This window comes from Arthrobacter sp. ok909 (genome assembly GCF_900104405.1).
GTDB classification, from domain to species: Bacteria; Actinomycetota; Actinomycetes; order Actinomycetales; family Micrococcaceae; genus Arthrobacter; species Arthrobacter humicola.
This window is the reverse complement of the sequence record NZ_FNJS01000005.1, coordinates 57,672-172,482: the sequence shown is the minus strand read 5'-3', so window position 1 is coordinate 172,482 and position 114,811 is coordinate 57,672. Positions and strand designations below refer to the sequence as shown.

Annotated in this window: 102 protein-coding genes and 1 tRNA gene (2 of these 103 only partly in view); 65 read left to right on the top strand and 38 right to left on the bottom strand. The window is 67.7% G+C overall.

Annotated features, from left to right (window positions below; all coding sequences use genetic code 11):
- Both mmsA and BLR03_RS06375 read right to left on the bottom strand, forming a co-directional pair.
- Nucleotides 1-1,316 carry the 5' portion of a multiple monosaccharide ABC transporter ATP-binding protein gene (gene mmsA, locus BLR03_RS06380; RefSeq protein ID WP_091250914.1) on the bottom strand. 265 nt of this gene lie to the left of the window's left edge, so only the first 1,316 of its 1,581 coding nucleotides appear in the window; the start codon lies at nt 1,314-1,316; its stop codon lies beyond the left edge, outside the window.
- Nucleotides 1,317-1,446: 130 nt separating this feature from the next.
- Nucleotides 1,447-2,637 carry an ROK family transcriptional regulator gene (locus BLR03_RS06375; protein ID WP_091250913.1) on the bottom strand — a complete coding sequence of 397 codons (1,191 nt, stop codon included), beginning with the start codon at nt 2,635-2,637 and terminating at the stop codon, nt 1,447-1,449.
- Between the two features lie 245 nt (nt 2,638-2,882).
- Here BLR03_RS06375 and BLR03_RS06370 point away from each other — a divergent pair, with 245 nt between their 5' ends.
- A complete protein-coding gene (locus BLR03_RS06370) occupies nt 2,883-3,725 on the top strand; it encodes a nitrilase-related carbon-nitrogen hydrolase (RefSeq protein WP_091250911.1) in 843 nt (280 codons plus the stop codon).
- Here BLR03_RS06370 and BLR03_RS06365 read toward each other — a convergent pair.
- On the bottom strand, nt 3,704-5,431 hold the full coding sequence (locus BLR03_RS06365; protein WP_091250910.1) for a PucR family transcriptional regulator: 1,728 nt from the start codon (nt 5,429-5,431) through the stop codon (nt 3,704-3,706). The genes BLR03_RS06370 and BLR03_RS06365 overlap by 22 nt on opposite strands.
- A 172-nt stretch (nt 5,432-5,603) precedes the next feature.
- Here BLR03_RS06365 and BLR03_RS06360 point away from each other — a divergent pair, with 172 nt between their 5' ends.
- Nucleotides 5,604-7,142: an amino acid permease gene (locus BLR03_RS06360; protein ID WP_175460426.1), complete on the top strand. Its 1,539-nt coding sequence runs from the start codon at nt 5,604-5,606 to the stop codon at nt 7,140-7,142.
- Nucleotides 7,139-8,848: a flavin monoamine oxidase family protein gene (locus BLR03_RS06355; RefSeq protein WP_175460425.1), complete on the top strand. Its 1,710-nt coding sequence runs from the start codon at nt 7,139-7,141 to the stop codon at nt 8,846-8,848. Before BLR03_RS06360 ends, BLR03_RS06355 begins: the two co-directional genes overlap by 4 nt.
- Before the next feature lie 26 nt (nt 8,849-8,874).
- On the opposite strand, the gene BLR03_RS06350 is transcribed toward BLR03_RS06355, so the two are convergent.
- The 3 genes from BLR03_RS06350 to purU form a co-directional block, all read right to left on the bottom strand.
- Nucleotides 8,875-9,396, bottom strand: coding sequence for a gamma carbonic anhydrase family protein (locus tag BLR03_RS06350; RefSeq protein ID WP_091250907.1), 522 nt, complete (start codon nt 9,394-9,396; stop codon nt 8,875-8,877).
- Between the two features lie 91 nt (nt 9,397-9,487).
- Nucleotides 9,488-9,916: a class I SAM-dependent methyltransferase gene (locus BLR03_RS06345; RefSeq protein WP_091250905.1), complete on the bottom strand. Its 429-nt coding sequence runs from the start codon at nt 9,914-9,916 to the stop codon at nt 9,488-9,490.
- 21 nt (nt 9,917-9,937) lie between these two features.
- On the bottom strand, nt 9,938-10,798 hold the full coding sequence (gene purU / locus BLR03_RS06340; RefSeq protein WP_091250903.1) for a formyltetrahydrofolate deformylase: 861 nt from the start codon (nt 10,796-10,798) through the stop codon (nt 9,938-9,940).
- Between the two features lie 313 nt (nt 10,799-11,111).
- On the opposite strand from purU, the gene glyA reads away from it, so the two are divergent.
- The 11 genes from glyA to BLR03_RS06285 all read left to right on the top strand — a co-directional run bounded on the left by glyA (nt 11,112) and on the right by BLR03_RS06285 (nt 20,973).
- Nucleotides 11,112-12,410: a serine hydroxymethyltransferase gene (gene glyA, locus BLR03_RS06335; protein ID WP_091250902.1), complete on the top strand. Its 1,299-nt coding sequence runs from the start codon at nt 11,112-11,114 to the stop codon at nt 12,408-12,410.
- 18 nt (nt 12,411-12,428) lie between these two features.
- Entirely contained in the window at nt 12,429-13,337 is a 909-nt protein-coding gene (locus BLR03_RS06330) for a bifunctional methylenetetrahydrofolate dehydrogenase/methenyltetrahydrofolate cyclohydrolase (protein ID WP_091250900.1), read from the top strand.
- A gap of 215 nt (nt 13,338-13,552) precedes the next feature.
- A complete protein-coding gene (locus BLR03_RS06325; protein WP_091250898.1) occupies nt 13,553-14,500 on the top strand; it encodes an ABC transporter ATP-binding protein in 948 nt (315 codons plus the stop codon).
- A complete protein-coding gene (locus BLR03_RS06320; protein ID WP_091250896.1) occupies nt 14,493-15,344 on the top strand; it encodes an ABC transporter permease in 852 nt (283 codons plus the stop codon). Before BLR03_RS06325 ends, BLR03_RS06320 begins: the two co-directional genes overlap by 8 nt.
- A complete protein-coding gene (locus tag BLR03_RS06315; RefSeq protein ID WP_091250895.1) occupies nt 15,341-16,189 on the top strand; it encodes an ABC transporter permease in 849 nt (282 codons plus the stop codon). Before BLR03_RS06320 ends, BLR03_RS06315 begins: the two co-directional genes overlap by 4 nt.
- 9 nt (nt 16,190-16,198) lie before the next feature.
- Nucleotides 16,199-16,555: a VOC family protein gene (locus tag BLR03_RS06310; protein ID WP_091250893.1), complete on the top strand. Its 357-nt coding sequence runs from the start codon at nt 16,199-16,201 to the stop codon at nt 16,553-16,555.
- Nucleotides 16,556-16,699: 144 nt separating this feature from the next.
- Complete coding sequence (locus tag BLR03_RS06305) at nt 16,700-17,263, top strand: hypothetical protein (protein WP_091250891.1); 564 nt, start codon at nt 16,700-16,702, stop codon at nt 17,261-17,263.
- Nucleotides 17,264-17,273: 10 nt separating this feature from the next.
- Nucleotides 17,274-18,107 carry an exodeoxyribonuclease III gene (locus BLR03_RS06300; RefSeq protein ID WP_091251003.1) on the top strand — a complete coding sequence of 278 codons (834 nt, stop codon included), beginning with the start codon at nt 17,274-17,276 and terminating at the stop codon, nt 18,105-18,107.
- A 17-nt stretch (nt 18,108-18,124) separates the two neighbouring features.
- Entirely contained in the window at nt 18,125-19,231 is a 1,107-nt protein-coding gene (trpS, locus tag BLR03_RS06295; RefSeq protein ID WP_091250889.1) for a tryptophan--tRNA ligase, read from the top strand.
- A gap of 4 nt (nt 19,232-19,235) precedes the next feature.
- Nucleotides 19,236-19,850: a 2'-5' RNA ligase family protein gene (locus tag BLR03_RS06290; RefSeq protein WP_091250887.1), complete on the top strand. Its 615-nt coding sequence runs from the start codon at nt 19,236-19,238 to the stop codon at nt 19,848-19,850.
- A 106-nt stretch (nt 19,851-19,956) separates the two neighbouring features.
- Nucleotides 19,957-20,973, top strand: coding sequence for a YihY/virulence factor BrkB family protein (locus BLR03_RS06285; protein ID WP_254788198.1), 1,017 nt, complete (start codon nt 19,957-19,959; stop codon nt 20,971-20,973).
- Here BLR03_RS06285 and BLR03_RS06280 read toward each other — a convergent pair.
- The 5 genes from BLR03_RS06280 to sdhC all read right to left on the bottom strand — a co-directional run bounded on the left by BLR03_RS06280 (nt 20,936) and on the right by sdhC (nt 25,420).
- The gene (locus BLR03_RS06280) at nt 20,936-21,700 is read right to left on the bottom strand and encodes an alpha/beta hydrolase family protein (RefSeq protein WP_091250881.1); all 765 of its coding nucleotides are present in this window, start codon (nt 21,698-21,700) and stop codon (nt 20,936-20,938) included. The two genes, BLR03_RS06285 and BLR03_RS06280, sit on opposite strands and share 38 nt — an antisense overlap.
- Nucleotides 21,701-21,797: 97 nt before the next feature.
- Nucleotides 21,798-22,580 carry a succinate dehydrogenase iron-sulfur subunit gene (locus BLR03_RS06275; RefSeq protein ID WP_026537821.1) on the bottom strand — a complete coding sequence of 261 codons (783 nt, stop codon included), beginning with the start codon at nt 22,578-22,580 and terminating at the stop codon, nt 21,798-21,800.
- Nucleotide 22,581: 1 nt separating this feature from the next.
- Nucleotides 22,582-24,381, bottom strand: a complete 1,800-nt coding sequence (gene sdhA / locus BLR03_RS06270; protein WP_091250879.1) for a succinate dehydrogenase flavoprotein subunit — start codon at nt 24,379-24,381, stop codon at nt 22,582-22,584.
- A gap of 190 nt (nt 24,382-24,571) precedes the next feature.
- Nucleotides 24,572-25,036 carry a succinate dehydrogenase hydrophobic membrane anchor subunit gene (locus tag BLR03_RS06265; protein WP_091250877.1) on the bottom strand — a complete coding sequence of 155 codons (465 nt, stop codon included), beginning with the start codon at nt 25,034-25,036 and terminating at the stop codon, nt 24,572-24,574.
- Between the two features lie 3 nt (nt 25,037-25,039).
- Nucleotides 25,040-25,420, bottom strand: a complete 381-nt coding sequence (gene sdhC / locus BLR03_RS06260) for a succinate dehydrogenase, cytochrome b556 subunit (protein WP_091250876.1) — start codon at nt 25,418-25,420, stop codon at nt 25,040-25,042.
- 290 nt (nt 25,421-25,710) lie between these two features.
- On the opposite strand from sdhC, the gene BLR03_RS06255 reads away from it, so the two are divergent.
- The 24 genes from BLR03_RS06255 (at nt 25,711) to BLR03_RS06140 (ending at nt 51,918) form a co-directional block, all read left to right on the top strand.
- Nucleotides 25,711-26,844: a mannose-1-phosphate guanylyltransferase gene (locus BLR03_RS06255; RefSeq protein WP_091250874.1), complete on the top strand. Its 1,134-nt coding sequence runs from the start codon at nt 25,711-25,713 to the stop codon at nt 26,842-26,844.
- 95 nt (nt 26,845-26,939) lie between these two features.
- Complete coding sequence (locus BLR03_RS06250; RefSeq protein ID WP_091250866.1) at nt 26,940-28,139, top strand: amidohydrolase; 1,200 nt, start codon at nt 26,940-26,942, stop codon at nt 28,137-28,139.
- A gap of 254 nt (nt 28,140-28,393) precedes the next feature.
- Entirely contained in the window at nt 28,394-28,858 is a 465-nt protein-coding gene (locus tag BLR03_RS06245; RefSeq protein ID WP_091250865.1) for a MarR family winged helix-turn-helix transcriptional regulator, read from the top strand.
- Nucleotides 28,859-28,977: 119 nt separating this feature from the next.
- Complete coding sequence (locus BLR03_RS06240) at nt 28,978-29,409, top strand: organic hydroperoxide resistance protein (protein WP_091250863.1); 432 nt, start codon at nt 28,978-28,980, stop codon at nt 29,407-29,409.
- Nucleotides 29,406-30,437, top strand: coding sequence for an NADP-dependent oxidoreductase (locus BLR03_RS06235; RefSeq protein ID WP_091250861.1), 1,032 nt, complete (start codon nt 29,406-29,408; stop codon nt 30,435-30,437). Before BLR03_RS06240 ends, BLR03_RS06235 begins: the two co-directional genes overlap by 4 nt.
- 372 nt (nt 30,438-30,809) lie before the next feature.
- A complete protein-coding gene (locus BLR03_RS06230; RefSeq protein WP_091251002.1) occupies nt 30,810-31,877 on the top strand; it encodes a BMP family lipoprotein in 1,068 nt (355 codons plus the stop codon).
- A 166-nt stretch (nt 31,878-32,043) separates the two neighbouring features.
- Nucleotides 32,044-33,693 carry an ABC transporter ATP-binding protein gene (locus BLR03_RS06225; RefSeq protein WP_091250858.1) on the top strand — a complete coding sequence of 550 codons (1,650 nt, stop codon included), beginning with the start codon at nt 32,044-32,046 and terminating at the stop codon, nt 33,691-33,693.
- Nucleotides 33,686-35,086 carry an ABC transporter permease gene (locus BLR03_RS06220; protein ID WP_091250856.1) on the top strand — a complete coding sequence of 467 codons (1,401 nt, stop codon included), beginning with the start codon at nt 33,686-33,688 and terminating at the stop codon, nt 35,084-35,086. Before BLR03_RS06225 ends, BLR03_RS06220 begins: the two co-directional genes overlap by 8 nt.
- Complete coding sequence (locus BLR03_RS06215; RefSeq protein ID WP_091250854.1) at nt 35,083-36,411, top strand: ABC transporter permease; 1,329 nt, start codon at nt 35,083-35,085, stop codon at nt 36,409-36,411. Before BLR03_RS06220 ends, BLR03_RS06215 begins: the two co-directional genes overlap by 4 nt.
- Nucleotides 36,412-36,413: 2 nt before the next feature.
- Complete coding sequence (locus BLR03_RS06210; RefSeq protein ID WP_091250852.1) at nt 36,414-36,818, top strand: cytidine deaminase; 405 nt, start codon at nt 36,414-36,416, stop codon at nt 36,816-36,818.
- Nucleotides 36,815-38,146 carry a thymidine phosphorylase gene (locus BLR03_RS06205; RefSeq protein ID WP_091250850.1) on the top strand — a complete coding sequence of 444 codons (1,332 nt, stop codon included), beginning with the start codon at nt 36,815-36,817 and terminating at the stop codon, nt 38,144-38,146. Before BLR03_RS06210 ends, BLR03_RS06205 begins: the two co-directional genes overlap by 4 nt.
- Before the next feature lie 168 nt (nt 38,147-38,314).
- Complete coding sequence (locus BLR03_RS06200; protein ID WP_091250848.1) at nt 38,315-38,950, top strand: DedA family protein; 636 nt, start codon at nt 38,315-38,317, stop codon at nt 38,948-38,950.
- Nucleotides 38,951-39,246: 296 nt separating this feature from the next.
- Nucleotides 39,247-40,014 carry a DedA family protein gene (locus tag BLR03_RS06195; RefSeq protein WP_254788195.1) on the top strand — a complete coding sequence of 256 codons (768 nt, stop codon included), beginning with the start codon at nt 39,247-39,249 and terminating at the stop codon, nt 40,012-40,014.
- Between the two features lie 32 nt (nt 40,015-40,046).
- The gene (locus BLR03_RS06190; protein WP_091250846.1) at nt 40,047-41,216 is read left to right on the top strand and encodes an adenosine deaminase; all 1,170 of its coding nucleotides are present in this window, start codon (nt 40,047-40,049) and stop codon (nt 41,214-41,216) included.
- A gap of 76 nt (nt 41,217-41,292) precedes the next feature.
- The gene (locus BLR03_RS06185) at nt 41,293-41,886 is read left to right on the top strand and encodes a MazG nucleotide pyrophosphohydrolase domain-containing protein (protein WP_091251000.1); all 594 of its coding nucleotides are present in this window, start codon (nt 41,293-41,295) and stop codon (nt 41,884-41,886) included.
- A gap of 202 nt (nt 41,887-42,088) precedes the next feature.
- Nucleotides 42,089-43,369 (top strand): phosphopyruvate hydratase, encoded by a 1,281-nt coding sequence (eno, locus tag BLR03_RS06180; protein WP_091250844.1) that lies wholly within the window; start codon nt 42,089-42,091, stop codon nt 43,367-43,369.
- Between the two features lie 86 nt (nt 43,370-43,455).
- Nucleotides 43,456-44,271 carry an FtsB family cell division protein gene (locus BLR03_RS06175; RefSeq protein WP_091250842.1) on the top strand — a complete coding sequence of 272 codons (816 nt, stop codon included), beginning with the start codon at nt 43,456-43,458 and terminating at the stop codon, nt 44,269-44,271.
- Between the two features lie 116 nt (nt 44,272-44,387).
- On the top strand, nt 44,388-45,107 hold the full coding sequence (locus BLR03_RS06170; RefSeq protein ID WP_254788215.1) for a DUF501 domain-containing protein: 720 nt from the start codon (nt 44,388-44,390) through the stop codon (nt 45,105-45,107).
- Entirely contained in the window at nt 45,104-46,075 is a 972-nt protein-coding gene (locus BLR03_RS06165) for a Ppx/GppA phosphatase family protein (RefSeq protein WP_091250839.1), read from the top strand. Before BLR03_RS06170 ends, BLR03_RS06165 begins: the two co-directional genes overlap by 4 nt.
- An 81-nt stretch (nt 46,076-46,156) precedes the next feature.
- On the top strand, nt 46,157-47,572 hold the full coding sequence (locus BLR03_RS06160; protein WP_091250837.1) for a S8 family serine peptidase: 1,416 nt from the start codon (nt 46,157-46,159) through the stop codon (nt 47,570-47,572).
- A 38-nt stretch (nt 47,573-47,610) separates the two neighbouring features.
- Nucleotides 47,611-49,086 (top strand): NAD(P)/FAD-dependent oxidoreductase, encoded by a 1,476-nt coding sequence (locus tag BLR03_RS06155; protein WP_091250835.1) that lies wholly within the window; start codon nt 47,611-47,613, stop codon nt 49,084-49,086.
- 141 nt (nt 49,087-49,227) lie between these two features.
- On the top strand, nt 49,228-50,172 hold the full coding sequence (locus tag BLR03_RS06150) for an N-acetyltransferase (protein ID WP_091250832.1): 945 nt from the start codon (nt 49,228-49,230) through the stop codon (nt 50,170-50,172).
- A gap of 32 nt (nt 50,173-50,204) precedes the next feature.
- Nucleotides 50,205-50,278 (top strand) — tRNA-Leu (locus BLR03_RS06145).
- 290 nt (nt 50,279-50,568) lie between these two features.
- Nucleotides 50,569-51,918, top strand: coding sequence for an ABC transporter substrate-binding protein (locus BLR03_RS06140; RefSeq protein WP_091250829.1), 1,350 nt, complete (start codon nt 50,569-50,571; stop codon nt 51,916-51,918).
- A 575-nt stretch (nt 51,919-52,493) separates the two neighbouring features.
- Here BLR03_RS06140 and BLR03_RS06135 read toward each other — a convergent pair.
- Genes BLR03_RS06135 through BLR03_RS06120 form a run of 4 tightly spaced genes read right to left on the bottom strand, consistent with a single transcriptional unit; the run spans nt 52,494 to nt 56,580 of the window.
- Nucleotides 52,494-53,267 (bottom strand): ABC transporter ATP-binding protein, encoded by a 774-nt coding sequence (locus BLR03_RS06135; protein WP_091250828.1) that lies wholly within the window; start codon nt 53,265-53,267, stop codon nt 52,494-52,496.
- Nucleotides 53,264-54,322 (bottom strand): ABC transporter ATP-binding protein, encoded by a 1,059-nt coding sequence (locus BLR03_RS06130; protein ID WP_091250826.1) that lies wholly within the window; start codon nt 54,320-54,322, stop codon nt 53,264-53,266. Before BLR03_RS06130 ends, BLR03_RS06135 begins: the two co-directional genes overlap by 4 nt.
- On the bottom strand, nt 54,319-55,287 hold the full coding sequence (locus BLR03_RS06125) for a branched-chain amino acid ABC transporter permease (protein WP_091250824.1): 969 nt from the start codon (nt 55,285-55,287) through the stop codon (nt 54,319-54,321). The genes BLR03_RS06130 and BLR03_RS06125 overlap by 4 nt, the downstream gene beginning before the upstream one ends.
- 9 nt (nt 55,288-55,296) lie before the next feature.
- Nucleotides 55,297-56,580, bottom strand: a complete 1,284-nt coding sequence (locus tag BLR03_RS06120; RefSeq protein WP_175460424.1) for a branched-chain amino acid ABC transporter permease — start codon at nt 56,578-56,580, stop codon at nt 55,297-55,299.
- A gap of 575 nt (nt 56,581-57,155) precedes the next feature.
- On the opposite strand from BLR03_RS06120, the gene BLR03_RS06115 reads away from it, so the two are divergent.
- Both BLR03_RS06115 and BLR03_RS06110 read left to right on the top strand, forming a co-directional pair.
- Nucleotides 57,156-58,055 (top strand): hypothetical protein, encoded by a 900-nt coding sequence (locus BLR03_RS06115; RefSeq protein WP_139184469.1) that lies wholly within the window; start codon nt 57,156-57,158, stop codon nt 58,053-58,055.
- Between the two features lie 219 nt (nt 58,056-58,274).
- Nucleotides 58,275-59,180 (top strand): Bax inhibitor-1/YccA family protein, encoded by a 906-nt coding sequence (locus BLR03_RS06110; protein WP_091250815.1) that lies wholly within the window; start codon nt 58,275-58,277, stop codon nt 59,178-59,180.
- Nucleotides 59,181-59,319: 139 nt separating this feature from the next.
- Here the strand turns inward: BLR03_RS06110 and BLR03_RS06105 are convergent, their stop codons facing one another.
- Nucleotides 59,320-60,558 (bottom strand): acetyl-CoA C-acetyltransferase, encoded by a 1,239-nt coding sequence (locus BLR03_RS06105; RefSeq protein WP_091250812.1) that lies wholly within the window; start codon nt 60,556-60,558, stop codon nt 59,320-59,322.
- A 20-nt stretch (nt 60,559-60,578) separates the two neighbouring features.
- A complete protein-coding gene (galK, locus tag BLR03_RS06100; protein ID WP_091250809.1) occupies nt 60,579-61,739 on the bottom strand; it encodes a galactokinase in 1,161 nt (386 codons plus the stop codon).
- A gap of 75 nt (nt 61,740-61,814) precedes the next feature.
- Here galK and BLR03_RS06095 point away from each other — a divergent pair, with 75 nt between their 5' ends.
- The 4 genes from BLR03_RS06095 to BLR03_RS06080 all read left to right on the top strand — a co-directional run bounded on the left by BLR03_RS06095 (nt 61,815) and on the right by BLR03_RS06080 (nt 66,079).
- Entirely contained in the window at nt 61,815-62,789 is a 975-nt protein-coding gene (locus tag BLR03_RS06095) for an aldose 1-epimerase family protein (protein ID WP_091250998.1), read from the top strand.
- Nucleotides 62,790-62,873: 84 nt separating this feature from the next.
- Nucleotides 62,874-64,187 carry an AI-2E family transporter gene (locus BLR03_RS06090; protein ID WP_175460423.1) on the top strand — a complete coding sequence of 438 codons (1,314 nt, stop codon included), beginning with the start codon at nt 62,874-62,876 and terminating at the stop codon, nt 64,185-64,187.
- Nucleotides 64,188-64,208: 21 nt separating this feature from the next.
- Nucleotides 64,209-65,447: a threonine ammonia-lyase gene (gene ilvA, locus BLR03_RS06085; RefSeq protein ID WP_091250807.1), complete on the top strand. Its 1,239-nt coding sequence runs from the start codon at nt 64,209-64,211 to the stop codon at nt 65,445-65,447.
- Between the two features lie 71 nt (nt 65,448-65,518).
- Nucleotides 65,519-66,079, top strand: coding sequence for a rhomboid family intramembrane serine protease (locus BLR03_RS06080; RefSeq protein ID WP_091250805.1), 561 nt, complete (start codon nt 65,519-65,521; stop codon nt 66,077-66,079).
- A 156-nt stretch (nt 66,080-66,235) separates the two neighbouring features.
- Here the strand turns inward: BLR03_RS06080 and greA are convergent, their stop codons facing one another.
- From greA to BLR03_RS06065, 3 genes are all read right to left on the bottom strand, one after another.
- The gene (gene greA / locus BLR03_RS06075) at nt 66,236-66,730 is read right to left on the bottom strand and encodes a transcription elongation factor GreA (RefSeq protein ID WP_091250802.1); all 495 of its coding nucleotides are present in this window, start codon (nt 66,728-66,730) and stop codon (nt 66,236-66,238) included.
- Nucleotides 66,731-66,940: 210 nt separating this feature from the next.
- Nucleotides 66,941-68,044, bottom strand: a complete 1,104-nt coding sequence (locus BLR03_RS06070) for an alkaline phosphatase family protein (RefSeq protein ID WP_091250995.1) — start codon at nt 68,042-68,044, stop codon at nt 66,941-66,943.
- Between the two features lie 278 nt (nt 68,045-68,322).
- On the bottom strand, nt 68,323-68,775 hold the full coding sequence (locus tag BLR03_RS06065; RefSeq protein WP_091250799.1) for a DUF4307 domain-containing protein: 453 nt from the start codon (nt 68,773-68,775) through the stop codon (nt 68,323-68,325).
- Nucleotides 68,776-68,988: 213 nt separating this feature from the next.
- On the opposite strand from BLR03_RS06065, the gene mca reads away from it, so the two are divergent.
- From mca to BLR03_RS06045, 4 genes are all read left to right on the top strand, one after another.
- On the top strand, nt 68,989-69,894 hold the full coding sequence (gene mca, locus BLR03_RS06060) for a mycothiol conjugate amidase Mca (protein ID WP_091250796.1): 906 nt from the start codon (nt 68,989-68,991) through the stop codon (nt 69,892-69,894).
- A gap of 136 nt (nt 69,895-70,030) precedes the next feature.
- Nucleotides 70,031-70,360: a hypothetical protein gene (locus tag BLR03_RS06055; protein WP_091250794.1), complete on the top strand. Its 330-nt coding sequence runs from the start codon at nt 70,031-70,033 to the stop codon at nt 70,358-70,360.
- Complete coding sequence (locus tag BLR03_RS06050) at nt 70,338-72,584, top strand: thioredoxin domain-containing protein (RefSeq protein ID WP_091250792.1); 2,247 nt, start codon at nt 70,338-70,340, stop codon at nt 72,582-72,584. Before BLR03_RS06055 ends, BLR03_RS06050 begins: the two co-directional genes overlap by 23 nt.
- Entirely contained in the window at nt 72,581-73,246 is a 666-nt protein-coding gene (locus BLR03_RS06045; RefSeq protein ID WP_091250790.1) for an HAD family hydrolase, read from the top strand. Before BLR03_RS06050 ends, BLR03_RS06045 begins: the two co-directional genes overlap by 4 nt.
- A 136-nt stretch (nt 73,247-73,382) precedes the next feature.
- Here the strand turns inward: BLR03_RS06045 and BLR03_RS06040 are convergent, their stop codons facing one another.
- Nucleotides 73,383-74,099 carry a PAQR family membrane homeostasis protein TrhA gene (locus BLR03_RS06040; protein WP_175460422.1) on the bottom strand — a complete coding sequence of 239 codons (717 nt, stop codon included), beginning with the start codon at nt 74,097-74,099 and terminating at the stop codon, nt 73,383-73,385.
- Between the two features lie 155 nt (nt 74,100-74,254).
- On the opposite strand from BLR03_RS06040, the gene BLR03_RS06035 reads away from it, so the two are divergent.
- Both BLR03_RS06035 and BLR03_RS06030 read left to right on the top strand, forming a co-directional pair.
- A complete protein-coding gene (locus BLR03_RS06035; RefSeq protein ID WP_091250991.1) occupies nt 74,255-75,016 on the top strand; it encodes an isoprenyl transferase in 762 nt (253 codons plus the stop codon).
- Between the two features lie 233 nt (nt 75,017-75,249).
- Nucleotides 75,250-76,689 (top strand): PhoH family protein, encoded by a 1,440-nt coding sequence (locus BLR03_RS06030; protein ID WP_091250788.1) that lies wholly within the window; start codon nt 75,250-75,252, stop codon nt 76,687-76,689.
- A 428-nt stretch (nt 76,690-77,117) separates the two neighbouring features.
- On the opposite strand, the gene BLR03_RS06025 is transcribed toward BLR03_RS06030, so the two are convergent.
- On the bottom strand, nt 77,118-77,768 hold the full coding sequence (locus BLR03_RS06025) for a GNAT family N-acetyltransferase (RefSeq protein WP_091250786.1): 651 nt from the start codon (nt 77,766-77,768) through the stop codon (nt 77,118-77,120).
- Nucleotides 77,769-77,826: 58 nt separating this feature from the next.
- Entirely contained in the window at nt 77,827-78,651 is an 825-nt protein-coding gene (locus tag BLR03_RS06020) for a hypothetical protein (RefSeq protein WP_091250783.1), read from the bottom strand.
- A gap of 58 nt (nt 78,652-78,709) precedes the next feature.
- Here BLR03_RS06020 and BLR03_RS06015 point away from each other — a divergent pair, with 58 nt between their 5' ends.
- The gene (locus BLR03_RS06015; protein WP_091250780.1) at nt 78,710-79,267 is read left to right on the top strand and encodes a prepilin peptidase; all 558 of its coding nucleotides are present in this window, start codon (nt 78,710-78,712) and stop codon (nt 79,265-79,267) included.
- 9 nt (nt 79,268-79,276) lie between these two features.
- On the top strand, nt 79,277-79,744 hold the full coding sequence (locus BLR03_RS06010) for an NUDIX hydrolase (RefSeq protein ID WP_091250778.1): 468 nt from the start codon (nt 79,277-79,279) through the stop codon (nt 79,742-79,744).
- Nucleotides 79,745-79,873: 129 nt separating this feature from the next.
- On the opposite strand, the gene BLR03_RS06005 is transcribed toward BLR03_RS06010, so the two are convergent.
- The 5 genes from BLR03_RS06005 to BLR03_RS05985 all read right to left on the bottom strand — a co-directional run bounded on the left by BLR03_RS06005 (nt 79,874) and on the right by BLR03_RS05985 (nt 85,329).
- On the bottom strand, nt 79,874-81,517 hold the full coding sequence (locus BLR03_RS06005; RefSeq protein ID WP_091250776.1) for an MDR family MFS transporter: 1,644 nt from the start codon (nt 81,515-81,517) through the stop codon (nt 79,874-79,876).
- On the bottom strand, nt 81,514-82,290 hold the full coding sequence (locus BLR03_RS06000) for a TetR/AcrR family transcriptional regulator (RefSeq protein WP_091250774.1): 777 nt from the start codon (nt 82,288-82,290) through the stop codon (nt 81,514-81,516). Before BLR03_RS06000 ends, BLR03_RS06005 begins: the two co-directional genes overlap by 4 nt.
- Before the next feature lie 145 nt (nt 82,291-82,435).
- On the bottom strand, nt 82,436-83,872 hold the full coding sequence (locus BLR03_RS05995) for a class II fumarate hydratase (RefSeq protein ID WP_091250771.1): 1,437 nt from the start codon (nt 83,870-83,872) through the stop codon (nt 82,436-82,438).
- Nucleotides 83,873-83,969: 97 nt separating this feature from the next.
- Nucleotides 83,970-84,584, bottom strand: coding sequence for a carbonic anhydrase (locus BLR03_RS05990; RefSeq protein ID WP_091250769.1), 615 nt, complete (start codon nt 84,582-84,584; stop codon nt 83,970-83,972).
- Between the two features lie 10 nt (nt 84,585-84,594).
- Nucleotides 84,595-85,329: a DUF4245 domain-containing protein gene (locus BLR03_RS05985; protein WP_091250990.1), complete on the bottom strand. Its 735-nt coding sequence runs from the start codon at nt 85,327-85,329 to the stop codon at nt 84,595-84,597.
- 194 nt (nt 85,330-85,523) lie between these two features.
- Here BLR03_RS05985 and glpX point away from each other — a divergent pair, with 194 nt between their 5' ends.
- Both glpX and galE read left to right on the top strand, forming a co-directional pair.
- On the top strand, nt 85,524-86,546 hold the full coding sequence (glpX, locus tag BLR03_RS05980; RefSeq protein WP_175460428.1) for a class II fructose-bisphosphatase: 1,023 nt from the start codon (nt 85,524-85,526) through the stop codon (nt 86,544-86,546).
- A gap of 203 nt (nt 86,547-86,749) precedes the next feature.
- On the top strand, nt 86,750-87,724 hold the full coding sequence (gene galE, locus BLR03_RS05975; protein ID WP_091250766.1) for a UDP-glucose 4-epimerase GalE: 975 nt from the start codon (nt 86,750-86,752) through the stop codon (nt 87,722-87,724).
- A 61-nt stretch (nt 87,725-87,785) separates the two neighbouring features.
- Here galE and BLR03_RS05970 read toward each other — a convergent pair whose 3' ends face one another.
- From BLR03_RS05970 to BLR03_RS05950, 5 genes are all read right to left on the bottom strand, one after another.
- Nucleotides 87,786-88,757, bottom strand: a complete 972-nt coding sequence (locus BLR03_RS05970; protein ID WP_091250764.1) for a lipid II:glycine glycyltransferase FemX — start codon at nt 88,755-88,757, stop codon at nt 87,786-87,788.
- A 4-nt stretch (nt 88,758-88,761) separates the two neighbouring features.
- Nucleotides 88,762-90,051: a mannose-6-phosphate isomerase, class I gene (manA, locus tag BLR03_RS05965; RefSeq protein WP_091250761.1), complete on the bottom strand. Its 1,290-nt coding sequence runs from the start codon at nt 90,049-90,051 to the stop codon at nt 88,762-88,764.
- Nucleotides 90,052-90,158: 107 nt separating this feature from the next.
- Nucleotides 90,159-91,838, bottom strand: a complete 1,680-nt coding sequence (locus BLR03_RS05960) for an LCP family protein (protein WP_091250759.1) — start codon at nt 91,836-91,838, stop codon at nt 90,159-90,161.
- A gap of 12 nt (nt 91,839-91,850) precedes the next feature.
- Nucleotides 91,851-92,462 carry a 5-(carboxyamino)imidazole ribonucleotide mutase gene (gene purE / locus BLR03_RS05955; RefSeq protein ID WP_091250756.1) on the bottom strand — a complete coding sequence of 204 codons (612 nt, stop codon included), beginning with the start codon at nt 92,460-92,462 and terminating at the stop codon, nt 91,851-91,853.
- The gene (locus BLR03_RS05950) at nt 92,459-93,655 is read right to left on the bottom strand and encodes a 5-(carboxyamino)imidazole ribonucleotide synthase (RefSeq protein WP_091250753.1); all 1,197 of its coding nucleotides are present in this window, start codon (nt 93,653-93,655) and stop codon (nt 92,459-92,461) included. The genes purE and BLR03_RS05950 overlap by 4 nt, the downstream gene beginning before the upstream one ends.
- 241 nt (nt 93,656-93,896) lie before the next feature.
- Between BLR03_RS05950 and BLR03_RS05945 the strand changes: the two genes are divergently transcribed.
- Complete coding sequence (locus BLR03_RS05945; protein ID WP_254788192.1) at nt 93,897-94,484, top strand: GtrA family protein; 588 nt, start codon at nt 93,897-93,899, stop codon at nt 94,482-94,484.
- Between the two features lie 63 nt (nt 94,485-94,547).
- Here BLR03_RS05945 and BLR03_RS05940 read toward each other — a convergent pair whose 3' ends face one another.
- A complete protein-coding gene (locus tag BLR03_RS05940; protein WP_091250746.1) occupies nt 94,548-95,252 on the bottom strand; it encodes a TIGR03089 family protein in 705 nt (234 codons plus the stop codon).
- A gap of 361 nt (nt 95,253-95,613) precedes the next feature.
- Here BLR03_RS05940 and BLR03_RS05935 point away from each other — a divergent pair, with 361 nt between their 5' ends.
- From BLR03_RS05935 to BLR03_RS05925, 3 genes are read left to right on the top strand one after another with little or no spacing between them, the layout of a single operon-like run.
- Nucleotides 95,614-96,156, top strand: a complete 543-nt coding sequence (locus tag BLR03_RS05935) for a WhiB family transcriptional regulator (RefSeq protein ID WP_091250744.1) — start codon at nt 95,614-95,616, stop codon at nt 96,154-96,156.
- The gene (locus BLR03_RS05930; RefSeq protein WP_368086945.1) at nt 96,156-99,626 is read left to right on the top strand and encodes a glycosyltransferase; all 3,471 of its coding nucleotides are present in this window, start codon (nt 96,156-96,158) and stop codon (nt 99,624-99,626) included. The genes BLR03_RS05935 and BLR03_RS05930 overlap by 1 nt, the downstream gene beginning before the upstream one ends.
- On the top strand, nt 99,619-101,373 hold the full coding sequence (locus BLR03_RS05925) for a DUF5719 family protein (protein ID WP_139184468.1): 1,755 nt from the start codon (nt 99,619-99,621) through the stop codon (nt 101,371-101,373). The genes BLR03_RS05930 and BLR03_RS05925 overlap by 8 nt, the downstream gene beginning before the upstream one ends.
- Nucleotides 101,374-101,445: 72 nt before the next feature.
- Here BLR03_RS05925 and BLR03_RS05920 read toward each other — a convergent pair whose 3' ends face one another.
- Nucleotides 101,446-101,997 carry a metallopeptidase family protein gene (locus BLR03_RS05920; protein WP_091250739.1) on the bottom strand — a complete coding sequence of 184 codons (552 nt, stop codon included), beginning with the start codon at nt 101,995-101,997 and terminating at the stop codon, nt 101,446-101,448.
- Between the two features lie 187 nt (nt 101,998-102,184).
- On the opposite strand from BLR03_RS05920, the gene BLR03_RS05915 reads away from it, so the two are divergent.
- From BLR03_RS05915 to BLR03_RS05895, 5 genes are all read left to right on the top strand, one after another.
- Nucleotides 102,185-102,574, top strand: a complete 390-nt coding sequence (locus BLR03_RS05915) for a DUF3499 domain-containing protein (protein WP_091250737.1) — start codon at nt 102,185-102,187, stop codon at nt 102,572-102,574.
- A gap of 84 nt (nt 102,575-102,658) precedes the next feature.
- Nucleotides 102,659-102,937: a Trm112 family protein gene (locus BLR03_RS05910; RefSeq protein WP_091250734.1), complete on the top strand. Its 279-nt coding sequence runs from the start codon at nt 102,659-102,661 to the stop codon at nt 102,935-102,937.
- A gap of 158 nt (nt 102,938-103,095) precedes the next feature.
- Entirely contained in the window at nt 103,096-104,583 is a 1,488-nt protein-coding gene (gene ahcY / locus BLR03_RS05905) for an adenosylhomocysteinase (protein WP_091250732.1), read from the top strand.
- Between the two features lie 157 nt (nt 104,584-104,740).
- A complete protein-coding gene (locus BLR03_RS05900; protein ID WP_091250729.1) occupies nt 104,741-105,967 on the top strand; it encodes a L,D-transpeptidase in 1,227 nt (408 codons plus the stop codon).
- Between the two features lie 166 nt (nt 105,968-106,133).
- Nucleotides 106,134-107,309, top strand: coding sequence for a TIGR01906 family membrane protein (locus tag BLR03_RS05895; protein WP_175460421.1), 1,176 nt, complete (start codon nt 106,134-106,136; stop codon nt 107,307-107,309).
- Nucleotides 107,310-107,384: 75 nt separating this feature from the next.
- Here BLR03_RS05895 and BLR03_RS05890 read toward each other — a convergent pair whose 3' ends face one another.
- Together BLR03_RS05890 and BLR03_RS05885 are read right to left on the bottom strand one after the other, a co-directional pair.
- A complete protein-coding gene (locus BLR03_RS05890; RefSeq protein ID WP_091250724.1) occupies nt 107,385-109,214 on the bottom strand; it encodes an AMP-dependent synthetase/ligase in 1,830 nt (609 codons plus the stop codon).
- A 60-nt stretch (nt 109,215-109,274) separates the two neighbouring features.
- Nucleotides 109,275-111,026 carry a dolichyl-phosphate-mannose--protein mannosyltransferase gene (locus BLR03_RS05885; RefSeq protein ID WP_091250722.1) on the bottom strand — a complete coding sequence of 584 codons (1,752 nt, stop codon included), beginning with the start codon at nt 111,024-111,026 and terminating at the stop codon, nt 109,275-109,277.
- Nucleotides 111,027-111,218: 192 nt separating this feature from the next.
- Here BLR03_RS05885 and rsmI point away from each other — a divergent pair, with 192 nt between their 5' ends.
- Together rsmI and BLR03_RS05875 are read left to right on the top strand one after the other, a co-directional pair.
- On the top strand, nt 111,219-112,040 hold the full coding sequence (rsmI, locus tag BLR03_RS05880; RefSeq protein WP_091250986.1) for a 16S rRNA (cytidine(1402)-2'-O)-methyltransferase: 822 nt from the start codon (nt 111,219-111,221) through the stop codon (nt 112,038-112,040).
- 301 nt (nt 112,041-112,341) lie between these two features.
- Nucleotides 112,342-113,841, top strand: a complete 1,500-nt coding sequence (locus BLR03_RS05875; protein ID WP_091250720.1) for an NAD-dependent succinate-semialdehyde dehydrogenase — start codon at nt 112,342-112,344, stop codon at nt 113,839-113,841.
- Between the two features lie 85 nt (nt 113,842-113,926).
- On the opposite strand, the gene BLR03_RS05870 is transcribed toward BLR03_RS05875, so the two are convergent.
- On the bottom strand, nt 113,927-114,811 hold the 3' end of the coding sequence (locus tag BLR03_RS05870; RefSeq protein WP_091250717.1) for a transglutaminase TgpA family protein. Its footprint extends 1,701 nt past the window's final position; the window shows 885 of its 2,586 coding nt (coding positions 1,702-2,586); its start codon lies beyond the right edge, outside the window; it ends in the stop codon at nt 113,927-113,929.

The following is a 114,811-nucleotide window of genomic DNA, read 5'->3' as shown; positions in this document are numbered from 1 at the left end:
AGGATCAGCACGTCCGGGTCGGTGAACATCCACTTGGCCAGCACGACTTTCTGCTGGTTGCCGCCGGAGAGCTTCGCGACGCCTTCCTCGACGGAGGGCGTCTTGGTCCGCAGCGACTTCCGGTACTCCTCGGCAACCATGTACTCCTTGTTGGTGTCCACCACGAAGTGCTTGCTGATCTTGCGCAGGTTCGCCGAGACCGTGGTGGCCTTGATGTCATCCAGCAGGTTCAGGCCCAGGGACTTGCGGTCCTCCGTGACGTAGCCCAGCCCGGCGTCAATCGCCTGGCGGACGTTCTTGAGCTGCAGTTCCTTGCCATCCTTATAGACATGGCCCGAGATGAAGCGGCCGTAGGAACGCCCGAACACGGACCGGGCCAGCTCGGTGCGTCCGGCGCCCATGAGGCCGGCGAACCCGACGATCTCGCCGCGGCGGACGAAGAAGCTGGAGTTCTTGCAGACCAGGCGGTCCTGGATCTGCGGGTGCCCGACGTTCCAGTTCTTCACCTCGAAGAGGACGTCGCCGATCTTCGGCTCGTGCTCCGGGAACCGGGATTCCAGGGTCCGGCCCACCATGCCCTTGATGATGCGGTCCTCGTCGACGCCGTCGGCCTTGACGTTCAGGGTCTCGATCGACTTGCCGTCGCGGATGATCGTGATCTCATCCGCGATCTGTTCGATCTCGTTGAGCTTGTGGGAAATGATGATCGAGGTGATGCCGCGGCCCTTCAGGCCGAGCATGAGGTCCAGCAGGTGCTGGGAGTCGGACTCGTTCAGCGCGGCCGTGGGCTCGTCCAGGATCAGGAGTTTGACCGACTTGTTCAGGGCCTTGGCGATCTCGACCAGCTGCTGCTTGCCGACGCCGATCTCCTTGATGGGGGTGTCCGGGTCTTCCCGCAGCCCCACCCGGGCCAGCAGTTCGATGGACCGCTTCCGGGCCTCGGTCCAGTCGATCACCCCGCGCTTGGTGGGCTCGTTGCCGAGGAAGATGTTCTCCATGATTGACAGTTCCGGGATCAGCGCGAGCTCCTGGTGGATGATCACGATCCCGGCGTGCTCGCTGGCGCGGATGTCCTTGAACTCCTGGACTTCGTTCTGGTAAACGATGTCCCCGGTGTAGGTGCCGTACGGGTAAACCCCGGACAGGACCTTCATCAGGGTGGACTTGCCCGCGCCGTTTTCACCGCAGATGGCGTGGATCTCGCCGGCCTTCACCCGCAGGCTCACATCGGCCAAAGCTTTAACGCCGGGGAATTCCTTGGTGATGGAACGCATCTCGAGGATTAGCGGATCACTGTGCGTGTTGAGGGACGTCATCTGCCCTTACGCCTCCAATGCATGACTTCGTTGTCCGCCCCTGCAAACCGCAGGGCCGTCTGATGGAAAAGTAAACTGGATCACAGGCCTTGTCGTCAAGTCTTTAACGCAACGGCCCGATAACGAATGGTTAGTTCCGCCGGATTCCGGCGTGCTGGAAGACCAATGCCGTGGCCCCGAGGGCCTCCGCCCGGTCGCCCAGGGATGACATCGTGAGGGTGGTGGTCTCCCCGATGACCGGTACGGCGTGGCGGATCAGGCCTCGCCGGATCGGGTCCAGGAGGAGCTCGCCGAGGCCTGCCAGCGGACCGCCCACCACAATGACTTCCGGGTTGATCAGGTTCGCCACGTTGCCCAGGGCGCGTCCGACGGCGAGACCGGCGTCGTCCACCACGCGGAGTGTCGCGGAGTCCCGTTCCAGGGCTTTCCGGACGATATCCCCGGGCGTGAGGGGCCGGTCCTCGCCGCGGCTCAGGAGTTCGATCATGGTGGTGGTGGAGGCGATGGTTTCCAGGCAGCCCCGGTTCCCGCAACGGCAGATCAGCCCGTGTTCGTGGATGGTGGCGTGGCCGATTTCGCCGGTGATCCCCACGTTGCCGTAGTACGGGGCGCCGTTGAGGATCAGCCCCGCGCCGATGCCCGAACCGATCTTGAGGAACATCAGGTTGCTGACGCCGCTGTGCGGCCCCCAGGTGACCTCGGACAGGGCGCCCAGATTGGCGTCGTTGTCCACGAAAACGGGCAGGTCAAGGGCTTCTTCGAGGCGTTTGAGGATGTTGATGCCCACCCATTCGGGCAGAATCGCGCCCTGCGCCACGGTGCCGGTGCGCCGGTCGATGGGGCCGGGAATTCCGACGCCGGCACCCACCAGAGCGCTGCGTTCCACGCCGCTGTTGGCGAGCAGCCGGTCAAGCACACCGACGGCGGCCTGGATGCCCTCCTCCGCGTGGTGGCCCAGGGGAAGCAGGACGGATTCCTCGGCGATCACGTGATAGCTGAGCGAGGCCAGAACCACGCGCAGGTGGCGCCGGCCGAAGTCGATCCCGACGGCGACGGCACCGTTGCTGTTGAGCCGGACGTTCAGGGCCCGTCGCCCGGAGCTGGTGATCGGCTCGGTCGAGGCCAGTCCGGCATCCTGCATGATCTTGACGATGTTGGAAACAGTCGCAGTGGAAAGGCCGGTCTGGCGGGCCAGTTCCGCCTGGGTGGAAGGACCGGCGAGGAGGCATTCGATGATCCGCTGCTGGTTCAGATGCCGGAGCGCGGACTGCGATCCCGGGTTCTTGGTTCGGCTCCTCGTTGAGCGCGTTGGTGAGGGCATGCTATGAAGCGTGACGCATCCGCGGCTTGTAGTCAAGAAGTTAACGCATTGATAACGGTGCCGCAGGATTCCGGCGGCGTGACCGGCCCTTAGCGCTTGCACGCTCTGCTGCCGGGACGTTCTGCCCTCCCTGCCGGACGGCCGGGCGGAAATGCACCAATGCAGGCTGTGTGGGCCGAAGCTACGCTGGGACAAGAGAGTCCGCAGCGGTCCTGCGGAGGTGCCCGGAAAATCTTGAGGTGGTAATGGTGCTGCTGGCCCTGATGCAGGCGAACTCCGCCGTGCTGGACATGACGGCGAACTTCGCCGCGGTGGATGACGCGGCGCGCACCGCGGCGGCCGCGGGGGCGCAGCTGCTGCTGACCCCCGAGCTCTTCCCCGTGGGCTACGCGCCGGGCCGGCTGCGCGCGGACTTCGACCCCGCCACGCTGCCTGCGCTCCGGGAGGCCCTGGCGGGGATCGCCCGGCGCAATAACATCGCCCTGGTCTACAGCCTGCCCGCCGTGACGCCGGCAGGAGAGTGGCACATCTCAGCGACTCTTGTGGACGAGTCAGGAGACGAACTGCTCAGCTACGGCAAAGTGCACCTGTTCGGCCCCGATGAGCGGGCGGCGTTCGCACCGGCCGCAGCGGCCCCCGGCGTCGTGGAGTTCCACGGGCTCAAAACGTCGCTGGTTATTTGCTACGACATCGAGTTTCCCGAGTCCGCACGGGCCGCCGCCGTGCGCGGCGCCGAACTGCTCCTGGTGCCGACGGCCCTCGCCGGCGGGTTCGACGCCGTGCCGAAGGTGCTGGTCCGGGCCCGGGCCCTGGAGAACCAGCTCACGGTCGCCTATGCCAACCACACCGGCCTGGAGGACAGCTATGACTTCCACGGCGGCAGCATCGTGGCGGGCCCGGACGGAGCCGTCCTGGCCGAGGCCGGCCCCGGGGCGGAACTGCTGTTTGCCGAGCTCGGTGAGGTTGTCAACGCCGCCGCAGGCCCGGTCGAAGGGGCCGGCAGCGCCGACAGGGCGGACGATCCGGAGGCCGCCGTGGCGTATCTGCGCGACCGCCGCCCGGACATCTACCGTTCCTGGGACGTCTGACTGGCGGGCGTCCGGCCACGGGTCTGGGCGGCGGGGGAGTCAGCAGCTGGCGCAACGACGTCGGACGTGGCCGGGACCGGTGAGCCGGCCGCGGCGCCGGGCAGCTCCAGGCCGCCCAGGTACTGGAGCGCGATCCACAGCTCCGCGCGGGCCTGGGCCTGATTGAGGTCAAGTCCCAGAAGATCGGTGATGATGCCGATCTGCCGGCGGACGCTGTTGCGGTGCAGGCCCGTGGCCTTTGCCGTAGCGTCCCAACTGCCGTTCTCGCCCAGCCAGGCCCGCAGGATGCCGAGCAGGCTGTCGCGGCGTTCCGGCTCAAGCGCGAGCACGGGTGCCAGCAGGCGCCGCGCCAGCAGGGCGCCGGCCTCGGCGCCCAGCAGGCCCGTCACGGACCACGTGACGTCGTCCTCCCGGGCGCTCCGGCGGCTCGTGAGCACGCGATTCCGCAGCGACGAGGCTCGCTGGTAGGCCTCCGCAAGACCGGCGAATTCGGTGCTGCTGCCGATCACCAGGCGCCACCCGAGCCGTTCCACCGCGGCGAGCAGGGCGTCGTCGACCTTCAGGCGCGTTATGGCGGCAAAGCCGTAGTCGGTGAGCTCCACCAGTTTGGTGTCGAACAGCCTGCGCCACTCGAGCAGCTCCCGGACCGGGCCCTCGCCCGTGCGGCGCGGCGCGTCCGCAGTCCTGCCGCTGCCGGTGTCGGTGTCCAGCCGGAGGCCCTGAACGACGCGCAGCTGACCGGACCGGGTGGAGGAAATGCTTTGTGCCAGCAGGTCCTTCAATCCGGTGACGTGCCGTGCCGTTCCTGACGCCACGCTTTCCGGATGCAGGAGCAGCGCCGTGGCCAGCTGGCTGGGGGCCAGGGAACCGCTGGTGCGCTGGCGGACCAGCAGTTCCAGCAGCCCGACGGCGGTGGCGACAACACTGTTCTGCGCCGGGGTCAGCGCCGCGTCCGTGCCGATGACGAGTGCGCCGAGGTTGGCGTCCCGGGTACTGCGCAGCGGATGCCCGAAGACCAGCGACGAGCCGGCGGCGTCGAACGAATCCATCTCCACCCGGGGACCGCTGCCGGCGAGCAGCCGGGTCAGCAGCGGCTGCAAGGCGGCTGAATCAACGCCCGGGGCGGCCGAGCCGCGGGCACGCACCCGGCCGTCCGTGCCGACCAGCACGGCCCAGACCGGGACGCGCTGCACGAGGGCGGCGAGCAGTTCATGTTCGGGGCGCGCAGACAGGACCGCCCGCATCAACTGCCGGTTGGTGTCCGCCAGTTGGCGGAAGGTCTTGGCGCTGTCCGATTCGAGGAGCCGGGAGAATTCGAGCCCCAGGGCGGCGAACGGGAGGTTCCCCGGGATGGACACCAGCGTCAGCTCCTGCCGCCGGCAGGCCTGGACCACGGTATCGGGCACGGCATCGAAGTAGGGTTCCAGGCCAAAGCCGAGGGCGCCGACCCGGGCCTCAACCAGCCGCCGCACATAAGCGTCCACCGCATCATCGCTGCCGCCGTCGCCTACGAACGGCAGGCCCGCGGTGAGCAGGAACTCGCCGTCGAGCAGGTAGGGGGTCGGATCGTCCAGCTCGCTCGGCTCAACCCAGCGCAGCCGCCCGTCTCCGTTGCCGCCGTCGTGCAGGACCTTCAGCGCCGGAAGCTGGCGCAGGAACTGCGCCAGGGTGACGAAGCCGAGCCGCTCCGAGTCCTCAGCAGCCACGGCCGCGGTTCCCGTTCTGGCCGCCCGGACGCCGGGCCCACGACCGGGTCGACAGTGCATTAAGTCTCATGACTGAAGACTATAGGTCATTTTGCACCCCTGTGAGAGGTGGCTCACAAGCCTAGGGTGGGTCAGGGGAAACCGACCACTACTGAAGATAAGGACGTCAACGATGACTGTGCCAACTCTGATCGGGGAACGCCCGCCGGCGGCCGCCGGCCGTCCCGGGCTCGCCGCCCAGCTCCTGCGCCGCAAGCCGATCGGGCAGCTCGTCAGCGAGGCCGAGACCGGGCACGGCGGCACGCGGCTGGTCCGCAGTTTCGGGGTACTGCAGCTGACCATGATCAGCGTCGGCGCCACGCTCGGCACCGGCATCCTGGTCATCCTGGGCGAATCCGTGCCGCTCGCCGGACCGGCCATCTGGATCTCCTTCGCCATCGCCGGATTCGCCGCCCTGCTCTCCGCCGTGTCCTACGCGGAGATGGCCGGCCTGGTGCCTGCCGCCGGGTCCAGCTACTCGTACACCTACGCGACGATGGGCGAGGGCATGGCCTGGATCTGCGGCTGGTGCCTGGTCCTGGAATACGCCGTCTCCGTGGCCGCCGTCGCGGTCGGTGCGGGCCAGTACGTCAACGAGGCCCTGGCGGTCTTCGGCCTGACGCTTCCGGACGCCATGTCGCAGCCGCCCGGAGCCGGCGGGGTGCTGAATGTGCCCGCAATCATCATTGTGGCGCTGGCCATGGCGCTGCTGGTCCGCGGGGCCAAGGAAAGCGCCTGGATCAACACCGCGATTGTCCTGGTCAAGGTCGGCATCCTGCTGTTCTTCTGCGCAGTGGCCTTCACCGCGTTCAATGGCGGACACTTTGAACCCCTCATGCCGATGGGCGCCGCCGGCGTCTCGGCCGCGGCCTCCCGGGTCTTCTTCTCCTACATCGGCTTCGACGCCGCCTCCACGGCCGGCGAGGAAGCCCGCAACCCCAAGCGCGACCTCCCGCGGGCCATCCTGCTCTCCATGCTGATCGTCACCAGCATCTACGTGCTCGTCTCCGTCGCCGCCATCGGCGCCCGACCCTGGGGCTGGTTCGACGGCACCGAAGCCGCCCTCGTGAAGATCCTCGAGGAAATCACCGGCCAGCCGTGGGTCGGCGTCGTGTTCGCCGTCGGTGCCGTGCTGGCCATCGCCAGCATCGTGCTGACCGTCCTCTACGGGCAGACCCGGATCCTGCTGTCCATGTCCCGCGACGGCCTCGTCCCCAAGGTCTTCGGCCGCGTCTCGCCCCGGACCGGCACGCCGGTTGCCGGAACCCTGATCGTGGGCACCGCCGTCGCGCTGACCGCCGGCCTCGTGCCGCTGGGCGCCCTCGCGGACGCCACCAGCATCGGCACCCTCTTCGCCTTCGCGCTGGTCAACGTGGCCGTCCTCTACCTGCGGCGCAACCGCCCGGAGCTCAAGCGCAGCTTCCGCGTCCCGCTCTTTCCGCTGACCCCGATTCTCGGCGCCCTCATGTGCGCCTACCTCATGGCCAACCTCGGCGCCGAGACCTGGGCGGTCTTCGGTGTCTGGATGCTCGTGGGCTTTGCCGCCTACTTCGGCTACGGCCGCAAGAACTCCAGGGTGGCGGCCCTGGGGCACGAGGAATACCGTGAACTATCAAGCCGCCAACCCGCCAACACCACCACAACCGAGGAACTGAAGGCAGAGATCTCATGACCACCGCCACCGAACTGCCGGCCCCCGCGCCGGCTACCACCCCGGCTTCCACCGCGGCCGAGGCGCCCATCACCATGCTGAACCCGGATTTTCCGTTCAGCTACGACCACTACCTGGCCCACCCGGACGGCCTGGGGTCAGTGCCGCCGGAACTGTACGGGACGGAGGTCGCCGTCGTCGGTGCCGGCCTGTCCGGGCTCGTGACCGCCTATGAGCTCATGAAGCTGGGCCTGCGGCCGGTGGTCTATGAGGCCGACAGGATCGGCGGCCGGCTGAGGACCGCCAGCTTCCCGTCCGCGCCGGGCATCGTGGCGGACCTCGGCGGCATGCGTTTCCCGGTCTCCGGCAAGGCGTTCTACCACTACGTGGACCTGCTCGGGCTGGACACCCAGGCGTTCCCCAATCCGCTGGCGCCGGCGACCTCCAGCACGGTGATCGAGCTCGCGGGCCAGAAGTACTACGCCGAGACCGCGGCGGACCTGCCCCCGTTCTTCCTGGAGGTAGCGGACGCGTGGAAGGCGGCCGTGAACGACGGCGCCCGGTTCGCCGAGATGCAGGAGGCCATCCGGGCCCGGGATACGGCCCGGATCAAGGAACTGTGGAACGCGCTGCTGCCGGAGCTGGATGAGCAGACGTTCTACGGTTTTATCGCCGGGAGCGACTCCTTCAAGCAGGCCGGCTTCGCCCACCGCGAGGCGTTCGGGCAGGTGGGGTTCGGCACCGGCGGCTGGGACACCGACTTCCCCAACTCCATTCTCGAAATCCTCCGGATCGTCTACACCGACGCCGATGACCAGCACCGGCTCATCGCCGGCGGCGCGCAGCGGCTCCCCGAGGCGCTGTGGGAGCACGCGCCCTCGGGCATGGCGCACTGGCCGGACGGCACCTCCCTGGCGTCGCTGCATGCGGGTGCCCCGCGCGGCGCCGTGGAGCGCATCGCCCGCGACGGCAGCGGCGATTTCCGGATCCGCGAACGCTGGGGACGCGAATCCGCCTACCCGGCGGTGGTGACCACATGCCAGTCCTGGCTGCTGTCGACGCGGATCCACACGGACGAAACCCTGTTTCCCGCCGAGCTGTGGACGGCGATCGAACGCTCGCACTACATGCAGTCCTCCAAGACCTTCGTCATGGTGGACCGGCCGTTCTGGAAGGACATCGATCCGGAGACCGGCCGCGAGGTCCTGTCCATGACGCTGACCGACCGGCTGAACCGGGCCACGTACCTGCTGGACAACGGCCCGGACCAGCCCGCCGTGATCCTGCTGTCCTACACATGGAACGACGACGCGCTGAAGTGGCTCTCACTCGACGCGGACCAGCGGGCGGAGCTCATGCTGCATTCGCTGGAGCAGATCTACCCGGGCGTCGACATCGCCAGCCACATCGTGGGACAGCCGATCACGGTCTCGTGGGAAGCCGACCCCAACTTCATGGGCGCCTTCAAGGCCAACCTGCCGGGGCACTACCGCTACCAGCAGCGGCTCTTCACCCACTTTAAGCAGGACGGCCTGCCCGCCGAACAGCGCGGGATCTTCCTCGCCGGCGACGACGTCTCCTTCACCGCCGGCTGGGCCGAGGGTGCCGTCACCACCGGCCTCAACGCGGTCTGGGGCGTGGTCAACCACCTCGGCGGCCGGACACCGAAGGGGAACCCGGGCCCGGGCGAGCTCCTGCCTGAGCTGGGTCCGATCGCCCTGGACTAAGGTGCTCGCCCTCGACTAAGCAGGGCTCAGGCGCTGTGGAGTTCGCGGTGCGCCCGTGCCAGCTCCTGGTAGTGCGCGGCATTGCGCTGGACGCCCGCGAACTCCTCGTCGCTGAGCTCGCGCCGGACTTTCGCGGGCACCCCGGCGACGAGCGAGCGCGGCGGGACGACCGTGCCCTCCAGCACCACGGCACCGGCAGCAACAAGCGAGCCGGTGCCGATCACGGCCCCGTTGAGGATGGTGGCGCTCATGCCGATCAGGCAGTCGTCCTCGACGGTGCAGCCGTGCACCACTGCGCTGTGGCCGACGCTGACCCGGGCCCCGACGGTGCAGGGGAACCCGGGATCGGCGTGCAGCACCACGTTGTCCTGCAGGTTGCTGCCGGCGCCCACGGTGATGGCGGCGGTGTCAGCGCGGACGGACACGCCGTAGAAGGCGCTCGAGTTCTCAGCCAGCGTGGCGTTGCCGATCACCGAGGCCGTGGGCGCGATGAAAGCGGAATGATGGACGGCCGGGGTCGTGCCGGCGAATGCGTAGAGGGGAGCCATGCCTCCAGCCTAGGACACCTCCCTTCCCAAGTGACTCGCAGCAGGGGCCGTTATGAGCGTCCAAAACGGCCTCTACTGCGAGTTAGTTGGGTCAGGCGGGGGAGCGGAGGACCGTAAACCCGCCCCCGTCGCCTGCGTCGCCTTCGCTGCGCGGGGCGGGGGACGGGAGGACGACGGCGATCGGCGCACCGGGTTCGGCCACCCGCCCGAGTTCGCGGACGACGTCGTCCCACTGATCCGGCGGCAGCCCCGCCAGGGCGTCCACCGCCCAGACCGAGGAGAACGCGGCGTCGGCGAACGGCAGCGATTCCGGGGCTGCCACGGACGCCTCCAGCCCGTGCGCCCGGGCGGCGTGGATATTTTCCTCGGACGGGTCGACGCCGGTGAAATGGATGCCGGACTGCACAAAGTGCAGCCCGTCGGTGCCCGTGCCGCAGTCGAGCCCCAGCACCGCGTGCCGCCCCTCTGACTTCAGCAGGGCCACGAATGATTCGAGCCGGTCCTTCCGGATGGATTCCATGGCTCTAGTCAAGGACCGGAATCAGTTAAAGACAACCGTCCGGTTGCCGTCGAGCAGGACGCGGTGCTCGGCGTGCCACTGCACGGCCTGGGCCAGGGTGCGGCCCTCCACGTCGCGGCCCATCTGGACGAACTGCTCGGCGGTGCGCCGGTGGTCCACGCGGATGACTTCCTGCTCGATGATCGGCCCCTCATCCAGGGCTGCCGTGACGTAGTGCGCCGTGGCCCCGATGAGTTTCACGCCGCGGGCGTGCGCCTGGTGGTAGGGCTTGGCACCCTTGAAAGAGGGCAGGAAGGAGTGGTGGATGTTGATCGCCTTGCCCGTGAGTTCGCTGCACAGCTCGTCGGAGATGATCTGCATGTACCGGGCCAGGACGGTGAGCTCAATGTCGTGCTCCTTCATCAGGAGACGAAGGGCGTCCTCGGCCTGGACCTTGGTGTCCGGCGTGACGGGGATGTAGTGGAACGGGATGCCGTAGAACTCTGCCAGGCCCTCAAGGTCCCGGTGGTTGGAGACGATGGCCGGAATGTCGATCGGCAGAGTGCCGGAGCGCTGCAGGAAGAGCAGATCGTTCAGGCAGTGGGCCGAGGTGCTGGCCATCAGCAGGGTTCGGACTTTCCGGCCGGCCGGGTTCAGGCTCCACTGCATGCCGAAAGCCTGCGCCACGGGCTCCAGCGCCGCCTGCAGCTCGGCCCGCTCGGCGGCCGTCGTTGCCTCCACCCGCATGAAGAAGGTGCCCGTGCCGTGGCTGCCGTACTGCTGGGAGTCCGTAATATTGCAGCCCGCCACGAGGAGGGCTCCGGCGACGGCGTGCACGATGCCGGGCCGGTCAGGGCAGGACAGAGTCAGGATGTAGGAAGCAGTCAGGTTCTCGTCAGTCACGAAGAACAGCCTACCTGCGCTTCAGGGGCAGTTTTGTAAGCGTTTTGGTAGTGTTAACCCGTCGCAACTGGCGTTGGATGGCTAACCATCAGGGAGCGGCACTCACGAAGACCACGGATCGTACGCCTGGGCCGAGGGTCATGTCTTACCGGTCGGCAGCTTCACCGCTGCCGGGCCGTTGCCGGCGCCCGCGCAGGGTGCCAATCGCCGACGTCGCGTCCCGCTGTCCAGGGGTCCGTCATCAAGGGGCGGTGCAACGGGCCAGCCGGTAGCCTGACCATTAGCCGTACCCGTTGCCTACCAGGAGTTCCTCGTGACTACTACTACCGCCACCTCAGCCGCCGTGAGCAACCAGCCGCTGGCCGAACTCGACCCGGAAATCGCCGCCGTTCTGGCCCAGGAACTGGGCCGCCAGCGCGGCACCCTGGAAATGATCGCTTCCGAGAACTTCGCCCCGCGCGCCGTGATGGAAGCTCAGGGTTCCGTCCTGACCAACAAGTACGCCGAGGGCTACCCCGGACGCCGCTACTACGGCGGCTGTGAATACGTCGACGTCGCGGAGCAGCTGGCGATCGACCGCGTCAAGGAGCTCTTCGGAGCCGAATACGCCAACGTCCAGCCGCACTCGGGTGCGCAGGCCAACGCCGCCGCGCTCGCCGCCATGATCACCCCCGGTGACAAGATCCTGGGCCTCTCCCTGGCCCACGGCGGTCACCTCACCCACGGCATGAAGCTGAACTTCTCCGGCAAGCTCTATGAGGTTGCCGCCTACCAGGTTGAGGAAGACAACTTCCGGATCGACATGGACAAGCTGCGCGAGCAGGCCATCGCCGAAAAGCCCCAGGTCATCATCGCCGGCTGGTCCGCCTACCCGCGGCACCTTGATTTCGCCGCGTTCCGCTCGATCGCGGACGAGGTTGGCGCCCTGCTCTGGACCGATATGGCGCACTTCGCCGGCCTCGTGGCCGCCGGGCTGCACCCGAGCCCGGTCCCGCACTCGGACGTCGTCACCTCCACCGTGCACAAGACCCTCGCCGGCCCGCGCTCCGGCGTCATCCTGGCCAAGCAGGAATGGGCCAAGAAGCTCAACTCCGCCGTGTTCCCCGGCCAGCAGGGCGGCCCGCTCATGCACGTGATCGCCGCGAAGGCAGTGGCCTTCAAGATCGCCGGTACCGAGGAATTCAAGGAACGCCAGGAGCGGGTCCTCGAAGGCGCCAAAATCATCGCCGAACGCCTCGGCCAGGCCGACGTCGCCGACGCCGGCGTCTCGGTCCTGACCGGCGGCACCGACGTGCACCTGGTCCTGGTGGACCTGCGCAACTCCCAGCTCGACGGTCAGCAGGCCGAGGACCTCCTGCACTCCGTGGGCATCACCGTCAACCGCAACGCTGTGCCGTTCGACCCCCGCCCGCCGATGGTCACCTCCGGCCTGCGCATCGGCACCCCGGCCCTGGCCACCCGCGGCTTCGGCGCCGAGGAATTCACCGAGGTCGCCGACATCATCGCCACGGCGCTGAAGTCCGGCGCGGCCACGGATATCGAGGCCCTGCAGGCCCGCGTGGACAAGCTCGCCGCCGATTTCCCGCTGTACCCGCAGCACGAGCAGTGGTAATCAATGACTTCTGCAAAAATGGCTGAAACCGCCCAGATCCTTGACGGCAAGGCTACCGCCGCTGCCATCAAGGCTGAGCTCAAAGAACGCGTGGCCGCACTCAAGGCCATGGGCGTCACCCCCGGACTGGGCACCATCCTGGTCGGCTCCGATCCCGGCAGCACCTGGTATGTCGGCGGCAAGCACAAGGACTGCGCCGAGGTGGGCATCACGTCCATCCGCCGCGACCTGCCCGAGGAAACCACGCAGGATGAACTCCTGGCCGTGGTCCGCGAGCTCAACGAGAACCCGGAGTGCACCGGTTACATCGTCCAGCTGCCGCTGCCCAAGCACATCGACCAGGACGTCATCCTGGAGGCCATGGACCCTGAGAAGGACGCTGACGGCCTGCACCCGATGAACCTGGGCCGGCTCGTGGCCAACGTCAGCGGACCCATGAAGTCCCCGCTGCCGTGCACGCCCAAGGGCTGCGTGGAACTGCTGACCCGGCACGGCATCAGCCTCAACGGCAAGCGCGTCCTCGTGGTGGGCCGCGGCGTCACCATCGGCCGCCCGGTGGGACTCCTGCTGACCCGCAAGGACGTCAACGCCACGGTCATCCTGGCCCACACGGGCACGGTGGACCTGCCGGCCGAACTCCGCCAGGCCGACGTCGTGATTGCCGCCGCCGGCCAGCCGCACATGATCAAGGCCGGGGACCTTAAGCCCGGGGCGATCGTGCTCGACGTCGGCGTCAGCCGCGTGGACGACGGCGCCGGCAAGGCCGTGGTCACGGGAGACGTTGACCCCGCCGCGGCCGACGTCGCCGCCTGGCTCTCGCCGAACCCGGGGGGAGTGGGGCCCATGACCCGTGCCATGCTCCTGGCCAACGTGGTGGAAACGGCCGAGCGCCAATTGGCGTCGAAAAGCCACGCCGGGCTCGCCTAGGAATCCGAGCTGATGACAGGGCACCTGCTTCCCGCGAAGCAGGTGCCCTGTGGCTTTAAGAGCGGGGGCTTCAAGCGGGCGGAACGCCGCACCTGCCCGCCGGGACGCATAACAGAACGAATACGTCAGGAGTTTTTACGAAAAGACTCTTTCATACTTTGCGGGGATCCACTACCGTGGTGCGGGTGTCCGAACTTGTCTCGAAAGAATCCCCAGTGAGCAGCCCCTCTGACGCCGCTCCGCAGTACGTCATCACCGCCGAAAACCTCACCAAACGCTACGGCGACGTCACCGCCGTCGACGGCATCTCATTCCGCGTCCCCGCCGGGGAAGCCTTCGGCCTGCTGGGCCCCAACGGCGCCGGGAAGTCCACCACGATGAAGATGATCGGCGGGGTCTCCCAGCGCACCTCCGGCAGCCTGAGCATCATGGGCCTGGACCCCGAGCAGCACGGCCCGGAAGTCCGCGCCCACCTGGGCGTCGTCCCGCAACAGGACAACCTGGACGAGGAATTGAAAGTCCGGGACAACCTGCTGGTCTACGGCCGCTACTTCGGCCTTCCCATGAGCTACCTCAGGCGCAAAGCCGACGAGCTGCTCGAATTCGCCCAGCTCACGGACAAGGCCAACGCCAAGGTGGACGCCCTGTCCGGCGGCATGAAGCGGCGCCTGACCATCGCCCGCTCCCTCATCAACGAACCCCGGATCCTGCTGCTGGACGAGCCGACCACGGGCCTGGATCCGCAGGCGCGGCACATCCTCTGGGACCGGCTGTTCCGGCTCAAGGAACAGGGCGTCACCCTGATCCTCACCACCCACTACATGGATGAGGCCGAGCAGCTGTGCGACCGCCTGATCGTGGTGGACAAGGGCAAGATCATGGCCGAAGGCTCTCCGGCCACCCTGATCCGCGACTACTCCACGCGGGAGGTGCTCGAACTGCGCTTCGGCTCGGACCGCAACGCAAGCGTCGGCGCTGAGCTCGAAGGCATCGGCGAACGCCTGGAGACCCTGCCGGACCGGGTGCTCATCTACGCCCACGACGGCGAGGCCGCCCTGGAGCAGGTCACCGCACGGGGACTGCGGCCGGTCACCTCACTGGTCCGCCGCTCCTCGCTGGAAGATGTCTTCCTGCGCCTGACCGGCAGGAGCCTCGTTGACTAAGCCAACGACGACGGCGACCCCCGCCCTCCGCGCCCACTCGCCGGAGGTCTCGGCCGCCCGCGCCCGCCGCTGGGGCGCCTTCTACTACGCCGAACAGGTCCTGCGTGTCATGAAGGGCTACGGCTGGACCATCGTCATGTACGGCGTGGGGCAGCCGGTGGCTTATCTGTTCGCGATGGGCGTCGGCCTGGCCACACTGGTCGAGGCCAACGGCGCCGGCGCCTTCGGCGGCGTCAGCTACCTGACGTTCATCGCGCCCGCCCTGCTGATCTCGTCCGCCGTCATGACGGCCGCCAACGAGTTCACCTTTCCGGTGATGGACGGCTTCAAGTGGCGGCGCGTCTACTACGGCCCGCACGCTTCGCCGCTGACGCCGGAGCAGATCGCCGGCGGCCAGGTCATCGCCGTCACCGTCCGCTTCCTGCTGCAGTCGGCCCTCTACTTCGCGGTCGTCGCCCTGTTCGGGGCCGCACCGGGCACCTGGGCCTGGGTGTCCATCCTCATCGCCACGCTCGCCGGCCTGTCCTTCGGGCTGCCGCTTATGTCCTACGCGGCGACGATCCAGCATGACAAAGGCCGGTTCGCCATGGTCATGCGGTTCATCGTCATGCCGCTGTTCCTGTTCTCCGGCACGTTCTTCCCGCTGGACACGCTTCCGCTCGGTGTCCGCTGGATCGGCTGGATCTCGCCGATCTGGCACGGCACCGAACTTAGCCGCGTGGTCAGCTACGGCTACGAGGAAGAGCCGTGGCTCACGATCGTCCACCTGGTCTTCCTGCTGGGCCTCGCGGCCGCCGGCTGGGTCCTGTCCAAGCGCCAGTTCGCCAAAAGGATGGCCTCATGAGCGTTCTTACCGGAAGTTTCAATGCGGGGGACCACAGCGTCACGGACGCCGCACGCCGCCGGCGTTTCGGGCCCATGTACTCCCGCAACGTCCGCGCCGTCGTCGCCCGCGGGCTCATGGCCACCAAGAGCAGCAACTGGATGGTCATGGTCTCCGGGTTCTTCGAACCCGTGCTGTACCTGATCTCCATGGGTGTGGGCCTGGGCGCAATCGTGGGGTCCGTCCAGGGCCCGGGCGGGCAGGAGATCAGCTACGCCGCGTACATCGCGCCGGCACTGCTGGCCGTGTCCGCCATGAACGGCGCCGTCTATGACTCCACCTGGAACGTCTTCTTCAAGATGAACTTCGCCAAGCTGTACCAGGGCATGCTCTACACCTCGCTGGGGCCGCTGGATGTCGCCATGGGGGAGATCTTCCTGGCCCTCCTGCGCGGGTTCATGTACGCCACCGGCTTCACCGCCGTGATGGGCGTCATGGGCCTCATCACCACGCCATGGGCCATCCTCATGATCCCCGCCTCGGTGCTGATTGCCTTCGGCTTCGCGAGCTTCGGCATGGGGGTCACGAGCTTCATGAAGACCTTCCAACAGATGGACTGGATCAATTTCGTGATGCTGCCGATGTTCCTGTTCAGCGCCACGTTCTACCCGCTCAGCGTCTACCCGCAGTCCATCCAGTGGCTCATCCAGGCCATGCCGCTGTGGCACGGCGTGGAACTGCTGCGTCAGATCAGCGTGGGCGTGTTTACCCCGGCCACCGCCGTGCACGTCGGCTACTACCTCGTCATGATCGCCCTCGGCGTCACGCTCACCACGGGCCGCCTGCGCCGGCTGTTCCTCACCTAAGGAGATCCCATGATCGGACAATGGCACGCACTCGTCATCGACTGCGAGAACCCGGACACGCTCGCAGGCTTCTACCAGGAGCTGCTGGGCATGATCCGGGTGCAGGAGGACCCGGACTGGATTTCGATCGGCGACGCCGCCGACCGTCCAGCCCTCGCCTTCCAGCGCGTGGACAAACTGGTCCGGCCGCAGTGGCCCGACGCCGAGCACCCGCAGCAGATGCACGTGGATGTGAAAGTCGCCGACCTCGACGCCGGCGAGGCCGAAGTCCTCCGGCTCGGCGCCGCGCGCCTGACAGGCGGCGGGGAATCCTTCCGGGTCTACACCGATCCCAGCGGCCACCCGTTCTGCCTGGTTCTTTCCTGAACTGCCTGGCCTGGGCCGTGTGGCCTCAGCCGCGCCGTGCGGGGTGCCTCTCCGGGGCCGCCGAGCCTCTCTCCGCGGCGGGGGCGGCGTTCGCCCGGGGTGGAAGCGCGGCGGGCGGCCTGCCCCGTTTGCGATAATAGGCTCATGCAATCTCTGGGAAGCTCCGCGTCCTCGTCCACCACGGCCACGGGCCGGTTCTCCACGTTCCGCATCAGCGGGCCTGGGATGCTGGTCTTCATCATCGCGTTCACGGTCGCCGTGATCTTCGCGGCCAACCAGAACGACGTCGTGGGCTGGCTCGTGGCGATCATCGCCGGCGCCTGGCTGGCGCTGGCCTCGTTCGTGGTGTTCAGCATCCAGCGGGCCGCCAAGCGGGCCGCGGCCCGGCTCGACGAAGCCCAGAACGCCTTCAACGCCGCCACCGGGCGGGCGCCGACGGCCAGCAGCGTGGACCATGGCGGCACCCGCGTGGTCAGTGAAGGCCTCCCTGCGGAAAGCGTGCGGGACATGAAGCTTGACCACTCCTTCAAGATCGTCCAGGTTCAGGTGCGCGTCGTCGAACAGGAGCGTGCCAAGGGCGAGGCCGCAGACCAGGACACGATCCGCCGGGCCCTGGAGACCATCGAGATCACCGCGACCAACGCGCGGGACATGATCAAATCCTCGGCCGGCGGCGACGAACCCGTCAGCGGAACCATCATCGACTAGAGTGGATCGGGTGAGCTCGGCATTGAAGAAGGACCACCTTCGCATCGCATCAGTCAACGTCAACGGCCTGCGTGCCGCCTATAAGAAGGGCATGGCGGAGTGGCTTGAACCGCGCGAGGTGGACATTCTGTGCCTCCAGGAGGTCCGCGCGCCCGATGCGATCGTCCAGGAACTGCTCGGCGAGGGCTGGTTCATCCTGCACGCCGAGGCCGAGGCCAAAGGCCGGGCCGGCGTCGCCATCGCTTCGCGCGAAGAGCCGCTTGCCACCCGCGTGGGCATCGGGGATGACTACTTTGCCACCACCGGGCGCTGGGTTGAAGCCGACTACACCATCCGCAACGCGGAGGGGGAGGCATCGCAGCTGACCGTCGTGAGCGCCTACGTGCACTCGGGCGAGGCCGGCACGCCCAAGCAGGATGACAAGTACCGTTTCCTGGACGTCATGATCAAGCGGCTGCCCGAACTCACCAAGCACAGCGACCATGCCCTCGTCGTGGGTGACCTCAACGTCGGCCACACGGAGCTGGACATCAAGAACTGGAAGGGCAACGTCAAACGTGCCGGCTTCCTGCCGGAGGAGAGGGCGTATTTTGACCGCTTCTTCGGCGAGGAAATCGGCTGGAAGGATGTTCACAGGGGCCTGGCGGGTAACGTCGACGGCCCCTACACTTGGTGGTCGCAACGGGGCCAGGCCTTCGACAACGACACCGGCTGGCGCATCGACTACCACATGGCCACGCCCGCTCTCGCTGCTGCCGCAGTGTCAGCCGTTGTTGACCGGGCATCGTCCTGGGACACACGCTTCTCCGACCACGCCCCGCTGGTAGTGGACTACCGGCTCTAGTTTTAAGGCTTCCACGAATGACCTCTACTTCCACCGTGACCGACGCCGGCGTCGCTCCTGAACCTGAGACAGCCGCCGGCAAAGCCGCTCCGGCGACCACCCGTGCCCGTCACCGCATCCTCTCGGGCATGCAGCCCTCCGCGGACTCCCTGCACCTGGGCAACTACCTCGGCGCCCTCGTGAACTGGGTCCGGATGCAGGACGAGTACGACGCCGTCTTCTTCATTCCCGACCTCCATGCGATCACTGTTCCGCAGGATCCCGCCGAGCTGGCCCACCGCACCCGGGTCACGGCCGCGCAGTACATTGCCGGCGGCGTGGACGTGGACAAGTGCACTCTCTTCGTCCAGTCCCAGGTGCCGGAGCACGCCCAGCTGGCGTGGGTCCTGAACTGCATCACGGGTTTCGGCGAGGCGTCCCGGATGACCCAGTTCAAGGACAAGGCCGTCAAGCAGGGCTCAGACCAGGCCAGCGTCGGCCTGTTCACCTACCCCATCCTGCAGGCGGCGGACATCCTGCTGTACCAGCCGCACGGTGTCCCCGTGGGCGAGGACCAGCGCCAGCACGTCGAACTGAGCCGTGACCTCGCCCAGCGGTTCAACACCCGCTTCGGCCAGACGTTCACGGTGCCGCAGCCCTTCATCCAGAAGGAATCCGCGAAGATCTACGATCTGCAGCACCCCACCGCCAAGATGTCCAAGTCGGCGGAGTCGCCTGCCGGCCTGATCAACCTGCTCGACGATCCCAAGATCACCGCCAAACGGATCAAGTCGGCCGTGACGGACGCCGAGACCGAAATCCGGTTCGACCGCGAGACCAAGCCGGGCGTGTCCAACCTCCTGACCATCTACTCTGCGATCACCGGGCAGTCCGTTGACGCCCTCGTCGGCGCCTACGAGGGCAAGATGTACGGCCACCTCAAGGTGGACCTCGCCGAGGTGGTGACCGAACACCTGACGCCGATCCGGAACCGCGCCAATGAGCTGCTGGACGATCCCGCCGAGCTGGACCGGCTGCTGGCCCTCGGCGCGGACAAGGCCCGCGAGATCGCCTCGGTCACCCTGCGCGACGTCTACTCCAAGGTGGGTTTCCTGCCGTACGCCGGCGCCCACGGAGTCCGCTAGGTCAATGTCCTCCGTCAGCAAAGTCACCGCGAAAGCCGCCACGTCAAACGGGCAGGCACGCAGCGAAGGCATTAGCATCGGCGTGATCCTGAGATTCCCGGCGGACATCGCCGAGGAGCTTCAGCGCTGGCGGGCGTCCTTCGGGGACCCGATGGCCGCCGTCGTCCCGGCCCACATCACGCTGGTCACCACCACCATGACGCAGGACTGGGACGCGACCTGCGCCCATGTCCGGGACGTGGCCCGCCGGCAGGAGCCGTTCACGGTGACCATCGCGGGGACCGGGTCTTTCCGCCCGGTGTCCCCGGTGGTCTTCCTGAACGTGGAGGACGGCTTCGGCGAATGCGTGAACCTGCACCGTCAGCTGCAGTCCGGTCCCCTGGAACGGGAGCTGCCCTTCGACTACCACCCGCACGTTACCGTGGCCCACGACGTCGCCCCGGAAAGCCTCGATGAGGCCGAAACGGTCCTGAAGAATTACTCGGCCACGTTCCCGGTGGCTAGCATGGGACTTTACGAGCACGATGACAACGGCATCTGGCAGCTACGGGAAGAGCTTGACTTTGGGAGCAAACCTGACGACGACAGAGGCCAGGACGGCACCGCAAGCGCCCGCTAAGCCGCCGCTTCCCACTGACCTGGCCGGGCTGAAGCTGGAAGTGATCCGGAAAAGGGTCGAGTGGGGCCGGGTACGACGCTCCGGCGGCGGATGGATTGCTTCACTCATGGCGATGGTGGCATGGCTGCTGGCCAAGGTCAACGCGCTGCTGCCCGTGCGGGTGTACACGCACTACCTCCGCCAGCGCGGCCCGTTGTTGAGTGCCGGCATCGGGTTCAGGATGTTCTTCTCCGTCACGGGTCTGTTGGCCACCGGATTGTCCATTGCCGGCCTCGTCCTCAGCGGACATCCGGCCCTGCTGGACACGATCATCAGGAGCGTGGACGCCGCCGCGCCCGGCCTGTTGCAGGTCGACGGGAGCGCGGGGCTGGTTGATCCCTATCAGCTGCTGAACCCCGCCAGCCTCGGCTGGGCCGCCGGGATTGCCGCCATCGTCACGGTATTCACCTCCCTGGGCTGGATCAGCGGCATCCGCGACGGTGTGCGGGGCATGATGCGGCTCGGCCCGCTGATGATGAATCCGATCCTGCAGATACTCAAGGACGTCGGCACGCTGCTCCTGATGGGCGTGGCCCTGGTGGTCAGCTCGGCAGTCTCCCTGATCTTCGGCACGGCGGCTGGCTGGGTGGCCCAGCAGCTGGGCCTCGACCCGGTGGTGGCCGGGCCCTTGACGACGTCCATCACGATCCTCGTGCCGCTGCTGCTCGGCTGGGGCACCGCCCTGATCATGTACCGGGTGGCCGCGGGGCTGAAACCGGGCCGCCGCTCACTGCTCGAGGGGACCACCCTCGCCGCCGTAGGCGCCACCGTGCTGCAGATCTTCAGCACCCAGCTGCTGGCCAGTGCCGGCAAGAACCCTATTCTGGCGCCCTTCGCCATCATCATCGGCCTGCTGATCTGGTTCAACCTGGTCAGCCAGGTTTACGTGATCTGCGCCGCGTGGGTGGCGATCCGGGAGGAAGACGTTAAGTCGCAGCCCGTCTCGACGACCACCGGGTGGGGCGCCCGGCGCGTCCAGCCGGGCAAAACACCGGTGGAGTCGCCGATCGAGCCGCGGGCACGCCGCAGGGCACTGCCCGCCGCGTTCAGGCGTCGAGGTACTGGTCGGCCCACGCCGAAATAATCTTCGCGGCACGCGCCGCCTGCCCCTTACCCGTCAGGAGGTGGTCGCTGCCCTCCAGCGAGACGAAGCTGCGCGGGTGGCGTGCCGTCCGGAAGATGGTACTAGCGTTTTCGATCCCCACCGTGTTGTCGGTGGGGGAGTGCAGCACCATGAGCGGCTTGTGCAGCTGCCGGATGCAGTCCGTCAGGTCCGCGTTTTCCAGATCCTCGACGAAGTGACGCCGGATCTCCACACGCTTGCCGCCAAGGTCCACCTCGGCACTTCCCTCCTCCAAGATCCGGTCCAGCGCCGCGTCAAAGACGTGAGCCACGTGCTTGGGCGAGAACGGGGCGCCCACCGTGGCAACGGCCTTGAGCTCCGGAATCTGCCGGGCCGCGGACAGGACGGCAGCGCCGCCGAACGAATGTCCCACCAGCAGCGACACCCGCCGGCCTGAGTCCCGCATGAACTCGGCGGCCGTGACGGTGTCGGCCACCTTGTGGCTGAACGAGCCCTCGGACCACATCCCCGCGGACTCGCCGAGCCCCAAGTTGTCGAACCGGAGCATGCCCACGCCGTTGTCCGCCAGGGCCTTGCACATCCGCGACGCCGAGGGGCTGTCCTTGCCGAGGGTGAAGCCGTGCGAGAACACGCCCCAGCCCTTCACCGGGCCGTCGGGCAGGTCCACGACGCCGGAGAGCAGCTCACCGGTGGAACCCTGGAACGAGACTTTTTCTGAACGGGACATGGTGTCCCCTTTCGTGTGGGCGAGAAGACGACGACGGCGCCCCCACCCATAAGGTGAGAGGCGCCGTCGTCTATTTCTCTTGGTTCTGGAGGAGTCGCTAGACCTTGCGGGACAGGATGGCCTGCTTGACCTCGGCGATGGCCTGGGTGACCTGGATGCCGCGCGGGCACGCTTCGGTGCAGTTGAAGGTCGTGCGGCAGCGCCACACGCCTTCCTTGTCGTTGAGGATCTCCAGGCGCATGTCGCCGGCGTCATCGCGGGAATCGAAGATGAAGCGGTGTGCGTTGACGATGGCCGCCGGGCCGAAGTACTGGCCGTCGGTCCAGAAAACCGGGCAGGACGAGGTGCACGCGGCGCACAGGATGCACTTGGTGGTGTCGTCGAACCGCTCGCGGTCCTCGGCGGACTGCAGGCGTTCCTTGGTGGGCTCGTGGCCGCGGTTGATCAGGAAGGGCATGACTTCGCGGAAGGACTGGAAGAAGGGCTCCATGTCCACGATCAGGTCCTTCTCCACCGGCAGGCCCTTGATCGGCTCGACCGTGATGGGCTTGGACGTGTCCAGGTCCTTCAGCAGGGTCTTGCAGGCGAGGCGGTTGCGGCCGTTGATGCGCATGGCATCGGAGCCGCAGACGCCGTGGGCGCAGGAGCGGCGGAAGGAGACGCTGCCGTCCATCTCCCACTTGATCTTGTGCAGGGCGTCCAGCACGCGGTCCGTGCCGTACATGGTGACCTTGAAGTCGTCCCACGTGGCGTCTTCGGAGACCTCGGGGTTGTAGCGGCGCACGCGCAGCGTGACGTCGAAGGACGGGATTTCCCCGCCCCCGCCGACGCCGGCGGGCAGTTCGATCTTGGATGCTGGCTCAGCGAGTTCAGCGCTCATCTTAGTACTTCCTCACCATCGGCTCGTAGCGCGTAAAGACCACCGGTTTGGTGGCAAGCCGGATGCCGGCAATCGCCTCGGCGGAACCGTCCGCCGGAGCATGCTCATCCTTGTACGCCATGGAGTGCTTCATGAATTTTTCGTCGTCGCGCTCGGGGAAGTCCTCGCGGAAGTGTCCGCCGCGGGACTCCTCGCGGTGCAGGGCCGCCACGGTCATGACCTTGGCGAGCTCCAGCAGGAAGCCCAGTTCCACGGCCTCGAGCAGGTCCAGGTTGAAGCGCTTGCCCTTGTCCTGGACGCTGATGCGCTGGTACCGCTCCTCGAAGGACGCGATGTCCTTCAGGACCTGGTTCAGGGTATCGGCGGTGCGGAACACCTGCATGTTGGCATCCATGGTGTCCTGCAGTTCCTTGCGGATCGCAGCGACCTTCTCGGTGCCGTCGGAGGTGCGGACGTGGTCCAGCAGGTTCAGCGTGTACGCCTCCGGATCGGCCGGGAGCTCCACGAAGTCCGCGGTCTTGGCGTATTCGGCGGCGGCGATGCCGGCGCGCTTGCCGAACACGTTGATGTCCAGCAGCGAGTTGGTGCCCAGGCGGTTGGAGCCGTGGACGGAGACGCAGGCGACCTCGCCGGCGGCGTAGAGGCCCGGAACCACGGTGTCGTTGTCCTGGAGGACCTCGGCGCTGATGTTCGTGGGGATGCCGCCCATGGCGTAGTGCGCCGTCGGGAACACCGGAACCGGCTCCGTGTACGGCTCCACACCCAGGTAGGTGCGGGCGAACTCGGTGATGTCCGGCAGCTTGGCGTCGATGTGTGCGGGCTCAAGGTGCGTCAGGTCCAACAGGACGTAGTCCTTGTTCGGGCCGCAGCCGCGTCCCTCGCGGACTTCGTTGGCCATGGAACGGGCCACGATGTCGCGGGGGGCGAGGTCCTTGATGGTGGGCGCGTAACGCTCCATGAAGCGTTCACCCTCGGAGTTGCGCAGGATGGCGCCTTCGCCGCGGGCGGCCTCGGAGAGCAGGATGCCCAGCCCGGCAAGACCTGTCGGGTGGAACTGGAAGAACTCCATGTCCTCCAGCGGGATGCCCCGGCGGAACGCGATGCCCATGCCGTCACCGGTGAGGGTGTGGGCGTTGGACGTGGTCTTGAAGACCTTGCCGGCGCCGCCGGAGGCGAACACCACGGACTTGGCCTGGAAGACGTGCAGTTCGCCGGAGGCGAGGTCGTAGGACACGACGCCGGCAACGCGTTTCTGCTTGTACGGGGTGCCGTCCTCGCGGACCGCGTCTTCCTCGACGGTCAGCAGGTCCAGCACGTAGTACTCGTTGTAGAACTCAACGTTGTGCTTGACGCAGTTTTGGTACAGGGTCTGCAGGATCATGTGGCCGGTACGGTCCGCGGCGTAGCAGGCGCGGCGGACCGGTGCCTTGCCGTGGTCGCGGGTGTGGCCGCCGAAACGGCGCTGGTCAATGCGGCCCTCGGGCGTGCGGTTGAACGGCAGGCCCATCTTTTCCAGGTCCAGGACGGCGTCGATCGCTTCCTTCGCCATGACCTCGGCGGCGTCCTGGTCAACCAGGTAGTCGCCGCCCTTGATGGTGTCGAAGGTGTGCCACTCCCAGTTGTCTTCCTCGACGTTGGCCAGGGCCGCACACATGCCGCCCTGCGCCGCGCCGGTGTGGGACCGCGTGGGGTAGAGCTTGGTCAGAACTGCTGTTCGGGCGCGCTGACCTGATTCGATCGCCGCGCGCATCCCGGCGCCACCGGCACCGACGATCACGACGTCGTACTTATGGACCTGCATACCAGATGCTCTTTCTCTCAAAATTCGCTGTAACCCACCGGCAGGTACTTGCCTGCCCGGTGAAGTCTCGTGCAATCTGCGCCTGCGCTCGGCAGGGAAGATCAGTTGCCGCGGCGGACCGTCAGTGCCTGCCCGTCGGGGCGGCGGCCCGCGGCGGCTCCGCAGTTACGGGGCCGTGACGGCTGCGCCACTAAGGTGCGGGGCAGAATCCGCCGGGAAGCTGGACGCCGTGGACCACGGGGCACGGGTCGAACGTGAAGATGACCAGGGTGCCCAGGATGATGATGACGGTGGTGGCCGCGTAGAGCACGATCTTGAGCCAGAGACGCGTGGCGTCCCTCTCGGCGTAGTCATTGATGATCGTGCGGACACCGTTGGTGCCGTGCAGCATGGCCAGCCACAGCATGGCCAGGTCCCAGAACTGCCAGAACGGGTCGGCCCACTTGCCGGCCACAAAGCCGAAGTCGATCGCGTGGATGCCCTCGCCGACCAGCAGGTTGACGGTCAGGTGACCGAAGATCAGCACCACCAGCACGACGCCGGAGAGCCGCATGAAAAGCCACGCGAGCATCTCGAAGTTACCCTTGGACCCGCCGCTGCGGCGGTACTTCGGCTGGATCTTTCCGCTGCGCGGACTCTGAATGGTTGCAGTCATGGCTTAGTGACCTCCAAGAGCGAGGGACAGGTGGCGGATGGCGAAGCCGGCCATGACAACGACCCAGAGGCCCAGGACCGTCCAGAGCATCTGACGCTGGTACTTGGCACCCTTCTTCCAGAAGTCGACGGCGATGATCCGCAGGCCGTTGAAGGCGTGGAACACGATCGCTGCGACAAGGCCCGTTTCACCCAGGGCCATAAGGGGGTTCTTGTAGGCGCCAATCACGGCGGTGTAGGCCTCGGGGGACACACGCACCAATGAGGTGTCCAGCACGTGGACCAACAAGAAGAAGAAAATCACTACACCGGTAATGCGGTGTCCAACCCAGGACCACATGCCTTCACGGCCGCGGTACAAGGTGCCAGCTGGTTTTGTCGGCACTGAATAAACCTCCCTGCAACACAGCGGCGCTGGCATGGGATCCACGCGGGGGGAACGCCTGCTGCGAGAGCACTCGTAAGCTCAAGCCTAAATCTAGGCTTCGCTCACAGCTTATTCAATTTAGGGACAGGTTGTTGACAAGCCCCGGCGCGGTTTTTCGTCTCTTTTGAGACGAACACCACATTCGGCCGTGACTGCGGCCGTGACTGCGGCCTCGACTGCGGGGCCGCGGGGGCGGGATTCCTTCCCGTTCGGGGGTGATTTGGCCGTCGTCGGCTAAAGTAGCCGTGATGACTACAGACAAAGTGACAAGCCAGGATTCACCGCTGGACCGTTTTATTGCGGTCATTCCGGCGGGCGGGGTGGGGACCCGTCTTTGGCCGCTGTCACGGGCAGCAGCCCCCAAGTTCCTCCATGACCTGACCGGTTCGGGCAGCACTTTGCTGCGCGCGACCTACGACCGTCTCCAGCCCGTCGCCGGCAAGCACGTGCTGGTGGTGACCGGCGCCGCCCACCGGGCCGCCGTCTGCCGTCAACTGCCTGAGGTCCTGGAAGATGACCTCGTCCTGGAAAGTGAGCCCAAAGACTCCGGTGCGGCCATCGGCCTCGCCGCGGCCATCCTCCATGAGCGGGACCCGGACACCATCATGGGCTCGTTCGCCGCGGACCAGGTCATCAGCCCGGACGGGCTCTTCCAGGATGCCGTCCGCGAGGCCGTCTACACTGCGGCCGCGGGGAAGATCGTCACCATCGGCATCAAGCCCACCCACCCCTCCACCGGATTCGGCTACATCCGCTCCGGCGCGAACCTCAACATCCCCGACGCCCCCAGCGCGCAGTCCGTGGTGGAGTTCGTGGAGAAGCCCAGCGAGGAAGTGGCCCAGCAGTACGTGGACAGCGGTGAATACGTCTGGAACGCCGGAATGTTCGTTGCGCCGGTCTCGCTGATGCTCAAGCACCTCGAAGCCAACCAGCCAGAGCTCTTCGCCGGACTGCAGGAAATCGCCAAGGCCTGGGACACCCCGGAGCGCGACGCCGTCACGGCCCGGGTCTGGCCCACCCTGCCCAAGATCGCCATTGACTACGCCGTCGCCGAACCGGCCGCGGCCGCGGGCGACGTCGCCGTGGTGCCCGGAACGTTCCGCTGGGACGACGTCGGGGACTTTGCCTCCGTGGGCCGGCTCAACAGCGCCAAGGAAGTGGACGAAGTCACGGTGCTGGGCGAAGGCGCACGCGTCTTCACCGAGAACGCCAGCGGTGTGGTGGTCTCCGATACCAAGCGGGTGATCGCCCTCATCGGCATCAAGGACGTCGTGATCGTTGACACCCCGGACGCCTTGCTGGTCACCACGAAGGAACACTCGCAGCGGGTCAAGCAGGCAGTGGATGCCATCAAGGCCAAGGGCGACACCGACGTCTTGTAGGCGTGCGGGCGGCTTTTCGGCCATCCCGCGTTCAGCAATCCGTAACGCGCCGTACGCGATGCCGCTATTCTTTGTCGGCTGGATAGAGTTGTTCCGTGCGCAACTACTCTACTGAAGCTGAGCCCACGAGTCTCGTGGGGCCGTGGCTGGAGCCCCTCCTGCCGGAGCTGATCGCTTTCCGCCGCGACCTCCATGCGCACCCTGAGCTGTCGTTCAAGGAATTCCGCACCACCGACAAACTCGCGAAGCGGCTCGAGGAAGCCGGGCTCAAGCCCCGGCGTCTCGAGGGAACCGGCCTGACGGTCGACATTGGACAAGGGCCCATCGCCACCGCGCTGCGCGGCGACATTGACGCCCTGCCGATCATCGAGGAAACGGGCCTTGAGTTCGCGTCGAAGAACCACGGCGTGACCCACGCCTGCGGCCACGACGTCCACACCACCACCATGCTCGGCATCGCCCTGGTCCTGCAGCGCATGCATGAGCGGTCCCCGTTGCGCGGCACCGTCCGGATCATCTTCCAGCCCGCCGAGGAGACGATGCCCGGTGGCGCCACCTCGTGCATCGAGCAGGGTGTTCTCGAGGGCGTGCCCCGCATTCTGGCGCTGCACTGCGATCCCCGGATCGAGGTCGGCAAGATCGGCACCCGGATCGGGGCCATTACCTCCGCGTCGGACACCATCAAGATTGAACTTTCCGGCCGTGGCGGACACACCTCGCGCCCCCACCTGACCGAGGAACTGGTCTTCGCCCTCGCGCAGATCGCGGTCAACGTTCCCGCTGTCCTGTCCCGCCGCGTCGATGTCCGCAGCGGCGTATCCGTGGTCTGGGGACAGATCTCGGCAGGCTCGGCCCCGAACGCCATCCCCGGCAGCGGCTACATGGCCGGCACCATGCGGTGCCTGGACCGCGAAGCCTGGCACGATGCCGGTGAACTGCTCGACGAGGTCGTCCGGCAGATCGCCGAGCCATACGGCGTCGACGTTCACCTCGAGCACACCCGCGGCGTGCCGCCTGTGGTCAACTCCGAGCACGAGACCGCGCTGATCGAGGCCGCCGCCCGCGCCGAAATCGGCGAGGGCGCCGTCGTCCTGACCCCGCAGTCCATGGGCGGGGAGGACTTTGCCTGGTTCCTGGCCGAGACCCCCGGCGCCATGATGCGCCTCGGCACCAAGACCCCCGGCGGGGAAGAGTACGACCTCCACCGCGGCGACTACATTGTCGATGAGCGGGCTCTCGGCCTCGGCATTCAGGTGCTCACGGCGGCTGCGCTGCGCACCATCCGCGACCTCTAAACCCGGCCAGCTCTGCCGAGACGGCCGCGGTGCCCGCCGTGCGGGGGTTTCCCCACCTTTGGGGGCACGACGCCGGGACGCGCCTGATGTTCGGGCCGACACGCCGTCGGTGTTCGGCGAACGTGGGGAAATTTGGCGACGCCGGTATTGGCGTCGATGGCTCCATCGCCGGTCGGCGGCAAGGTTCAGTCGCCTTCAAATGAGTTGTGCACAACTGAGTTGTGCACAACTCAATTGTCGGGTAGGGTGAAGCTATGACCACGCCAGAAGAGGCCCGCTCGCCCGGTTCCGAAGCGCTCCGCCTGAACCGGCAGGTGTGCTTTGCCATGTACTCGGCCTCCCGCGCAGCGACGGCCGCCTACCGGCCCATGCTGGAGGAGCTTGGCCTGACCTACCCGCAGTACCTCGCCATGCTGGTGCTGTGGGAAGCGGAGCCGCGCAGCGTCCGTGAACTGGGGGAGGAGCTCGGGCTCGACTCCGGGACGCTCTCGCCGCTGCTCAAGCGGCTCGAAGCCCTGGGCCTCGTCCAGCGCCGCCGGTCCGCCGAAGACGAGCGCCGCGTGGAGATCTTCCTGACCGACGCCGGGGCCGCGCTAAGCGCCAAAGCCAGTGGCATCCCGCAACGGCTCGCCGCCGCCGCCGGCCTCACGCCGGCCGAACTCGACCAGCTCCGCGAAACCCTGGGCCGGCTGGCCAGTGCACTCCAGGCCTCCCACTAGGCTTTCCGGCTCAGCGTGCCCCTAGACCGCGCCATTTCGCTCTGCGCCTTCTGCGCGGGCGTCGTGTCCAGCAGCGCCCTTTCAACCAAGAATTTTCCCGCCGACAGAACGGAAACCCCATGAAACCCCTTTACACAGCCGAGGCCCTGGCCTCCGGTGAAGGCCGCGACGGCACCGCCGTCAGCAAGGACGGCAAACTCAACGTGGCCCTGGCCAGCCCGGTCGAACTCGGCGGCAACGGCGAGGGCACCAATCCCGAGCAGCTCTTCGCCGCCGGTTACGCGGCCTGCTTCCACTCGGCGCTGCGCCTCGTCGGCCGCCAGCAGAAAGCAGACCTGACCGATTCCGCCGTCGCCGCGAGGATCCACCTCGGCGCCCTCGAGAGCGGCGCCGGCTACGGCATCGCCGCCGAACTCGAGATCGCCCTTCCAGCCGTGGACCGGGAAACCGCTGAGGCCCTCGTGGCCAAAGCCCATGAGGTCTGCCCCTACTCGAACGCCACCCGCGGCAACATCACTGTCGACATCAAAATCCTGGAGGTAGCTGCATGAGCACCCACACCGAAACCCCCACACTTCCCGTCACCACCCGCGAGATCCAGCTGGCGTCCCGTCCGCACGGCCGTCCGGTCCCGGCGAACTTCCGCCTCGCCGAATCGCCGCTGCCCGAACTGCAGGACGGCCAGGTCCTGGTCCGCAACCTCTACATCTCGGTGGACCCGTACATGCGCGGCCGCATGAACGACGTCAAGTCCTACTCCGCGCCGTTCGCGCTGGATGCCGCCCTCGACGGCGGCGCCGTCGGCGAAATCATCGCGTCCCGGGCGGAGGGGCGCGCCGTCGGCGATACCGTCGTGCACAGCCTCGGCTGGCGTGAATACGCCGTCGTCGACGCCGCGGCCACCACCCCGGCGCGCACGGACCTGGCCCCCGCCTCCGCGTTCCTCGGCGCCCTCGGCATGACCGGCCTGACCGCCTACGCGGGTCTGCTGAAGGTCGCCGAATTCAAACCCGGCGAGGTCGTGTTCGTCTCGGGCGCGGCAGGTGCGGTTGGCTCGCTCGTCGGGCAGATCGCCAAGGCCATGGGCGCGTCCCGCGTGATCGGCAGCGCCGGCTCGCCGGAAAAGGTGGCACGGCTCCTGGAACTCGGCTTCGACGCCGCATTCAACTACCACGACGGCCCTGTGGCCGAGCAGCTCGCAGCCGCCGCGGGGGAGCGCGGGATTGACGTCTACTTCGACAACGTCGGCGGCGAGCACCTTGAAGCGGCGCTGTCCGTACTCACCGTCGGCGGCCGGGTGGCCATGTGCGGCGCCATTTCGCAGTACAACTCCACTGAGCCGACTCCGGCGCCGCGGAACCTCATGCAGGCGATCGGCAAGCAGCTGACGCTCAAGGGCTTCCTCGTCAGCGGCTACTGGCAGCATATGGCCGAGTTTGTCGAGGCCATGTCCGGCTGGCTGGCCGACGGAACCGTCCGCTACGACGAGACGGTGGTGGACGGCCTGGAGAACGCACCGCAGGCGTTCATGGACCTGCTCGACGGCGCCAACACCGGCAAGATGCTCGTCCGGCTGTAGTCCGGCGTCGGCGCGCCACGAATCAGGCAGCCGCCGCCACTGTCCTCCGACGCCTCCGGCACCAGTCCCTGCGGGGACCGGTGCCGGAGGCGTCTGCGCGCACGGGCCGGCAGGAAGATTCGGGCTACTACTAGGTAACAAGTTCTCAACAATCTGGGTAATTGCTGTGAAGTCTGCTACGTGCACGTGTCGCAGGACACTACAGTAACTTCATCAGTGCGCCTCGGCGCAGTGCTGCGAATCCATCAGTGACAAACAGAGTTCAGCGGAACACCGCGGACAGACACTCATTGAGCTCCGTCGTAGCGCCTACTCTTTCTTCCTGGAGGAAAATTGAAGAACTCCCTGCGTGCCACCCTCAAGCGCGGATCAATGGCCGGGGTCGCCACCGCGGGCGCGGCTGCACTCCTGTTGACCGGCTGCGGAGCTGCCCCGGAGGCCAGCACCGCCACCCAGACAGCCAGCAACTACAAGGGCTGCATCGTGTCCGACTCGGGTGGATTCGACGACCAGTCGTTCAACCAGTCTTCCTACGAGGGCCTGAAGAAGGTCACGTCTGAGCTGGGTCTCCAGATGAACCAGGCCGAGTCCAAGACCAACAACGACTTCGAGCCGAACCTGCGCGCCATGGTCGCCGCCGGCTGCAACCTGACCATCACTGTCGGCTTCCTCCTCGGTGACGCCACCAAGGCCCAGGCCACCGCGAACCCGGACAAGCACTTCGCCATCATCGACTTCGGCTACGACACCCCGATCACCAACGTCAAGCCGATCATCTACGACACCGCCCAGGCCGCGTTCCTGGCCGGCTACCTCGCGGCAGGCACCACCAAGACCGGAACGGTCGCCACCTTCGGCGGTATCAAGATCCCCACGGTCACTATCTTCATGGACGGCTTCGCCGACGGCGTGAAGTACTACAACGACCAGAAGGGCAAGGACGTCAAGCTCCTGGGCTGGGACAAGGCCAAGCAGGACGGCTCCTTCACCGGTGACTTCGAAAAGCAGGACAAGGGCAAGCAGTTCACCCAGAACTTCCTGGACCAGGGCGCCGACATCGTGATGCCCGTCGCCGGTCCGGTCGGCAAGGGTGCGGCAGCGGCCCTGAAGGAAGCCAAGGCAGCAGGCAAGGACGTCAAGCTCATCTGGGTTGACTCCGACGGTTTCCTCACGGCACCGGACTACAAGGACATCATGCTCTCCTCCGTCATGAAGCTGATGGGCGAGGCCGTCGAGACGGTCGTCAAGCAGGACAAGGACGGCAAGTTCACCAACGCGCCGTACGTCGGCACCCTCGCGAACGACGGCGTCCAGCTGGCTCCGTTCCACGACATGGACTCCCAGGTTCCGGCGGACCTGAAGTCCGAGCTGGACCAAATCAAGAAGGACATCGCCTCCGGCAAGCTGAAGGTTGAATCCGCAGCCAGCCCGAAGTCTTAACTTCTTCCGCTGAGCGCCACGGCCCGTCCGGTCACCACCGCACGGGCTGTGGCGCTTTTCGTTTCGCGGCCCGCTGCGCCTGCGACCGCAGGCACTAAGCTGGTGCTGCGGCCCCCACTTCGCGTCCGGACTAAGCCTTCCGGACACCTCGAGATTGGTCAGAGTTTTGAAACTTGAACTCAAGGGCATTACCAAACGCTTCGGCTCCCTGGTAGCCAACGACCACATTGATGTGGTTGTTGAACCCGGGCAGATTCACTGTCTGCTCGGCGAGAACGGCGCTGGCAAGTCCACGCTGATGAATGTCCTTTACGGACTGTACGAGCCCACAGAGGGCGAAATCCTGATTGATGACAAACCGGTCACCTTCCGCGGCCCGGGCGACGCCATGGCTGCCGGCATCGGCATGGTTCACCAGCACTTCATGCTGGTCCCCGTCTTTACGGTGGCGGAAAACGTCGCCCTCGGAGCGGAAACCACCAAGACCGGCGGATTCCTGGACCTTGACGACACCCGCCGGAAGATCCGTGAGATCTCGGACCGGTACGGCTTCGACGTCGACCCTGACGCCCTGATTGAAGACCTGCCCGTGGGCGTCCAGCAGCGGGTGGAAATCATCAAAGCACTGGTCCGCGACGCCAAGGTGCTCATCCTCGATGAGCCCACAGCCGTCCTGACCCCGCAGGACACGGATGAGCTGCTGGACATCATGCGCCAGCTCAAGAGCCACGGCACGTCCATCGTCTTCATTTCGCACAAGCTCCGTGAGGTCAAGGCCGTTTCGGACACCATCACCGTCATCCGGCGCGGCAAAGTAGTGGGCACGGCTGATCCCGGCGCCTCGACCACCGAGCTGGCATCCATGATGGTCGGCCGCGCCGTCAGCCTGACCCTGGACAAGGCTCCCGCCAAGCCGCAGGAGACCACCTTTGAGGTCAAGGACCTTACCGTGATCGCCCCCAGCGGCCAGCACGTCGTGGACGGCATCAGCTTCGGGATCGCCCGCGGCGAGATCCTCGCCATCGCGGGCGTCCAGGGCAACGGCCAGACTGAACTGACCGAGGCCGTCCTCGGCCTCCACAGCAGGGTCCACGGCTCGATCGTGCTCGACGGCGAAGAGCTCGTGGGCCGCAGCGTCAAGGAGGTCCTGAACGCCGGGGTCGGGTTCGTCCCGGAGGACCGCTCCCTCGACGGGCTGATCGGCACGTTCTCCATCGCCGAGAACCTGATCCTCGACCGCTACGACCAGGCACCGTTCGCCAAGGGCATCAGCATGAGCCCGGCCAAGGTCCTCGAGAACGCCAAGACCCGGATCGAAGAATTCGACGTCCGCACCCCGTCCGGCTCGCTCGCTGCAGGCACCCTGTCCGGCGGCAACCAGCAGAAGGTTGTCATGGCGCGGGAGCTCTCCCGGCCGCTGCGGCTCTTCATCGCCTCCCAGCCCACCCGAGGCGTGGACGTGGGATCCATCGAGTTCCTGCACAAACGCATCGTCGCGGAGCGGGACAACGGCACGCCCGTCATGATCGTCTCCACGGAACTGGACGAAGTGGTTGAACTCGCCGACCGGATCGCCGTGCTGTACAAGGGCAAGCTGGTCGGGATCGTCCCGGCCGGCACCGGGCGCGACGTCCTGGGCCTGATGATGGCCGGGGTATCCGCGGAAGAGGCCCGGACCGACGCCGCAGGCAAACATCCGGCACCGGCACCAGAATCTGCCGAAAACCCAGCCGACACCCCCGCAACGTACCCGGCGCCCGCCGCCCCGTCCGTACAGGAGCCCAGCTCCGGCGCCGTAGGAGACCACCATGACTGAGAACACCGAGCCGCGGCACGCGGCTGCAACGGACCCGGACCCGATTCCGGCTGACCAGGCCGCGGACGCGGAGCTCGAGACGCCCGAGGACGACGAGGCCTTTGTCACCGCACTGGACACCGCCGGTGGCGCCATGCAGCCATCGGCGGTTCCGGTCTCGACCCAGAGCGGACACCTGGGCGCTCCGGAGGAATCCGAGTCGGTGCTGCGGAAGATCTTCACCGGCAACGGCATGGTGACCATCCTGGCGGTGCTGCTGGCACTGATCCTCGGCGGCCTGCTCATCGCCCTGACGGACAAGGTGGTCGGCACCACGGCCGGCTATCTCTTCGCCCGTCCCAGTGACTTCCTCACCGCCGTCTGGTCCGCCGCCACGAGCTCCTACGTCGCCCTCTTCCAAGGCGCGGTCTTCAACCCCCATGGGACCGGGGTGGCCGGACAGTTCGCCCCGCTCATGGAGACGCTGACGATCGCCACCCCGCTGATCACCGCGGGCCTCGGCGTCGCTCTGGCCTTCCGCGCGGGTCTGTTCAACATCGGTGCCCAGGGCCAGATCATCATGGCCGGCATCCTCGCATCGTGGGTGGGCTTCGCTCTGCACCTGCCCGTGGGGCTGCACCTGCTGCTCGTCCTCGTGGCCGGCGTCGTCGGCGGCGCCGTCTGGGGCGGCATTGTGGGCGTGCTCAAGGCCCGCACGGGTGCCCACGAAGTCATCGTGACCATCATGTTCAACTACATCGCCCTTTATTTCCTGCGTTACCTGCTGGACACGGAGGCGTTCCAGCGTCCGGGGGAGACCACCCCGATTTCCCCGATTCTGGATCCCAGCGCCGTATACCCGCTGCTCTTCGGCAGCCAGTACCGGCTGCACGTGGGCTTCCTGCTGGCCATCGCAGCCACGGTGTTTGTCTCCTGGCTGCTGAACCGCTCCACGATCGGTTTCGAGTTCCGTGCCGTCGGGGCCAACCCCAAGGCAGCCCTGACTGCCGGCATCAACGTCCCCCGGGCCACGATCCTGGTGATGACCATTGCCGGCGGCCTGGCCGGCCTGGCGGGCGTCGCGCAGGTGGCAGGCACCGAAAAGGTCCTCACCGACGGCGTCGCGGCAACGTACGGCTTTGACGCGATCACCGTGGCCCTGCTGGGACGTTCGTCACCGTGGGGCACCTTTGCCGCAGGCCTCCTGTTCGGGGCCTTCCGCGCAGGCGCCGTCCAGATGCAGATCCAGACCGGAACTCCGATCGACATCGTGCTCGTGGTCCAGTCGCTCATTGTGCTGTTCATCGCGGCGCCGCCCCTGGTCCGGGCGATCTTCGGACTCAACCCGCGCAAGAAGAAGACAGCAACCGCCGGCGCATCCAAGCAGGCAGCAACCACCGGAGGTGCCGCATGAGCACAACAGCAACCTCGCCCGTTCCGGGACAGCCCCAGCAGGGCACACCGCAGAAGCTCAAGAACCACAAACCAACCACGTCCGCCAAGCCCGTCACCTGGAAACTGCCGGTAACGCTGATGGTGCTGGCCGTCGTCGCCTTCATCTTCTTCGGCCTGTTGGGCCCGCAGGGGACCGCCAAGTTCGGGGTGTCCTCCGGCGGCGACTTCTTCCAACTGCCCGCGATCGAAGTCCCCGCCTTCCTGACCGGGATGGTGCTCTCCGTGATCCTGCTGGGCCTCGCGGGCTACGCCCTGGTCCTGAAGACGAACAACAAGCGGCCCCCGCGCTGGCTCCCGGTCGTGTTCACTGTCGTGTTCGTGGTCGCCTTCCTGATCTGGGTAGTGGGCGGCGCCCGGACCCCCAGCATTTCGCTCGCCGGGCTCATCGCCGGATCCGTGACGCTCGCCGTGCCGATCGTCTTCGGCTCCCTGTCCGGTGTGCTGTGTGAACGCGCCGGCGTCGTGAACATCGCCATTGAAGGCCAGCTCCTGGGTGGTGCCTTCACGGCCGCGCTCGTTGCCAGCCTGACCCACAACCCGTACGCGGGCCTGCTCGCGGCGGCCGTGGCCGGTGCCCTCGTCTCGATGGTCCTGGCCCTGTTCAGCATCAAGTACGTGGTGAACCAGATCATCGTCGGCGTCGTGCTCAACGTCCTGGTCTCCGGCCTCACCGGCTTCCTGTTCAGCACCGTGATGCAGTCCGACCCGGATAAGTACAACTCGCCCGGCCGGCTGCCCATCATCGATATCCCGGTCCTGTCCGGCATCCCCGTGATCGGGCCCATTCTGTTCAAGCAGTCCGTGGTGGGCTACCTGATGTATGTCGCCGTGATTGTCGTGTGGATCGCCCTGTTCAAGACCAAGTGGGGCCTGCGCGTCCGCGCCGTGGGCGAACACCCGCAGGCCGCCGACACCCTGGGCATCAAGGTCAACGCGACCCGCTTCTGGAACGTCACGCTTGGCGGCGCCGTGGCCGGAATCGGCGGATCGTTCTTCACTCTCGTGGCGATCGACAGCTTCACCAAGGAAATCTCCGGCGGCCGCGGCTTCATCGCCCTCGCCGCCATGATCCTGGGCCGCTGGAATCCGATCGGGGCGTTCTTCGCCGCGCTGTTGTTCGGCTTCGCCGACAACCTGCAGAGCATCGTGACGATCATCGGCACCCCCGTGCCGAGCCAGTTCATGGCCATGCTGCCGTACCTCGTGACCGTGTTTGCCGTGGCCGGACTCGTCGGCCGCTCCCGGCCGCCGGCCGCCGACGGCATCCCATACGTCAAGGGCTGACCGTGGAGACCACCGAGGTTGACTGGGCCGCGCTCGAGGCCGCGGCAGTGTCCGCCATGCAGAACGCCTATGCGCCGTATTCGAAGTTCCCGGTGGGGGCCGCAGCGCTCACCGGGGACGGGCGGATCGTCAGCGGCTGCAACGTCGAAAACGCCAGCTACGGGCTGACACTGTGCGCCGAGTGCGCCCTGGTGGGCAACCTGCAGATGACCGGCGGGGGACTTCTCCGCGCCTTCTACTGCGTCGACGCCGGCGGCAACGTCCTCATGCCCTGCGGGCGCTGCCGCCAGTTGCTCTACGAATTCCGGGCTCCCGATATGGAGCTCATGACCACGCAGGGAATCAAGACCATGGACCAGGTCCTTCCCGATGCCTTTGGCCCCCAACATCTGGAGGAACCCCGGTGACCCAAGCGACACAGAACACCAGCACCACTGAAGCGTTCGACGCCGTCGACATCATCCGCATCAAGCGGGACAAGGGCGTGCTCAGCCCGGCCCAGATCGACTGGACGATCGACGCATATACCCGTGGCGCCATCGCCGACGAACAGATGGCCGCCCTGAACATGGCGATCCTGCTCAACGGCATGGACCGCGCCGAGATCTCCCGCTGGACCGCGGCGATGATCGCCTCCGGCGAGCGGATGGACTTCTCCAGCCTGCGGCGGCCCGACGGCGGCGTGAAGGTGACGAGCGACAAGCACTCCACCGGCGGCGTGGGAGACAAGATCACCCTGCCGCTGGCGCCCCTGGTGGCGGTCTTCGGCGTCGCCGTGCCGCAGCTCTCGGGCCGCGGCCTGGGCCACACCGGCGGCACCCTGGACAAGCTCGAAGCGATCCCGGGCTGGCGCGCGGACCTGAGCAATGAGGAAATGCTGGCCCAGCTCCAGGACGTCGGCGCCGTCATTTGCGCCGCCGGCGCGGGGCTTGCCCCGGCGGACAAGAAGCTCTACGCGCTCCGCGATGTCACCGGAACGGTGGAGGCCATCCCGCTGATTGCGTCCTCGATCATGAGCAAGAAGATCGCCGAAGGCACCGGTTCGCTGGTGCTCGACGTCAAGGTGGGCAGCGGGGCCTTCATGAAGGACGAGGCCCGTGCCCGCGAGCTCGCCGAGACCATGGTGGCCCTGGGCAAGGACGCCGGCGTCAACACCGTTGCCCTGCTGACCAACATGAACACGCCCCTGGGCCTCACCGCGGGCAACGCGATTGAGGTCGAGGAATCCGTGGAGGTCCTGGCCGGCGGGGGCCCGGAAGACGTCGTCGAACTCACCGTCCGGCTCGCGGAGGAGATGCTGGCGTGCGCCGGCGTCCGCGACGCGGATCCGCGCGCGGCCCTGCGGGACGGCCGGGCCATGGACGTCTGGAACCGGATGATCCAGGCGCAGGGCGGCGACCCCCGCGCCAAGCTTCCGGTGGCCAAGGAATCCGAGGTCATCTACGCCCCGGCCGACGGCGTCCTGGTGGAGCTTGACGCGATGGCCGTCGGCGTCGCGGCCTGGCGTCTCGGCGCCGGACGGGCCCGCAAGGAGGATAAGGTCCAGGCCGGAGCCGGGGTGCGGATGCACGCCAAGCCGGGCGCCACGGTCCGGGCCGGCGAACCGCTCATGACTCTTCTGACGGACACCCCGGAGAAGTTCGAGCGGGCCAAGGAGGCGCTCGAACACGCCGCGATGATCGCACCGGAGGGCTCCCGGCCCGCCCAGAAGCTCATCATCGACCGCATCGCCTAACCCCCGCCACCCAATCCCTGCCGCCCAACCCCCGTTGCCCTATCGCCTATGGTCCCCAAACCCCGGGTTTAGCCGCCATAAGGGATAGGGCAAGTGGCGGCGGGGACCGCCGGCGGTACACTGACTCCACATCTGGATCTTTCAGGCCCCGCCGTGCGTTAGGAAGCTGTGCAGGCAATCAACGACTTCATCCTCGCCGCCGCAGGGCAGCCCTGGGTTCTCGTCCTTGTTTTTGCCTGCTGCGTGATCGACGGATTCTTCCCGCCGATCCCGAGCGAGTCGGTGGTGGTGGGCCTGGCCGCCGTCGCCGCCACCGCGAATGTTCCCAACCCGGTTCTCCTGAGCCTCACCGCCGCCGCCGGGGCCTGGGTGGGCGACAACCTCGCCTACCTGATCGGCCGCAGAACCGGGACGCAGCGCTGGGCCTGGCAACGCGGTGCGAGGACGCAGGGTGCCTTTGCCTGGGCCGGACGGGAACTGCGGAAACGGCCCGCGTCACTGATCCTCGTGGCACGCTTCGTCCCGATCGGGCGGGTGGCCGTCAACCTGACCGCCGGGGCCACCCACTACCCGAGGCCAAGATTCATGATCTTGACCGTGCTGTCGGCAGTCCTCTGGGCCGGCTATTCGGTCGGAATCGGGCTGTTCGTCGGCCCGTGGTTTGAGAAGAACCACGTGCTGGGTGCGGCCATCGCGATCGTCTGCGCGATCGTCCTGGGTGTCGCCGTGGACTTCACCATCAGCAGGCTGCGTGGCCGCACTCCGGAGGAGTCCACACCGTCCATTCCGCCGGCTGACTCCTAAGTGACCGGACAGGGCTGCCCACATTTTTCCTACCTCCCACAACACCGTGAACTGCAGGCGCGTCCCGTCCCGGACGCCGCGCCGGACGCCGGATCATCGCGCGCACCCTGGGCCCCGTCATCGTCCTTGTCACCGGACGCCCGACCGTAGCGGACCGCGCCCCGCCCGTGGGACACTTAGGAGCGATTTGCATCACGTTTGTTTGCTGCAGTTCGTTGCAGGTTCCACCCACACGCCCATCGCATGTCCGTCACGGCTTAGTTGTCCGTTCCTCATCATCAAGGAGCACCGCCCGCATGGAGTTCATTAACCAGGCCGTGCTCCATGCTGCCGGCCAGTGGTGGATCTACCCGCTGCTGCTGGTTTTCTTCTTCGTGGACGGCTTCGCGATGGTGGTCCCCAGCGAGACCCTCATCGTTGCTCTTGCGGCGTATTCCCTGCACAGCGGCCAGCCCAATCTCTGGCTCCTTGCCCTCACGGCGTTGGTCGGAGCCATGGCCGGCGACAACATGGCCTACATACTCGGGCGGAAGATCGGTCTTGAGCGGTTCCGCTGGATGCGCAAGCCGAAAGTCCAGAAGGTCTTCGCCTGGGCGCACTACGAGCTCGAGAAACGCGGCGCCGTCCTGATCTTCACGGCCCGGTACATCCCGTGGGGCCGTGTCGCCGTCAACTATGTGTCGGGCACGACGTCGTTTCCGCACCGCAGATTCTTCTTCCTGGACGCCATCGCGTGCGTCACGTGGGTCGGCTACTCGATCGGCATCGGCGTCCTGGCCAGTTCCTTCCCGTGGCTGCACCACAACCCGCTGCTCAGCGCGGGGATTGCGGTGGTGTTCGCGATCGTGCTCGGCGTCCTGATCGACCACCTGCTGCGCTGGTGGCACAAACGCCTTGGACGCAACGACACCCGGTCCGCCCCGGCCGCGTCCGGCGGCACGTCCGACCGCGCGTCCGTTCCCAGGACCGCGCCCCAGGACCCTGCTGCCCAGGAGACCGCTCCCCAGGGGCACGGCACGATGCTGGCAGGCCCGCCCACTGAGGCCGGAGCTTCCAGAAAGTAGCATCCCGCGCCCTGCGACCCTATGGTTGGAACGTGACTGAGACTAATCCTGACGCTGCCCCTGACCTCGACTTCGACCTGACGGTCCTTCCCAAGGTTTCCCTTCACGACCACTTGGACGGCGGGCTCCGCCCGGCCACCATCATTGAGCTTGCCGAGGCCGTGGGCCACACGCTGCCCTCGACCGACCCCGTCGCGCTGGGGGAGTGGTTCCGCGAATCCGCCGATTCCGGCTCGCTCGTCCGTTACCTGGAAACGTTTGACCACACCATCGCAGTGATGCAGACCAAGGAAGGCCTGTTCCGCGTCGCGAAGGAATTCGTCGAAGACCTGGCCGACGACGGCGTCGTGTACGGCGAAGTTCGCTGGGCCCCCGAGCAGCACCTGCAGAAGGGCCTGAGCCTGGACGAAGTGGTGGAGGCCGTCCAGGCCGGGCTGGAAGCAGGGGTGGACGCCGTCGCCGAGACCGGCCGCGATATCCAGGTGGGCCAGCTGATCACCGCCATGCGCCACGCCGACCGCGGCCAGGAGATCGCCGAACTGGCGGTCCGGCACCGGAACAAGGGCGCGGTGGGCTTTGACATCGCCGGCGCCGAGGACGGCTTCCTGCCCTCCCGCTTCAAGGACGCCTTCACCTACCTGGCCGAGCACAACTTCCCCGCCACCGTCCACGCCGGCGAGGCCGCCGGCCTGGAGAGCATCCAGTCGGCCCTGGTGGACGGCCGGGCGCTCCGCCTGGGCCACGGTGTCCGGATCGCCGAGGATGTCACGATCGAATTCGAAGAGGACAGCGAAGCCTGGGAGGACTCCGACGGGTTCGGCGTCGAGGTCAGCGACACCATCGGCATGGTGACCCTGGGCGAGCTGGCCAGCTGGGTGCGCGACCGCGGCATCGCGCTGGAGATCTGCCCGTCGTCGAACCTGCAGACCGGTGCCATTGCCGGCTTCGGTGAGGGGATCGAAAGCCACCCGCTGGACATGCTGTACCAGCTGGGCTTCAACGTCACCATCAACACGGACAACCGGCTCATGAGCGGCGTGACCCTCACGGACGAGTTCGAGCTCCTGGTCGAGACCTTCGACTACGACCTCGACGACCTCCTGGAGCTGACGCTGAATGCGGCCGAGGCCGCCTTCCTCCCGCTCGAGGAGAAGGAAGCACTGGTGGAATACATCAACGAGGCCTACGCCGACCTTGGCTAGCCGGGATAACGCGGTGGGCGCGCCGCTCGGTGACTTGGTGCGAACGATCGCCGAGCTGCGCGCCCACTGCCCCTGGATGGGTGCCCTCACCCACGAGTCGCTCGTCGAATACCTCCTCGAAGAGGCCTACGAGGTGGCCGAAACCATCGAGACGGAGGGCGGCGACGCCGACCTGAAGTCCGAACTCGGAGACGTATTGCTCCAGGTGGTCTTGCATGCCCGGCTCGCCGAGGAACGCGGCGCCTTCGACCTCGACGACGTGGCGCGCTCCCTTAACGCCAAGATGATCCGGCGGAACCCGCACGTCTTTCGCCCCGACGGCTCACTGCAGGATTCCTTCCCGGCAACGGTCGAGGAGATCGTCCTGACTTGGGACGCCGTCAAGAAAGCCGAGAAACCGGAACGCGGCCACGTCTTCGACGGCGTTCCCGCCGCGCTTCCGGCCCTGGCGCGGGCCCAAAAGCTCCTGGACCGGGCCGAGCGCGCCGGCCTGCCGACGGCTGCCGGCGGGACCGGCGTCGACATCCCCGGCACCGAAGAGGAGCTCGGAGACCTGCTGTTCGGGATCGTGGCGGCCGCCCGGGTCGGCGGACTCGACGCCGAGCGCGCCCTCCGCGGAGCCCTCCGCCGCTTCCAGGACAGTCACGGCCCTGTGTCGCCGGCATCGTAGCGCCGCACGGTAGCGTAGGCCCCATAGTGCCGGGCAAGTAGTGCCGGCATCATGACGTCCGGGGATTGGATAGGTTTCCGTAACTTATCCCGCTCTCGACTAGGCTAGTAGCGACGACGACGTCGGCTTATCAGCTTGATGTACAGCCAGATTCCCAGCAGTCAGATTCCCTGCAGATCGCTTCACCCAAAGGAGCATATCCATGGCGCTTATCGATGCCATCCACGCCCGCGAGATCCTCGATTCCCGTGGCAACCCGACCGTAGAAGTTGAAGTCCTGCTCTCCGATGGCCAGATCGGCCGCGCAGCAGTTCCCTCCGGCGCCTCCACCGGCGAGCACGAGGCTGTTGAGCTCCGCGACGGCGACAAGGGCCGCTACCTCGGCAAGGGCGTCCAGAAGGCCGTCGACGCCGTCATCGACCAGATCGCCCCGGCCCTGATCGGCTTCGACGCGACCGACCAGCGCAGCATCGACCAGGCCATGATCGACCTCGACGGCACTGCCAACAAGTCCAAGCTCGGTGCCAACGCCATCCTCGGCGTGTCCCTCGCCGTCGCCAACGCTGCCGCGGCGTCCGCCGACCTGCCGCTGTACAAGTACCTGGGCGGCCCGAACGCCCACGTCCTGCCGGTGCCGCTGATGAACATCCTCAACGGCGGCTCGCACGCCGACTCCGATGTCGACATCCAGGAATTCATGATCGCGCCGATCGGCGCCGAGACCTTCTCCGAGGGTCTGCGCTGGGGCGTCGAGGTCTACCACAACCTCAAGTCCGTCCTGCAGGCCAAGGGCCTGTCCACCGGCCTGGGCGACGAGGGCGGCTTCGCCCCGAACCTGCCCTCCAACCGCGCTGCCCTGGACTTGATCCAGGAAGCCATCAAGAACGCCGGCTACACCCCGGGCAAGGACATCGCCCTGGCCCTGGACGTTGCCTCCTCGGAGTTCTTCACCGACGGCGCCTACCAGTTCGAAGGCAAGGCCCTCACGGCGACCGAGATGAGCAACTACTACGCCGAACTCGTCGCCGACTACCCGCTGGTCTCGATCGAGGACCCGCTGGACGAGAACGACTGGGAAGGCTGGAAGACCCTCACCGACGCCATCGGCGACAAGGTCCAGCTCGTGGGCGACGACCTCTTCGTCACCAACCCGGTCCGCCTGCAGCAGGGCATCGACTCCGCCACGGCAAACTCGCTGCTGGTGAAGGTCAACCAGATCGGCTCCCTGACCGAGACCCTCGATGCCGTGTCCCTGGCCCAGCGTGCCGGTTACACCACCATCACCTCGCACCGCTCCGGCGAGACCGAGGACACCACGATCGCCGACATCGCGGTTGCGACCAATGCCGGCCAGATCAAGACGGGCGCACCGGCCCGTTCCGAGCGTGTCGCAAAGTACAACCAGCTGCTGCGCATCGAAGAAGAACTCGACGACGCCGCACGCTACGCCGGACGCAGCGCCTTCCCGCGTTTCAAGGGCTAGTTAGCCGCGAAAACCGGTAACCGGTGGCTATGGTTGAAAGACCATGGCCACCGGTTCTGTTTTTGGTCCGCTTTTGAAGGAGTGACATGGCTACCCGACGTCCCAATGTTCCCCGGGCTACGCCCGCGGCCACCAAGGCTGCTGCCGCCAAGCCTGCGGCCACGGGCCTGGGCGCAGCAGTCGATGGCGGCGACGTCATCAGGGCGGACTTCGGCGGCTCCCGCAGCAGCGCGGCCACGACGACGCCGGCCAAATCCTCCGGCGCCGGGCCGGCCTCGTCCCAGACGGCAGCACGTGCTGCAGGCAAGCGCGGCTCCGACAGCCGAACCCCCGAAAGCCCGGGCCCGGAACGTCCGTCCCCCGACGTCACGGCCACCGGCCGGAAGCGGCCGACGGTAACGCCAGGATCCCTGCCCTCACCCGGGAAGGCGCCCGGGAAGGCGCCTGGGAAGGCCGGCGGCAAGGCCGCGCGCCGGACCGCCGCGCGGGACACCGACGATTCCCTCGATCCGGTACCCGCCAAGGCGTTCTCGGGCCGGTTGCTTGCCCTCGGCGTGGTCATGATTGCCATCACCATCCTGCTCGCTCCCACGGTCAAGATCTTCCTCGACAAGCGCGCCGAGATCGCGGCGCTTCAGGCGGATATCGCGGCCAAGCAGTCAAAGCAGGATGACCTCAAACGCCAGGTCTCACGGTGGCAGGATCCCAACTACGTGAAACAGCAGGCCCGCGATCGCATTAACATGGTTATGCCCGGAGAGACGGGCTACTGGGTCTTCGGCAGCGATCTTCCTGCCGCGCAGTCCAGTGGCACGGCGGGTGCAGCATCAGCACAGGACCCGGCCAACCTGCCTTGGGTGGACACCCTCTGGGAGTCCATCAGGCGATCGGCAACAGACTAGAAGCGGCGCCCGCCGCCGAGGTTGTCCCGAGGACACCCGGAACAGGGCAGGAAGGTGCCACTCCCGTGGACGATAACCGAGTGGACCAGAACGAACCGCAGGCAGCGCAGACCCCGGTGTCACTTCCCGCCTCAAGTGCACCGGTGGCCTCCCGCCAGCCGTCCCCGCACGACCTCGAGGTCCTCAGCCGCCAGCTGGGCCGGCCGGTGCGGGACGTCGTCGAGATCCCCGCCCGCTGCATCTGCGGAAACCCGCTCGTGGCCGCCACCTCGCCGCGGCTGAGCAACGGCACGCCCTTCCCCACCACGTTCTACCTCACGCACCCGGTGATCACGTCCGCGGTGTCGCGGCTGGAGGCTGCCGGGCTGATGAACGAGATGAACGTTCGGCTCGCCGCCGACGCCGATCTCGCGGCACGCTACCGCGCCGCCCACGAGGCCTACCTGGCCTCCCGTGCAGAAATCGGCGCCCGGTCCGGCATTGGCGCCGTGCCCGAGATCGACGGCGTCTCGGCCGGCGGAATGCCGACGCGCGTCAAGTGCCTGCATGTCCTCGTTGGCCATTCGCTGGCCGCCGGGCCGGGCGTGAACCCGCTCGGTGACGAGGCGATCGCGGCCATCGCGGAATGGTGGACGACGGACCGCTGCTACTGCGACGGCGCCTGGGATACCGGGGGAGAGGTCCCGTCCCGGGACCTCAGCCGCCATGGACCGCAGGGCCTGCCGGAGATCGTTGGCCGTCCCGCCCCGGTGCGCAAGTCCCGCGGTGCAGACGCCGCCGGCACTGCAGACGGCGCGGACGCCGTCGGCACTGCGAGCACGGAGGAGACCAAATGACCCGGGTCGCGGCCGTGGACTGCGGTACCAACTCGATCCGCCTGCTGATCGCAGATATAGACACAGATACCAGCACGGACACCGCGACCGGGCAACCGGCCCCGCGGCTGACCGACGTCGTGCGGGAAATGCGCGTGGTCCGGCTGGGGCAGGGCGTGGACTCGACGGGCGAGCTCGCCCCCGAAGCACTCGAACGAACGTTTGCGGCGACCCGGGACTATGCCGCCCTCATCCGCGAGCACGGGGTGGCGAGGGTGCGCTTCGTGGCCACCTCCGCCACCCGGGATGCCAGCAACCGGCAGGTCTTCGTCGAAGGCATCCGTGCCATCCTCGGCGTCGAGCCCGAGGTGATCACCGGCGATGAGGAAGCCGCACTGTCCTTCGCCGGCGCCAGCAGCGTCCTGCCCTCCCGCGGCGACGACCCGGTGCTCGTGGTGGACCTCGGCGGAGGGAGCACGGAGTTCGTGCTCGGCAACGCCGGAGGCGTCATCGCCGCCCGCTCGGTCGACGTCGGCTGCGTCCGGATGACCGAACGGCACCTGCGCAGCGATCCGCCCACCCCGGAGCAGATCGCAGCGGCGGAGGCCGACGTCGACGCCGCCATCAGCGAGGCGGCACGCACCGTTCCGCTGGAACGCGCCACCGCCGTCGTCGGCGTGGCCGGATCCGTCACCACCATCACGGCGCATGCGCTGCGCCTGCCGGAGTATTCGCCGGCCGCAATCCACGGCACCGAACTGGACCTGGACGCGGTGCGGAAAGCCTGCACCGAACTGCTCGACATGACCCGGGAAGAGCGGGCCGCGCTGCCGTTCATGCACCCCGGGCGGGTGGACGTGATCGGCGCCGGCGGCCTCGTATGGCGACGGGTCCTGGAGCGCCTGGCCGACGTCACGGCCGGCCGCATCACCACGGCAGTGGCCAGCGAACACGATATTCTTGACGGAATTGCCCTCAGCATCAGCTGATGTCGCACCAGCAGTAGTGCACTAGCCGTTGTGTACCGACAGAGTGCTTGTGCCACTGGCGCATCCGCCGATAGGACCTGTATGACCAGAGCAACAGCCCGGCACCGCCGGACCGCCTCCGCGTTGATGGCTTTGGCCCTTGCCGGCGGCATGTCCGCCGCGGCGCTGACCTCAGCCGCGCCGGCCCACGCCGACTCCTGGCGGGACAAGGAATACTGGCTCGCCGAATCGGGCATCACCAAAGCCTGGGAAGTGTCCAAGGGCGCCGGCGTCAAAGTCGCTGTCATTGACAGCGGCGTGGACGGCAAGCATCCGGACCTGGCGGGTGTGCTTGCCGGCGGCGCCGACATCTCCGGCGCGGGCGGTGCCAACGGACAGGAGAGCATCGGCGCCAAACCCGAACACGGAACCCTCGTGGCCACCATGCTCGCCGGGCGCGGACACCAGCCCGCCAGTGCGACCGCCAAACCGAGTGCCGGTGCCTCATCTGGTCCTGCCGGGGGCCCGGACGCCGGCCCGGACGGGGTGGTCGGCGTCGCCCCTGAGGCCCAGCTCTTGTCCGTCTCCACCTGGCTCGGTTCCGCCAACCCGGGCGGCAAGAGCGACCAGGACCAGATTCCGGAGGCCGTGCGCTGGGCCGTCGACAACGGCGCCCGCGTCATCAACATCTCACTCGGCAGCACGTCGCCGGAGTGGCCGCAGAGCTGGGACGCGGCGTTCCTCTACGCCGAACAGAAGGACGTGGTGATCGTGGCCGCCGCGGGCAACCGTGTCGGCGGAAACGTCCAGGTCGGCGCTCCGGCCACGATTCCGGGTGTCCTGACGGTCGCGGGCCTGGACCGCAACGGAGCGGCCAGCATCGACGCGTCCTCCCAGGGCATCAGCATCGGCGTCGCCGCTCCCGCCGAAGACCTGGTCGGCGGCATGCCCGGCGGAGGCTATGCCGAGTGGGCAGGCACCTCGGGCGCCACCCCCATCGTGGCCGGCGTCGCGGCCCTGATCCGCTCCAAATGGCCGGAGATGTCCGCGAGCCAGGTCATCAACAGGATCGTCAGCACTGCCAAGGACGCCGGGGCTCCGGGAAAGGATCCGCTCTACGGGTTCGGCGTCCTCAACGCCGAGGCCGCCCTCAAGGCCGATGTGCCCGAAACCAAGGTCAATCCGCTGGGGTCCATTTCGGACTGGATCCGGGTCCAGCGGCGCGGCAACCTGGCCACGACGGCGCCTGCTGCGACGCCCCCGCCCTCCAGCGCCGCTCCTACCCTGCCCGAGGCGACCGTGCCGGTCGCGGAGAAGCCGTCGCAGCTGGACAGCGCCGTGCCGGCCGCGGTGGTCCTGGGCTTCGGGTTCCTGTTTGTGGGCATCATTGCCGCCGCAGCCTTCCAGTTGCGGGCCGCCATGCGCAGCTCGCCCAAGGAAGGCGCTGACAGGCCAGAACGGCCGGACCGGCCCGGCCCGGGAGCCGCCGATTCGGTGGATTCCAGCCACCCGTCATAGTTAGTGAAGGTTTTCACAAACTACTGTATTCTTGACGCATGGCATCCTCCCTTCAGCTCCAGGACCGTCCCCGGGTACTCGTCGTCGGCGGCGGGTACGTCGGCCTGTATGTAGCCCTTAAACTGCAGAAAAAGATCGCGAATGCAGGTGGCATCGTCACCCTCGTAGATCCGCTGCCCTACATGACCTACCAGCCCTTCCTGCCGGAAGTTGCCGGCGGAAACATCGAGGCCCGCCACGCGGTCGTCTCGCACCGCATGCACCTGAAGCAGACCGAACTCATTCAGGGTCGCGTCACCTCGATCGACCACGCCAACCGCACGGCCGTGGTTGCACCCTCCGACGGCGGCGACACCTTCGAGGTTCCCTACTTCGACGTCGTGCTGGCCGCCGGCGCCATCACCCGCACGTTCCCGATCAAGGGCCTCGCGGACAAGGGCATCGGCCTGAAGACGATCGAGGAAGCCGTTGCCCTGCGCAACAAGGTCCTCGAGCGCATCGAGACCGGCTCGCTCATGACCGACCCCGTCGAGCGTGCCCGCGCCCTGACCTTCGTCGTCGTCGGCGGCGGCTTCGCCGGCATCGAGTGCATCACCGAAATGGAAGACCTCGCCCGCGCCGCGGTCAAGAACAACCCCCGCGTCAAGCAGGAAGAAGTCCGCTTCGTCCTGGTCGAGGCCATGGGCCGCATCATGCCCGAGGTCACGGCGCAGCAGGCCGAATGGGTTGTCGGACACCTCCGCAGCCGCGGTATCGAGGTCCTGCTCAACACCTCGCTCGACAACGCCGAGGGCTCCCTGAAGCTCATCAACCTCCCGGACAAGACCCCGGCGCAGGAATTTGAGACTGACACCCTTGTCTGGACTGCCGGTGTGCAGGCCAACCCGATGGTCCGTTCCACCGACTTCCCGCTCGAACCGCGCGGCCGCGTCCGCGTCCTGGCCGACCTGCGCATCGCAGGCGACGAGGGCATCATCGACAACGCGTGGGCTGCCGGCGACATCGCTGCCGTTCCCGACCTCACGGGCAGCGGCCTGCCGGACGGCACTTGCGTGCCGAACGCCCAGCACGCCCTGCGCCAGGCCAAGCGCCTCGCCAAGAACCTGTGGGCCTCCCGCTGGAACAAGCCGCTCACGGACTACAAGCACAAGAACCTGGGCGCCGTCGCCGGCTTCGGCGAATGGAAGGGCGTGGCGAACATCAACCTGATTGGCCGCATCGGCCTCAAGGGCCCGCTGGCCTGGCTGGCGCACCGTGGCTACCACGGCATGGCCATGCCCACCGTTGAGCGCAAGATCCGCGTGATCTCCGGCTGGTTCTGGGCCTTCTTCCTGGGCCGCGACACCACGCAGCTCATGGACCTGGACAACCCGCGCGGTGCCTTCGTGACCGCAGCGACTCCGGCCCCGAAGCCGGCCGCTGTCCCGGCTCCGGAAGCAGCCAAGCCTGCGGCCGACGCCAAGGCGGAGTCCAAAGTTGACTCCAAGGCAGCGGTCCCGGCAGACGCCAAGTAGCGTACTTGCCGTAACTGCTGCGAGCTAGCTGGCTGTTGGCCTACGACGGCGGCTGTTCCCCGAGGGGAGCAGCCGCCGTCGTTTTTTGGTTCCGCCACTGTGGTGGCTGGGCGGTGCCGGCCCGCGCCTAGACTGAGGTCCATGACCGGTGAAAAGGATCTCCCCACGCTTCTGGCAACCATGCATCCCGTCCGCCGCGAGGGCGAGTTCGTCTACGTCCTGTGGCCGCACGGCAGGCCGCTGGCCGGCGGAATCATGGCCGCCGTCCGGGAAGCCGAGGGGCTGACCGTCGTGATGCCCCGGGCGGACGCCGACAGCATGGGGCTGCCCTACGACTTTGTCGGGGCCTGGATAACCCTTGAGGTGCATTCCTCGCTGGAAGCGGTGGGTTTGACGGCCGCCGTCGGCGCCGCCCTGACCGAGGCGAAGATCAGCTGCAACGTGCTGGCGGGCTTCCACCATGACCATCTCCTGGTGCCGGTGGCTGACGCCGACCGGGCGCTGGAAGTGCTGCACGAGCTGGCGGCAGACAACCGCCGGGAAGGCCCCGCGCCGACGCTCGTGCTGCGCACCGAGCAGCCCGAAGACCGTCCCGCCATCCTGGCCCTGACGGCAGCGGCCTTCGCTATTTCACCGGTGACCGGACTGCCTGTGGACGGCGAGCCGGAGGAAGTTGGCCTGCTCCGGCGGCTCTTCGACTGCCCCGAGTACCTGCCGGAGTTCAGCATTGTGGCGGAACTCGACGGCGAGGTCGTGGGCCACGTCATCAGCACCCGCGGGTGGGTGGAGGAGCTGGAGCTCTTGGGACTCGGGCCGATCGGGGTCCTGCCGCGGCTGCAACGCCACGGCATCGGCACCGCGCTCATGAAGGAGACCGTGGCGCGGGCCAACGCCGCGGGGGAGCGGGGGATCGCGCTGTTGGGCAGCCCGGAGTATTACTCCCGCTTCGGCTTCGTGCCGTCCACGTCCCTCGGGGTGGAGCCGCCCGAGGCAGGCTGGGGCGCCCACTTCCAGCTCCTCCCGCTCGCCGTCTGGCCGGGCGGCGTGAGCGGCACCTTCCGTTACGCGGGCCCTTTCTCCGGCTGATCCGGCCCTCGACGGGATACCATGGACCGGGCGCCCCAGTAGCCCAATTGGCAGAGGCAGCGGACTTAAAATCCGCGTGTTGTGGGTTCGAGTCCCACCTGGGGCACATTTGTACGCTGCGCCGTGTGTTGTCCCTCGGCGCCGAACGCTGGCCCCACGTCGCGCCGCTCCGCTTTGCGGCCCGTTTCCCCGTTCTGTCCCGCGGCTTCATGCCTCCGCCGCGCGCCAAGAAGCCGCAGGGAACCGTCCAGATTTCCTCTATGCAACGAGTGTTATAAGGATGTGACCGTAGTCACTTATTTTCGCGTCAAATTTGCACTAGCTTGAAGTGGAATCAGGAACACCTGATCTTTCGCGTCAAAGGCCGTTCGCACCTTTAGATCGAGGAGCTTGTACATGACTTCACTCCCCCAGGTTGCGCCCCGCATCGCTAAGCTGACAGCGCTTAGCATCGGCGTCGCCCTTCTGGCTACGGCTTGTGGTGGTTCGTCCACCCCGAGTTCGTCGGGCTCCAGCTCAGCCGCGGCCGCCGGCATCGCGTGCCCGGCCCCCAGCGCCTCCGGCGCCGGAACCACTGCCGCCACTCAGAGCGGCCCCGTGCCGCCTTCGGCCACCACCATTGACACACCCCTGAAGATCGGCTCGCTCCTGCCGACCACGGGCTCCCTGGCCTTCCTCGGGCCGCCCGAAATTGCCGGTGTGAACCTCGGCATCAAGGAGATCAACGACGCCGGCGGCGTCCTGGGCAAGCCGGTCGAGGTCATCCACCGTGACTCCGGTGACACCAAGACCGACATCGCCACCCAGTCCACCACGGCACTGCTCGGGCAGGGCGTCAGCGCAATCATCGGCGCAGCCTCCTCGGGCGTATCCAAGACCGTGATCAACCAGATCACCGGTGCCGGTGTGGTGCAGTTCTCCCCGGCCAACACCTCCCCGGACTTCACCACCTGGGATGACAAGGGCCTCTACTGGCGCACCGCCCCCTCGGACGTGCTCCAGGGCAAGGTCCTCGGCAACTACATGGCGACCTGCGGGGCACAGACCCTGGGCATGATCGTGCTCAACGACGCTTACGGCACCGGCCTTGCAAAGAACGTCCAGGCCGCTTTCGAGGCAGCCGGCGGCAAGGTTGTAGCCCAGGAACTGTTCAATGAAGGAGACTCCCAGTTCAGCAGCCAGGTGGACAAGGTTCTGGCGGCCAAGCCGGACGCCATTGCCCTGATCAGCTTTGACCAGGCCAAGAGCATCATTCCGCTGATGACGGGCAAGGGCGTCAAGCCGACCCAGATCTTCATGGTGGATGGCAACATGTCCGACTACAGCAAGGACTTCCAGGCGGGGACCCTGAAGGGCGCCCAGGGCACCATCCCGGGCACCTTCGCCAACGATGCCTTCAAGAAGCAGCTGCTGGCGATTGATCCGGCACTGAAGGATTACAGCTACGCAGGCGAGTCCTACGATGCAGTGAACCTGATCGCGCTGGCGGCCGAGGAAGCGAAGAGCACCAAGGGCGTGGATATTGCGGCGCACCTGAAGGATGTTTCCCAAGGCGGCGAGAAGTGCTACGACTTCCCGTCCTGCGTCACCCTGCTCCGCAACGGCAAGGATATCGATTACGACGGCCAGTCCGGTCCGGTGACGTTCTCCGATGCCGGCGACCCCACGGAAGCCTACATCGGCATCTACGAGTACCAGGATGACAACACCTACAAGCCCGTCAAGGCAGAATTCGGCAAGCTGTAAGCCGCTTTCCCTCGACAAACCGAAGACCCCCGTCCTCCACCGGACGGGGGTCTTTTGTGTCTCCGGGAACCCGGGCAGCAGCACCTGGTCCGTGTCCGGCTGGGCGCTACGGAATCGGACGAGGGCTGCGCGGATCGGAGGGGCGCTGGTCCGGATCCGGTGCGGAAACGGGACGTGGGGGCGCCGGGAGTGGACCGGCGTCGTGGGGTCGGCTCCGGGGAGGGCGAAGCGCGGGAGGGGTGCTGTGTGCCACCGGGAGGCTGCGGAACGGGCAATGCGCTGCGGAACCGGCAAAGGGCTACGGAATCGGACGAGGGCTGCGTGGATCCGAGGGGCGCTGGTCCGAATCCGGTGCGGAAAATGACTCGGGTGGCGGGGGCCGCCGGGGAGGCACGAGCGCGGGCGCCGAGCAAGTGGCTGCGGAGGCGCCCGGTGGGGCCGAGTGCGCCCGGAGCCTCCAGCGGGTGGCAACTTCCCGCCACCGCGTACGCCGGGCATGCAGAAGGGCCGCCACCGGCTGGTGACGGCCCCTCTGCTCGGGATACTGCCTGTTCGGGATACGGCCCGAAGCGGAACTACTCGACGGTGTCGGCGAGCGTTCCCAGGTAGAGCTGGATGACCTTGGGATCCTTCATGAGCTCCCGGCCCGTGCCCGTGTACGCATCCTTGCCCTGGTCCAGCACGTAGCCGCGGTCGCAGATCTGCAGGCAGCGGCGCGCGTTCTGCTCCACCATGATGACGGAGACGCCGGCCCGGTTGATCTCGTGGACCCGCAGGAACGTCTCATCCTGCTTGACGGGGGAGAGGCCGGCCGATGGCTCGTCGAGCAGCAGCACGGCCGGATCCATCATGAGCGCCCGGCCCATGGCCACCATCTGGCGTTCGCCGCCGGAGAGCGAGCCGGCCCGCTGCGCGCGCCGCTTGCCCAGCTCGGGGAACAGGCTGGTGACGAAGTCGAAGCGCTGGGAGAAGTCCTTGGGCCGCTGGAACATGCCCATCTGCAGGTTCTCCTCGATGGTCAGCGCCGCAAACACGTTGTTGGTCTGCGGCACGAACCCGACACCCCGGCTGACGAGCTTGTTGGCCTTGAGCCCGGTGATGTCCTGCCCGCGGACCACGACGGAGCCGGAGTGGACCTTGACCAGGCCGAACATGGCTTTCAGCAGCGTGGACTTGCCGGCTCCGTTGGGGCCGATGATGCCGATCAGCTCGCCCTTCCGGGCCTCGATGCTGCAGCCGTTGAGGATATTGACACCGGGAATGTAGCCGGCCACGAGATCGGTGACCTTGACGACCGAGTCCCCTTCGAAGGCGGGATGGGCGGCGGGTGCCGCGCTGGTGGCGCTCATTCTGTGTCCTTCTCTGTGCGGTTCGGCTCCTCGGAGCTGCGGCGGCCGTGCGCTGACCCGTTCGGCTCCTCCGCCTCCATGGTGAGGACGTCGGCGGAGATGATGCCGGCGTTTTCAGTGCCGACGATCGAGTCCTCGTCGGCCACCAGCTCGGCGGCCAGTTCCTTGATGCCCTCAGCGTCACCGAGGTCGACGTCGTGGTGGGCACCGAGGTAGGCATCGATCACTGCGGGGTTCTTCATAACCTCGGCGGGCGGGCCCTCGGCGACAATCTTGCCCTCGGCCATGACGACGACCCAGTCGGCAATGTGCCGGACCATGTGCATGTCGTGCTCGACGAACAGGACCGTCATGCCCTCTGATTTGAGGTTCTTGATGTGATCGAGCAGCGACTGCGTCAGTGCCGGGTTCACGCCGGCCATCGGCTCGTCCAGCATCACGAGCTTGGGCCGGACCATGAGCGAGCGTGCCATTTCGAGCAGCTTGCGCTGGCCGCCGGACAGGGACGCCGCGTAGTCGTCCTTTTTGGCGTCCAGCTTAAACTTCTCCAGCAGCACGTTCGCTTCCTGGGTGATCTTCTTTTCCTGGCCGCCCCAGATGCCCTTGAACAGGGCCTTGGAGAGCCGCTCGCCGGACTGGTTGGAGGCACCCAGACGCATATTCTCCATGACGGTGAGCTTGCCCATGACCTTGGTGAGCTGGAAGGTTCGCACCATGCCCATCCGGGCCACCTTGTAGGAGGAGACACCCGCAATGCTCTGGCCCTCGAACTGCCAGCTGCCCGAGTTCGGGGTATCGAATCCAGTGAGGAGGTTGAACAGGGTGGTCTTGCCGGCACCGTTCGGTCCGATCAGCGCCGTGATCTTGTGCCGCGGGATCTCGAGGTGCTGGACGTCGACGGCGTTGATGCCGCCGAAGCTGCGGGTGACGTTTTCGGCCACCACGATCGGATCACGCTTCTTGCAGCCGGGCGCGATCTCTCCGGCGGCGATCGGACGGGTGTCCGTCATGTAATCGATGGTCTCGCCGCGCGACTCTTCGCTTGGAATGCTCATGCGAATGCCAGCTCCTTCTTGTTGCCGAGGACGCCCTGGGGCCTAAAGATCATCAGCAGCATGAGCGCCACGCCGACCAGGATGTAACGCAGCTGCCCGGCCTGGACCGTGTTCAGCCACGTGATGGTCCCGGACTCGATTAGACCGTAGAGGATGCCCTGGGTGAGAGACAGCACCACCCAGAAGATCATGGCTCCGACTACCGGGCCGAGCACGGTGCCGAGACCGCCCAGCAGCAGGCAGGTATAGAGGAAGAAAGTCAATTCCGTGCCGTAGTTGGCAGGCTGAACCGCGCCCCGGGGGATCGTGAAGATCATGCCCGCCAGGGCACCGAGCGCGCCGCCGATGATGAGGGCCTGCATCTTGTAGGCGTAGACGTTCTTGCCGAGCGAGCGGACAGCGTTCTCGTCCTCGCGGATGCCCTTGAGAACCCGGCCCCACGGGCTGCGCATCAGCAGCCAGACCAGGAGGCAGAACACGGCCACGACGGCCCAGGCAACCAACCGGATGAAGAAGTCGCGGTTGTTCATGCCGATATAGGTCCCCGGAGGGAAGGGGTTCATGGCGTAGAAATCGCCCTCGAAGGCCGCCAGGCCGTTGGCCGAACCGGTGACGGTGGTCAGCTGGTTGGTCGTGACGATATAGCGCACGATTTCCGCCGCCGCGATGGTCACGATGGCCAGGTAGTCCGCCCTCAGCCGCAGCGTCGGGATGCCCAGCAGCAGGGCGAAGATGGTGGAACAGACGACGGCGACGAGGAGTCCGACGAAGAACGGCACGTGGAACGTCAGGGTGGAGATGGCGAAGCCGTAGGCTCCCACCGCCATGAAACCGGCTTGGCCGAAGTTGAGCAGGCCGGCATAGCCGAAGTGGACCGCGAGGCCGAGGGTGGCCAGGGCGTAGGCCGCCGTCGTCGGGCTGAAAAGTTCCCCTGCGGCACTGGAAAAAATGAATCCGAAATCCATGGCTGTCTCCTAACCCACGCGCTCGCGACGGCCCAGAATACCCTGAGGCCGGAACAGAAGGACAACAATCATGATGAACAACGCTCCCACATATTTGAGGTCGGCTGCGAGGCCGAACACGGTGGTCAGCTCAACGAAGATGCCGACGATGATGGAACCGACCAGGGCGCCCCAGACTGTGCCGAGGCCGCCCAGCGTAACGCTGGCGAAGATGAGCAGCAGGATCTGCGAGCCCATGTCGAACGTGACGCCGGGCCGGTAGTAGGCCCAGAGGATGCCGCCGAGGGCGGCGAGCATGCCACCGACCACCCAGACGATCCGGATGACGGAGTCGACGTCGATGCCGGAGGCCGCGGCCAGCGCCGGGTTGTCGGCCACCGCGCGGGTGGCCTTGCCGAGGCGGGTCTTGAGCAGGACGACGCCGAGGGCGGCGATCACGGCGGCACTGATGAGGAGGGACCAGAGGTTGTTGGGCGAGATGGAAACCGGACCGATCAGGATCTCAGCGCTCTGTGCGAACGGCAGCTGCTGGGTGGCGCCGCCGAAGTAGAACTGGATCACATAACGCACGGCCAGAGCCAGGCCGATGCTGACGATCATCATCGGAACTAGCCCGGTTCCGCGGCGCCGCAACGGTTTCCACAGTCCGGCATCCTGGACGTAGCCGAACAAGCCGCCGCCTAGGATGGCCAGGATGATGGCCAGCCAGAACGGCAGGTGCATGGCGTTGAAGGCGAACACCAGGACGGCGCCCAACGTGACCATCTCACCGTGGGCGAAGTTCGTCAGACCGGTGGTGCCGAAGATCAGCGAGAGGCCCACGGCCGCCAAGGCAAGCAGCAGGCCGAAACTCAGGCCGGCCACCAGCCGGTTGAGCAGGTTCTGCCAGAAGTTCTGCTCCTCCACGACAATGCCCTTGCCAAAGGCGAAGATCACCGAAAGGTTCGAGGTCTGGCTGAAGGTGACCTTGCGGGGGTTCTCCTGGCCCTCGGCGAGCTTGATGCCCTTCGGGAGCGTGGAGTCATCGAGTTTGACCACGTAGGTTCCCTGGGTGGGGACTCCGATGGTCCAGGCTCCATTGGCTCCGGATTTTGTGGTTCCCGTGAAGTCGCCGTTCGTGGCGGTGATGGTGACCCCGGCGATCGGTGCGCGGTCGTCGCCGCGCAAGAAGCCGCTGATGCTGTTGGTGAACTCGGTAGCCGACGGGGATGGTGTCGGCGAGGGGGTCGTAGCGCTGGATGCCGGGGCAACGATGAGCAGTAGCGCGGCTATGGCGGCACATACAGCCCCCACAGTCCTCAATAGTCTGCCGCGCCGTCGCTGCGACAGGCCGCTCGTTGTGCTTCTCAAATTGAAAACCTCCACATGGGGGTGCTGTGGGTTGCGCCTTTGCAACCGCTGCGAACGGTCAGGGATCCGGCTTGTGATGTCCGTCACCCTGTGTGGCCTATGCTACAGCCCGGGCGGCCCAATGAATGCCGCTGCGAGCAGGCAGAACGTCGCGATCGGGTAACAACCGTGAAGTCGCGCCGGAGCCTCGCTTTAGGGTTGCTAAAGAAAACTTTTGTTGAGTCCGAGTATGCCTAAACAGTGGCCCCTCGGGCTCCGATCCGCGCGGGCCAGCCCGGGACGCGTGCCGTCGCGGGGCCAGGTCGGTCGGGCCAGTTCAGCCACGCCGCCGGAGCCGGGGCTCCAAGCTTTTTCCAAGTCCTCCCGGGTTATGGTGCGAAGAGCGCCAGAACCTGGAGCCCAGTGCGGGAGTCCAGTGCCGAGGTCCAGAACCGAAGTCCGGACGCCACGTCCGGATCATTCAGTCCGGAACCCGGGTCCGGTGCCGATAGCAGGGGCCGATCTTGGAGGGCCGACCGATGAACCGGGTGGTCAAGCTATGCCTCGCGGGCTCAGTTGTGCTGGCGATTCTGGGTATTCCCGCGCTCAGCCTAGGCCCGGTGACGGCCGGGGCACAAGCGTGCACGCCGTCTGTCGGGCCCCCCTCCGTTCCCTATCCAGGGACAGCAGCGGCAGCTTCCAGTTTCGAAGCGGGCACGCTGGACGGGTTCGGCGTCTCCACCTCCGGGACAGGACATGTCTCGGTGTCCGCCGGGCTGTCACACTCCGGAAACTGCGCCGCCGTCCTGCACACCACCACGGCGCCCGGCTCCATGGCCAAGATGACGGTGGGCCTTACGCCCGGGACCACCGAGGCGTATGCGGATGGCTGGTTCAACATCGCTGGCGAGGGACAAGTAGGGAACAACGTTCCCTACTTCCGGTTCTTTTCCGGCAGCCTTCGCGTCATGGATGTCTTCCGGCAAAACATCTCCCATGAGCTGATGCTCCGGATTTCTACACCCGAAGGGTTCACCTACACCACCCTGCGGCAGGATGTTCCCACGGATTCCTGGCACCGGCTGGTCATGCATGTGGTCCCGAACGGTCCCGGGACGAACGTCCAAATCTGGTGGGACGGGCGTTCCGTCTATGCGGGCACGGTCAGCATTCCGGCGACGACAGTGGATATGGTGCAACTCGGCTCCGAACACGACCAGCAAATGGCCGACATCTACGTCGACGACGTCATCGTCACCAGCGGCACGGGAACGCCGACGCCGGTTCCCGGCCCGCTCCCGGAGTCAAAGGGGGATCCGTCGAAGCCCTTCAACGACTTCCGCGGGGACGGACAGGCGCTTGTGCTGGCCACGGGGACTCTGGCCGCGGACACCATTGTCAGGCGTGGCCGGCACCCCGCGCGAATGACCCGGGCCTGATCCGGCACCGCCGATCCCTCGCCTTCAGGTCACGGTTCGGTTGCGGCGGCCGCAAGGGGGAACTATCCCTCCCCGCCGCCCGTGGGAATTGGTAGCGTGACTATGTACAGTCCCCTTCGCATTGTCCGCATTTAGTTATCCGCACCGTAATATTTCGCACCGTAATAATCCGCATCGCACCGGATCAACCCTGCACCCTAATCTTGGAGGACACCCGCAATGGCACCTGGCGGAAACCCGATCTTCAGCGGAAAGAATTTCCGCGAAGCCACCCAGGCACCGCCTGCCCCGCAGGCCCCGTACGGTCACGGCTCTTACGGCCAAGGCCCCTACAGCCAGAACTCCTATGGCCAGAACGCCTATGGGCAGGCCCCGCAGGGGATGACCCAGGAACAGCTCCAGGACCTGTACAACCGGCCGGCGGCCGGCCCCGCTGACATCGGCCGGATGACGTACGACGACGTCATCATCAAGACTGCCGGGTGCCTCGCCGTTCTGGTGGTCGGCGCCGCAATGGCGCTCGCCGTCCCGCAGGGCACCGGGTCCATGCTGATGATCCTTGGCGCGCTGGGCGGCTTCGCCCTCGCAATGGTCAACACCTTCAAGAAGCAGCCGTCTCCGGCGCTCATCCTGGCCTACGCGCTGCTGGAAGGCTTCTTCCTCGGCGGCCTGACCCGTATCCTCGACAACCTGTACCCGGGAGTCGGCATCCAGGCCGTCGTCGGGACGCTTTCCGTCTTCGCCGTGACGCTGGTGCTGTTCAAGAGCGGCAAGGTCCGGGCGACGCCCAAGCTCATGCGGTTCTTCATGATCGCGCTGATCGGCTACGCGGTGTTCGCGCTCGTCAACCTCGTCATGATGTGGACCGGGGCCGTGAACACGCCGTTCGGCCTGAGCACCAGCATGGAGATCTTTGGTATCCCGCTTGGCGTCTTCATCGGTGTGCTGGCGATCGGCCTCGCCGCTTTTTCCCTGATCATGGACTTCACCAGCATCGAGGCGGCCATCAGCGCCGGAGCCCCGCAGCGTTTTTCATGGACCGCCGCCTTCGGCCTCACGGTCACGCTCGTCTGGCTCTACGTCGAAATCATCCGCCTGCTCTCGATTCTCCGCGGCAACGACTAACCGCCGTCGCTTCCGGAACGCACTGGTTGTCCAGATCGCTTTCCAAGTAAGGGCCCCGCCGGCTGGCGGGGCCCTTCGATTTTCCCGGCCGGCGGCTCCTGCCGGGTGCTCCCGGCAGCGCCGCCTTAGCCGGACAGCGTCAGCTGAGCCGTTCGAACACTACCGCCATGCCCTGGCCGCCTCCGACGCACAGCGTGGCGAGGCCGAGGGAGGCGTCTCGGGCGCGGAGCCCGTTGAGCAAGGTGGTGGTCATGCGTGCGCCGGTCATGCCGAAGGGGTGTCCGAGGGCGATCGCGCCGCCGTGGACATTGAGTTTGTCCGGATCGATGGCCAGCTCCCGCGCACTGGCCACGACCTGGACGGCAAAAGCCTCGTTGAGCTCCACGAGATCGATGTCGCGGATGGTCAGCCCGGCGAGGTTGAGCGCCCGGCGGGTGGCCTCGACCGGCCCCATGCCCATCAGCTCCGGGGACAGGGCGCTGACACCCGTGGAGACGATCCGGGCGAGGGGCTCGAGGCCCAGCTCGCGGGCGCGCGTATCACTCATGACCACGACGGCGGCGGCCCCGTCATTGAGCGGGCACGCGTTGCCGGCCGTCACGGTGCCGCCGCTGCGGAAGACCGGCTGCAGGGCGCTGGCGGCCTCGGCCGTCACGCCGGGCCGCGGTGAATCGTCGCGATCGACCACCGAGCCGTCGGCGCGGGTGTAGGGCGTGATTTCGCGGGCGTAGAACCCGGCGGCGATGGCCGCCTCGGCCCGGTTCTGGCTGAGCACCGCCCAGGCGTCCTGCTCGGCGCGGCCGATGCCATAGCTCGTCGCAACGTTCTCCGCCGTCTGGCCCATGGCGATGTATACGTCCGGCATCCGGCCGCCCAGCCGCGGATCGGTCCACGGCGTGTTGGCGGCCGCGGTGGCCGCAGAGCGTTCCCTGGCCGCCTCGAACCGCGGGTTGTGGGTGCTCGCGTCGGTCTCGCCGGCACCGGCCCAGTCCCGGTAACGGGACACCGACTCCACGCCGGCGGCAACGAACGCGTGGCCCTCGCCGGCTTTGACGGCGTGAAATGTCATCCGGAGCGTCTGCAGGCTGGAAGCGCAGAAACGGTTGATGGTGGCCGCCGGAACGTGATCCAGCCCGGCCAGGATGCTGACCACCCGGGCCATGTTGGAGCCGGCCTCGCCGCTCGGTTCGGCGCAGCCCAGATAGATGTCATCCAGGCCGCGGCCCGGCCCGGCAGCGGCGTCGAACGCCGGGATCCGGGCGAGGGCCGCCGTGACCATAGCGGCGGCGAGATCGTCCGGCCGATCGTCTTTCAGCGAGCCCTTGAAGGCACGCCCGATGGGGCTTCTGGCGGTGGAAACGATGACGGCCTCTGGCATGCGCCCAGACTACGCCCCGCCTACGCCAGTCGCATGGCCCCGGCCGCGGGGCGGACGCCGAAGATCTCCGGTGCGGCATACCCCGCCTGTGCGAAGGCCTGTTCGACGGCGGAACGCACCTGATGCGCGGAGCCCGCAGGAGTCAGGGCGATCGCTGAGCCGCCGAAGCCGCCGCCGGTCATGCGCGCGCCGATCGCGCCGGCCGACCGCGCCGTATCCACGGCAAGGTCCAGCTCGGCGCAGGAGATCTCGAAGTCATCCCGCATCGAGGCGTGGGAGGCATCCAGCAGGGGGCCGATGGCGGCCGGGCCCAGGGTGTCCAACAGCTCCACCGTCTGGAGCACACGGTCGTTCTCGGTGACCACGTGGCGGACGCGTCGGAACGTCTCCGCGTCGAGGAGCCCGCTGGCTTCCTCGAGGTCCTCCAGTCCGACGTCGCGCAGGGCCGCTACGCCGAGCACTTCGGCGGCAAGTTCGCACGATTCGCGCCGGGCCGCGTACTCGCCGTCGGCGTGGGAATGCGAGACCTTGGTGTCGATGACCAGCAGCACCAGCCCTGCGGCGTCGGCGTCGAACGGCACCAGGCGGACGCTCTGGTCCCGGCAGTCCAGGAAGACGGCGTGGCCGGCCGTGGCGCGGAGCGAGGCCGACTGGTCCATGATGCCGGTGGGTGCGCCGACGAAGTCGTTTTCGGCCCGCTGGGTGGCCAGGACCATCTCCTGGGCGGAGAGGCCGGCGGCCGTGAGCTCGTTCAGCGCGGAGATCACGGCGCATTCGATCGCATGCGACGACGACAGGCCGGCGCCGCGGGGGACATCGGAATCCAGGAGCAGGTCCACGCCGGGGACCGGGAGACCCTGCTGCTGCAGGGCCCAGATGACGCCGAGCGGGTACTTGGTCCAGCCCCGGGCGCCGGCGCGGGTCAGGGCGCCGGTGTCCGCCGTCGTCAGCCCCTGGTTCCCAAAGGTGGACAGCATGCGGACGCTGGCGTCCGGCCGGACCCTGACGGCCACCCGGGCTGCCCGGTCGATCGCGAACGGCAGGACGAAGCCCTCGTTGTAGTCCGTGTGCTCGCCAATGAGGTTGACGCGTCCCGGTGCGCGCCACACGCCGTCGGGCCGGGCGCCAAAGACTGACTCAAACCGGGCGGCAAGCCCGCCGCTGTCCAGGGAAGGGTTCATGGCCTGGCACCTGCGCTTCTGGAAGTCATGGATCCAAGGTATACGGGTTGCCGGGTGGTCTGTACGGTGGTCACCATGGATCTCACAGCGACACATTCTGCATCCGGCACTGTTTCTTCCGCCAATGGCGCCGTGCGGCGGTATGCGACCGGGCGGCAGTACGAGCTCCGGCGCGGCGACGCCCTGGCCGTTGTCACCGAACTCGCCGCCGGGCTGCGCCTCTACAGCCGAGGCGGCACGGCCCTGACGGAGAGCTATGGCGACGCCGACATCCCGCCCGGCGCCATCGGTATCACCCTGGCGCCCTGGGCCAACCGGGTGGAGGACGGCATCTGGCATTTGAACGGCAAGAAAATGCAGCTCGACATCACCGAGGTCTCCCGCAACAACGCCAGCCATGGGCTGCTACGGAACTCTTCCTACGAACTCGTGGACGAGGACGAATTCTCCGTCACCCTGGAAGCGGCCGTGTTCCCGCAGCACGGCTACCCGTTCCTGCTGCGGCACCGGGTCCGCTACGAACTGGCCGAGGACCTCGCGCTGGCGGTGCGCCAGACCCTCATCAACGACTCGCAGGATCCCGCGCCGTTCGTGCTCGGCGCCCACCCCTACCTGCGGCTGGGGGACGTGCCCAGCGAGGAGCTCACGGTCAGCGTGAACGCCCGGACCCGGATTGTCGCCGATGACCGCCTCATTCCGCGCAGCACCGCGCCGGTTGGCGGCGAGTTTGATCTGCGCGACGGCCGCCCGGTGGGGGACCTGGACCTCGATTCGGCGTATACAGACCTGGAGTTCGACGGCGGCGTCGCCCGGCACACGCTGCGGGCGCCCGACGGGCGGTCGGTAAGCCTCTGGCAGGACGCGAACTGCGCGTACGTCCATGTCTTCGTGACGACGGAATTTCCGGGCCGGACGAAGGCGGTCGCGATTGAGCCGATGACCGGGCCGGCCAATGCGTTCAACAGCGGCGAGGGCCTTCGCTGGCTGGCGCCGGGGGAGCAGTTCTCCATGAGCTGGGGCATCTCCTCCTCGCTGACGGCCGCGGACTGACCCGGAGAGCCGGATGCCGGTTGCTGGTTTCCACTTGCCCGTTACCGGTTTCCTATTGAACGGCTGCTAGGGAATTATGGGGCTATGACGCCAGCTGAGGACGCCCCACCCGCCACATCACCCGCCATTTCCGCGGCCGGGGCCGGACACCGTGCCGGGGCCCGGGTGCGGACCGACAGGCAGATTGACCAGGACATTCCCTACGGCGTGCGGATCGCCGCCGCCTGGGCGTGGCGCGCCGGGCTCATCCTGCTGGTGCTCGGGGGCCTGATCTGGCTGCTCAGCCATGTCAGCTTCCTCATCATCCCGGTGATGGTGGCCGCACTGCTGGCGGGACTCCTGAGCCCTGCGGTGCGCTGGATGGCCAAGCGGAGCGTGCCCAAGGGGCTCGCCGTCGCCATCACGATCCTTGGTTTCATCGGCCTGATCGTCGGCGCCCTGACCCTGGTGGGGCGCCAGCTCGTCCAGGGGTTTGGGGAGTTGTGGTCCCAGGCCCTCACCGGCGTCCAGCAGGTCCAGACCTGGCTGTCGGAGGGCCCTCTGCAGCTGACGGCCGCCCAGATCGACAAATACGTCCAGGAAGGCACGGCCGCGCTGCAGAACAACAGCAGCAGTATCCTCAGCGGTGCCCTGACGTTCGGGAGCACGGCCGGGCACTTCGCGGCAGGCCTGGTACTGGCGCTGTTCGTGCTGATCTTCTTCTTGCTGGAAGGTGAGAGGATCTGGGCCTTCCTGGTCAGTCTCATGCCCCGGAACGCGCGCCGCGCCACCGACGGTGCGGGCCGCCGCGGCTGGACGTCCATGGTCAGCTACGCGCGCATCCAGATGTTCGTCGCGTTCGTGGACGCTGTGGGAATCGGCGTCGGCGCCGCCATCATCGGCGTGCCGCTCGCGCTGCCGCTGGGGGTGCTGGTTTTCCTCGGTTCCTTCATCCCTGTGGTCGGCGCGCTCGTCACCGGCGCCATCGCTGTTCTGCTGGCACTTGTCGCCAACGGACCGGTCAACGCACTGATCATGCTGGCGATCGTGCTCCTGGTCCAGCAGCTGGAAAGCCACATCCTGCAGCCGCTCGTCATGGGCAAGGCCGTATCCCTCCACCCCGTGGCCGTGATCCTGGCGGTCGCAGCCGGTTCCTACCTCGCCGGGATCCCCGGCGCACTCTTCTCCGTTCCGCTCTTGGCCGTAGCAAACTCGTCGATTCGCTACATTGCCGGCAGAACGTGGGAACATGATGAAGTGCTGGCAACCGCGGGACCAGAGCGCAGCCTTGCCCCTGAGCCCGGCGCAGATACCACCTTCACAGACGTCCACCTGCCGGGCCGAACGCCCGGCCGCGAGGGCGCCGCACCCAACAGCGGTGCTCCGGGCAGCGATGCCGGACGGGGCACCGACGCCTGATCCGAAGAAGGAGAACAGTTCGTGAATACCCTTGAGAGCCTGCCCGTCACGCTGGACGATGTCCTGGAGGCGCAGAAGCTGCTCGACGGGATTATTACGCGGACACCCGTGGAGTCATCGCGGGCCCTCGGCACCATGGTGGGCGGCGAGGTCTTCCTCAAGTGCGAGAACCTGCAGCGCGCCGGGTCGTTCAAGGTCCGCGGCGCCTACGTACGCATGGCCAAGCTCTCCGACGCCGAGAAGAAGCGCGGCGTCGTGGCGGCCTCCGCCGGAAATCATGCCCAGGGCGTGGCCGTCGCGGCCAAGAGCCTCGGCATCAAGGCCCGCATCTACATGCCGCTCGGCGTCGCACTGCCCAAGCTCGCCGCCACCCGCAGCCACGGCGCCGAAGTGGTGCTGCACGGCCACAACGTGGACGAGGCGCTGGCCGAGGCCAAGCGCTATGCCGATGAAAGCGGCGCGGTCTTTGTCCACCCCTTCGACGACGTCGACGTCGTCGCCGGTCAGGGCACAGTGGGGCTGGAAATCCTGGAGCAGGTCCCGAACGTGGACACCATTCTCATGGGCGTCGGCGGCGGCGGACTCCTGGCCGGCGTTGCCGTCGCCGTGAAGGCCCGCGCCAAGGAGCTCGGTCGCGAAATCCGCATCATCGGCGTCCAGGCCGAGAACGCCGCCGCCTACCCGCCCTCGCTCGCCGCGGACGCCCTCGTGCCGCTCAAGAAGGTCTCGACCATGGCTGACGGCATTGCCGTGGGCCGGCCGGGCCAGCTGCCGTTCAGCATCATCCGCGAGCTCGTCGACGACGTCGTCACCGTCAGCGAAGACGCCCTGGCCAGGGCGCTGATCTTCCTGCTGGAACGCGCCAAGATGGTGGTTGAGCCGGCCGGGGCCGTCGGCGTCGCGGCGCTCATGGAGGGCAAGATCGAAAACCCCGGCACCGTTGCGGTGGTCCTCTCCGGCGGCAACATCGACCCCATGCTGATGCTCAAGGTGATCCAGCGCGGCCTATCCGCGGCCGGCCGCTACATGACTGTGCGCATGATGCTCGATGACCGTCCGGGCTCGCTCGCGACGATTGCCCGCATCATCGCCGAGAACGACGCCAACGTCACCGGACTGGACCACACCCGGGTGGGCGGTTCCATCAGCATGGGCGATGTCTCCATCACCGTCAACCTGGAAACCAAGGGCCACGAGCACTGCAGTCAAGTCCTCGCAGCGCTCCGGGCCGAGGGCTTCCAGCCGATCGTGGTGCACTAGGGGCCGGGGTGCTGGACGCGTCTCCCGGCGGCACGCCGGGAAGAGGGGAATCTCCCGGGGCGCGGGCCCGCATGGGCCTGCTGGTAGTGGGATCGTTCGTGGTGCTGCTCTACCTGATCGAGATCGTCAACACCGCGTTGTTCCATTCCCTGAACCGCATATTCGGCCTGCGGCCGCGCAGCATGGACGGGATCCTGGACATCCTGACGTTTCCGCTGCTGCACGCGAGCCTCGCCCATCTGATGTCCAACACGCTCCCGTTGATCATTTTCGGGTTTATCGTGTTCCTGTCCGGGCGGCGGGTCTTCATCACGGCCCTGGCCGCCAGCTGGCTGGCGTCCGGAATCGTGGTGTGGCTCATCGGCGGAACCAGCGTCACCGTCGGTGCGTCCGGACTGGTGTTCGGGCTGTTCGCGTTCCTGCTGGTCCGCGGCTTCCTCAACCGGAACTGGTGGCAGATCGTGCTGTCCGTGGTGCTGTTCATGGCCTACGGCGGGATCCTCTTCGGCGTGCTGCCCACCGTGGCAAGTTTCGTCTCGTGGCAGGCGCACCTGGGCGGGGCGGTCGGCGGCGTCGCAGCGGCCGTGCTGCTGAGTACGCGGCGGCAGCGGTCGCTGCCCGCCGGCCGCTGACCCTCGCACACTGACCTGACACGCTGATCCGCGGCGCTGATCCGCGGCGCTGATCCACCAAGCAGGCAGAAAAAGCGACGCCGGCCTCCCCGCGAAGGGGAGACCGGCGTCGCTATTTTCGTAAAGGTGTTCCGTGCGGGAACGTGTGCTGCGGTGTTAGCCCGCGTACGGCTTGGCGGACATGATCTCCACCGTGATGTCCTTGCCGTTCGGGGCGGTGTAGCTGAGCTTGTCGCCCTCCTTGTGGCCGACGATCGCCGCGCCGAGGGGGGACTTCTCGCTGAAGACGTCCAGATCCGAGTCGCCGGCGATCTCGCGGGAGCCGAGCAGGAAGGTTTCCTCGTCGCCGGCAATCTTGGCCACGACGATCATGCCGGGCTCCACGATGCCGTCATCGGCCGGGGCTTCGCCGACGTGGGCGTCCCGCAGAAGGGCCGTGAGCTGGCGGATGCGGGCCTCGATCTTGCCCTGCTCCTCCTTGGCGGCGTGGTAGCCGCCGTTCTCCTTGAGGTCGCCCTCCTGGCGCGCGGCTTCGATCTTCTGGACGATTTCTGCCCGGCCGGGGCCGGAAAGGTGGTCCAGCTCTGCCTTCAGGCGGTCAAAAGCTTCCTGGGTAAGCCAAGCCGCAGTTGCGCTGTTGGTGGTAGACACGGACTTCTCCTTTGGGTGGTCATACAAGCAAAGACCCCGCCACGGTGGCCACTTTTATGACTCAGTAACCAGCTCAGCGGGGGAAAGGTATTGATCCATTGTAGTCAATCCTGTGGATAAACCAAAGAGGACTGCGGCGTGGATCACATCGTGTTGCCATCTGGCAAGGTTTGCCCGGCTGGTGCCGCCACCCGGGGTGGCTGAGGCTGGTCACGGCCGCGAGTTGAAGACGTCGGATCCAAAACCGTCGACTCCAGGGGCGCCGGCATATGCGAGGCGTGGTAGCGAGAAGATGTCTTCGATCGTGGCCAGAAGGCTGTAGTGGCTGTACGTCTTGTCCGAGATTGTGCCGCCCCGGACGAAGGGGGAGAGCACTAAGGCACCGACGCGGCCCCCGGCTGTTCCGCCGGGAACGCCCTCTGGGCCCTGCCTGCCACCGTCAGCTTCGTCAAAGGTAATGACAAGCACTCCGTCCTGTTTATAGGCCGGGGAGTCCAGAATCGCGGGTATCTGTTTCTGCAACCAGACGTTGGAGCTGACCAAGCCTCCCTCCCTGCCGTCCGCGCAGGGACTGTCATGCCCGTCATTGCATAAGTTGGGGCTGATGAAGGAAAGATTGGGGGTGGTCGCTGCGGACTTAAGGTCGCCGGCAAGTTCGGTGAAGTCGACCACGTTCTTCTGACAATCCGGCGAGGATGTGATCGCCGCGAAGTAGACAAAGGGGTTATGCCGGGTCGCGTATTGATCATCCGGTGAGGCGTCCTGGTTACCGTCCTCGGCCCCGGTCTCAGGATGCCGGCATGGACTCTTCATCCCCTCCATGTAGCCCTTCCAAGTCTTACCGGCCGCACTGAGTTGGCCCGCGACGGTTGGTACCGACGCGGGATAGATGCAGCCGGTACCAAGCACCTGCCCCGGCTCGGCGGTGCCCGTTGGTACGAACGGGACATATGTCCCGCAATCGTTCCGGGTCATGGGGTTGGAGGCCTGCCCCGAAATCTGCGCGATGTAATTGGGAGCGGAGTGATGGGCGATTGCGTAGTAGTTGGAAAGCAACACGCCCTTGGAACGAAGCGTCTCAGAGAGGTAGGGAGCGTCCGAGTCAGCGCCCCAGGCCTTGTCGAATCCTTCATTCTCGAGATTGATCACAAACACATGCCCCGGGCGGTCGGCGCGGGCGCCCGGGGCGGGCGCCCGAGGATCCGGGGCTCGCCATGGCTCGCAGCCGGAAACTGCCAGGACTACTGCCGCTGCCAGCACCAGCAGGGCGGCCGCGCCCCGGCCGATGGTTCCTTTCGACTTTCCGGGGTTCATGTGCATCCCGCTTTCTTGTTGAAGCGTGCAGCAGGGGCCCGACACCGCTTCGGTCGCTGTCCTGCTCTCATGACCGACGAGTCGCTGGCACCAGCATAGGTCTCCGGTCCAGGGATGTCCCTCCACGGACACCTTTTGAGTTCATTGATTGGCGCGGCGTCGCGGTGAATGACCAGCTCCCCGCTGCCCGGCGGGTCGCGGGTGCCGCATATGCGGAGGCGTTGGCAGCGGCCGGGTGACGCCGCTGCAGCACAGCTGCGGCCCGCAGGGGCCGCGACCTACTTTCCCGCGTCCGGAATCCAGCAGTTGTCCACGACGGCGGAGACAGCCTGGGACTCGGTGCGCAGCTGGGTACTGTGGCCGGTGGTGTGCCCGCCGTCGGTGCCGGCATCGGTGGGGTTCGGGCCGATGTCCACGACTTTCCAGCCGACGATCGCGAACTTGGCGTCCATGGCCTTGACAGCGCACTTGGCATCCGCGGCGGGGTCCTTGGTCACCTGGAAGTCAACCTCCGTCAGCGTGGCGTCGGTAGTGCTGTAGCCGATGTCCTTGAAGCTGACGCTGGTAGTGGCCGCCGACGTCGTCACCCAGGCAAGGAAGGCGATGCCCACGGCGAGGACGGCGATCAGGATGTTGCGTTTGCCCTTGCGTGTCAGTGCGCGCTTTTGGCCGCCGTAACGATTGGCTAGGCTGGTAGGTGCCGGCGCGGCATGCTGATCCTCGGAAGTCACCAGTCCAGTTTAGTGTGGATCGGACCAGGATATTTCCGCGGCGGCGGCTGACCCTGCAGGCTACGCCATGGACGGCCGGCCCGCCGTGCGGGGTGGCCGTGCCGTAGCGGCCCCGCAGCGTCCGGCGCAACGGCATGTCCGCCACAACAGATTGTCCGCTCGACCAGCAAGTCCGCCCTAACAGAGAACAGCAGAAAGAGGAGCCGTCCCCTGATGACAGCATCCCCCAGCCCGTCAGCACCGCTTCGTCTGCTGGCGGTCCATGCTCATCCCGACGACGAATCGAGCAAGGGTGCCGCCACGATGGCCATGTACGCCGCCTCGGGCGTGGACGTCCTGGTGGCCACCTGCACCGACGGCTCGCGCGGCGACATCCAGAACCCCGCCATGGAGGGCCAGCCGCACCCCAAGCGCGACATGGCCGGGGCGCGCCGCCTCGAGATGGACGCCGCCGCGAAGGTGCTCGGCGTCCGGCAGCGCTGGCTCGGATTCGTGGATTCCGGGTTGCCGGAAGGGGACCCGCTGCCGCCCCTGCCGCCGGGCTGCTTCGCCCTGCAGCCGCTGGAGCGGGCGGCCGCGCCGCTGGTCCGGCTGGTCCGGGACTTCAAGCCCCACGTGATCGTGAGCTATGACGAGAACGGCGGCTACCCGCACCCGGACCACATCATGGCGCACAGGGTAGCAGTCGAGGCTTTCGCGGCGGCCGGTGATCCAGCCCGCTACCAGGGCATCGGGGAGCCGTGGGCGCCCAGCAAGCTCTACTACGACCGCGCCTTCAGCCCGGACCGCTTCCGCGCGCTCCACATTGCGCTGGAAGAGGCCGGCCTGCAGTCCCCGTATGCCGAGAGGCTGGCCACCTGGCTTGAGGCCGACGCCGAGGGGCACACCCCGCCGCCGCCGACGCACCCCACCACCACCCAGATCCAGTGCGGGGACTTCTTCGAAGCCCGCGACGACGCGCTCCGGTCCCACCGCACGCAGGTGGACCCGGAAGGATTCTTCTTTGCGGTATCCGCGGCCATGCAGCGCAAGGTCTGGCCGTGGGAGGACTACTCCCTGATCGAGTCGCGGATCCCGGTCGAACTGCCCGAAACGGACCTCTTCGCCGGGTTAAGATAGACGGGATAGACTTCTTCTATCCGGCGTAGAAGAGGCCCCGTAGAATTGGGGCCCCGTAGAATTAACGCCCCGTAGGACAGGCGCCGTAGAAGAGGCGTCGTAGAAAAGACACCGGTTTCCACAGAAGGTTTTCACCGTGCATTCCTTGCTCATCGCTCTGGCAACAGCTCCGGCGCCCACCCCCACGCCGTCGCTGCGACCGGGCCTGTCCGAGGACCAGGTCACCCCGGGTTTTCTGGGCTTCCTGCTGACAGCCTTCATCGTGGTGCTGACCGCGCTGCTGATCGTGGACATGGTGCGGCGCATCCGGCGGGTCCGCTACCGGGCCCAGGTGGAGGCCGAGCGTACGGCCGCCGGAGAGGCGGGGACCTCCGGCGCCGACGGCACCGAGGACACCCGGTTCCCGGCTGACGGCGGGGTGTCCCGGCCGGAAGTCAACGGCGATGCAGGACCCGGAAACCGCTAACAGCGGTCCCCGCAGCCCGACGCCAGGGGGCTCGAACGCCCTGTCGGCGGAGCCCTCTGCGTACCTGCGCCAGCACGCCGGCAACCCCGTCCACTGGCAGCCGTTCGGCGATGCGGCCTTTGCCGCCGCGGCCATCCGGGACGTTCCGGTGTTCCTCTCCATCGGCTACGCGGCATGCCACTGGTGCCATGTCATGGCCCACGAATCCTTCGAGGACCAGGACACGGCCGACTACCTGAACGCCCACTTCGTCGCCGTCAAAGTGGACCGCGAGGAACGCCCCGACGTCGACGCCGTCTACATGGCCGCCACCCAGGCGATCAGCGGCGAGGGCGGCTGGCCGATGTCCGTCTTCCTCCTGCCCGACGGCCGGGCCTTCCACGCCGGCACCTACTTCCCGCCCCGGCCTATGCCGGGCCGCCCCTCCTTCCGGCAGGTCCTTGAAGCCGTGAGCGAGGCCTGGACGGAGCGCCGCGGCGCTGTCGAAGCCAATGCCGCCACCCTGGCCCGCGGCATCGCCGCGTCCCAGCCGGCCAGCGCCGTCCGGCTCGACGGGCCGCCGGAGCCCCTGGACGCTGCGCTCCTGGGGGAGGCTGTTGGTGCCCTGTCCCGCTCCGAAGACCAGAGCCACGGCGGCTTCGGCGGCGCGCCGAAGTTCCCGCCGTCGGCCGTGCTCGAATTCCTGATCCGGCACGCCGCAGCGCCCGGGGACAGAGTGCCGTCGGCAGCCGCTGACCTAGACACTGCCGGCCCGGACGCTGTAGGAGCTGACACCGCGGCGGCGGCCCGGGACATGGCGGGGCGCGCCCTCGCGGCGATGTCCCGGTCGGCGTTGTTCGACCAGCTCGACGGCGGCTTCGCCCGCTACTCCGTGACCCGGGACTGGTCCGTTCCGCACTTCGAGAAAATGCTCTACGACAACGCCCAGCTGCTGCGCGTCTACGTCCACTGGGTCCGGCTGGGCGGCACGCCGGAGTACCCGGCGGCCGAGGCGGCAGCAGTGGCCGGGCACACCGCGGACTGGCTGCTCACCCGCCTGGGGCTGCCGCCGGCCACGGCCGCGGCACCGGGCGGGGGAGCGGTGCAGGCGGTGGCCCTGGCGTCGTCGCTGGACGCCGACACAGTGGTGGACGGCGTGCACGCCGAGGGCGCCAGCTACCTGTGGACCGCCGCCCAGCTCCAGGAACTCTTGGGCACCGCCGACGGCGCCGCCGTGGCGGCCCTCATGAACGTCCGCACACCCGGGAGCGTGACCGCCGACGGTTCGCCGCTGCATCCGGGCCGGGAGATCGCCGGTGACGACGCTGTGCTGTGGCAGCGGGCGCGCCCGGTGCTGGCGCAGGCGCGCTCCGGCCGCCCGCAGCCAGGCCGGGACGACAAGGTGGTGGCCGGCTGGAACGGACTGGCCGTCGCGGCCCTCGCCGACGCCGGGGCCGTCCTGGCACGGCCGGAGCTCGTGGCCGCCGCGGAACGTATTGCGGCGTATCTCGAACGGGTGCACTGGCAGCCGCCCGGAGACGGTCCTGGCAGGCTCATCCGCGTCTCCCACGGCGGGATGGCACGCGGAATCGGGGGCCTGCTGGAGGACTATGCTTTTTGCGCCGAAGGACTGTTCGCGCTCTATGGGGTGACCGGGCACACCCGCTGGTACAACCTGGCGGCGGCCATGCTGGATGCGGCCTGCGTGCGGTTCGCGGCGGACGGCGGACTGAAGGACGCTGCCGGGGAGTCGGCGCAGGTCACCGCGGCCCAGGGCGGCCGGGACGGCCTGGACCTGTTCGACAACGCCGCCCCCAGCGGTGCCGCCGCACTGGCCGGGGCGTTGCTGACCCACTCGGCGCTGTCCGGCTCCCCGGAACACCGCACCCTGGCGGCCAACATCCTCTCCCTGCTGCCGCCGCTCGCGGTCCGGGCGCCCCGCGTGGCGGGCTGGCTGCTGGCGACCGCCCAGGCCGCGCTCGCCGGACCCGTCGAGGCCGCCGTCGCCGGGCCGGACACGCCCGGGCGTGCCGCGCTGCACCGGGCGCTGCTGCTCTCACCCAGTCCCGGGCTGGTGGTCGCGGTCCAGGACGACGGCGCCGCACGGCCCGTGCCGCTACTGCGCGGCCGCGGTGCGGGTCCGGACGGCGCCCCGCAGGTGTTCCTGTGCCGCGGAATGGTCTGTGACCGTCCGACGGGTTCCGTCGAAGGGGTGCGCGAGCGGCTGGCTACAATGGCCCGATGACTTCTGAGCACGGCTTTGAGCTGGTGGTGTTCGATTGCGACGGCGTCCTGGTCGATTCCGAGGTAATCGCCGTCCGGGTGGACCAGAGGGTGCTGGCGGACCTCAGCTGGGACCTGGAGCTCGATGAAATCGTGGAACGGTTCGTCGGAAGATCCGAGGCCCAATTCGTAGCCTCCGTGGAGCAGCACCTCGGAATCCGGCTGGCCGACGGCTGGGACCAGGAGTACGGACGGTGGTACCAGGACGCCTTCGAGCGCGGGCTTGAGGCGGTCGACGGCATCGAGGAGGCGCTGGACCGGCTGCGGCTTCCGCACTGCGTCGCCTCCAGCGGCAGCCACGAAAAGATGCACCGCACCCTGGGCAAGACCGGGCTGCTCTACCGCTTCCAGGGCCGCCTCTTCAGCGCCACGGACGTGGCCAACGGCAAACCGGCGCCGGACCTGTTCCTCCACGCCGCCCGCCGCCTCAGCACCGCGCCGGAGCGCTGCGCCGTCGTCGAGGACAGCGCCTACGGCGTCCAGGCCGCCCGGGCAGCCGGGATGCACGTCTTTGCCTACGCCGGAGGCGTGACCCCGGCCGCGCGGCTGGCCGGCCCCGGGACCACCGTCTTTTCAGACATGCGGCAGCTGCCCGGGCTCATCGCGGCGGGGCGGCCCGCCTGAGCCGCCGGCCATTCGTGGCTGAGCTTCGACGTCGGAATTTCCCCACCTTCGGGGGCCTCGCCCGGCGTGTCGGGCAGAAGGGCCGGTGAGTCCCGGCGTCGCTGTCTCAATGGTGGGGAGACTGGGCACTGAAGGCTCAGCTCAGGACTGCGATCGCAATGGCAATGTAGTGCGCGGCGAAGGCGACCACCGTCAGGGCATGGAACAGCTCGTGGAAGCCGAAGTGCTCGTAACTGAAATTCGGCTTCTTCAGGGCGTAGAAGACTGCTCCGGTGATGTACAGGACGCCCCCGACGCAGGTCAGCACGGCCGAGGCCACATTGGCGGCGAAGAAATCCGGGAGATAGAACAGGGCCCCGCAGCCCAGGGCGATGTAGATCGGCACGTAGAGCCACCGCGGGGCGTGGGTCCACAGCAGGCGGAACAGCACACCAAGAATGGCCCCGGACCAGATGACCCACAGCAGCAGCTCGGCCTTCTGCCGCTCCAGCAAGGCCCAGGCCAGCGGCGTATAGCTGCCGGCGATCACCAGCATGATGTTGGTGTGGTCCAGGCGCTTGAGGACAATCTTGACCCGCGGTGACCAGTTCCCGCGGTGGTACACGGCACTGACCCCGAAAAGCAGCACCCCGGTAACGGCGTAGACGGCGCACGCAACCTTCAGATCCGGCGGAGCCAGGAGCACCAGCACCAGCCCGGCGACGAGCGCCAGCGGAGCGGTCACGGTGTGGATCCAGCCCCGCCATTTGGGCTTGATCATGAGCAGCTCGGCAAGCTTCACCGCGGCGTCGTCCACCGGGGTCCCCTTATTTGCCGGAGGCTCCGGCCGGGGCTCCAGACTGTTGCTTTCCATGCCGCCATAATAAACTACGCACTGGTAAGTTACCTGCGAGTAACTATGGTTGGGGGGCTACCCGGCGGCAGTCCTGCACGCGGCAGGGCGCTCCGGCAGGTAGCCTAGGATGTGCACTGAACCAAGGATCTCAAGGAAGCCAGGTGAATCTCCGGATGGAAATGCCCGGGTTCCTCTACGGCTTTTACGAACGCAAACTGCAGCGCTCCCTGGACCCGGAGCGGATCCCCCGGCACATCGGCGTCATGGTGGACGGCAACCGGCGCTGGGCCCGCCAGTTCAACGCCCCCACGAGCCAGGGCCACCAGGCCGGCGCGGACAAGATCCACGAATTCCTTGGCTGGTGCCAGGAACTCGGCGTCAGAGTGGTCACCTTGTACATGCTCTCCACGGACAACATGAACCGCTCCGGCGAGGAACTGGACCTCCTGATGGGCATCATCGCCAACACCCTGGACCGGCTAGACGAGGACGCCGACATCTCCGTCCACGCCATGGGCGCCCCGGAACTGCTGCCGGATTACCTGGCCGAGCGGCTGAACAATCTCACGGCCCGCACCCCGGCGCACGAAAAGCTGCACGTCAATGTCGCCGTCGGCTATGGCGGACGGCGGGAGATCGTCGACGCCGTCCGGGAGCTGCTGCACGACGCCGTCAGCCGGGGCGCGGACATCGGAAAACTGGCCGATGAACTCACCGTCGATGACATCTCGCGGTTCCTCTACACAAGGGGCCAGCCGGATCCGGACCTAGTGATCCGGACCTCCGGGGAGCAGCGGCTGTCCGGGTTCCTCATGTGGCAAAGCGCGTACAGTGAGTTCTACTTCTGCGAGGCCTTGTGGCCGGCTTTTCGCAAGGTCGACTTCCTGCGCGCCCTGCGCGATTACGCCGGCAGGCAGCGGCGCTTCGGCGCCTGAACCGTTCACGCGGAGTTCACAAGCCGGCAACAAGAATCGCCGACAAATTGGCGGACAAACCCACCCCCGGAGACGTACGTTTATCCCATCGGCGGGCAATTCGCCGGCCGATCGGGGAGGCCAGTACATGGAGCGGAAGTTCGCACCGGGTGTATGGGAGGCCGCGCGCGGCCTTCAGGCCGAGCCGCCTCACCAATAACAAATCCGGGCATTGCCCCGGGGCTGGAGTCGATGTGGCTATTTCTGAGCAACTGCCCGATGTCATTTCCGACCAGGGACAGAAAGCTGCCTCTCGCGCCAAGCGAGCCACCTCACAGACCGGTGCAGCGGAATCCGCCGCGGCCGGTCTTGCTGTTTCCGGGGAAGGAACAGGAATCCGGGGCACGGCCCGCAGTTTCGTGATCGACACCTCCGTGCTGCTCTCCGATCCGCGGGCCCTCCTGCGCTTCGCCGAGCATGAGGTCATCCTGCCGATCGTCGTCATCACCGAGCTCGAAGGAAAGCGCCACGACCCCGAACTGGGGTACTTCGCGCGCAAAGCGCTCCGGCTGCTGGATGACTTGCGGCTTGAGCACGGCGGCCTGGACCGTCCCATCCCGCTGGGCCGCGACGGCGGCACGCTCATGGTGGAGCTGAACCATATCTCCGCAGAGGTGCTGCCGGCCGGCTTCCGCGGGGCGGACAATGACAGCCGCATCCTTGCGGTGGCGAAGAACCTGGCCAACGAGGGCCGCGACGTAACGGTGGTGTCCAAGGACCTGCCGATGCGCGTCAAAGCCTCGGCCATGGGGCTGATGGCCGACGAATACCGCAATGAACTCGTCAAGGACTCCGGCTGGACCGGCGTCGCCGAGATTGATGCGGGCGAAGACGAGGTCGCCACCCTCTACGGGCACGAACCGGTCTTCATCCCGGCCGCGGCCGAAATGCCGACCAACACCGGGCTTGTCCTGCTCTCCAGCCGCGGCTCGGCCCTCGGCCGGGTCGGGGCGGACAAGCAGGTCCGGCTCGTCAAGGGCGACCGCGACGTCTTCGGCCTCCACGGCCGCTCGGCCGAGCAGCGGCTCGCGATCGACCTCCTGATGGACCCGTCCGTCGGCATCGTGTCCCTCGGCGGCCGCGCCGGCACCGGCAAGTCCGCGCTGGCCCTGTGCGCCGGCCTCGAAGCCGTCCTGGAGCGCCGGGAACACCGCAAGGTGATCGTCTTCCGGCCCCTGTACGCCGTGGGCGGCCAGGAACTGGGCTACCTGCCCGGATCCGAGGCGGAAAAGATGAACCCGTGGGCGCAGGCCGTCTTTGACACGCTGGGCGCCCTGGTCAGCCAGGAAGTCGTCGAGGAAGTGATGGACCGGGGCATGCTCGAGGTCATGCCGCTGACGCACATCCGCGGCCGCTCGCTTCATGACGCGTTCGTGATCGTAGACGAGGCGCAGTCCCTGGAGAAGAATGTGCTCCTGACGGTCATGAGCCGGATCGGCCAGAACTCGAAGATCGTCCTGACCCACGACGTCGCCCAGCGCGACAACCTGCGGGTCGGACGGCACGACGGCGTTGCCGCGGTCGTCGAGACGCTGAAGGGCCACCCGCTGTTCGGCCACGTCACCCTCACCCGCTCGGAGCGCTCGCCGATCGCTGCCCTGGTGACGGATCTGCTCGAGGGGGCGGAGATCTAGGCCCGTCCCGGTTTAGGGCCGTGGTCCGGTTCGCCGGGCCGGGGCCTTTCGCCGTCGTTTAGCGCAGAGGTCCCTTCCCAAGGCTCGCAAGCTCGCCTCGGGGCCCTCGGGACGCTGCTTACGATGCATGGGACCCGCTGCGGTCGCTGAGCGACCTCCGGGGGTCCGATGCGTCGCGATGCGCTCCTTTACGAAAGACCGCGTCCCGGCTGGTGGGCGTCTCACCTTCGGGGCTGCGGTGTCCCGCTAAGGAGCGCATCGCCGACCAAAGCGAAGCGAAGGTCGCCCAGCGACCGCAGCGCAGCGACGGGAGGTGTCTAAGCGACGGCGGGATGCCGTGGCCCCGAAACCCAACCACGGCAACCCAGTGAGGGGAGGCGGCGGTCTAAGCGACGGCGGGACGCCGTAGCCACGACCCGGGAGCCGGGTTATTCCTGGATGCCCAGGTACTTTGCTGTGGCGGCGTGGCCTTGCAGCTGGAGGGTCCAGTCTGGGCGCTTGAAGGTGGCCGGGGTCAGGCGGACCTCTTGGACTTCCTGGGGCTTGCCGCCCCAGACGGCGCGGGTGACGCCGTTGAGTTCGTAGCCGAGGGAGCGGGAGACGCCGAGGGACTGCTGGTTCCAGACGGCGGCTTCGGACTCTGCGAACTCAGCGCCGAGGTAGTCGAAGGCGTAGAGCGCGACGGCGGCACGCATTTCCGTGCCGAGGCCGCGGCCCTGGGCGCTTTGGCGGAGCCAGGATCCCGTGCTGACGGTCTTCAGGGTGGTGAAGTCCTTGGCCGCGACGTCCTGGCAGCCGATGAAGTCGCCGTCGTGCCAGATGCCGAGCACGAGGGTCCAGTCCCCGGCCGTCATGCTGCTGCGGCACCGCCAGTACCACTGCGCCATGTTGGTCCCGAGCTCGTGGGGCGGGGCGTCGGTCCACGGGGTGCTGAAGGGGCTCCGGCCCGGCTCGTGCACGCCGCTGAGGGCGGCCCCGATAGCGGCCGGAATGTCCTCGTCCCGGACGGGGCGTAACGTCAGGCGCGGCGTGGTCAGGGTCAGTCCGAACGGGGGCCAGTAGTCGGCGGGCGAAGTCATCGCAGGAAGCCTAACGGTACCGGGCCGGGGATGCCAGTCATGCCGCGGCACGGCACTCCTACTCGGCCGGAACGTCCCAGCTGATGTGGCGGCGGACGTCCGTGAGGTTCATGGATTCGGCGAGGAACAGGTCATCGAGCATGTATTCGTCCACGCCCAAGATCCTGAGCCAGTGCCCGTAGGCCGGCTCGTCGCCGGTTTCCGGTGCGTCCAGCCAGCGGCTTGCAACGCAGACGCCGGTGCCGGCGTCGACCCGTAACAGCGTGCGTCCCGGGCGGCAGATCGGGGTTGCAGGGTCGGCCGGACGGTACGAGAGGTTCGGACTGACCGTGGTTTCGAGGGCGGGCCGGCCCTCGTGGTCGACCTCCGTGATGGGACCAAGCGCCACGGCGTTGAGGTTCGGGAACTCCAGCGGGACGGGGGAATTCCCCGCGAGCTCCACCGGGTCCAGGACGGCGGCGAAGCGGCCGTTCCCGAAGGACGGTTCGCCGTAGGCCGCCTCCGGACGCCGGCGCACCAGCCCGTCGTCGTCGTACACCGGGGTGACCAGATGCGGCGGCAGGAGCCAGGTCTTCCGCGTCGAACTGACGTAGAAGCCGCCGCGTGAATCATTGATGCCGGTGGTGCTGGCGATCACCAGTCCGTCGACGGTTTCCAGCCGCAGGGCGCCGGGCCGGCGCAGCCACGCCCGGACGAGGTCGTCGGGGACGGCGGCTGTCGCGGAGCCTGCGGCAGCGGTCATAGGCCGGTCCACGTACTCGAACCTCAGCGCCTGCCACTTCCACGGCGAGGACCGGCACAGGTGCCGGAAGGCCGCAGCCTGGTCCGCCGGGCTTCGGGGCGCGAGCGGCCCGCGCCGGTTCCTGCTGTCCCATGCGGCCATATCCACAGTTTACGCGCGGGGACCGGCGGGCCGGACGAATATCCAGTAGCATCCGAGAGTGATCGAACGACTCGGTAACCTGGGCGCCGCCAACCCGCTGGCCTTCTGGCTGGCCCTGGCCGCGTGCGCCTACTTTTTCGTGATGGCCGTCCGGCTCACCGTGATCGATGTCCGGCACCACCTGCTGCCGGACCGCATCGTTTTTCCCTCTTATGCCATCGCCGGACTTCTCCTGCTGGGCGCGGCCGCCAGCCAGCTTCTTCCCGCCGGGCAAGATGTTGCCGGCACACCGGATGCCGGGCTGTTCGGCGTGCCGGGGCTGCGTGTCCTCGCCGGCGGGGCCTCCCTGTGGCTGTTTTATTTCGTCCTGCACGCGGTGTATCCGCCGGGCATGGGATTCGGGGACGTGAAACTTGCAGGCGTCCTGGGAATGTACCTGGGATTCCTTGGCTGGGGGCACGTCTTTGCGGGGACCTTTGCCGCGTTCATCCTCGGCGGCCTGTGGAGCCTCGGATTGCTCGTCGCACGCCGCGGGACGCTGCAGTCGGCCATTCCCTTCGGGCCGTTCATGCTCGCCGGAACAGCGGCAGCCATGCTGCTGATCCCCGCCACATAGGCGGGCGGCATGGCGACCCCGGAGTTCATCGTGAGACTGCGCGAGAAGATCGGGCACGAGGCCCTTTGGCTGCCCGGAGTCAGGGGAGCGGTGTTCGACGACGGCAGGGTCCTGCTCGGGCGTCGGGCCGACAATGGGCAGTGGGGACTGATCAGCGGGATCCTGGAACCGGGCGAGGAGCCAGCGCCGGGCCTGCTGCGGGAAATCCTTGAGGAGACCGGTGTGGTTGCCGCTGTGCAGCGGCTGGTTTCTGTTGATGCCGTGGGCCCGACCCGGTATCCCAACGGCGACGTGTGCCATTTCCTGACCCTGGTGTTCCGCTGCCGCTTTGTCTCGGGCGAGGCCCGGGTCAACGACGACGAATCCACGGACGTCGGCTGGTTCCTGCCGAAGGACTTCCCGGACCTCATGGCCGGACACCTGGAAACGATCCGACGGGCCAGTGACCCCGCGGGCGACGTCCACTACCGGCGCTGACCCGGGCCGGGCTTCCGGTACTGGCTCGAATGGCATGCAGCAGGGGCGCCGCAACCCCCAAAGATTGCGGCGCCCCTGGCTGCCACCGGCCCGCGGATGCGGCCGGGTTCGGGAACGGAGCCCGGAAGATCAGCCGCGCAGGCGGGTGAGCTCGTCGTCGTTCCTGCCCGCCGCGGCCCGTTCCGCCTCGAGCCGCTCGGCTTCCTCGCCGCCGACGGCCTCTCCGCGGGCCACCATTCCGGCGGTGTCCGAGAGCGGAATCTGCTTGAGGGTAATGGCCAGGACCAGGGCGATGCCCAGGAACGGGAGCAGGTACCAGAAGACGGGCGCGAGCGAATCCGCGTAGGCGTTGACGATCGCGTCCTTTAGCTGCGCCGGGAGCTGGCTGAGGGTCTGCGGGTCCATCGTCCGGGTGGACTGCGACGCCTGCTCGGCGGACGCCCCGGCGCCGGTGAAGACATTGGTCAGGGATTCGGCGAGCCGGGTGGTGAAGATGGAACCGAACACGGCGACGCCCAGGGATGCGCCGACCTCGCGGAAATAGTTGTTGGTGCTGGTCGCCGTGCCGATCTGGTCGGCCGGCACGGAGTTCTGCACCACCAGGACAATCACCTGCATGATCGAGCCCAGACCGGCGCCGAAGATCAACAGCTGCACACAGATGACCCAGATGGGGGTGGCGGCCGTGAGCGTGGTCAGCCACAGCATTGCGGCGATGGTCAGGGCCGCCCCGAGGATCGGGAACATCTTGTACTTGCCGGTCTTGGAGATCCGGATGCCGGAGAAGATGGCCATGCCCATGAGTCCCACCATCATGGGCAGCATCAGCAGCCCGGATTCCGCGGCGGAGGTCCCGGAGGACATCTGCAGGAACGTGGGAACGAAAGCGATCGCCGCGAACATGCCCAGCCCGAGGGTGAAGCCAATGGCCGTGGAGTTCACGAAGATGCGGTTCTTGAACAGGCTCATCGGAATGATGGGGTCCTCGACCCGGCGCTCCACCATGACGAAGGCGGTGGCGGCGAGCACGAGCCCTGCGCTGAAGGCCCACGTCAGCGGCGAATCCCAGCCTTCATCCTTCTTGCCGCCGAAGTCCGTGAAGAAGATCAGGCACGTGGTGGCGGCGGAGAGCAGCAGCACGCCCAGGACGTCGATCCTCTTCTCGGCCTTCTTGTTGGGCAGTGTGAGGGTGAACCAGGCAATCGTGAACGCAGCGACGCCGATCGGGATGTTGATGTAGAAGGCCCACTCCCAGGTCAGGTGGTCCACGAAGAAGCCGCCCAGCAGGGGACCGGCGACGGCGGAGAGGCCGAAGATGGCGCCCAGCGGGCCCATGTACTTGCCGCGTTCCTTGGCCGGAACGATGTCGGCGATGATGGCCTGGGACAGGATCATGAGGCCGCCGCCGCCCAGACCCTGGATGGCGCGGAACACCACGAAGCCCCAGAAATCGGTGGCAAAGGCGCAGCCGACGGAAGCGAGCGTGAAGAGCCCGATCGCCACGAGGAACAGGTTCCGCCGGCCCAGGATGTCGCCGAACTTTCCGTAGATCGGCATGACGATGGTGGTGGCCAGCAGGTAGGCCGTGGTGATCCAGGCCTGGTGCTCCACGCCGCCGAGCTTGCCGACGATCGTCGGCATGGCGGTGGAAACGATGGTCTGGTCGAGGCTGGAGAGCAGCATGCCCGCGATGAGGGCGGAGAAGATGATCCAGATGCGTTTCTGGGTCAGCAGCAGCGGTTCGGCTGCTGGCTTGGTGCTGACGGCGCTCATTGCGCTCCTTCGGACGGGGTGGACTGGGAAGACTTCGACTGCGAAGAACCGGACTGCGAAGAACCGGACTGCGAAGAACCGGACTGCTGGATGTCGGGCCGGGACATGCTCAAGGGGGTTGGCCCGGCCCGGGAGGGGTCGAACGGCAGCGCAAAGAGCGTCCGGGCCGCCGCAATGTTTTCCAGCAGCATGTCCTTGTAGGTGCGCGTGTTGCCTTCGGAGAAGTAGCCGGCGCTGGTCTTCCTGGCGATGTTGCCCAGGAGAACTACGGCCATGCGCACCACGGGGTGGTCCGTCGGGACGCCTTCCCGGGCCGCGAGCAGCCGGGCGAACTCGGCCTCGCGTTCCTCGGAGGCGCCGATGATCCGGAGCATCAACTGGGGCTCCTTCTTGATCACACCGATCAGCTGGCGGGTCTCTTCCTCGGAGCCGCTCATCCGTTCGGCGAGGTCGAGGGACAGCCGCACGAGGTCGGCCAGGAGCGAGTCCGATATTTCGCCGGCGGGCGAGCCGGCGCCGCCTGCCATGAAACGTTCGACCACCTCTTCGGGAAAGTCGTCGTCGACGTGGCCGAGAATTGCATCTTCCTTGGCGGGGAAATAGTTGAAGAACGTCCGGCGGGAGATGCCCGCCTGCTCGCAGACCTCCTCCACGGTGTAGCCGTTGAGGCCCCGTTCGGCGGTCAGGGAACGCGCGACGGCGGTGATTGCCGCCCGTGTGGCGGCCCGCTTGCGCTCGCGGAGGCCGCCCTCATTAATTGCACTGTTGCCCATAGAGTGTATTTTTGCACTTGACGGCAATTAGTGCAAAAAAATGGCGGGGTGCCGGGACGCGACGGCGGCCGGCGCCTTTCGCAGGAAAGGCGCCGGCCGCCGGAGTTGGTTGCCGTGGTGACCGGCGCGGCGCACCGGACCTTGTTTAGGCTTTGTGCGGCGGGCGCGTCATGGACATGACGTCCAGTGCGGTGTCCAGCTGCTCTTCGGTCAGTTCGCCGCGCTCCAGGAAGCCCATGGAGACGACCGTCTCGCGGATGGTCAGGCCCTCGGCCACGGCCTTCTTGGCGATCTTGGCGGCGTTCTCGTATCCGATGAACTTGTTCAACGGGGTGACGATCGACGGTGAGGCCTCGGCGAGGAAGCGGGCGCGCTCGACGTTGGCCGTGATGCCGTCAATCATCTTGTCGGCCATGACACGGCTGGTGTTGGCCAGCAGTCGCACGGATTCGAGGAGGTTGGCGGCCATGACCGGGATGCCGACGTTCAGTTCGAAGGCGCCGTTGGTGCCGGACCAGGCGATGGCGGTGTCGTTGCCGATCACCTGGGCGCAGACCATGATGGACGCTTCGCAGATGACGGGGTTGACCTTGCCGGGCATGATCGAGGAGCCCGGCTGCAGGTCCGGGATGGCGATTTCGCCGAGGCCGGTGTTGGGGCCGGAACCCATCCAGCGGAGGTCGTTGTTGATCTTCATGAAGGAGATCGCGATGTTGCGCAGCTGGCTCGACGCCTCGATGAGGCCGTCGCGGTTGGCCTGGGCTTCGAAGTGGTCGCGGGCCTCGGTCAGGGGCAGTCCGGTGTCGGCTGCCAGCAGTTCGATCACGCGCTCCGGGAATCCGGCGGGGGTGTTGATGCCGGTGCCCACGGCGGTGCCGCCGAGCGGGACCTCGGCGACGCGGGGGAGGGAGGCGTTGATGCGCTCGATGCCGTAGCGGACCTGGGCGGCGTAGCCGCCGAATTCCTGGCCCAGGGTGACCGGGGTGGCGTCCATGAGGTGCGTGCGGCCGGACTTCACGACGTCCTTGAACTCCACGGCCTTGCGCTCCAGCGACTCTGCCAGGTAGCCGAGGGCCGGGATCAGGTCATTGATCAGCGCGGACGTGGCGGCCACGTGCACCGAAGTCGGGAAGACGTCGTTGGAGGACTGTGAGGCGTTGACGTGGTCGTTCGGGTGGACAACTTTGTCGCTCCCGGCGGACTTGAGGGCGCGTGAGGCGAGCTCGGCGATGACCTCGTTGGTGTTCATGTTCGAGGACGTGCCGGACCCGGTCTGGAAGACGTCAATCGGGAAGTCGCCGTCGAACTTGCCGGCTGCAACGAGGTCGGCGGCGTCGGCAATCGCCTGGGCGAGCTCGCCGTCGAGCACCCCCAGTTCGGCGTTGGCCTGGGCAGCGGCCTTCTTCACCCGGGCCAGGGCCTCGATGTGGGCGCGCTCCAGCGTCTTGCCGGAGATCGGGAAGTTCTCCACTGCCCGCTGCGTCTGTGCGCGGTACAGGGCGTTCACGGGAACGCGGACTTCGCCCATCGTGTCGTGTTCAATGCGGAACTCTTCGGTGTTCAACTCATCTGTGGAAGTCATGGGGCTAGCTTATTGGGAGTGGGCGTCCCACCGAAAACCGTGAACGGCCGCCGCAATCGCATCCGCGGCGGAAGGGGCCCAGCCCGACGTGCCGGGCTTAGAGCTCGCCGATCCCGGACACGAGGTCAGCCTTGCCGTCGGCCAGGCTGTACGCGAGTCCAATGACGGCGGCGCGGCCGCCTTCCACTGCGTCCGAAATCACACGGGAGCTGTCCACGAGGCGCTGTGAGGTCTGCTTGACGTTCTCGATCACCATGTCATTGACGTCCTCCTGATTGTTACGGAGCGAGGTCAGCACGGAGGGGGTGATGCGCTCGACCAGGCTGCGCATGAAGCCGACCGGCATCTGGCCGGTCTCCACGGCAGTCTTGGTGGCAGTAACGGCGCCGCACCTGTCGTGGCCCAGAACCACAATCAGCGGCACGCCGAGGACGCTGACGCTGTATTCGAGGGAGCCGAGCACGGCGTCGTCAATCACCTGGCCGGCGGTCCGGACGACGAATGCGTCGCCCAGGCCGAGGTCGAAAATGATCTCGGCCGCGAGGCGCGAGTCGGAACAGCCGAAGATCACCGCGAACGGGTGCTGGTTCTCTACGAGGGACGAGCGCCGCGATGCATCCTGGTTGGGGTGCGAGGACGCGCCGGAGACGAAACGTTCGTTGCCTTCGCGGAGACGGCGCCAGGCAAGTGCAGGAGTGAGATAGGTGGCCACGCCCCCGACTTTACTGTGTTGCCGTAGCCGAAGGGGAATCTGTTGCGTCCGGGGTGCTCGCCGGAGCCCCGGCAGGCGGATTGCTTTCGAGCGACTTCACCACGGCCGCCGCCAGGGTGGAGAACTCCTCCAGCGTCGCGGATCCGGACAGGATGACGGTGGTGCCGCGTTCGGCCAGCACCATGGATTTCTCGCCCGTACCGGTGTCGCGCAGTTCCCAGTCCCGGCCTCCCGCGTTCCGGGTGCCGGTCACCGGCGCGTTCTTGGTCTGCTGCAGGAGCCAGGTGGGGTTGGCCTGCCGGGTCTGCACCAGACCGATGAAGGACTCCTTGGGCGTCAGGTAGCCGACTTCCCAGGCCGGGACGCCGCTGCCCGCGCCGGACTCCCAGCGGGCGTAGTTGGGATGAAATGTGTCGCCGGTATCGGCTGCCACGGGTGTGAATCCCGCCACATCGGCGGCGTTCTGTGCGACGGCGCTGACGTTGATGTTCGGGTGGTAGCCGTCGGTCTTGGGCGAGGGATTCATGAGGACGATCGGCAGGAACGCGGCGATGCTCACCACCAGGGCGATGATCATGCCCATCACGGAGGCGTTGGCGCGTTTTGCCGCCGCGGCGGTGATGACGGGCCGGACCGGTGGCTGTCCGGAAGCGTCCGGGCCGGCCGCGGGGGCGCTGCCAGCCGGAGAACCGGGGGCTGCGGGGGAGGTCTCCTGCAATTCACTCACCCCTCTATAGTCGCCCATGTCCGGGCCGATCTCACATTCGCGCCCCGGCGACCGCCTGACGGTGAAGTGCGTCACGCACCGGTCATCCCATGACCTGGCTAGGTTGCCGCGACTATGATCAATAGCAGACGAATCACCGCGACGGATCGATCCTGGCCGTACGGGTTCAACGACCGCCACTCGAAGAAGAGGTTCACGTGACACCAGCGCCTATGTCCCAGAAGTACTCCACGCTTTCCCCCTCGCTCGCCGTCGGGATCGACGAGCCTGACCGCAACCTCGCACTGGAACTTGTCCGCGTCACCGAGGCCGCGGCCATCGCCGGCGGTCACTGGGTGGGCTTCGGCGACAAGAACAAGGCCGACGGCGCCGCCGTCGACGCCATGCGCTCCTTCCTTCAGACGGTCCACTTCAACGGTGTTGTGGTCATCGGCGAAGGCGAGAAGGACGAAGCCCCGATGCTCTTCAACGGGGAACACGTCGGTGACGGCACCGGCCCCGAGTGCGACGTCGCCGTCGACCCCATCGACGGCACCCGCCTGACCGCGCTCGGCATCAACAACGCCCTGGCCGTGCTCGCCGTGGCCGAACGTGGCTCCATGTTCGATCCCTCCGCCGTGTTCTACATGGAAAAGCTCGTCACGGGTCCCGAAGCGGCCGACATGGTTGACCTGCGCCTGCCGGTCAAGCAGAACCTGCACCTCATCGCCAAGGCCAAGGGCGTCAAGGTCAACCAGCTCAACGTCATGATCCTGGACCGCGATCGGCACCGCCCCCTCGTGGAGGAAATCCGCGAAGCCGGCGCCCGCACGAAGTTCATCATGGACGGCGACGTCGCGGGGGCCATCGCCGCTGCACGTGCCGGCACCGGCGTCGACGCCCTCATGGGCATCGGCGGCACCCCGGAAGGCATCGTCGCGGCCTGCGCCATCAAGTCCCTCGGCGGCGTCATCCAGGGCCGGCTCTGGCCCACGAGCGACGACGAGAAGCAGAAGGCGATCGACGCCGGCCACGACCTCGAGCGCGTGCTGTCCACCAACGACCTCGTCTCCAGCGACAACTGCTACTTCGCGGCCACCGGTATCACCGACGGCGACCTCCTCAAGGGCGTCCGCTACTCCAAGGACAAGGTCCTCACCCAGTCCATCGTGATGCGCTCCAAGTCCGGCACCATCCGCTTCGTGGACGGCGAGCACCAGGCCAGCAAGTGGGAAGGCTACGCCCGCAAGAGCTAGCACCTGCGCAGCCGCACTGCGCTGCAGCAGCAATGACGACGAATCCCGGGGACGCATCCGCGCCCCGGGATTCGTCGTCTTCAGCCCCCAGTGTTCGGTGCCGCGGTTTCTGCTACCGCGCGTCTATGACCGCAGTCTCAATTACCGCAGTGTCAATTGCCGCAGGGCGGTGGCAGCGCCGGCGGATTCGGTAGGGTGGAACCATGACGTGGCTCGTAACTGGCGGTGCAGGATATATCGGTTCTCATGTGGTTTCCGCTTTGCGCGGCGCCCGGATCCAGCCGGTGGTGATTGACTCCCTCTCCAGCGGGCACCGTGAGTTCGTTCCGGCCGATGTGCCGTTCGTCCACGGCAGCATCCTTGACGCCGACCTCGTGGCCCACACGCTGCGGAACCACGCGGTGACCGGCGTGATCCACCTGGCCGGGTTCAAGTACGCCGGGGTGTCCGTCCAGGAGCCGCTGCTGACCTACGAGCAAAACGTCACGGGAACCGCGCAGCTGCTCAAGGCCATGGAGCTCACCGGGGTCGACAAACTGGTCTTCTCCTCGTCCGCAGCCACCTACGGCACGCCCACCGGCGACATCGTCACCGAGGCCACCCCCACCAACCCGGAATCCCCCTACGGCGAGAGCAAACTCATCGGCGAATGGCTCATCCGGGACCAGGGCCGGGCCCGGGACCTGAAGCACACCTCGCTGCGGTACTTCAACGTGGTCGGCTCAGGCGCGCCCGAGCTCTACGACACAAGCCCCCACAACCTCTTCCCGATCGTGCTGCGGGCGCTCACGGCGGGCAAGACGCCGCGCATCAACGGCATCGACTACACCACCCCGGACGGCACCTGTGTGCGCGACTACGTGCACGTGGCCGATCTGGCGACCTCGCATGTGGCGGCCGCTCAGGCCCTCGCCGCGGGAACGCCGCTGGAGCGCGTCTACAACCTTGGATCGGGGGACGGGCTGTCCGTGCGCCAGATCATGACGGCGATGGCCAAGGTCACCGGAATCGATTTCGAGCCGGAGATCGGCCCGCGCCGGGCCGGGGATCCGGACCGGATCGTGGCCGACGGCACGCTGGCCGCCCGCGACCTGAACTGGAAGATGCGGCACTCCGTGGAACAGATGGTGGCCAGCGCCTACGACGCTCAGCGGCACGCGATCACGGCTGCCGGCTAACGCCGCCGGCCGGCGGTGCCAACTGGCCGCGGTACGTTCTCCCGCCGTCGGCTGCTGCCGGCTAACTGTTCGTGAGGGCGCGGGACCGGGCGCGCAGCTTCTTCGCGAGCTGGGCACCCTTGCGGGCCAGCTGGTAGCTGCCGTAGCGGACCTTCCGGACCGGCAGGTCCCACGTTCCCGGATAGGCGATCTCGCGGCCGCCGAACGACTTCTTGAACGCCGTGAACCCGGCCCACTTGTGGTCGGGCTGGTCCGAGGGTGCCACGCCCCAGAGGTCCACGTGCTTCAGGCCCTTCGCCTGGGCATCCGCGATCAGGGTGACCAGCAGGGGAATGCCCGCGCTGAGCTTGCGGTGCGTGTCATCAAGGGCCGCATGGGCGTAGGTCCGGGTGTCGGCCGAATCGTAGGCCAGGGCGGCGGCGATGGGGTGGCCGTCGAGCTCGGCGATGAACAGCGTCGCGGCGCCGGCCGGCATCAGTGAGCGGGCCACCTGGCTCAGGTACTCGTCGCTTTGCGGCTTGAAGCCGTTACGGGCGGCCGTCATGTGCAGGAACTCCAGGAGGACGGAGATTTCCGCCGGGTCCTGGCTCGAGCGGAAGGTCACGCCCTTTTTGTGGATGTTGCGGAACAGGTTCCGGTTCACCGGCTTCATGTCCGCCAGGACGTCCTTGAAGTCCCGGTCGAGGTCCACAATCCAGCTCAGCTCCGGTTGCTGGTTGACCGGAGCCGGCTGCAGGCCGCGGCTGCCGAGGACAGCGTCGGCCTCGGCGGCCTCAAACCCCGCGGTGACGGGCTCGACCCGGACAAACACTGCCCCGTTGTTCCGGGCGAGGTCCGTCAGGGCCGCCAGCGCGGCGTCGAACGCCGCCAGCGATTCGGCGACCGGACCGTAGGGGGAGTACAGCAGCTTGCCGGCCGGGTTGGATTCCTCGACGGCGAGGAAGCGCCACCCGGGTCCGGACTGTTCGTGGACCGTGCGTCCCAGCGCACGCTGGAAGTCCGCCCACTGCGGGCTCTGCAGGAAATAGTCCATGGTGTCAGGCTTCCAATCCGGTGGTGACGGCAAATGCGAGGGCGGTGTGGGTGGCCCCGGAGAGGGCATGGACGTTGACCGGGGCCTCTGCGGCGGCCAGGAAGGCGCTGGCGCCGCGGTCCAGCCGGAGCTCGCCCTTCGGGGAGTCGAGCCGGACGGAGCCGGCCGTGACGATGATGACGGCGGCCCCTGACTGCGCCAGCGGCACGGGCTCCGCGCCTGGCGCCAGTTCAATCCGCTGGAGCTGGAATTCCCGGAACGGCGGCCGGAAGAGTTCCTGGCCCAGCATGGTGGTCTCGGCGGGGAGCATGGGCACGGCGACTGCCTCGAACGCAACCGTCTTGAGCAGTTCCGGCACATCGATGAACTTCGGCGTGAGCCCGCCGCGGAGCACGTTGTCCGAGGACGCCATGACCTCGATCCCGAGGCCGTGGAGGTAGGCGTGGACGTTTCCGGCCGGCAGGTAGACGGCCTCGCCCGGCGCCAGCGAGATCCGGTTCAGCAGCAGCGAAATCAGGACGCCCGGGTCGCCCGGGTACTGGCCGTTCAGCGTGAGCACGGTAGAGAGCGCGGCCTCGTGCTCCGCCATGGGAGCGCCGGACGTCAGGACGGCGGCAATCCTGGCCGTCGCGTCGGAGACGTCCTCGCCGCCGGCGATCAGCCGTTCGAAGGCGGACCTGAGGGCCGTCGGCTCGTCCGGCTGCGCCAGGTCCTCGAGCAGTTGCGGGATCAGCGGCGGCAGTTCCAACCCGGCGAGGTCAAGGCAGGCCGCCAGGTGCAGGAACACGGCCCGCGATTCCGCCGACGGCCGGAAACCGCAGAGTGCCTCGAAGGGCGTGAGCGCGAAGATCATCTCCGGCTTGTGGTTGTCGTCCTTGTACTTGCGCTCCGTGGCGGCACGGTCGACCCCGGCGGCCTCTTCCCGGGCGAAGCCTTCCCGCGCCTGGTCGAGCGTGGGGTGAACCTGCAGGGACAACGGCGTCGCGGCCGCGAGAACTTTGAGCAGGAAAGGCAGGCGCGGGCCGAACGCGGCCACGCTCCCGCTGCCCAGGCAGTGTTCCGGATCCTCGGCGATCAGCGCGTCCAGCGCCAGCCGTCCGCCGTCGCGCGATGCGGGGGAATGCCGGCCCTCACCGCCGGGCGCCGGCGTCAGGGCGACGGACGGGGAGTCCGGGTGGGCGCCGATCCAGAGCTCCGCTTCGGGACCGCCGGAGGCCGGCCGGCCCAGGAGGTCGGCGATGGCCGTCGGGGAGCCCCAGACGTAGGGCCGGAGGACATTCTCAAGTTCGTACATGGCCTGGAACCTATCTGGTCAATGAAGGGTTGTCACTGTGATCTGGGCGCTCTGATCTGCTCGCCTGCGGCGCGGGCAACCGGCGTGGGCAGCCGGGTGGCCGTGCCCTAGAGCGGCGCGCACTCGCCGTTGGTGGCGACGAGGTCGCGTATGGACTGTTCGTCGCCGTTGCGCTTGAACTGGTTGAGCATCTCTTCGGTGATCGGCTGTCCGTCAGGGGTCGTGGTGACGGGCGTGAAATCCGACGACGAGGGCTTGACGGCCGGCGCTGCTCCGGCGGCCGCTGGTGCGGCCGGTGCTGGTGCGGCCGGTGCTGCTCCGGCGGGCGCTGCGGGGGAGGGCGGGCCGGCGGCCGTCCCGGGCTTCGCGGCGCTGTCATCCGCGGCTCCGGCCGACGTCCCGGCCAGCAGTTTGGCGACCCGCGCGTGGATGACATCGAAGTCCGGGGTCGTGGAGAACGCCGCGTCGAAGTCGGGCGGACCGATGGTCAGGCGGCTGACGTTCTGGCCCTTGGCCTTCATGGCCAGGTCCACGAAGCTGCCGAGCTGGCCGGAGGAGATGTTCGATTCGACCACTTTGGTGCCGGCCTTGGCGATGTCCTCGAACTTGGTCAGCAGGGTTGCCGGGTCAAGCTGTTTGAGCATCGCCTGCTGCACGCACTGCTGGCGCTGGATGCGGGCGTAGTCGTCCACGAACTCCCGGGACCGGCCGTACCAGAGCGCGTGGAAGCCGTCCAGCGTCTGGTCGCCGGCCGGAATCCAGCCATCCGGCATGCCATGGATGCCGTTGGCCTCATCCACCACGGGGCCGCTGATGGGGACCCAGCCGCCGGCCTTGATCCGGATGCCGCCCATGGCGTCGATGAGCTTGGAAAACCCGTCCATGTCCACCAGCACGTAGGCCTGGACCTTGATGCCGAGCGTGCCGGAGACCGCCTCCAGGGTTGCCTGCGCCCCGGGGTCCGCCACTCCGGGATAAAGGTCCTGGTGTTCGTTGGTGACCTCGGTGTTGATCGCGTTGATCAGGCATTCGTCGCCGCAGTTGTACCCGTCCGGGTACACCTTGCGCATGGGGGATTCCGCGCTGAACTGGGCGTTCTGGAGGTTGCGGGGAACGGAGATGATCGCCGTGCCGCCGGTCTTGGCATCGACGCTGATGACCGAGAGACTGTCCGGCCTGCGGCCCGTGCGGTCCGCCCCGGCGTCGCCGCCCATCATGAGGAAGTTGTACCGGCCGTCGGAGGGCTCCAGCGTGGGGCCGGAACCGGAGAAGATACTGCCGATGGCGTCCCGGCTGACGTTGAGCAGATAAGCCGCGTATCCCAGGGAACCGCTGCTGAGGATCATGGCCAGCACGAGCGCCAGCACCACCGCGGGGCGGATCCGGGGGGTGAGCAGGCCGGGCCGGATCAGCCGCAAGGTGTTCAGGAACAGGGCGGCCCAGCCGAGGGCCAGTAACGCCAGGCCGAGCACCAGCAGAAACGAGGGGACCGGGCCGGTGAGGATGTTGATCAGCGTGGATCGGGAGACGAACAAGAGCAGCACGGCAAGCAGGGCCAGTGCCCACAGCACCACGGTCACGCGCAGCGCGGCCCGTCCCAGCCGGCGGTTGCCCGCGACGATCTGGGCGCTGCCGGGAACCAGCAGCGTCATGATGATCAGCACGAACGCCCGCTTGGTCAGCACCGGGGCCGGAGCGCCGGAAGGATTCCGGACCGGGTCGCTCGGCGCCGGCCGGGACTGTCCGGGGCTCTCGGTGCCGCGCGCGGGGGCGTAGCCGTTGCTCATGTGGAGAGATCCCTAATGGCTGCCTTTTTGGCTGCTATGCGGGGCGGCGTTTCCTTCGGCGAACACTTCGCTGACCTTCTGCCGCAGGCTCGCGCCCTTCCGGGTGGCGACGTCGTTGAGTTCCTGGGCGAAGTCGATAAGGTCGGCCCGGAGCTGGAGCGCGAGCTCGTCCGTGCCGGAGGCCAGCATCCGCACGGCCAGGAGGCCGGCGTTGCGCGCCCCGCCGATCGAGACGGTGGCGACCGGGACGCCGGCGGGCATCTGCACGATGGACAGCAGCGAATCCATGCCGTCGAGGGTCTTCAAGGGCACGGGGACGCCGATCACCGGCAACGGCGTGACCGAGGCGAGCATGCCGGGAAGGTGCGCCGCACCGCCCGCACCGGCGATGATGAGGCGAAGGCCGCGCTCGTGGGCGCTCTGGCCGTAGCGGATCATCTCCGTGGGCATCCGGTGCGCGGAGACGACGTCGGCCTCGAATGGGATCCCGAACTCCGACAGGGCTTCAGCGGCGGCTTCCATGACCGGCCAGTCCGAGTCCGAGCCCATGACGAGGCCCACGATCGGGGTGACCGAACCGGCGCCGGCGAGTGGGGCTGCTGCGTTATCGGGTGCGGTGCTCATGCGGTCTCCTCGGAGGTTGGCGCGCTCGTGCCGGCGTGGGCCCGGCCGTTCCGGATGATGTCGGCCACGGTGGTGGCCCGCTGCCGCACGGAGTCGACGTCGGCGGCGGAGGTCCCGACAAGGTTGACGTGGCCGATCTTCCGCCCGGGCCGGACGGCCTTGCCGTAGCAGTGCACCTTCGCGGCCGGTTCGCTCGCGAGGGCCGCCGGGTAGGCCGAAAAGAGGTCCTGGTTGGCCCCGCCGAGGAAGTTCTTCATGACGACGACGGGCCCCAGCAGGTCCGTCGCACCCAGCGGCAGGTTCAGGATGGCCCGCAGGTGCTGCTCGAACTGGCTCGTCACCGAGCCGTCCTGGGTCCAGTGTCCGGTGTTGTGCGGGCGCATGGCGAGCTCGTTGATCAGGAAGCCCGCACCCACGCCCGGCGTCTCGAAGAGCTCGACAGCCATGACACCTGTCACGCCGAGTTCGTTGGCGATCCGGATGGCGGCGTTCTCGGCGGCCGCGGCCACATCGAGGGAAATGTCCAGGGCGGGGGCAATTACTTCATCGCACACCCCGTCCACCTGGATGGTGTGCACCACCGGCCACGCGCGTGATTCACCGTCCGGGGTCCTTGCGACCATGGCCGAGAGCTCGCGGCTGAATTCCACCTTGGCCTCGGCCAGCAGTGGAGACATGGCCTCGAACCAGTCGGCGGAGCCGTCCGCGTCCTCGGCCGACGACACGATCCGCACGCCCTTGCCGTCGTACCCGCCGCGGGGCATCTTCAACACCACCGGCCAGCCGGTCTCCTCACCGAAGGCGACGAGGTCCGCGACATTGGCGACGGCGGCCCACCGGGGGTTGGGCAGTTCCAGCCGGTCGATCGCGGCCCGCATCACCAGCTTGTCCTGGGCATTGACCAGGGCATCCGGACCGGGATGGACGTTGACTCCGGCCGCGATCAGGGACCGCAGGTGGGCCGTGGGGACGTGTTCGTGGTCGAAGGTCAGAACATCCAGGCCGCGGGAGAACTCGAGCAGGTGGTCCAGGTCCTTGTAGTCACCGACCGGGGCGTTGGCCACGGCAGAGACGGCAGAGACGTCCTCGCCTTCGGCGAGAACACGGAGCTCGAAGCCCAGGGCGGTGGCGGCAGGGGCCATCATGCGGGCAAGCTGGCCGCCGCCAACAACACCGATTACAGGAAAAGTCACAAGTCCCAGCCTACCGAAAACCTCGCGGGAACCCGGCTTTTGGCCACTGCAAGCCCGGGAAGAGCCCCGGAACAGTGCGGGAACAGCGCCGATTCGACACTCCGGGGGCCGCCCGGACGCGGTCCGGCGTCGGGTGCGCAGGGCGCCGTCGCGACGGTCCGCGAGGGCGGCCTCCCGGGAAACGGCGCTAAAATGGGCGTTTGGCCCAAAGGCCGACAGTTCCAAAAGGCCACGGAGGGTCATGATTACTACACTTACAGAGCGCATGCGCGGACTGGCCTCGCTGTTCTGGCGCGAAGTGGCCAAGTTCGGCGCCGTCGGCGGCATCGCGTTCGTCATCGACAACGGACTGACGTATTACCTGATGCACGGTCCCATGACCGACAGCGAAGCCAAGGCCCGCTTCTTCGGTGCCAGCGTGGCGACGGTGTTTTCCTGGGTCGCCAACCGCTTTTGGACCTTCCGGCACCGCCGGCAGGCCAATGTGCTGCGTGAATTCGTGATGTTCCTCATCATTAACGGGATCGGCATCGGCATCTCCACCGGCCTGACGGCCCTCGCGAAGTACGGCATGGGAATTACCGACAAGAACATGCTGTTCCTGGCCGGCGTCGTCGGCATTCTGGTCGCGACCGTGGTCCGGTTCTTCGCGTACCGCTTCCTCGTGTTCAACCAGGAACTCGACGAAGAGCCGGAGTTCTCGCACGACCACGAGATCATCGAGCGGCATCCGCACATGCAGCACGGCCAGGAGCCCGGCGCCAGTGTTTCCGCGACGGCCGTCAAAGAGGCCGTCAAAGATCCCGAGCTGCCCGGCCCGGCAGCCTGACGCACCGGCCTGACGCCCAGGGCAGACAGGCCGGCCTAGCGCTTACTTTCCGCTGCGGCGCGCTCAGATGCCGCTGATGCGCTCGGCGGAACGCAGCTTGCCGGTCACCTCGACGTCGGGGTGCACCAGGACCACCGAGCCGTCAGCCTTCCAGCTCCCCAGTGACTGCGCAAGGGCCGTCTCGAGGCCATCCGCGGCCGGAACGAGCAGCCGCAGGCCGGTCTCGTGCTCGGCAGCGAAATCGTCCAGGAGCCCCCCATGTGCGTGGGTTGTCCCGTCCGCGGTGCGGACCGCGGGGCGTTGGGCTTCCGGGTCAATGTGGGGCATGAAGAAGTCTCCGTGGGAACGGACCTCGGCGGCGTAGTCGAGGACGCCGGTGGGCAGCTCGCCCGGCCACCGCATCGCCAGTGCCGGCAGCGACACCGCGAGGACGGCGTCGAACCCGCCTGACGCGGCGCCGGGGCCGGGGTCCGCAGTAGCCAGCAACTCCGCCTCCGCGTCGTCGAAGACCACCTCCATGCCGAGCTGCCAAGCCGCCAGGGCCAGGATCACGGACTTCCAGTGGGCGGGCAGGTCCAGCCGCAGCCGCATGCCGGGTTCGGCATCGAGTTCGTCCTGCAGCAGGTTGGACGTCTTCGCCACCCAGTTGTCCAGCACGCGGCCGGACAGTTCCACCCGCTCGGAATCCGGGCCGTACCAGGTCAGCCGGGGCGCCGTGGACTGGCCGGACCGCAACGCTGTCATCAGTTCGATTGCCGGAATGCTCATGCCTTCATCTTGCCACGGCCCCTCCGGCCGCCCGCGGTGTGATGTCCGTCATACCCGTGATCCTGCCGCCGACTACCCCTCAGGCTGCGGCACGGAGAATTTCCCGAAAATTCAATGAATACCCCCCAAAAGTGCTCAGTACACTGATTATTCCGCGGGTTCCTGCGGGCGGGGCGGGAAAAATACCGGGCGTGGCGTGCATCCCTTTTGTGTTTCGAGTTGATTATTATCTCCGCCGTGGCTTGACTCCCGGATACTTACACACGTGTAATTAGTTATCTATAGCCACTGCGCATAAACCGGCACTCAACCGAGTGTCCAAGGGGGTCTTGCAGTGGCTGCAAATCAGGAGGGGGACGCCATGGGGCTAGCAGAGCGTATCCATGAAGATGCCGTAGTTGCCGGCCAGGCCACGGCGAAATACCGTTCACGAGGCGTGCCGAGTGACTGGTATGTAGATCCGGCCGATCCGGACGCAGCTGACCGCTACAACGAACACACCAAAGATTCCCTGCAGGACGCGGCTACCGCCTTCCTCGCAGCGCACGATGAACTCCTTGCCGGCCCGGATCAGGACCACGATCCCCTCGACCCGCCCATGGAGCTCCATTCACCCGGCGCCGGTACAATCGCGCAGCCGGTCTGGATCGGGCTCCCGTCCCGGCAGGACTTTGACGATGAGGGCGAGCTCGGCTGGCAGACCGACGCCCTGTGTGCCCAGACAGATCCCGAAGCCTTCTTCCCGGAAAAGGGCGGCTCCACCCGCGACGCCAAGAAAGTCTGCGGCGCCTGCAACGTGCGTTCCCAGTGCCTCGAATACGCCTTGTCCAACGACGAGCGCTTCGGGATCTGGGGAGGCCTCTCCGAGCGCGAGCGGCGCCGGCTTAGGAAGCGAGCAGTCTAATTCTTCAAGAAGTACGAGTCACCGCCGTCGTGGTCTCCCACGACGGCGGTGATTTTCTCCCCAGGACCCTGGCGGCGCTGGCGGCCCAAACACGGCCAGCCGACGCCGTCATTGGTGTCGACACCGGTTCCCGCGACCACTCCGCAACCCTTCTCGAGCAGGCTCTGGGCAAAGCCAACGTCACCGTGTTCGACCACCCCAAATCCGGCATGGGCGGGGCCGTCATGGCCGGGCTCAAGGCCCTCGCGCCGTGGCCTTCGACCGGCGCGGCCGGTGTGGCAGGGGCGGCCGGGACAGGCAGTGCAACCGGTGGAAACACCGACGGCGACGCCGGCCTCGCACCATGCGCCGACTGGATCTGGCTGCTGCATGACGACGCCGCACCGGCCCCCGAGGCCCTCGCGGAACTTCTCCATGCCGTCGAGCGCGCGCCCTCGGTCACGGTGGCAGGCTGCAAGCAACTGGACTGGCAAGCCGAGCGGCGGCTGATCGACGTCGGACTCTCCACGAGCCGCTGGGCCGAGCGCCTGACGCTGATCGACGCCGACGAACTCGACCAGGGCCAGTATGACGGCCGCAGCGACACGTTTGCGGTGAATTCCGCGGGCATGCTGGTCCGCAGGGACATCTGGGAGGAACTCCGCGGCTTTGATCCGGCGCTTCCCGGCAGCGGCGACGACGTCGACTTCTGCTGGCGCAACCGCCTCGCCGGACACCGCGTCGTGGTGGTCCCCAGCGCGAGGATGTTCCATGTGGCGCACCGTCCCCAGGCCCTGGGCAACGCGACCGCCGCTCGCAAGGCGCAGGTCTACTTGCGGCTCAAGCACGCTGCCGGCTGGAAAGTCCCGCTGCACGCCGCCGGCGCACTCCTGGGCAGCCTCTTCAAACTCGTCCTGAGCATTGCAGTCAAGGACCCGGGTTACGGTTTCTCCCAACTTCTTGCCACCTTTGCTGGGCTGGGCCGCCCTGCCGCGGTCATCCGCGGGCGGCGTACCGCAGCGCGCACCCGCCGGATCCGGCGGTCGGTCATGAAAGGGCTGCAGACGCCGCGCCGTGAGGTCTGGGCGCACCGGCGCTCGCTCATCGAAGCGCTGGGCGCGGACGACCTCGCCGACAGTCTCACCGGCGCCGACCCGCTGGCCGACCAGCCCACCGGCGACGCCGACGACTTCGCCGCGATCGCCACCCCGGAGCGCGGCTGGGTGGGCAACGGCGCCCTGCTCGCCGTCCTCATTACGACGGCGGTCTCCCTGGCCGGGCTGCTCAGCCTGTTCCGGGCTCCGGCAGTTGCCGGCGGCGCGCTGATCCCCGTCTCCGTGCGTCTCTCTGAGATCTGGGACCATGCCTCCACCTGGTGGATCAGCCTCGGTGGGGGACTGCCGGGCCACGGCGATCCCTTCGGCTACCTCCTGTGGGTGCTGGGTGTGCTCGGCGCCGGGGACGCCAACGGTGCCGTTGGCTGGCTGTTGATCCTTGCCATGCCACTGTCCGCGCTTGGCGCCTGGTTCGCTGCCGGCGCCCTCACCCGGCGCCGCCGGCTGCGCCTGGCGGCCGCCCTGGTCTGGGCCGGGGCGCCGGCGCTCCAAGTGGCCCTCAACCAGGGCCGGCTGGGTGCCTTGGTGGCGCACGTCACGATCCCGGTCCTCGTCCTGGCGCTGCTCCGGGCGACCGGCACGGCGGCAGGCCACGGCGTCCACGCCGTCCCGGCGCCAGGCCAGCGGCGGCTCACGCCCACGCCGGCCGCCCGCCCCGGCATCAACGGGACCCCCTCGTGGACGGCCGCGGCCGCCGCAGGCCTCGCCCTGGCAGTGCTCACCGCCGCGGCGCCGTCCCTGCTGGTGCCATCGGTGGTCATCATTGCCTTGTGCGGCATGCTCCTGGGCCGCCGCGGCCGCACGGTGTGGTGGGCGCTGCTGCCCAGCCTTGCACTGTTCCTGCCGTTCGCCTTCTCGGTCCTGGACCGGCCGCGGGCGCTCCTGGCCGATCCCGGCATGCCGCTCGGGTTTGACGCCGCTCCGCTCTGGCAACAGGCCCTGGGCCAGCCGCTGAGTTTCAACGCAGGCGCCGGGCTGACCGGACTGAGCGCTTTCGGCGGGTCCGCCGCGGGCTCTGCCGGTCTCGCCGGCCTTCCCTGGGCCCTGCTCTTAGCCTTGCTGCTTGGGCTGCCGGTGCTGCTCCTGGCTCTCGCCGCCTTGTTCATGCCGCGCAGGATCGTCCTGGCGGGACGCACCTGGACTGCCCGTGGCCTGTGGGGGGCGGCGCTCCTGATGCTGGCCGGCGGCTGGCTCGCCGGGCATGTGGCCTCCGGTGCCAGTGCCGACGTCCTGGTCACACCATTCCCCGGCCCCGCCGTTTCGGCTGCGGCCTTCGCGCTGCTTGGGGCCGCTCTCATCGCGGCAGAAGGACTTCTGGACGCCGCGGATCGCGCGGCCGGCACCGGACTGGCCCGGACGATTCTGCTCCGCGGCACCGCGGTGGCCGCGATGTCCCTGCTGCTGGCCGCGCCGCTTGCGGGGTTGGCCGTGTGGACAGCGCAGAACCTGCTGCAGTCCACGGCATTGTCGCCCGCACCGGCAGCCACCCCGGATGCCGCCGGCCTCGGCACTCCGAGGCTCATCCAGCCGGCCCCGGCCCGCACCCTTCCCGCCACGGCGGTGGACCGCGGCGAGGGGCCGGAGCAGGCCAAGACGCTGATCATTGCCAGCAACGAGGACGGAAGCTTCAATGCCTCCCTCATGCGCGGTGCCGGCACCACCCTGGACGGACTGTCCACCATCGCGGCGGCCCGCAACATCATGGGGGAGCCGGGCAAGGAAACAGTCCGCGACGACGACGCCGTGGCCGGATCGCTCCGGAACGTCGTGGCCACCATCGTGGCCGGCGAGGGCGTGGACCCTCGGGCGGACCTCGAAGGACTCGGCGTCGGCTTTGTGGTGCTCCGTGTCGCGGACTCTGCCTCTGAACTGACGGCCAGCCGTATGGACGCTGTTCCGGGCCTGGTCGCCGTCGGCCAGACCGGCGCGGGCTGGCTCTGGCGGGTCACCCCGCTGGACGGGCCCGGGGTCAAGGACTCCGACGTCGCACACCGGGTCCGCGTGGTGGACGGCACAGGGGCGGTGGTCGGACTGCTCCCTTCGGAGGAAGTCTCGGCAACCGGCACCGTACCGGCCGGCCCGGAGGGCCGCCTGGTGGTCCTCGCCGACCGCGCCGATCCGGGCTGGAGCGCCTGGCTCGACGGCCGCCGTCTGACCTCGACGACGTCGGGATGGGCCCAGGCGTTCACGCTGCCCGCCCAGGGCGGCCAGTTGAGCATCCGCTACGAAGCGCCCTGGGCTGTCCTGGCCGGAATCGCGCAGGCCGTTGTCATCGGCCTGACCATTCTCCTGGCCGTGCCCATGCCTGCCCGCCGGTCCAACACCGGCCTGTCCAGGGACGAAGCCTCCCTGCGTAAGGAACATCAGCATGTCTAAGGGCGACACCCCGACCGGCCCGGCCAGCGACACCATCGCGGCCGAGCCTTCCACAGCCGAAACCCCGGCCGCCGGCACGTCTGCGGCTGGTTCGGTCACTGCTGGTCCGGCAACTTCTGTTCCGGCCACTGCTAGTCCGGCTGGCGCCGGAACGAGGCTACGGAAAAAGGGCGCCCCGCGCGGCGGCGTGATCGGCGGTATCCTCTCCGCCGTCGCCCTCGTGGCCGCGGCCGGAGGCCTGGTAGCGGCGGCGTCGCTGACACCGCAAAGCCCCGCCAGCCGGCAACTCGCGGCCCCGGTTGCCTCCGTGCCGGCCGGCAGCAGCGTCGGGGTCTGCCCCGGCCCTGCCCGGCTGCTGGAAGGCACCCCCGTGGGCACCGACCCCCAGTTCAGCCCGGAATCCGCCACCGCGAAGACCGCCGTCAGCGCCGCCGTACTTGGCTCGAGCGCGGGCGTCCTTCCCGCCAGTCGGCTCGCCCCGCTCACGGGGACCCCCCTCGTGGAGATCGCCAAGGGCTCCGCGTCCGGAGCCTCCGCGCCCGCATCCCGCACTCCGGTGCTGCTCGCCGGCGTCGTGGCCCAGCGTGAGGTGGACAACGTCAGCGTCCTCAGTGCCGATCCGCAGGACAACCGCCAGGCGGCTGCCAGCGCGGTCCTGAGCTACGCCGCGGAGGACGGAGACCTGCAGGGCTCCGCGGTCGCCGCCTGCCAGCAACCGGGCAACGATCTCTGGCTCGTCGGTGCCAACACGGCCCTGGGCCGCTCGGCGGTCTTGAACCTCACCAATGCCTCCAGCACGCCGGCCACGGTGAGCCTGGACCTCTTCGGCACCGAGGGCCAGATCCAAGCCCCTGGAAGTCGCGGCCTGCTGGTAGCGCCCGCCAGCACCCGGTCCATAGTCCTGGCCGGGCTCGCGCCGGGACAGGAACGCCTCGGCGTGCGGGTCCGCAGCGCCGGCGGCCCGGTGGCTGCCGTCATCCAGCAAAGCGTGCTCCGCGGCCTCACGCCCGGCGGGGTCGACTTCATCACCCCGGGCGCCGGGCCGTCCGACCGCCAAGTGGTCGCCGGTCTCGACATTCAGGATCCGGCAGGCCTGGCCGCGCTCACGGCGAAGCCCGGCTTCGCCGACGCCGGGCCGGCCCTGGAGATCACGGTCCCCGGGGCGGCCGACGCCGTGGTGGAGATCAAGTTGTACGGACGCGACGGCCAGAAGGCCCTGCCCGGCGGCGGAGTGGTCACGGCGAAGGCGGGCGCCGTCACGGAAGTGTCCCTGGCCGGGGTCCCGGCCGGGGCGTACACCCTGGCGGCCACCTCGGATATCTCCTTCGCGGCTGCAACCCGGCTCACACGGGGGCTGCAGTCGGGGGACGCCGCGGACGTCGCGTTCTCCGCCGCGTCGGCCCGGCTGGGCAGCCAGCACATCGTGCCGGTTCCCCGCGAGGGCGACCGGCAGCTCGTGTTCGGCGCGCCTGACGGCAGCGCGAGTGTCTCCTATGCGCCTATCACCGCGGACGGCAAGATCCGGACCGCCGCCACCGCCGAGATTGCCGGCGGAACCACCGTGTCCATCAAGATCCCCTCGGACGTGGGCGGTTCGCCGCTTGTGGGCTATGTGGTGTCCGCGGCGGGGGACCCGGCATACGGGGCGCTGCTCCTGGGCCGGGACGGGCGGCAGGACATATCCACGGTAGCCGTGGCCCCGGAAGCGGCTGGACAGCGGCAAGTCCCGGTCACGCTCGGGTACTAGGACCGCTCGGTACTGGGACCGCTCGGGTTCACGGTGCCGGGCGGATCGGCGGAGTCCGGTCCCCGGGCGCGGCTAGTACCGGCGGCGGTAGACCGGGTCGAGGGACTCGGGAGGCACTCCGAGCATCTCGGCAGTGTATTCCACGACGACGTCGTGCACCAGGTCCTGGAGTTCATCCCGGGTTCCGCACGCCTGCTCCACCACCCTGCGGTACAGCGTGATGACCGGTCCCTCCTCGGCCGTCGCGGCCGTGAAGGCGCCCATCGGCGCCGGAGTGCGGTCCGCCACGAGCTGTTCCAGGCCGGGAGGGATCTCGTCGACGGCAAAGCGGACGCCGTCGAGGGGTTTGCCCCAGATGTCGTGCAGCCGCTGGGCCGAGTCCAGGACGAAGTCGTCGAAGCGGTCGGAGCGGGTCCGGTAGCCGGGCAGCGTCGGGAGCATCAGCTCGCCGCGAAGCCCCCGGCCGTGCCGGTTTCTGCGGCGCTGCCGGAAGCTCTTTCCCCGGACAGCGAGAGGCGACCCGGCCGCGGGTGCGCCAGCGGGGGCGGAACCGGCGCCTAAGTCTCCGGCGTCGGGGTCAGCCAACCGGACCGTGAAACCCGAATCGTGGTGCGATGACTGCATATCTTGACTCTAAACCCGCGGAATGATTTACGCGATATGGGCCCTTCGGCGAGCCGCCACGGCCGCCCAACGCACTCCCGGGGCAGCCCTACGGCACTCCCGCGGCATTGCTGCGGCACACCTGCGGCACTCCGAAGGGTGGTTCAATGCGCGGCCCCCGGCCTGAGGGGGAGTAGTCTGTGATGTCGTGGGTGCTATTCGTCTTTGTTCGAGGTCTGCCTGCCGCAATTCTGCGGTGGCCACTTTGACGTACGTCTACGCCGACTCCACGGCAGTCCTGGGCCCGCTTGCCACCTACGCTGAACCGCACTGCTACGACTTGTGCGAACAGCACGCTGACTCGCTGACGGTCCCGCGCGGCTGGGAGGTCATGCGCCTGGCGATGCCGGCGACGCCGGCCGGTCCCGGCCCGGACGACCTCCTGGCCCTCGCCAACGCCGTCCGCGAGGCCGCCTCCCGTCCGGCCGCGGCGGAACCGGCAAAGGGGCAGCGCACCCTGCACCCGGCCCTGGAAGCCCCGGCCCCGGCCGAAGGCACCCGGCGCGGGCATCTGCGCGTCCTGCGAGAACCTTCCTAACGCGCCAACTGGCGGTAGGGTGGAAACTGCAAAAAGCCGTAAGCCACCGGCGCCTTCCGCGGCGCCCATCAGGGAGCGTCCACTATGCCCAAGCTCAGTCCCGAACTCTTGTCTGTCCTGCGATGCCCCGTCACCGGGTCCGCCTTGGAGCAGGAAGGCGACGAGCTCGTCACCGTCACGGCCGGCGAGTCCGGGGACAAGCTGCGCTACCGGATTGAGGACGGCATCCCGCTGCTACTGCCTCCGGAACTCCTGCCCGCCGCCGCGGCGGCTCCCGCTGACCAGCACGACGCAGGCCAGCACGACGCAGGCCAGCACGACGCAGGCCAGCACGACGCCGCCCCGCGCCACGCAGCGGAATAGCCAGTCCGCACGAAACGGCCCGCACCAGGAGACGAACAAAAAACTGCCGGACACCCATCGGGGACGCCTCCGGCCGCGAATGACTGCTTAGAGCCAGAACTGCCCGGAATAACCCAGCTTCAGACACGCAACGTCACCGGCCACAACAAAGGATTCACATGACTTTCGATTACAAGATTGCGGACATTTCCCTGGCCGAGGCGGGCCGCCACCAGATCCGCCTCGCCGAGCACGAGATGCCCGGACTTATGTCCCTGCGCGAGGAATTCGGCGCCAGCCAGCCGCTCAAGGGCGCCAGGATCGCCGGATCGCTGCACATGACGGTCCAGACCGCGGTGCTGATCGAGACCCTCACCGCCCTCGGCGCGGAAGTCCGCTGGGCTTCCTGCAATATCTTCTCCACCCAGGACGAGGCCGCGGCAGCCGTCGTGGTCGGCCAGGGCACCGTGGAGGACCCGCAGGGCGTCCCCGTCTTCGCCTGGAAGGGCGAGACGCTGGAGGAATACTGGTGGACGGCCCAGCAGATCCTCACCTGGCCCGGCGCCGACGCCAACCCCGAGCTGGGTCCGAACATGATCCTGGACGACGGCGGCGACGCCACCATGCTCGTGCACAAGGGCGTCGAATTCGAGGCCGCCGGTGCCGTGCCCGCCGCCGCCGAGGACGAGTCCGAGGAAGGCCGGATCTTCATGGACGTGCTGCGCGCCTCCCTCGCAACCGACCCGCAGAAGTGGACCCGCATCGGCTCGCTCCTGCTCGGCGTCACCGAGGAGACGACCACCGGTGTGCACCGCCTGTACCAGCTCGCCGAGCAGGGCAAGCTGCTCTTCCCGGCGATCAACGTCAACGACTCCGTCACCAAGAGCAAGTTCGACAACAAGTACGGCATCCGCCACTCCCTGCCTGACGGGATCAACCGCGCCACCGACGTCCTGATGGGCGGCAAGGTCGCCGTCGTCTGCGGGTACGGCGACGTCGGCAAGGGCGCCGCTGAGGCCTTCCGCGGCCAGGGTTCACGCGTGATCGTGACCGAAATCGATCCGATCTGCGCGCTCCAGGCAGCCATGGACGGTTACCAGGTGGCGAAGCTCGAATCCGTCCTCAGCGAGGGCCACATCTTCATCACCACCACAGGCAACAAAGATGTCATCATGGCCGAGCACATGGCGGGCATGCGGGACAAGGCGATCGTGGGCAACATCGGCCACTTCGACAACGAGATCGACATGGCCGGCCTGGCCCGGATCCCGGGCATCAAGAAGGTCGAGATCAAGCCGCAGGTGCACGAGTGGGTCTTCCCCGCCGATCCTGAAACGGGAAAGAGCAGTCGCTCCATCATCGTGCTCTCCGAGGGCCGCCTGCTGAACCTCGGCAACGCCACCGGCCACCCGTCGTTCGTCATGAGCAACTCCTTCGCCAACCAGACGATCGCCCAGATCGAACTGTTCACGAAAGCAGGCCAGCCCGAGGGCGAGCGCGAATACGAGAAGCAGGTCTACGTCCTGCCGAAGATCCTGGACGAGAAGGTCGCCCGCCTGCACCTGGGTGCCCTCGACGTGGAGCTGACCGAACTGTCCAAGGAACAGGCCGAGTACCTGGACGTCGAGGTCGCCGGGCCGTACAAACCCGAGCACTACCGCTACTAGGAAACCCTCCAAAGGGCCCCGGACAACGGTCCGGGGCCCTTTGTTGTGACCGTTTTGGGGGCCCTTTTGTAACCGGATCGTGGTGTAACCCGACAAGGGTTCCAAGGTAACTCCCTTATGCTGGCAGGATGACGTGTGGAAACGCCCGGGTCCTGTGATGGCCCTGAAAACCTGGAGTACCGGCCGAAAAATCGCCCTGGTGGGGGTGGTCTGCGCCCTGGCAGCCGGCGGCGGGGCCTTCGCCGCGGCCGCCCCGGGGCTGGCCCAGTCGGGGATTTACTCTGAGGCCGGATCGCCGGCACGGACGACGCCGGGCCTTGCAGATCCGGTGGTGGCTCCCGCGGAACTCGCCGTCGCTCCCGATGACGGCGCCAAGCAGGTCAACCCCGCGGCGCCGGTGTCCCTGAAGGTGACGAACGGCCGGATTGACCGGGTGGCCCTCACGAGCGACGACGGCGAGACCATTGACGGGACCCAGAGCGCGGACGGTTCCGCCTGGACGTCCGCCGGCAACCTGAAGTTCAATACCCGGTACAACTACACATACTCCGTGCTGGACGGCGCCGGACGCACCACCCACAACACCCGCTCGTTCACGACGGTCTCCACGGCAAACGAGGCCGACGCCGCCATCTACCCGCTGGACGGGATGAAGGTGGGCGTGGCCCAGCCCCTGCAGATCACCTTCAGCGAGCCGGTCCTGAACCGGGACGCCGTCGAAAAAGCCATCAAGATCACCTCCACCTCCGGCCAGGTGGGTGCTTTCCACTGGTACAACAACAACACCGTCAGGTACCGGCCGGAGGCCTTCTGGGCCGCCAACAGCACCATCACGATGGACATGAAGCTCTTCGGCGTCGAACTGGGCAACGGGCAGGTCGGCAACTTCAACAAGACGGTCACCGTTCATATCGGGGACAAGAAGGTGGCGGTCGCCGACGCCAAGGCCCACACGTTCTCGGTCAGCATCAACGACAAGCCGGCAGGGCAGTGGCCGGCGACCATGGGCGACACTCGTTTCCCCTCGGCCCGCGGCTACCTCGTCCTGATGGAAAAGCACCGTGTGGAGCACATGGACGCCTCCACCATCGGACTCAAACCGGGGGACCCGGCCTACTACGGCCAGCTGGACGTAAACTACGCCACGCGCCTGACGCCCAGCGGGGAGTTCATTCACCAGGCCACGGACTCCGCATTGCCCTTCATCGGCAAGACGAACCTCTCCCACGGCTGCATCGGTCTGGGCCCGGACGGCGCGCAGTGGGTCTTCGACAACATGACCACGGGCGACGTCGTCCAGGTGGTCAACACCGAGGGCGACTTTGCCAACTTCGATGACGGCTTCGGGGACTGGAATATCCCGTGGGCCCAATACGCCAACTGACGGGGTGGCACCTCGCCGAGCCTCATCCCGTGACGGTAGGCTCGGAGCCAGATAAGTTGCGCAGCCGGGCGCAGGCCGGGCAGCGCGGAAGCCTACGGAAGCGAAGCTCCACGTGACTGACACAAGTCCTACCCCTCCCGACCGGCCGGATCCGAACCTGGATCCTATGGACGACACCGACGAGCCGGCTTTTGACTGGATGAAACCGGCCGCTGCAACCAGGCCCGCCGGGGGCTCTGCAACCACGTCCGCCGCCACGGCTGCGGCGGCGGGCACGTCCGCCGCGAAGAAGGACGACGTCGGCGGGGGAGCAGCCGTCGGGGCGGCAGCGCCGTCGTCGGCGTCCACAACAAGCCAGCCGGAGAGCCGAGCCGACCGCAAGGCGGCCGAGGCCGCCGTCGTCCGCCCGGGCACCGCGTCCGACGAGCCGCTGCAGACCTCGGCCCTGCAGATCCGTCCTCCGCAGGAGGAGGTTGAGCGCCGCAATGCCGAACGCGAACAGGCGGCCAAGGCCAAGCCTGTCCTCCCGCGGGTGATGCAGGTGATGCTCGCCGTGTTCTACCCGGTCATCCTGCTGGTGCTGGCCGTCCGCGCCGTCACCAGCCCCTTGTTCCTCTGGGTGGAATACAACCGCCCGGGCTTCCCCGGGGACGGCTACGGCTTCAGCACCGATGACCGCATGACCTACGGCTCCTACGCCGTGGACTACCTCAGCAACTGGTCGGGTCCGCGCTATCTCGGCGATCTCGTCGGCCAAAGCGGGGACCGTCTGTTCAAGGACGGCGAAGTCAGCCACATGGCCGACGTCAAGACAGTCATCCTGTCGACGTTCGGTGCAGGCACCCTGTTGATCCTGCTGAGCTTGGTCGCCGTGATTTACCTGAAGCGGCGCCGCAACGGGGGAGTCCGCCGCGGCCTGTTCGCCGGCTCGATCATTTCGCTGGCGATCATCATCGGCCTCGGAACCCTCGCCGTGCTCGGCTGGGAGCAGTTCTTCACCGACTTCCACCGTATTTTCTTCGCCAACGGGACTTGGACCTTTACGCTTCAGGACACCCTGATCCGGTTGTTCCCGGGCCAGTTCTGGATGGACGCCGGGATGGTGATCGGCGGCCTGGTCCTGCTTGCCTCGCTGGTGACCCTGATCCTGACCTGGCCCACACGCCGGCGCCGCGGCCTTGGCCGGAAGGCAGCCGCCGGGTCCAAGGACACCGGCGCTGCGGCCGCAGGCAGCACGCCAGACAGCCCCGCAGCCGGCCAGACGGACGCCCCGGCCGGCCGCGACGGCGACAGTTCCGGCGACAGCGCACCGGACACGGAGCGCACCCGCCACACCGTCTGAGTAGCAGAAACGGCCGGCACCTTTGTGCCGGCCGTTTCGCTGCCCCGGCCGGTTCAGGGCGGCGCGTGTCGGGGCTCAGCCGTAGATGCGGTTGATGTGCTCCTCGTAGTCCCGCACGACGGCGTCCCGCTTGAGTTTGAGCGAGGGTGTCAGGTGCCCTGATTCGACCGTGAAGTCGGCGTCCAGGATGACGAAGCTGCGGATGGATTCAGCCTTGGAGACCAGCAGGTTCGCTTCATCGATGGCGCCTTGGATCGAGGCCCGCACCATCTCGTCCGCAGCGGCCTCGGCCGGAGTCATGACGGGCACCTTCCGGGCGGTGCACCAGTTGCGGAGCCCTTCCGGGTCCAAGTTGATCAGGGCCGACACGAACGGCCGGCCGTCACCGATCACGACGGCCTGCCCTACCAGCTGGTGCTCGCGGATCTTCTCCTCGAGCGGGCCGGGGGCCACGTTCTTGCCGCTGGCCGTCACCAGCAAGTCCTTCTTGCGCCCGGTGATGGTCAGGAAACCGTCCTCATCGAGGGAGCCCAGGTCCCCGGTGCGGAAGAAGCCGTCCACGAAGGCTTCCGCGTTGGCGGCCTCGTTGGCGTGGTAACCCTTGAAGACCCCGATGCCCTTGACCAGGATCTCGCCGTCGTCGGCCACCCGGATGGTGGTTCCCGGCACCGGGATACCGACCGTCCCCACCTTGGTCCGTGCCGGCGTGTTGGCCGTGCACGGCGCCGTGGTTTCGGTCAGGCCGTAGCCTTCGAGGACGGGGATGCCGGCGCCGCGGAAGAAATGGGCGTCACTGGAGCTCAGCGGACTGGCCCCGGAGACCGTGTACCGCAGCTGGCCGCCGAAGGCCTCCCGGAGCCTGGGGTAGAACAGCCGGTCAAAGAGTCCGTGCCGGACCTTCAGGATCCGTCCGGGGCCCTTCCCGTCGCCCCGGGAGGCGGCATCCAGCGCCCTGGAGTAGTCGACCGCGGCCGACGCTGCGGCCGTGAACACACGCCCCTTGCCGGCCGCGGCGGCCTTTTGCGCGGCGCCGGCATAGACCTTTTCGAAGATCCGGGGGACCACCAGCAGGAACGTGGGTTTGAAACTGGCCAGGTCCTCCAGGAGTTCATTGGCGCTTGCGGTGTGACCGACGGTGGCGCCGGAGCTCAGGCAGATCACCTGGACCGCACGGGCCAGGACGTGCGCGAGGGGCAGGAACATCAAGGTCCGGGAACGCGGTTGCATGAGGATCTCGGGAAGGAGGAGGACGATGTTCTTGGCGACGAGGGCGAAGTTGGCGTGCGTGATCTCGCAGCCCTTGGGCCTGCCCGTGGTGCCCGAGGTGTAGACCAGCGACGCGACGTCGGCGAGGGACGCGGCGCTCCGGTGGCGCTCGAGTTCGGCGTCAGTCACCCCGGTGCCGGCTGCGGCGAGACTCGCCAGGTTCGGTGCGGCGCCGTCGTTGTCCATCCGGACGACGGCAACAAGCCGGTCGCCGAGGACTGTGGACGCGTCCAGAACGCCCTGGACCAGGGCCGCCTTAGCCTGGTCTTCAACGAACACGCGCCGTGCCCCCGAGTCGTGGAGGATCCACTCGACCTGGCTGGCGGAGGAGGTCTCGTACACCGGAACCGTGACGCCGCCGGCAAACCAGATGGCAAAGTCCACCACTGTCCACTCATACCGGGTCGCTGACATGACCGCCACAGTGTCGCCCGGGGTGAGTCCGCCGGCAATCAGGCCCTTGGCCAGGGCGGTGACCTGGTCCAGGAAGTGCTGGACCGGGACGTCGGTCCAGCCGCCGGGACCCTTGCGGGAGTAGAGGGCGTGCACGGGATCCTTCGCGTGCTGCTCCAGGAGCAGGTCGGTCACGTTGCTCTCCGGGTCCAGCTCCACGAGCAGTCCGGTGCTTGCTTCTCTCACAGCCGAGTCTCCATTCCTGGTCCGCCCGGAGTTCGGCGGACTTTCCCCTGCAATCCTGCCTTAGATCCAGGAAGGCATCCACATGCGCAGGCGCCATTCCTGGTACGGGATCACCTCGCCGGTCCAGACCGGGTAGAAGAACGCGGACAGCAGCACGGCGGCCACCACAAACAGCGCAACCAGGCAGAACCCGGACCGCCGCCGCCAGAGGGGGTCGCTGCGCTGGCCAAAGACCAGTCCCAGGCAATAGACCAGCGCCAGCACCAGGAACGGTTCGAAGGACACGGCGTAGAAGAAGAAGGTGGTGCGCTCCGGGTACATGAACCAGGGGAGGTAGCCGGCCGCCACCCCGGCCAGGACCGCGCCGGCGCGCCAGTCGCGGCGGGCCGCCCACCAGAACAGCAGGATGACCAGAGACACGGCCGCGCCCCACCAGATCAGCGGGTTGCCTACCGAGAGGATGGCGGAGGTGCAGTTGCTGAGGTCGCACCCGGGGGTGCCCTTGGCGGGAGATTCATAGAAGAAGGACGTCGGCCGCCCCATGACCAGCCAGGTCCAGGCACTGGCCTCGTAAGGGTGGTCGGAGCTCAGGCCCTGATGGAACTTGTACGCCTCCAGGTGGTAGTGCGCCAGGGACCGCACAGCGTTCGGCAGCCAGCCCCACTCGGCCGAGGGGTTGGCCTCGGCCCAGTGCCGGAAGTACGCGTCCTTGGACAGGAACCAGCCCGTCCATGTGAAGCCATAGACCACCGCAGCCACCGGAACGATGGTCAGGAAGGCCGGGACGCCGTCTTTGAGGATGCCGCCGCTGATCCAGGCGTGCACGCCGGCGATGCGGCGCGCGCTGAGGTCCCAGAACACGGTCAGCAGGCCGAAACCGGCCATGAAAAACAGCCCGGACCATTTCGTCCCCACGGCCAGACCCAGGCAGACGCCTGCCGCGAGTCGCCACCAGCGGATGCCGAGCCAGGGTCCGGACGTGAGCTGCAGCGCCGAGGGACGTCCCGCGGGAGAAGCAGCGGCCTCCCGGCCGAGCCGGGCCGCCAGACGCCGCCGGCCGTCGTCGCGGTCCATCAGCAGGGCACCGAACGCGGCAAGGAGCCAGAACATGAGGAAGATGTCCAGCAGCGAGGTCCGGGACATCACAAGGTGGTGGCCGTCCACGGCAAGCAGGACGCCGGCAACCGCGCCCAGCGTCAGGGAGCGGAAGAGTTTTTGCGCGATCAAAGCCAACAGGAAGATGGACAGGGTCCCCGTCAGGGCCGCACCGAACCGCCAGCCGAAGGGGTTGTCCGCGCCGAACAGCCACATGCCCGCGGCAATCATCCACTTGCCGACCGGCGGGTGCACCACATACTCCGGGGAGTTCAGGAGCACGCCGGGGTTGCCTGCAATGAAGGAGTCGTTCGCCCGGTCGGGCCAGCTCCGCTCGTAGCCGCTGACCAACAACGAATACGCGTCTTTGACGTAGTAGGTTTCGTCAAAGACCAGGTTGCGGGGTGTGTCCAGCCGGACGAACCGCAGGATGCCGCCCAGCGCCGCCGTGAGGGCGGGAATGAGCCAGTACCAGAGCCGCAGCGACGCCGGGTAGTCCCGCCAGCTTTGGATGCTGCCGATCAGGCGGTCCTTGAGTGCCTCCGTGGTGAAAGCCTCGGCGGGGCGGCCGATCCAGCGGTGCCCCTCGAGATTGCGGCCGGTGCGGACGCGGCCGCGGGCCTGGCTGCCGGCGCTGCCGCTGTTCGGCCCTGTTGACGGCGATGCGGCGGCACCGGCCTCGGGCGGGAGCGTGGGGGTCTGGGTCACGTTGCCCATGCTACCTTTCGCGGCTGTGCTCGTCGGGCCGTGCCCCGGCGGCAGTAGGCTGGTCATGTGGACCACGAACCGAGTACTTCCCCCCAACTTGATCTTCGCTCCGAAGACAGCACCGACGGCGCCCTTCCCGTTGACGAAGCCGCGCCCGGCACTGTTCCGGCCGCTGGTCCGGCCGTTGGCGGACCCGGCCGCATCGTCCTCGCGGCGACGCCGATCGGAAACACCGGCGACGCCTCGGCGCGGCTCGTGGAGCTGCTCACGACGGCGGACATCGTCGCCGCCGAGGATACGCGGCGGCTGCACCGGCTCGTGCAGACCCTGGGTATCACGGTGGGCGGCCGGATCATCAGCTATCACGAGCACAATGAGGCCGCCAAGACGGCTGACCTGCTGGATCAGGTCAGGTCCGGCAAGACCCTGGTCATGGTGACCGACGCCGGCATGCCGTCCGTCTCGGACCCGGGGTTCCGGCTGGTTGAAGGCGCTGTAGCGGCCGGCCTCACCGTCACCGCGGCACCCGGGCCCTCCGCCGTGCTGACCGCCTTGGCCCTGTCCGGCCTGCCGACCGACCGCTTTTGCTTCGAAGGATTCCTGCCCCGCAAGGCAGGCGAACGCTCCTCGCGGCTGGCAGACCTCGACGCCGAGCGGCGCACCATGGTGTTTTTCGAGGCGCCGCACCGGCTGGAGCCGATGCTGAGGGCGCTGCGGGAACGCTTCGGCGCCGACCGCCGGGCCGCCGTCTGCCGGGAACTTACGAAAACGTATGAAGAAGTCATCCGCGGCACCCTGCGCGAACTGCTCGAATGGGCGGAGTCCAACGAGGTGCGCGGCGAAATCGCCGTGGTGGTGGGCGGTGCTCCTGAGCGCGAACCGGGCCGCCCCGAGGACCACGTGGCCGCCGTCAACGGCCTGATCGCCCAGGGCATCCGGCTGAAGGAAGCCGTCGCCGCGGTGGCCGAGGACGCGAAAGTCAGCAAGCGCGAACTCTACTCCGCGGTGCTCGCCGCGCGGTGATCCCGGAGGCAGGTTCCGGGGCGGCCCGGGGCCTCGCCGGCCGCAGCGGGCCGGGTTCGCCATGGGTTGTGCAGCTGCACAGCATTATCCGGATCGGGTAGTGCGCGCATGCATAGACTTGCCCGTGAGCGCGGCAGTACCGTGGCAGTAATCCAGGCGGCCGGCCCTACGGGAACGAGCGCCTCAACCGGCACGCAGTGCCAATAAAGCCGCAGTGCCAATTAATCAGTGCCAACAAACTAGAGCCAAAAAGCTAGTGCCACAAACTAGTGCCAACCGAATTGCTGACGAGGGAGTCGTTGTGACTGTAACTGCCCAGCCTATTGTTTCCGCGGAGCGGGAGAAGGCCCTGCTGGCCTCGGTCCCGACGGGCCTGCTGATCAACGGCGAATGGCGTCCGGCCGCGTCCGGGAAGACCTTCCAGGTCGAGGACCCCGCCACTGGCCAGGTGCTTCTGAGCATCGCCGACGCCGGCCCCGAGGACGGCAAGGCGGCCCTGGACGCCGCCGCCGCCGCGCAGGAGTCCTGGGCGAAGGTCCCGTCGCGCGAACGCGGGGAGATCCTGCGCCGCGCGTTCGAACTCGTGACCGAGCGGGCCGAGGACTTCGCGCTGCTGATGACCCTGGAGATGGGCAAGCCGCTGGCCGAGGCCCGCGGCGAGGTCACCTATGGCGCGGAGTTCCTGCGGTGGTTCTCCGAGGAAGCCGTCCGCGCGTTCGGCCGCTACTCTGTGTCCCCGGATGGGAAGTCCCGGCTGCTGGTGACCAAGAAGCCGGTGGGCCCGTGCCTGCTGATCACGCCGTGGAACTTCCCGCTGGCCATGGCCACCCGCAAGATCGCCCCGGCCGTCGCCGCCGGCTGCACGATGGTGCTCAAGTCCGCGAACCTGACCCCGCTGACTTCCCAGCTGTTCGCGGCCGTGATGGTCGAGGCCGGCCTGCCCGCCGGTGTCCTGAACGTCATCCCGACCTCCACGGCCGGCGCCACGACGGGGCCGCTGATCAAGGATCAGCGCCTGCGGAAGCTGTCCTTCACCGGCTCCACGGAGGTCGGCCGCCGGCTGCTCGCCGATGCCTCCGAGACGGTCCTGCGGACCTCGATGGAGCTCGGCGGGAACGCCCCGTTCGTTGTGTTCGAGGACGCCGACGTCGATGCCGCCGTCGCGGGTGCGATGCTGGCGAAGCTGCGGAACATGGGCGAGGCCTGCACCGCGGCCAACCGGTTCATCGTGCACGAGTCCGTCGCGGACGAGTTCGCGGAGAAGTTCGCCGCGAAAATGAAGGACATGACCACCGGCCGCGGCACCGAGGCCGAGTCCAAGGTCGGCCCGCTCATCGATGCCAAGAGCCGGGACAAGGTCCACGAACTCGTCACCGACGCCGTCGCCTCCGGTGCGGTCGCGGTGACCGGCGGCTCCGCCGTCGAGGGCCCGGGCTACTTCTACCAGCCGACGATCCTCAAGGGCGTCACCGAGGGCACCCGGATCCTGTCCGAGGAAATCTTCGGCCCCGTCGCCCCGATCATCACCTTCGACACCGAGAACGAGGCCGTCCGGCTCGCGAACAACACCGAATACGGGCTCGTGGCCTACGTCTTCACCCGGGACCTGAACCGGGGCATCCGGATGGGCGAACGCCTCGAAACCGGCATGCTCGGCCTGAACGCGGGCGTCGTCTCCAACGCCGCCGCCCCGTTCGGCGGCGTCAAGCAGTCCGGCCTGGGCCGCGAAGGCGGCCTGGAGGGCATCGAGGAATACCTCTACACCCAGTACATCGGCATCGCCGACCCCTACGCAGGCTAGGCGCAGGGAGCACCCGGGCCCCGGATTCGCTGACGCGGATCCGCTGACGCGGGACGGCTGACGCGGGCCCGATGACGGCGGCACGCTAGCCGCGACGCACCCGGCGGACGGTATTGCGGATCTTCCCCCAGGATCCCGCGATGCCCCGCCGGGTGCTTTCTGCTGTCCGGGACAGGACCCGTCGGGGCAGCGGGAGGGCCCGCCGCCACCCGGACAGGACCGACGGCGGCAGCCAGTCCGCACGCAGCCGCACCAGGAGCTTCGCGTTGCCCCGCAGCGCGGCCTGCACCAGCGCAATCCTGACCGCGGCGGAGTCGGCGGCGCCCGCAGATCCGGCGGCGCCCGCAGCGCCCGCAGATCCGGCGGCGCCCGCAGCGCCCGCAGATCCGGCGGCGCCCGCAGGTCCGGCGGCTCCGGCCGGGCGGCCGTACCGTTCCCGTTCAAAGTCCTCCGTCAGGGCGGCCGCTGCCCGCTGGCCGGGCGTCTCCGCTCCGCCTGGCTGTCCCAAAGCCGCCGAGGCGCGCAGCCGCTCCGAGAAATGCCGCGCCGTCTCGCTCGCTTCTGGCGCCACGCCGTAGTCCGTGGCCAGGTCCCTCAGTTCGGCCCAGGCCGGAACGGCCGTTCCTGCCGGCGCGCCGCCCCTGCTGCGGGCCGTCGTCGTCAGCCTGCGGCGCCGCACCCCGCTGCGCACCAGCCGCGGGGAAGCCGCCAGCAGTGCCAGCAGCAGCACCGCTCCCAGGCCGTACAGCGCCTGTGCCGGGTGCGTGTCCGCGGGGGTCCGCGCCCCGGCCGCCGGAAGGGGAACAGGGGCCAGGGTGGGGACCGGCGCCGGCGTGGAACGTTCCCCGGGGGTCAGGGCATCGTTGCGTTCATTGGTGCTGGCGCCGCTGGGCGTGGCGGCTGCCGTGGCGTACGCCGGAACCACGCCGCGGGAGGGCGTCGGCTCAAACGGGACCCACCCGATGCCTTG

Coding starts and splice junctions, on each gene's coding strand:
- BLR03_RS06165 (WP_091250839.1), top strand. CDS start 45,104: ATGACCCGGGTCGCGGCCGTGGACTGCGGTACCAACTCGATCCGCCTG.
- BLR03_RS06230 (WP_091251002.1), top strand. CDS start 30,810: ATGGCCGGGGTCGCCACCGCGGGCGCGGCTGCACTCCTGTTGACCGGC.
- BLR03_RS05935 (WP_091250744.1), top strand. CDS start 95,614: ATGGGGCTAGCAGAGCGTATCCATGAAGATGCCGTAGTTGCCGGCCAG.
- BLR03_RS06080 (WP_091250805.1), top strand. CDS start 65,519: ATGGGCCTGCTGGTAGTGGGATCGTTCGTGGTGCTGCTCTACCTGATC.
- BLR03_RS06155 (WP_091250835.1), top strand. CDS start 47,611: ATGGCATCCTCCCTTCAGCTCCAGGACCGTCCCCGGGTACTCGTCGTC.
- BLR03_RS06215 (WP_091250854.1), top strand. CDS start 35,083: ATGAGCACAACAGCAACCTCGCCCGTTCCGGGACAGCCCCAGCAGGGC.
- BLR03_RS06310 (WP_091250893.1), top strand. CDS start 16,199: ATGATCGGACAATGGCACGCACTCGTCATCGACTGCGAGAACCCGGAC.
- BLR03_RS06290 (WP_091250887.1), top strand. CDS start 19,236: ATGTCCTCCGTCAGCAAAGTCACCGCGAAAGCCGCCACGTCAAACGGG.
- BLR03_RS05885 (WP_091250722.1), bottom strand. CDS start 111,026: ATGGGCAACGTGACCCAGACCCCCACGCTCCCGCCCGAGGCCGGTGCC.
- BLR03_RS06115 (WP_139184469.1), top strand. CDS start 57,156: ATGAACCGGGTGGTCAAGCTATGCCTCGCGGGCTCAGTTGTGCTGGCG.
- BLR03_RS05985 (WP_091250990.1), bottom strand. CDS start 85,329: ATGGGCGACTATAGAGGGGTGAGTGAATTGCAGGAGACCTCCCCCGCA.
- BLR03_RS06355 (WP_175460425.1), top strand. CDS start 7,139: ATGACCACCGCCACCGAACTGCCGGCCCCCGCGCCGGCTACCACCCCG.
- BLR03_RS06360 (WP_175460426.1), top strand. CDS start 5,604: ATGACTGTGCCAACTCTGATCGGGGAACGCCCGCCGGCGGCCGCCGGC.
- BLR03_RS06265 (WP_091250877.1), bottom strand. CDS start 25,036: ATGACTGCAACCATTCAGAGTCCGCGCAGCGGAAAGATCCAGCCGAAG.
- BLR03_RS05995 (WP_091250771.1), bottom strand. CDS start 83,872: ATGACTTCCACAGATGAGTTGAACACCGAAGAGTTCCGCATTGAACAC.
- BLR03_RS06185 (WP_091251000.1), top strand. CDS start 41,293: ATGGGTGCCCTCACCCACGAGTCGCTCGTCGAATACCTCCTCGAAGAG.
- BLR03_RS06160 (WP_091250837.1), top strand. CDS start 46,157: ATGACCAGAGCAACAGCCCGGCACCGCCGGACCGCCTCCGCGTTGATG.
- BLR03_RS06345 (WP_091250905.1), bottom strand. CDS start 9,916: ATGGAATCCATCCGGAAGGACCGGCTCGAATCATTCGTGGCCCTGCTG.
- mca (WP_091250796.1), top strand. CDS start 68,989: ATGACAGCATCCCCCAGCCCGTCAGCACCGCTTCGTCTGCTGGCGGTC.
- BLR03_RS06140 (WP_091250829.1), top strand. CDS start 50,569: ATGACTTCACTCCCCCAGGTTGCGCCCCGCATCGCTAAGCTGACAGCG.
- BLR03_RS06220 (WP_091250856.1), top strand. CDS start 33,686: ATGACTGAGAACACCGAGCCGCGGCACGCGGCTGCAACGGACCCGGAC.
- BLR03_RS06350 (WP_091250907.1), bottom strand. CDS start 9,396: ATGGCTCCCCTCTACGCATTCGCCGGCACGACCCCGGCCGTCCATCAT.
- BLR03_RS05910 (WP_091250734.1), top strand. CDS start 102,659: ATGCCCAAGCTCAGTCCCGAACTCTTGTCTGTCCTGCGATGCCCCGTC.
- BLR03_RS06010 (WP_091250778.1), top strand. CDS start 79,277: ATGGCGACCCCGGAGTTCATCGTGAGACTGCGCGAGAAGATCGGGCAC.
- BLR03_RS06245 (WP_091250865.1), top strand. CDS start 28,394: ATGACCACGCCAGAAGAGGCCCGCTCGCCCGGTTCCGAAGCGCTCCGC.
- BLR03_RS06375 (WP_091250913.1), bottom strand. CDS start 2,637: ATGCCCTCACCAACGCGCTCAACGAGGAGCCGAACCAAGAACCCGGGA.
- BLR03_RS06370 (WP_091250911.1), top strand. CDS start 2,883: ATGGTGCTGCTGGCCCTGATGCAGGCGAACTCCGCCGTGCTGGACATG.
- BLR03_RS06090 (WP_175460423.1), top strand. CDS start 62,874: ATGACGCCAGCTGAGGACGCCCCACCCGCCACATCACCCGCCATTTCC.
- BLR03_RS06035 (WP_091250991.1), top strand. CDS start 74,255: ATGGAAATGCCCGGGTTCCTCTACGGCTTTTACGAACGCAAACTGCAG.
- galK (WP_091250809.1), bottom strand. CDS start 61,739: ATGAACCCTTCCCTGGACAGCGGCGGGCTTGCCGCCCGGTTTGAGTCA.
- BLR03_RS06070 (WP_091250995.1), bottom strand. CDS start 68,044: ATGAACCCCGGAAAGTCGAAAGGAACCATCGGCCGGGGCGCGGCCGCC.
- BLR03_RS06195 (WP_254788195.1), top strand. CDS start 39,247: ATGGAGTTCATTAACCAGGCCGTGCTCCATGCTGCCGGCCAGTGGTGG.
- sdhA (WP_091250879.1), bottom strand. CDS start 24,381: ATGCAGGTCCATAAGTACGACGTCGTGATCGTCGGTGCCGGTGGCGCC.
- BLR03_RS06125 (WP_091250824.1), bottom strand. CDS start 55,287: ATGGATTTCGGATTCATTTTTTCCAGTGCCGCAGGGGAACTTTTCAGC.
- ahcY (WP_091250732.1), top strand. CDS start 103,096: ATGACTTTCGATTACAAGATTGCGGACATTTCCCTGGCCGAGGCGGGC.
- BLR03_RS05945 (WP_254788192.1), top strand. CDS start 93,897: ATGATTACTACACTTACAGAGCGCATGCGCGGACTGGCCTCGCTGTTC.
- BLR03_RS06135 (WP_091250828.1), bottom strand. CDS start 53,267: ATGAGCGCCACCAGCGCGGCACCCGCCGCCCATCCCGCCTTCGAAGGG.
- BLR03_RS06045 (WP_091250790.1), top strand. CDS start 72,581: ATGACTTCTGAGCACGGCTTTGAGCTGGTGGTGTTCGATTGCGACGGC.
- BLR03_RS05960 (WP_091250759.1), bottom strand. CDS start 91,838: ATGAGCAACGGCTACGCCCCCGCGCGCGGCACCGAGAGCCCCGGACAG.
- BLR03_RS06130 (WP_091250826.1), bottom strand. CDS start 54,322: ATGAGCATTCCAAGCGAAGAGTCGCGCGGCGAGACCATCGATTACATG.
- glpX (WP_175460428.1), top strand. CDS start 85,524: ATGTCCCAGAAGTACTCCACGCTTTCCCCCTCGCTCGCCGTCGGGATC.
- BLR03_RS06095 (WP_091250998.1), top strand. CDS start 61,815: ATGGATCTCACAGCGACACATTCTGCATCCGGCACTGTTTCTTCCGCC.
- BLR03_RS06040 (WP_175460422.1), bottom strand. CDS start 74,099: ATGGAAAGCAACAGTCTGGAGCCCCGGCCGGAGCCTCCGGCAAATAAG.
- BLR03_RS06330 (WP_091250900.1), top strand. CDS start 12,429: ATGGCTGAAACCGCCCAGATCCTTGACGGCAAGGCTACCGCCGCTGCC.
- BLR03_RS05925 (WP_139184468.1), top strand. CDS start 99,619: ATGTCTAAGGGCGACACCCCGACCGGCCCGGCCAGCGACACCATCGCG.
- BLR03_RS05920 (WP_091250739.1), bottom strand. CDS start 101,997: ATGCAGTCATCGCACCACGATTCGGGTTTCACGGTCCGGTTGGCTGAC.
- BLR03_RS06050 (WP_091250792.1), top strand. CDS start 70,338: ATGCAGGACCCGGAAACCGCTAACAGCGGTCCCCGCAGCCCGACGCCA.
- BLR03_RS06110 (WP_091250815.1), top strand. CDS start 58,275: ATGGCACCTGGCGGAAACCCGATCTTCAGCGGAAAGAATTTCCGCGAA.
- BLR03_RS06315 (WP_091250895.1), top strand. CDS start 15,341: ATGAGCGTTCTTACCGGAAGTTTCAATGCGGGGGACCACAGCGTCACG.
- BLR03_RS06305 (WP_091250891.1), top strand. CDS start 16,700: ATGCAATCTCTGGGAAGCTCCGCGTCCTCGTCCACCACGGCCACGGGC.
- BLR03_RS06285 (WP_254788198.1), top strand. CDS start 19,957: ATGGCGATGGTGGCATGGCTGCTGGCCAAGGTCAACGCGCTGCTGCCC.
- BLR03_RS06150 (WP_091250832.1), top strand. CDS start 49,228: ATGACCGGTGAAAAGGATCTCCCCACGCTTCTGGCAACCATGCATCCC.
- BLR03_RS05900 (WP_091250729.1), top strand. CDS start 104,741: ATGGCCCTGAAAACCTGGAGTACCGGCCGAAAAATCGCCCTGGTGGGG.
- BLR03_RS06275 (WP_026537821.1), bottom strand. CDS start 22,580: ATGAGCGCTGAACTCGCTGAGCCAGCATCCAAGATCGAACTGCCCGCC.
- BLR03_RS06005 (WP_091250776.1), bottom strand. CDS start 81,517: ATGAGCGCCGTCAGCACCAAGCCAGCAGCCGAACCGCTGCTGCTGACC.
- BLR03_RS05970 (WP_091250764.1), bottom strand. CDS start 88,757: ATGGACTATTTCCTGCAGAGCCCGCAGTGGGCGGACTTCCAGCGTGCG.
- BLR03_RS06000 (WP_091250774.1), bottom strand. CDS start 82,290: ATGGGCAACAGTGCAATTAATGAGGGCGGCCTCCGCGAGCGCAAGCGG.
- galE (WP_091250766.1), top strand. CDS start 86,750: ATGACGTGGCTCGTAACTGGCGGTGCAGGATATATCGGTTCTCATGTG.
- BLR03_RS06025 (WP_091250786.1), bottom strand. CDS start 77,768: ATGACTTCGCCCGCCGACTACTGGCCCCCGTTCGGACTGACCCTGACC.
- BLR03_RS06105 (WP_091250812.1), bottom strand. CDS start 60,558: ATGCCAGAGGCCGTCATCGTTTCCACCGCCAGAAGCCCCATCGGGCGT.
- BLR03_RS05940 (WP_091250746.1), bottom strand. CDS start 95,252: ATGAGCATTCCGGCAATCGAACTGATGACAGCGTTGCGGTCCGGCCAG.
- BLR03_RS06235 (WP_091250861.1), top strand. CDS start 29,406: ATGAGCACCCACACCGAAACCCCCACACTTCCCGTCACCACCCGCGAG.
- BLR03_RS06240 (WP_091250863.1), top strand. CDS start 28,978: ATGAAACCCCTTTACACAGCCGAGGCCCTGGCCTCCGGTGAAGGCCGC.
- eno (WP_091250844.1), top strand. CDS start 42,089: ATGGCGCTTATCGATGCCATCCACGCCCGCGAGATCCTCGATTCCCGT.
- BLR03_RS06020 (WP_091250783.1), bottom strand. CDS start 78,651: ATGGCCGCATGGGACAGCAGGAACCGGCGCGGGCCGCTCGCGCCCCGA.
- BLR03_RS05895 (WP_175460421.1), top strand. CDS start 106,134: ATGGACGACACCGACGAGCCGGCTTTTGACTGGATGAAACCGGCCGCT.
- trpS (WP_091250889.1), top strand. CDS start 18,125: ATGACCTCTACTTCCACCGTGACCGACGCCGGCGTCGCTCCTGAACCT.
- purE (WP_091250756.1), bottom strand. CDS start 92,462: ATGAGCACCGCACCCGATAACGCAGCAGCCCCACTCGCCGGCGCCGGT.
- BLR03_RS06280 (WP_091250881.1), bottom strand. CDS start 21,700: ATGTCCCGTTCAGAAAAAGTCTCGTTCCAGGGTTCCACCGGTGAGCTG.
- BLR03_RS06255 (WP_091250874.1), top strand. CDS start 25,711: ATGACTACAGACAAAGTGACAAGCCAGGATTCACCGCTGGACCGTTTT.
- manA (WP_091250761.1), bottom strand. CDS start 90,051: ATGTACGAACTTGAGAATGTCCTCCGGCCCTACGTCTGGGGCTCCCCG.
- BLR03_RS06175 (WP_091250842.1), top strand. CDS start 43,456: ATGGCTACCCGACGTCCCAATGTTCCCCGGGCTACGCCCGCGGCCACC.